Source organism: Streptomyces sp. A 4/2 (assembly GCF_940670765.1).
Taxonomy (GTDB): Bacteria; Actinomycetota; Actinomycetes; order Streptomycetales; family Streptomycetaceae; genus Streptomyces.
Window position 1 is genome coordinate 288,358 of record NZ_CALNVW010000020.1, and the last position, 115,343, is coordinate 403,700.

At 69.9% G+C, this 115,343-nt stretch carries 90 protein-coding genes, 1 pseudogene and 1 riboswitch (1 of these 92 running past the window's edge); of the genes and pseudogenes, 47 read left to right on the top strand and 44 right to left on the bottom strand.

Annotated elements, in window-relative coordinates:
* Window positions 1-62: 62 nt before the first annotated feature.
* Both NBY69_RS15985 and NBY69_RS15990 read right to left on the bottom strand, forming a co-directional pair.
* A complete protein-coding gene (locus NBY69_RS15985; RefSeq protein WP_250301575.1) occupies window positions 63-443 on the bottom strand; it encodes a hypothetical protein in 381 nt (126 codons plus the stop codon).
* A 191-nt stretch (window positions 444-634) separates the two neighbouring features.
* Window positions 635-1,093, bottom strand: coding sequence for an ATP-binding protein (locus tag NBY69_RS15990; protein WP_250301576.1), 459 nt, complete (start codon window positions 1,091-1,093; stop codon window positions 635-637).
* Window positions 1,094-1,402: 309 nt separating this feature from the next.
* Here NBY69_RS15990 and NBY69_RS15995 point away from each other — a divergent pair, with 309 nt between their 5' ends.
* From NBY69_RS15995 to NBY69_RS16005, 3 genes are all read left to right on the top strand, one after another.
* Complete coding sequence (locus tag NBY69_RS15995; RefSeq protein ID WP_250301577.1) at window positions 1,403-2,269, top strand: helix-turn-helix transcriptional regulator; 867 nt, start codon at window positions 1,403-1,405, stop codon at window positions 2,267-2,269.
* Window positions 2,266-2,517, top strand: a complete 252-nt coding sequence (locus NBY69_RS16000; RefSeq protein WP_250301578.1) for a DUF397 domain-containing protein — start codon at window positions 2,266-2,268, stop codon at window positions 2,515-2,517. The genes NBY69_RS15995 and NBY69_RS16000 overlap by 4 nt, the downstream gene beginning before the upstream one ends.
* An 82-nt stretch (window positions 2,518-2,599) precedes the next feature.
* A complete protein-coding gene (locus NBY69_RS16005; protein ID WP_250301579.1) occupies window positions 2,600-3,418 on the top strand; it encodes an SAM-dependent methyltransferase in 819 nt (272 codons plus the stop codon).
* A gap of 80 nt (window positions 3,419-3,498) precedes the next feature.
* Here NBY69_RS16005 and NBY69_RS16010 read toward each other — a convergent pair whose 3' ends face one another.
* The 3 genes from NBY69_RS16010 to NBY69_RS16020 all read right to left on the bottom strand — a co-directional run bounded on the left by NBY69_RS16010 (window position 3,499) and on the right by NBY69_RS16020 (window position 9,843).
* Window positions 3,499-4,458: an ROK family protein gene (locus tag NBY69_RS16010; RefSeq protein ID WP_250301767.1), complete on the bottom strand. Its 960-nt coding sequence runs from the start codon at window positions 4,456-4,458 to the stop codon at window positions 3,499-3,501.
* A gap of 487 nt (window positions 4,459-4,945) precedes the next feature.
* A complete protein-coding gene (locus tag NBY69_RS16015; protein WP_250301580.1) occupies window positions 4,946-8,596 on the bottom strand; it encodes a glycoside hydrolase family 3 C-terminal domain-containing protein in 3,651 nt (1,216 codons plus the stop codon).
* Window positions 8,597-9,063: 467 nt separating this feature from the next.
* On the bottom strand, window positions 9,064-9,843 hold the full coding sequence (locus tag NBY69_RS16020) for a FadR/GntR family transcriptional regulator (RefSeq protein ID WP_250301581.1): 780 nt from the start codon (window positions 9,841-9,843) through the stop codon (window positions 9,064-9,066).
* 618 nt (window positions 9,844-10,461) lie between these two features.
* On the opposite strand from NBY69_RS16020, the gene NBY69_RS16025 reads away from it, so the two are divergent.
* A complete protein-coding gene (locus NBY69_RS16025) occupies window positions 10,462-11,622 on the top strand; it encodes a Gfo/Idh/MocA family protein (protein ID WP_374211285.1) in 1,161 nt (386 codons plus the stop codon).
* An 863-nt stretch (window positions 11,623-12,485) separates the two neighbouring features.
* Entirely contained in the window at window positions 12,486-13,529 is a 1,044-nt protein-coding gene (locus tag NBY69_RS16030) for an enolase C-terminal domain-like protein (RefSeq protein WP_250301583.1), read from the top strand.
* Between the two features lie 585 nt (window positions 13,530-14,114).
* On the opposite strand, the gene NBY69_RS16035 is transcribed toward NBY69_RS16030, so the two are convergent.
* Genes NBY69_RS16035 through NBY69_RS16045 form a run of 3 tightly spaced genes read right to left on the bottom strand, consistent with a single transcriptional unit; the run spans window position 14,115 to window position 17,235 of the window.
* The gene (locus NBY69_RS16035; protein ID WP_250301584.1) at window positions 14,115-14,942 is read right to left on the bottom strand and encodes a carbohydrate ABC transporter permease; all 828 of its coding nucleotides are present in this window, start codon (window positions 14,940-14,942) and stop codon (window positions 14,115-14,117) included.
* A 2-nt stretch (window positions 14,943-14,944) separates the two neighbouring features.
* The gene (locus tag NBY69_RS16040) at window positions 14,945-15,943 is read right to left on the bottom strand and encodes a carbohydrate ABC transporter permease (RefSeq protein ID WP_374211279.1); all 999 of its coding nucleotides are present in this window, start codon (window positions 15,941-15,943) and stop codon (window positions 14,945-14,947) included.
* Window positions 15,943-17,235 carry an extracellular solute-binding protein gene (locus NBY69_RS16045; protein ID WP_250301586.1) on the bottom strand — a complete coding sequence of 431 codons (1,293 nt, stop codon included), beginning with the start codon at window positions 17,233-17,235 and terminating at the stop codon, window positions 15,943-15,945. The genes NBY69_RS16040 and NBY69_RS16045 overlap by 1 nt, the downstream gene beginning before the upstream one ends.
* A gap of 573 nt (window positions 17,236-17,808) precedes the next feature.
* Between NBY69_RS16045 and NBY69_RS16050 the strand changes: the two genes are divergently transcribed.
* The 3 genes from NBY69_RS16050 (at window position 17,809) to NBY69_RS16060 (ending at window position 23,015) form a co-directional block, all read left to right on the top strand.
* Window positions 17,809-20,187, top strand: coding sequence for an Ig domain-containing protein (locus NBY69_RS16050; protein WP_250301587.1), 2,379 nt, complete (start codon window positions 17,809-17,811; stop codon window positions 20,185-20,187).
* Between the two features lie 162 nt (window positions 20,188-20,349).
* Entirely contained in the window at window positions 20,350-22,044 is a 1,695-nt protein-coding gene (locus NBY69_RS16055; RefSeq protein WP_250301768.1) for a class I mannose-6-phosphate isomerase, read from the top strand.
* A complete protein-coding gene (locus NBY69_RS16060; RefSeq protein WP_250301588.1) occupies window positions 22,041-23,015 on the top strand; it encodes an ROK family protein in 975 nt (324 codons plus the stop codon). Before NBY69_RS16055 ends, NBY69_RS16060 begins: the two co-directional genes overlap by 4 nt.
* 112 nt (window positions 23,016-23,127) lie before the next feature.
* On the opposite strand, the gene NBY69_RS16065 is transcribed toward NBY69_RS16060, so the two are convergent.
* From NBY69_RS16065 to NBY69_RS16075, 3 genes are all read right to left on the bottom strand, one after another.
* Window positions 23,128-25,293, bottom strand: coding sequence for an Ig-like domain-containing protein (locus NBY69_RS16065; protein WP_250301589.1), 2,166 nt, complete (start codon window positions 25,291-25,293; stop codon window positions 23,128-23,130).
* Between the two features lie 291 nt (window positions 25,294-25,584).
* Window positions 25,585-27,033 carry an argininosuccinate synthase gene (gene argG / locus NBY69_RS16070; RefSeq protein ID WP_250301590.1) on the bottom strand — a complete coding sequence of 483 codons (1,449 nt, stop codon included), beginning with the start codon at window positions 27,031-27,033 and terminating at the stop codon, window positions 25,585-25,587.
* Window positions 27,034-27,131: 98 nt separating this feature from the next.
* The gene (locus NBY69_RS16075) at window positions 27,132-27,872 is read right to left on the bottom strand and encodes a hypothetical protein (protein WP_250301591.1); all 741 of its coding nucleotides are present in this window, start codon (window positions 27,870-27,872) and stop codon (window positions 27,132-27,134) included.
* Window positions 27,873-28,086: 214 nt separating this feature from the next.
* On the opposite strand from NBY69_RS16075, the gene NBY69_RS16080 reads away from it, so the two are divergent.
* The gene (locus NBY69_RS16080; protein WP_250301592.1) at window positions 28,087-29,142 is read left to right on the top strand and encodes a LysR family transcriptional regulator; all 1,056 of its coding nucleotides are present in this window, start codon (window positions 28,087-28,089) and stop codon (window positions 29,140-29,142) included.
* Window positions 29,143-29,236: 94 nt separating this feature from the next.
* Here the strand turns inward: NBY69_RS16080 and NBY69_RS16085 are convergent, their stop codons facing one another.
* A complete protein-coding gene (locus tag NBY69_RS16085) occupies window positions 29,237-31,279 on the bottom strand; it encodes a phosphocholine-specific phospholipase C (protein ID WP_250301593.1) in 2,043 nt (680 codons plus the stop codon).
* A gap of 357 nt (window positions 31,280-31,636) precedes the next feature.
* On the opposite strand from NBY69_RS16085, the gene NBY69_RS16090 reads away from it, so the two are divergent.
* Window positions 31,637-32,335, top strand: coding sequence for a triacylglycerol lipase (locus tag NBY69_RS16090; RefSeq protein WP_250301594.1), 699 nt, complete (start codon window positions 31,637-31,639; stop codon window positions 32,333-32,335).
* A gap of 32 nt (window positions 32,336-32,367) precedes the next feature.
* Here the strand turns inward: NBY69_RS16090 and NBY69_RS16095 are convergent, their stop codons facing one another.
* Together NBY69_RS16095 and NBY69_RS16100 are read right to left on the bottom strand one after the other, a co-directional pair.
* Window positions 32,368-33,447, bottom strand: coding sequence for a MerR family transcriptional regulator (locus NBY69_RS16095; protein ID WP_250301595.1), 1,080 nt, complete (start codon window positions 33,445-33,447; stop codon window positions 32,368-32,370).
* Between the two features lie 134 nt (window positions 33,448-33,581).
* On the bottom strand, window positions 33,582-34,805 hold the full coding sequence (locus NBY69_RS16100) for an MFS transporter (RefSeq protein WP_374211280.1): 1,224 nt from the start codon (window positions 34,803-34,805) through the stop codon (window positions 33,582-33,584).
* Between the two features lie 244 nt (window positions 34,806-35,049).
* On the opposite strand from NBY69_RS16100, the gene NBY69_RS16105 reads away from it, so the two are divergent.
* Complete coding sequence (locus NBY69_RS16105) at window positions 35,050-35,589, top strand: AAA family ATPase (protein WP_250301597.1); 540 nt, start codon at window positions 35,050-35,052, stop codon at window positions 35,587-35,589.
* A gap of 40 nt (window positions 35,590-35,629) precedes the next feature.
* Here NBY69_RS16105 and NBY69_RS16110 read toward each other — a convergent pair whose 3' ends face one another.
* Window positions 35,630-36,334, bottom strand: a complete 705-nt coding sequence (locus NBY69_RS16110) for a hypothetical protein (RefSeq protein ID WP_250301598.1) — start codon at window positions 36,332-36,334, stop codon at window positions 35,630-35,632.
* A 362-nt stretch (window positions 36,335-36,696) separates the two neighbouring features.
* Between NBY69_RS16110 and NBY69_RS16115 the strand changes: the two genes are divergently transcribed.
* The 5 genes from NBY69_RS16115 to NBY69_RS16135 are packed head-to-tail and all read left to right on the top strand — an operon-like array spanning window position 36,697 to window position 40,612.
* Window positions 36,697-36,882 (top strand): hypothetical protein, encoded by a 186-nt coding sequence (locus NBY69_RS16115; protein ID WP_250301599.1) that lies wholly within the window; start codon window positions 36,697-36,699, stop codon window positions 36,880-36,882.
* A 28-nt stretch (window positions 36,883-36,910) separates the two neighbouring features.
* The gene (locus NBY69_RS16120) at window positions 36,911-37,585 is read left to right on the top strand and encodes a hypothetical protein (RefSeq protein ID WP_250301600.1); all 675 of its coding nucleotides are present in this window, start codon (window positions 36,911-36,913) and stop codon (window positions 37,583-37,585) included.
* A complete protein-coding gene (locus NBY69_RS16125) occupies window positions 37,582-38,637 on the top strand; it encodes a DUF6895 family protein (RefSeq protein WP_250301601.1) in 1,056 nt (351 codons plus the stop codon). Before NBY69_RS16120 ends, NBY69_RS16125 begins: the two co-directional genes overlap by 4 nt.
* On the top strand, window positions 38,634-39,557 hold the full coding sequence (locus NBY69_RS16130; protein WP_250301602.1) for a DUF6895 family protein: 924 nt from the start codon (window positions 38,634-38,636) through the stop codon (window positions 39,555-39,557). Before NBY69_RS16125 ends, NBY69_RS16130 begins: the two co-directional genes overlap by 4 nt.
* Complete coding sequence (locus NBY69_RS16135) at window positions 39,554-40,612, top strand: serine hydrolase (RefSeq protein ID WP_250301603.1); 1,059 nt, start codon at window positions 39,554-39,556, stop codon at window positions 40,610-40,612. Before NBY69_RS16130 ends, NBY69_RS16135 begins: the two co-directional genes overlap by 4 nt.
* 53 nt (window positions 40,613-40,665) lie before the next feature.
* On the opposite strand, the gene NBY69_RS16140 is transcribed toward NBY69_RS16135, so the two are convergent.
* A complete protein-coding gene (locus NBY69_RS16140; RefSeq protein ID WP_250301604.1) occupies window positions 40,666-41,550 on the bottom strand; it encodes a glycosyl hydrolase family 18 protein in 885 nt (294 codons plus the stop codon).
* Between the two features lie 556 nt (window positions 41,551-42,106).
* Between NBY69_RS16140 and NBY69_RS16145 the strand changes: the two genes are divergently transcribed.
* Complete coding sequence (locus NBY69_RS16145) at window positions 42,107-42,295, top strand: hypothetical protein (protein ID WP_250301605.1); 189 nt, start codon at window positions 42,107-42,109, stop codon at window positions 42,293-42,295.
* 59 nt (window positions 42,296-42,354) lie between these two features.
* On the opposite strand, the gene NBY69_RS16150 is transcribed toward NBY69_RS16145, so the two are convergent.
* Together NBY69_RS16150 and NBY69_RS16155 are read right to left on the bottom strand one after the other, a co-directional pair.
* On the bottom strand, window positions 42,355-43,146 hold the full coding sequence (locus NBY69_RS16150; protein ID WP_250301606.1) for a transglycosylase SLT domain-containing protein: 792 nt from the start codon (window positions 43,144-43,146) through the stop codon (window positions 42,355-42,357).
* Between the two features lie 3 nt (window positions 43,147-43,149).
* Window positions 43,150-43,302: riboswitch (cyclic di-AMP (ydaO/yuaA leader) on the bottom strand.
* An 848-nt stretch (window positions 43,303-44,150) separates the two neighbouring features.
* Window positions 44,151-45,614 (bottom strand): cytosine permease, encoded by a 1,464-nt coding sequence (locus tag NBY69_RS16155; protein WP_250301607.1) that lies wholly within the window; start codon window positions 45,612-45,614, stop codon window positions 44,151-44,153.
* A 67-nt stretch (window positions 45,615-45,681) separates the two neighbouring features.
* Between NBY69_RS16155 and NBY69_RS16160 the strand changes: the two genes are divergently transcribed.
* From NBY69_RS16160 to NBY69_RS16180, 5 genes are all read left to right on the top strand, one after another.
* Window positions 45,682-46,377, top strand: a complete 696-nt coding sequence (locus NBY69_RS16160; protein ID WP_250301769.1) for a TetR/AcrR family transcriptional regulator — start codon at window positions 45,682-45,684, stop codon at window positions 46,375-46,377.
* A gap of 31 nt (window positions 46,378-46,408) precedes the next feature.
* On the top strand, window positions 46,409-48,070 hold the full coding sequence (locus tag NBY69_RS16165; protein WP_250301608.1) for an amidohydrolase: 1,662 nt from the start codon (window positions 46,409-46,411) through the stop codon (window positions 48,068-48,070).
* 405 nt (window positions 48,071-48,475) lie between these two features.
* Entirely contained in the window at window positions 48,476-48,808 is a 333-nt protein-coding gene (locus tag NBY69_RS16170) for a hypothetical protein (protein WP_250301609.1), read from the top strand.
* A 62-nt stretch (window positions 48,809-48,870) separates the two neighbouring features.
* Window positions 48,871-49,491 (top strand): L-threonylcarbamoyladenylate synthase, encoded by a 621-nt coding sequence (locus tag NBY69_RS16175; protein WP_250301610.1) that lies wholly within the window; start codon window positions 48,871-48,873, stop codon window positions 49,489-49,491.
* A gap of 112 nt (window positions 49,492-49,603) precedes the next feature.
* Complete coding sequence (locus NBY69_RS16180) at window positions 49,604-50,602, top strand: cytochrome c oxidase assembly protein (RefSeq protein WP_374211286.1); 999 nt, start codon at window positions 49,604-49,606, stop codon at window positions 50,600-50,602.
* 55 nt (window positions 50,603-50,657) lie between these two features.
* On the opposite strand, the gene NBY69_RS16185 is transcribed toward NBY69_RS16180, so the two are convergent.
* Both NBY69_RS16185 and NBY69_RS16190 read right to left on the bottom strand, forming a co-directional pair.
* Window positions 50,658-52,169 (bottom strand): right-handed parallel beta-helix repeat-containing protein, encoded by a 1,512-nt coding sequence (locus NBY69_RS16185; RefSeq protein WP_250301612.1) that lies wholly within the window; start codon window positions 52,167-52,169, stop codon window positions 50,658-50,660.
* Between the two features lie 116 nt (window positions 52,170-52,285).
* A complete protein-coding gene (locus tag NBY69_RS16190; RefSeq protein WP_250301613.1) occupies window positions 52,286-52,867 on the bottom strand; it encodes a TetR/AcrR family transcriptional regulator in 582 nt (193 codons plus the stop codon).
* A gap of 122 nt (window positions 52,868-52,989) precedes the next feature.
* Here NBY69_RS16190 and NBY69_RS16195 point away from each other — a divergent pair, with 122 nt between their 5' ends.
* The 3 genes and pseudogenes from NBY69_RS16195 to NBY69_RS16205 all read left to right on the top strand — a co-directional run.
* The gene (locus tag NBY69_RS16195; RefSeq protein ID WP_250301614.1) at window positions 52,990-54,180 is read left to right on the top strand and encodes a cytochrome P450; all 1,191 of its coding nucleotides are present in this window, start codon (window positions 52,990-52,992) and stop codon (window positions 54,178-54,180) included.
* 2 nt (window positions 54,181-54,182) lie between these two features.
* Window positions 54,183-54,398 (top strand): ferredoxin, encoded by a 216-nt coding sequence (locus NBY69_RS16200; protein ID WP_250301615.1) that lies wholly within the window; start codon window positions 54,183-54,185, stop codon window positions 54,396-54,398.
* A gap of 162 nt (window positions 54,399-54,560) precedes the next feature.
* A pseudogene (locus NBY69_RS16205) lies at window positions 54,561-54,908 on the top strand (DUF779 domain-containing protein); the annotation flags it as partial.
* A 21-nt stretch (window positions 54,909-54,929) separates the two neighbouring features.
* Here the strand turns inward: NBY69_RS16205 and NBY69_RS16210 are convergent.
* The 4 genes from NBY69_RS16210 to NBY69_RS16225 all read right to left on the bottom strand — a co-directional run bounded on the left by NBY69_RS16210 (window position 54,930) and on the right by NBY69_RS16225 (window position 58,507).
* A complete protein-coding gene (locus NBY69_RS16210; protein WP_250301616.1) occupies window positions 54,930-55,124 on the bottom strand; it encodes a hypothetical protein in 195 nt (64 codons plus the stop codon).
* Between the two features lie 127 nt (window positions 55,125-55,251).
* Complete coding sequence (locus NBY69_RS16215) at window positions 55,252-56,343, bottom strand: acyl-CoA dehydrogenase family protein (RefSeq protein ID WP_250301617.1); 1,092 nt, start codon at window positions 56,341-56,343, stop codon at window positions 55,252-55,254.
* On the bottom strand, window positions 56,340-57,542 hold the full coding sequence (locus tag NBY69_RS16220) for an acyl-CoA dehydrogenase family protein (protein WP_250301618.1): 1,203 nt from the start codon (window positions 57,540-57,542) through the stop codon (window positions 56,340-56,342). The genes NBY69_RS16215 and NBY69_RS16220 overlap by 4 nt, the downstream gene beginning before the upstream one ends.
* Window positions 57,539-58,507 carry an NADPH:quinone oxidoreductase family protein gene (locus NBY69_RS16225; RefSeq protein WP_250301619.1) on the bottom strand — a complete coding sequence of 323 codons (969 nt, stop codon included), beginning with the start codon at window positions 58,505-58,507 and terminating at the stop codon, window positions 57,539-57,541. The genes NBY69_RS16220 and NBY69_RS16225 overlap by 4 nt, the downstream gene beginning before the upstream one ends.
* Before the next feature lie 150 nt (window positions 58,508-58,657).
* Here NBY69_RS16225 and NBY69_RS16230 point away from each other — a divergent pair, with 150 nt between their 5' ends.
* Window positions 58,658-59,545 carry an SDR family oxidoreductase gene (locus NBY69_RS16230; protein WP_250301620.1) on the top strand — a complete coding sequence of 296 codons (888 nt, stop codon included), beginning with the start codon at window positions 58,658-58,660 and terminating at the stop codon, window positions 59,543-59,545.
* A 3-nt stretch (window positions 59,546-59,548) separates the two neighbouring features.
* Here NBY69_RS16230 and NBY69_RS16235 read toward each other — a convergent pair whose 3' ends face one another.
* Genes NBY69_RS16235 through NBY69_RS16245 form a run of 3 tightly spaced genes read right to left on the bottom strand, consistent with a single transcriptional unit; the run spans window position 59,549 to window position 62,485 of the window.
* Entirely contained in the window at window positions 59,549-60,382 is an 834-nt protein-coding gene (locus NBY69_RS16235; protein WP_250301621.1) for an enoyl-CoA hydratase/isomerase family protein, read from the bottom strand.
* A gap of 48 nt (window positions 60,383-60,430) precedes the next feature.
* A complete protein-coding gene (locus NBY69_RS16240) occupies window positions 60,431-61,162 on the bottom strand; it encodes a PIG-L deacetylase family protein (protein WP_250301622.1) in 732 nt (243 codons plus the stop codon).
* Between the two features lie 24 nt (window positions 61,163-61,186).
* Window positions 61,187-62,485, bottom strand: coding sequence for an alpha/beta fold hydrolase (locus tag NBY69_RS16245; protein WP_250301623.1), 1,299 nt, complete (start codon window positions 62,483-62,485; stop codon window positions 61,187-61,189).
* A gap of 179 nt (window positions 62,486-62,664) precedes the next feature.
* Between NBY69_RS16245 and NBY69_RS16250 the strand changes: the two genes are divergently transcribed.
* The gene (locus tag NBY69_RS16250; protein WP_250301624.1) at window positions 62,665-63,822 is read left to right on the top strand and encodes a betaine/proline/choline family ABC transporter ATP-binding protein; all 1,158 of its coding nucleotides are present in this window, start codon (window positions 62,665-62,667) and stop codon (window positions 63,820-63,822) included.
* Window positions 63,823-63,848: 26 nt separating this feature from the next.
* Here the strand turns inward: NBY69_RS16250 and NBY69_RS16255 are convergent, their stop codons facing one another.
* From NBY69_RS16255 to NBY69_RS16265, 3 genes are read right to left on the bottom strand one after another with little or no spacing between them, the layout of a single operon-like run.
* The gene (locus NBY69_RS16255; RefSeq protein WP_250301625.1) at window positions 63,849-64,790 is read right to left on the bottom strand and encodes an ABC transporter substrate-binding protein; all 942 of its coding nucleotides are present in this window, start codon (window positions 64,788-64,790) and stop codon (window positions 63,849-63,851) included.
* Between the two features lie 11 nt (window positions 64,791-64,801).
* The gene (locus tag NBY69_RS16260) at window positions 64,802-65,476 is read right to left on the bottom strand and encodes an ABC transporter permease (protein ID WP_250301626.1); all 675 of its coding nucleotides are present in this window, start codon (window positions 65,474-65,476) and stop codon (window positions 64,802-64,804) included.
* The gene (locus NBY69_RS16265; RefSeq protein WP_250301627.1) at window positions 65,473-66,144 is read right to left on the bottom strand and encodes an ABC transporter permease; all 672 of its coding nucleotides are present in this window, start codon (window positions 66,142-66,144) and stop codon (window positions 65,473-65,475) included. Before NBY69_RS16265 ends, NBY69_RS16260 begins: the two co-directional genes overlap by 4 nt.
* 184 nt (window positions 66,145-66,328) lie before the next feature.
* Between NBY69_RS16265 and NBY69_RS16270 the strand changes: the two genes are divergently transcribed.
* Window positions 66,329-67,294, top strand: a complete 966-nt coding sequence (locus tag NBY69_RS16270; protein ID WP_250301628.1) for a pirin family protein — start codon at window positions 66,329-66,331, stop codon at window positions 67,292-67,294.
* Window positions 67,295-67,382: 88 nt separating this feature from the next.
* On the opposite strand, the gene NBY69_RS16275 is transcribed toward NBY69_RS16270, so the two are convergent.
* Window positions 67,383-67,904 carry an FBP domain-containing protein gene (locus NBY69_RS16275; RefSeq protein ID WP_308409484.1) on the bottom strand — a complete coding sequence of 174 codons (522 nt, stop codon included), beginning with the start codon at window positions 67,902-67,904 and terminating at the stop codon, window positions 67,383-67,385.
* Between the two features lie 837 nt (window positions 67,905-68,741).
* Between NBY69_RS16275 and NBY69_RS16280 the strand changes: the two genes are divergently transcribed.
* The 3 genes from NBY69_RS16280 (at window position 68,742) to NBY69_RS16285 (ending at window position 70,245) form a co-directional block, all read left to right on the top strand.
* Complete coding sequence (locus NBY69_RS16280; RefSeq protein ID WP_030988248.1) at window positions 68,742-68,957, top strand: DUF6243 family protein; 216 nt, start codon at window positions 68,742-68,744, stop codon at window positions 68,955-68,957.
* Between the two features lie 260 nt (window positions 68,958-69,217).
* A complete protein-coding gene (locus NBY69_RS37375; protein ID WP_266645561.1) occupies window positions 69,218-69,481 on the top strand; it encodes an FAD-dependent oxidoreductase in 264 nt (87 codons plus the stop codon).
* Entirely contained in the window at window positions 69,478-70,245 is a 768-nt protein-coding gene (locus tag NBY69_RS16285) for an NAD(P)/FAD-dependent oxidoreductase (RefSeq protein WP_374211281.1), read from the top strand. Before NBY69_RS37375 ends, NBY69_RS16285 begins: the two co-directional genes overlap by 4 nt.
* 146 nt (window positions 70,246-70,391) lie before the next feature.
* Here the strand turns inward: NBY69_RS16285 and NBY69_RS16290 are convergent, their stop codons facing one another.
* Window positions 70,392-74,351, bottom strand: a complete 3,960-nt coding sequence (locus NBY69_RS16290) for an endo-alpha-N-acetylgalactosaminidase family protein (RefSeq protein WP_250301630.1) — start codon at window positions 74,349-74,351, stop codon at window positions 70,392-70,394.
* Between the two features lie 528 nt (window positions 74,352-74,879).
* Here NBY69_RS16290 and NBY69_RS16295 point away from each other — a divergent pair.
* Complete coding sequence (locus tag NBY69_RS16295; protein WP_250301631.1) at window positions 74,880-76,034, top strand: oxygenase MpaB family protein; 1,155 nt, start codon at window positions 74,880-74,882, stop codon at window positions 76,032-76,034.
* A 503-nt stretch (window positions 76,035-76,537) separates the two neighbouring features.
* Here the strand turns inward: NBY69_RS16295 and NBY69_RS16300 are convergent.
* Window positions 76,538-76,726 carry a hypothetical protein gene (locus tag NBY69_RS16300; RefSeq protein WP_250301632.1) on the bottom strand — a complete coding sequence of 63 codons (189 nt, stop codon included), beginning with the start codon at window positions 76,724-76,726 and terminating at the stop codon, window positions 76,538-76,540.
* 208 nt (window positions 76,727-76,934) lie between these two features.
* Here NBY69_RS16300 and NBY69_RS16305 point away from each other — a divergent pair, with 208 nt between their 5' ends.
* A complete protein-coding gene (locus NBY69_RS16305) occupies window positions 76,935-77,888 on the top strand; it encodes a LuxR family transcriptional regulator (RefSeq protein ID WP_250301633.1) in 954 nt (317 codons plus the stop codon).
* A gap of 49 nt (window positions 77,889-77,937) precedes the next feature.
* Here NBY69_RS16305 and NBY69_RS16310 read toward each other — a convergent pair whose 3' ends face one another.
* Complete coding sequence (locus NBY69_RS16310) at window positions 77,938-79,845, bottom strand: BTAD domain-containing putative transcriptional regulator (protein ID WP_250301634.1); 1,908 nt, start codon at window positions 79,843-79,845, stop codon at window positions 77,938-77,940.
* 407 nt (window positions 79,846-80,252) lie between these two features.
* Here NBY69_RS16310 and NBY69_RS16315 point away from each other — a divergent pair, with 407 nt between their 5' ends.
* The 6 genes from NBY69_RS16315 to NBY69_RS16340 all read left to right on the top strand — a co-directional run bounded on the left by NBY69_RS16315 (window position 80,253) and on the right by NBY69_RS16340 (window position 86,840).
* Complete coding sequence (locus NBY69_RS16315) at window positions 80,253-81,320, top strand: radical SAM protein (RefSeq protein ID WP_250301635.1); 1,068 nt, start codon at window positions 80,253-80,255, stop codon at window positions 81,318-81,320.
* Complete coding sequence (locus tag NBY69_RS16320; protein WP_250301636.1) at window positions 81,317-82,021, top strand: iron-containing redox enzyme family protein; 705 nt, start codon at window positions 81,317-81,319, stop codon at window positions 82,019-82,021. Before NBY69_RS16315 ends, NBY69_RS16320 begins: the two co-directional genes overlap by 4 nt.
* Window positions 82,002-82,211 (top strand): aroma-sacti cluster domain-containing protein, encoded by a 210-nt coding sequence (locus NBY69_RS16325; RefSeq protein WP_250301637.1) that lies wholly within the window; start codon window positions 82,002-82,004, stop codon window positions 82,209-82,211. Before NBY69_RS16320 ends, NBY69_RS16325 begins: the two co-directional genes overlap by 20 nt.
* Window positions 82,212-82,300: 89 nt before the next feature.
* Window positions 82,301-85,375 carry an adenylate/guanylate cyclase domain-containing protein gene (locus NBY69_RS16330; protein ID WP_250301638.1) on the top strand — a complete coding sequence of 1,025 codons (3,075 nt, stop codon included), beginning with the start codon at window positions 82,301-82,303 and terminating at the stop codon, window positions 85,373-85,375.
* Entirely contained in the window at window positions 85,372-86,232 is an 861-nt protein-coding gene (locus NBY69_RS16335) for a S8 family serine peptidase (RefSeq protein ID WP_250301639.1), read from the top strand. The genes NBY69_RS16330 and NBY69_RS16335 overlap by 4 nt, the downstream gene beginning before the upstream one ends.
* The gene (locus tag NBY69_RS16340) at window positions 86,229-86,840 is read left to right on the top strand and encodes a GAF domain-containing protein (protein ID WP_250301640.1); all 612 of its coding nucleotides are present in this window, start codon (window positions 86,229-86,231) and stop codon (window positions 86,838-86,840) included. Before NBY69_RS16335 ends, NBY69_RS16340 begins: the two co-directional genes overlap by 4 nt.
* A gap of 21 nt (window positions 86,841-86,861) precedes the next feature.
* On the opposite strand, the gene NBY69_RS16345 is transcribed toward NBY69_RS16340, so the two are convergent.
* From NBY69_RS16345 to NBY69_RS16365, 5 genes are all read right to left on the bottom strand, one after another.
* Complete coding sequence (locus NBY69_RS16345; RefSeq protein WP_250301641.1) at window positions 86,862-87,980, bottom strand: glycosyltransferase; 1,119 nt, start codon at window positions 87,978-87,980, stop codon at window positions 86,862-86,864.
* A complete protein-coding gene (locus tag NBY69_RS16350) occupies window positions 87,977-90,124 on the bottom strand; it encodes a prolyl oligopeptidase family protein (protein WP_250301642.1) in 2,148 nt (715 codons plus the stop codon). The genes NBY69_RS16345 and NBY69_RS16350 overlap by 4 nt, the downstream gene beginning before the upstream one ends.
* A gap of 42 nt (window positions 90,125-90,166) precedes the next feature.
* Complete coding sequence (locus NBY69_RS16355) at window positions 90,167-91,654, bottom strand: MFS transporter (protein ID WP_250301643.1); 1,488 nt, start codon at window positions 91,652-91,654, stop codon at window positions 90,167-90,169.
* On the bottom strand, window positions 91,654-92,847 hold the full coding sequence (locus NBY69_RS16360; protein ID WP_250301644.1) for a radical SAM protein: 1,194 nt from the start codon (window positions 92,845-92,847) through the stop codon (window positions 91,654-91,656). The genes NBY69_RS16355 and NBY69_RS16360 overlap by 1 nt, the downstream gene beginning before the upstream one ends.
* 111 nt (window positions 92,848-92,958) lie before the next feature.
* The gene (locus tag NBY69_RS16365) at window positions 92,959-93,228 is read right to left on the bottom strand and encodes a hypothetical protein (RefSeq protein ID WP_250301645.1); all 270 of its coding nucleotides are present in this window, start codon (window positions 93,226-93,228) and stop codon (window positions 92,959-92,961) included.
* A gap of 324 nt (window positions 93,229-93,552) precedes the next feature.
* Between NBY69_RS16365 and NBY69_RS16370 the strand changes: the two genes are divergently transcribed.
* From NBY69_RS16370 to NBY69_RS16380, 3 genes are all read left to right on the top strand, one after another.
* Window positions 93,553-94,800 (top strand): cytochrome P450, encoded by a 1,248-nt coding sequence (locus NBY69_RS16370; protein ID WP_250301646.1) that lies wholly within the window; start codon window positions 93,553-93,555, stop codon window positions 94,798-94,800.
* A 322-nt stretch (window positions 94,801-95,122) separates the two neighbouring features.
* Window positions 95,123-96,022, top strand: a complete 900-nt coding sequence (locus tag NBY69_RS16375) for an aldo/keto reductase (RefSeq protein WP_250301647.1) — start codon at window positions 95,123-95,125, stop codon at window positions 96,020-96,022.
* A 262-nt stretch (window positions 96,023-96,284) separates the two neighbouring features.
* Window positions 96,285-98,657, top strand: coding sequence for a hypothetical protein (locus NBY69_RS16380; RefSeq protein WP_250301648.1), 2,373 nt, complete (start codon window positions 96,285-96,287; stop codon window positions 98,655-98,657).
* A gap of 53 nt (window positions 98,658-98,710) precedes the next feature.
* Here the strand turns inward: NBY69_RS16380 and NBY69_RS16385 are convergent, their stop codons facing one another.
* Window positions 98,711-99,124 (bottom strand): MarR family winged helix-turn-helix transcriptional regulator, encoded by a 414-nt coding sequence (locus NBY69_RS16385; protein ID WP_250301649.1) that lies wholly within the window; start codon window positions 99,122-99,124, stop codon window positions 98,711-98,713.
* Window positions 99,125-99,796: 672 nt separating this feature from the next.
* Here NBY69_RS16385 and NBY69_RS16390 point away from each other — a divergent pair.
* From NBY69_RS16390 to NBY69_RS16400, 3 genes are all read left to right on the top strand, one after another.
* The gene (locus NBY69_RS16390) at window positions 99,797-101,137 is read left to right on the top strand and encodes an amidohydrolase family protein (protein ID WP_250301650.1); all 1,341 of its coding nucleotides are present in this window, start codon (window positions 99,797-99,799) and stop codon (window positions 101,135-101,137) included.
* Entirely contained in the window at window positions 101,134-102,654 is a 1,521-nt protein-coding gene (locus tag NBY69_RS16395; RefSeq protein ID WP_250301651.1) for a DHA2 family efflux MFS transporter permease subunit, read from the top strand. The genes NBY69_RS16390 and NBY69_RS16395 overlap by 4 nt, the downstream gene beginning before the upstream one ends.
* A gap of 121 nt (window positions 102,655-102,775) precedes the next feature.
* The gene (locus tag NBY69_RS16400; protein ID WP_250301652.1) at window positions 102,776-105,754 is read left to right on the top strand and encodes a LuxR family transcriptional regulator; all 2,979 of its coding nucleotides are present in this window, start codon (window positions 102,776-102,778) and stop codon (window positions 105,752-105,754) included.
* 52 nt (window positions 105,755-105,806) lie between these two features.
* On the opposite strand, the gene NBY69_RS16405 is transcribed toward NBY69_RS16400, so the two are convergent.
* From NBY69_RS16405 to NBY69_RS16420, 4 genes are read right to left on the bottom strand one after another with little or no spacing between them, the layout of a single operon-like run.
* Window positions 105,807-107,162 (bottom strand): cytochrome P450, encoded by a 1,356-nt coding sequence (locus NBY69_RS16405; protein WP_250301653.1) that lies wholly within the window; start codon window positions 107,160-107,162, stop codon window positions 105,807-105,809.
* A gap of 49 nt (window positions 107,163-107,211) precedes the next feature.
* Window positions 107,212-108,834: an FAD-dependent monooxygenase gene (locus tag NBY69_RS16410; RefSeq protein WP_250301654.1), complete on the bottom strand. Its 1,623-nt coding sequence runs from the start codon at window positions 108,832-108,834 to the stop codon at window positions 107,212-107,214.
* A 37-nt stretch (window positions 108,835-108,871) separates the two neighbouring features.
* Window positions 108,872-112,108 carry a ferritin-like protein gene (locus NBY69_RS16415; protein WP_250301655.1) on the bottom strand — a complete coding sequence of 1,079 codons (3,237 nt, stop codon included), beginning with the start codon at window positions 112,106-112,108 and terminating at the stop codon, window positions 108,872-108,874.
* Window positions 112,105-113,613: an NAD(P)/FAD-dependent oxidoreductase gene (locus tag NBY69_RS16420; RefSeq protein ID WP_250301656.1), complete on the bottom strand. Its 1,509-nt coding sequence runs from the start codon at window positions 113,611-113,613 to the stop codon at window positions 112,105-112,107. Before NBY69_RS16420 ends, NBY69_RS16415 begins: the two co-directional genes overlap by 4 nt.
* A gap of 373 nt (window positions 113,614-113,986) precedes the next feature.
* On the opposite strand from NBY69_RS16420, the gene NBY69_RS16425 reads away from it, so the two are divergent.
* Window positions 113,987-114,997, top strand: a complete 1,011-nt coding sequence (locus NBY69_RS16425) for a methyltransferase (RefSeq protein WP_250301657.1) — start codon at window positions 113,987-113,989, stop codon at window positions 114,995-114,997.
* Between the two features lie 3 nt (window positions 114,998-115,000).
* A protein-coding gene (locus tag NBY69_RS16430; RefSeq protein WP_250301658.1) for a tryptophan 2,3-dioxygenase family protein crosses the window boundary here: on the top strand, window positions 115,001-115,343 show its beginning. 833 nt of this gene lie beyond the right edge of the window; the window shows 343 of its 1,176 coding nt (coding positions 1-343); it begins with the start codon at window positions 115,001-115,003; its stop codon lies off the right edge, out of view.

Sequence of the window (115,343 nt, forward strand, 5' to 3'; positions counted from 1 at the left end):
CGCCGCACGGAGCCTTCGATCAGGGTGCCGGCGTGGTTCCGCGCATCAGCCAGGGCCTGGCATCACCGGACGTCGCAGCCCTGTGACGACAAGGGCGCCCAGGTGTACCGGACGCGCACGCCCTGGCCGTGGAGCCAGTCGGCCTCACGGTGCCGGAGTTCGCGCGCGGACTCCGGGGCGATGGCGCAGGGCCAGCGGACGAGTACCGCGGTGACGTGGCCCGTCTGTACCAGCTGTCTCACCCGCCGCCATCCTCTGCGCCGGGCCGGATCGGGCTCACCGTACGTGTCGGTGACGACCTCGGCGATCGTCAGTCCGCGCTCCTGGGCGAACGCGTGACCCTCCGCCTGCGCGCGCTGCGCGGCTCCCCCGACCGCGCCCCGGGCGCGGTCGGCGCACACGTACAGAACGACGGGAGAAGCGGTTTCACCGTGGGGAGTCATGGGCGCCCTCTGCAGACGGATCGGGGTGGAGAGGTTCCGCCCCGCGAAGGGGACGTAGCAGGCCGTACGTTCGCTGTCGTCGGACGGAGCGGCCGGCCCTGTGCGCGGCCGACCGGTTCTGGTCACGCTCCATCCGGGCTGTCGCCGACGGGACCGGCGCCATGTGCGGCGTCGTCCGGTTTGCCACCGCATCAGGGGTGGGTCGCCAACTCGGCCCAGACGAACTTCCCTTCGGCCCGTGTCGAGCGTGCGGAGCCCCAGCTGTCCGCGAGCTGCTGGACGATGAGCAGCCCTCGCCCGCTCTCCCCACCGGGACCGATGTGGTGCTCGGGCGGGCGGACCGGGGTGCTGCCCTCGTCGTGAAGTTCGATGCGCAGACGCCGCTCGTCGCTGGTCAGCGTGAGGCCGCACAGGACATGACCGCTGCCGGTGTGGAGTACGGCGTTCGTGGTCAGCTCGGAGACCAGCAGCACCGCGTCGCAACATGTGTCGCCGGGCAGCTTCCAAGCACGGAGCCGGTCGCGCACGGTGTCGCGGGCGGATCTCGCACTGGTACGCAGGGCGGGCAGGCCGAACCAGTACTCCCGGCGCGGCACGGTCCCGGCTAAGGCAGGGGTCGAGGCCGGGGCCGAGGGCGTGGACAGAGTCACGAATGTCCTTCCAGCGCCTTCCAGAGGGCGCGGTGAGGGGATGCGGGACCGAATCGAGCGGTGAGAGGCGTATGCCGGGGCAGGCACCCGGCAGCGGGGTGCTGATGCCGGCATCGACATCACACGCCCTCTCCGGACCGGATCCCGTGCCATTGCTGTGACTTGACCGCTCACCCGTCCACTATGCGCGTGACGGAGCTCATGCTGCAACCGACTCCCTGATAATTTCAGCAGCACTGTTATCAGCCTGGCGTCAACATCAAATCGCTGTAACAATGGCGCTGTTGACGGTTTCCCAGGAGGTTGGGCGTGAGCGAAGCCCGTTCCAGCACCAGTGCGCCGACAGTTCTGCGCATGATCCTCGGCCGTCGGCTGCAGGAAATGCGGCTAGGCGCCGGTGCCTCGCTGGAGGACGCGGCAAAGGCTCTGCGCGTGACGACCCTGACGGTCCGCCGGCTGGAAAAGGCCGAGGTCGCGCTGAAGCCTCTCTACGCGGAGAAGCTCCTGGAGACCTTCGGCGCGGGCCGCCAGGAGATCGACGAGTTCGTCGACCTGGCCGAGCAGGCCAACAAGCCCGGCTGGTGGCACTCCTATCGCGATGCCGTCCCCAGCTGGTTCACGGCGTACATCAGCCTGGAGACGAGCGCCAAGATCCTCCGCACGTATGAACCCCAGTACGTCACCGGTCTTCTGCAGACCCCCGACTACGCGCACGCCGTACTGCGCGGCGGGATGCCGAACGGCAGCGACGAGGAGCTCGCACGCCGTGTGGAGCTGCGGCTGCGCCGCCAGAGCCTGCTGGAGCGGGAGGACGCCCCCACGTTGTGGGTGGTCATGGAGGAAGCCGTTCTGCACCGGGTGGTGGACGGCCCTCACGTCATGCGCGAGCAGCTCGAACGACTTCTGGACGTCTCCGATCTCGCGCACGTCAGCCTCGACATCGTGCCCTTCACCGCGGGCGCGCATGTCGGAGCGTGCGCACCGTTCACATACTTCCGGTTCGAAGAACCCGAATTGCCCGACATTGTCTACAGCGAACTCCTGTCCGCCTCGGTCTACCTGGACCAGCGCGCGGACGTCGTCTCCCATCTGGAGGCACATTCCCGCATGGCGCTGCTGACATCGTCCGAGGACAGCAAGGCGCTCTTGAACCGCATGCGCAAGGAGTACTCATGACGATCACCGACGAGGGCGTCTACAACGGCATGCCGGCCCGCAATCTCGGGGAACAGGGCTGGGAGCACCCCTGGAGCGGGCCGAACGGCGGTCAGTGCGTCGAGGCGAAACAACTCGCCGACGGCCGCGTGGCCGTACGCCAGTCCACCGACCCGGCCGGACCGGCGCTGATCTACACGCCGGAGGAGATCGCGGCGTTCGTCCGCGGGGTCAAAGAGGGCCTGGCCGATCACTTGGCCACCGGATGATCCGACGGCGGGCAGAAGGAACGGCGGCACCGGTCCCGTACCCGGTCTGCGAACCGACCGACACACACATGAAGGGGGCAACATGACCACCAGTCAGGCCGGCCGCGATCTCGACACGAGCAAGGCACACTCGGCCCGGATGTACGACTACTTCCTCGGCGGCAAGGACCACTTCGAGATCGACAAGGAGGCGGCCCTGGTCGCCGCCCGGGCCCACCCCGGCATCTACCTGACCGCGCGCGAGAACCGGGCGTTCATGCACCGGGCCACCCGGGTCCTGGCGCAGGAGCACGGCATCCGCCAGTGGCTCGACATCGGTACGGGCATCCCGACCGAGCCCAACCTGCACCAGGTCGCCCAGTCCGTCGCGCGCGACGCCCGCATCGTGTACGCGGACAACGACCCGCTCGTCCTCAAGTACGCCGAACGCCTCATGCGCAGCACGACACAGGGACGCACGGCCTACGTCGAGGCCGACATCACCGACCCCGATGCGCTGATGAGCGCCGTGGAGGACGCGGGGGTCCTGGACTTCGACCAGCCCATCGCCCTCTCCCTCAACGCGCTCATGCACTTCATCACCGACCCGCACGACCCGTACGCCATCGTCCGCCGGCTGCTCGACCCGCTCCCGGCGGGCAGCGCCCTCGCCATGAACCACTGCACGCCCGACTTCGACCCCGTCACCTGGAACAAGGTCGCGGAGGTCTACACGAAGTCCGGGTCTCCGGTGCAGTTCCGTTCGCACAGCGACGTCCGTCGCTTCTTCGAGGGACTCGACCTGGTCGCCCCCGGCATATGCTGCTGCCACCGCTGGCGGTCCGCCGGGCCCGCCACCCAGGGGGCGGAGGTCACGGACGCGCAGATCAGCCTGCTGGCAGGCGTAGGCATCAAACGCTAGCCGGAGCCGGCCCCAAGCATCCGCCCCGCAGAGCACCATCAGGAGCGGCGTTGGGCCAGTGGCATCGGGCCAAGGTCGGTTCAGCCTGGTCGGCAGGAACGGTCGGACAGAAGCTGAGGGGCGTCGGCGAGGACGAGACCGGCGGCGCCGCGGACTTCGGCGCCGTCGCCGAGACCGCCGGTGACGATCTCGACGCTCTCCGCGGCGGAGGGCAGTGTGTGGTTGCACACGCCGGCGCGCATCGGTTCGAGGATGTCCTTGCCCGCGCGCGCGAGGTCGCCGCCGACCACGATGAGCCGAGGGTTGAGGAGGGTGACCAGGTTGGACAGGGCGCGGCCGACCGCGTCGCCGGCGTCGCGAACGGCTCGCAGGGCGCCCGGGTTGCGCTGTTCGATGAGTCCGGGCAGGTCGCGGGCGGCGACCGGATGGCCCCAACTGTCCGCCAGCAGGCGGGCGATGGCGACGGGGCTGGCCACCGTCTCCAGGCAACCGCGGTTGCCGCAGCGGCAGATGAGGCCATCGGCGATGAGCGGGATGTGCCCGATCTCGCCCGCGAGTCCGCGGGCGCCGAGCAGCAGCCGCCCATTGCTGACGATGCCCGCGCCGATGCCCGCCGACAGCCGGACGTAGACCATGTCGCCGGTCTGCCGGCCGGCGCCGTACATCCGCTCGGCGAGGGCGCCGGCGTTGGCGTCGTTGGTGACGCGGACCGGCAGCGCGGTACGGCGCTCGAGCTCTTCGGTCAGCCGCATGCCGACCCAGCCGGACATGATGCCCTCGGCACCGAGGGCGCCGCTGTCCTTCTCCACCGGCGAGGCGATACCGACCCCTGCCCCCAGCACCCGGGAGCGCTCGATCCCGCTCTCCTGGAGGGCGCGCGCGACCAGTGCGGCGACCAGGTCGAGGGTCTCCTCGGGCGCCCGGTCCACTTCCTTGGCCACGCAGTGCTCCCACTGGACCGACCCGAACAGGTCGCAAAGGATCACCCGGACGTGTTGGTGACCGATGTCCGCGCCGATCGCATAGCCCGCGGTCGGCACCAACGACAGGGACTGTGCGGGTCTGCCGGTGCGGCGCGGTTCCGGGCCCTCCGGTCCCTCGTCCTCGATGACCAGACCGACGGAGATCAGGTCGGCGATCAGAGAGGAGACGGTAGCCCGGGACAGCCCGGTGGCCCGGAGCAGCTCGGGACGGCTGCTGTGCGTGGTGGAGTGCAGGGCCTCAAGGACCCGCAGCCGTCCTACCTCACGCAGGTTGACTGGCGTTTCGATCGTGGCCCCCGGGGTGTTGCGAATGGTCAGCCGCAGGCTGCCTTCTCGGTGTTCCCGCCGTCAAGAACCTTGTCCGTGAAGCTCAGGCAGAGAGTTCGTCGGCCGCCGCCGTTCGCCGTGCTGCCGTCGGCGGCGGCACAGCCCGGCAGGAGGCAGTACCTGCTCCCCTGATCCTGGTGGGACAACCAGGCACCGTGCACCCCACGGTGCCTGACCTACGTCTGCTGCGGCTGCCGGCCCCTTCCAGCGACAGGGGTCAGCCGCCGACGGCCACGGAGAAGAGGTGCATGGCGAGTACCTTGTCGGTCGCGCTGCTGCTGACGTTCGGCAGGGTGACGGCCTGCACGGTCTTGCCGGGCAGCAGGTCGACCGTCGCGGCATAGATGTTCACGGGCTGCTGCGACTGCCCGCCGCTGTTGTTGAGGTACGGCAGGCCGGCTGCGATGTCACTGCCCGGGGAAGCGGTCTTCGACCACCAGTCGGCGAGAGTCAGCGCGTACCTCTGGGTGGTGCCGTCGGTATAGGTGATGGTGCCGCTGCCGGACGCGCTGCCGAAGGCACTCGCGCCGACGAAACCCAGCTTGGTACCGGTGCCGGTGATCTCGATCGCCTGGCCACCGGCCACCACGTTGTCGGGCCTTCCGGTACCGGCGGTGGCCGGCCACGGGAAGGAGATCCCGTCATGGGCGGTGCTCTTGCCGGGAGTCCAGCCGACGGCCTGTAGCGCCTGGCTGGAGAGGCTGGCGCCCCCGCCGTCGAAGTTGCCGGCCCCGGTGTTGTCGTCGCTGCTGATTCCAGGGTTGGTGGAGGCGGCGGTCAGTGAGGCGTACGGCACGGTGACCGCCGCATCCGCGGTGTGGTCGCCGCCAGGTGTGCTGACGGTGGCGCCCAGCGTGAAGGAGGCCGGGTCGGCGGCGGCCGGGACGGTCACCGACCAGGTGGTGCTGACGGCCTCTCCTGCGCCGACCTGGTGGAAGGTGGCCGGGGTGTCGGCGGTGGCGGTCCAGCCGTCGGGCGCCGTCAGCCCAACCCTGATGTTGTTCACTGCGGCGGCCGAGCCGTTGGTGTAGGTGGTGGTCGCGGTGAGTGTGGAACCGGCCTCGGCGACCGTCGGCGCGCCGAGCTTCAGGGAGTTGCGCACCACGACGGGGGTCGAGCCGGACACCCCACTGACCGTGACGGAGATGGTGGCGACACCGTCGGCGACCGCGTGCACGGTGCCGTTCTTGTCGACGGTGGCGACCTTGGTGTCACTACTCCTGTAGGTGGGCCTGGTGGTGTTCAGGTTCACGAAGGACTGGTCGTTGTTGACCGCCTCCACGACGTTGTCCGCGGTGATCGACGTGTCGCGCTGCTCCTTGGAGTGGTCGGTGTCGTCCTTGATCCACTGGTTCTTGCCGGTGAGGCTGAATGTGTCGCCCGCGTTGTGGACGACGCTCTCCGGCTGCACCGTGACGGTCCGCACCTTCGGGGTGAGGCGACCGCTGATGCGTACGGTCGCGGTGCCCGCGGGGTGCGCGGAGTCCGGGCCGACCTGGAACTGGTAGGGACCGTTGTAGACCGTCTGCCGGGATTTCGCGGCGTCCCAGCTCGACAGGTCGGAGGCTTTGACGGTGATGTTCAGGTGCTGGGTCCGGCCGGGTTCGAGTACGTCGGTCTTCGCGAAGCCGGCCAGCCGCTTCTGCGGCAACTGGACACCCTGGACCTTGAACGGCGTGGCCGCGTAGAGCTGCGCGACGGTCGCGCCGGCAGCCTTGCCGGTGTTCTTGACGTCGACGCCGATCTTCACCGAGCCGTCCGGAGTGATCTGCGTGTGGTCGGCGTCGATGTGCGAGTAGGAGAAGGAGCTGTAGCTCAGGCCGTAGCCGAACGGGTAGGTGGGGGTGCCGGTGAAGTACTGGTAGGTGCGGCCGAGGCCACCGGTCTCACCGGGGGTCAGCCCGTAGTCGGACTTGTCCGGAAGCTGCGACTCGTCCTTGTACCAGGTGAAGTTGAGGCGCCCGGACGGGTTCTGCTTGCCGAAGAGCACGTCGGCGAGCGCGGTGCCCTGGGCCTGGCCGTTGAAGCCGCTGAAGACGATCGAGGAGACCTTCGCCTGCTGGTCGTCGATCTTCACCGGGCCGTCGGACTGGATGACCAGCGCCAGCTTCCTGTTGCCCAGAGCGGAGGTCTGGTCGATCAGCGAGTCGTAGTTGCCGGGCATGGCGAGGTTGGTGCGGTCCTTGCCCTCGTCGGCGTTGCCCGTGTTGGTACCGGCGAATATCACGACCAGGTCGGCGGCCTTGATGTCGGCCTTCGTCCGGTCGCTGAGCGTCGCCGCGGTGGTGGAGGTCGAGGAGGTGCCGGCGGCGTCGAAGACCACATCGGCGCCCGGGTCGGCGGCCTTCACCTCGTCGGTGATGCCCTGCACCGGGCTCGTGGTGTGATCCGGTTCGCCCGAATACAGTCCGAGGGAAGTGGTGTTCGCCATGTCGCCCAGGATGACGACCTTCTTCGTCTTCGACGGGTCGACCGGGAGCAACGGGCTCGCGGCGGCCGGTGCGGAGTTCTTCAGCAGCACCAGCGAGTTGTCGGCGACCTTCGCCGCCAACTGCTGGTGAGCCGGGCTTTCGATCTGGTCCTTGGTGATCGAGGTGTACTTCACGCTCCCGGCCGGGTCGAACTCACCGGTCTCCATGCGGATGGTGAAGACCTTCACCAACGCGGTGTCGATGACGCCCTCGCTGAGCGCGCCGGCGTCGATGGCCTGCTCGATGTTCGCGGTAGTGGCCTCGTCGCCGGTGCAGTTGAGGTCGGTGCCCGCCCGCAGCGAGTACGCCTGGCCGCCCGCCTGGCCCGACATGGTCCTGCCGGTGGCGGTCCGGGTCCAGGTCGGGCTGTCGGCGTCGTGGTCGGTGGTCCAGCCGGGCGGTGCCCAGTCGTGGCCACCGGGGAACTGCCTCCAGTTGGTACCGACCGCGCCGCAGTCCGAGGTGATGTAGCCGTTGAAACCGTAGGTGCGCTGGGCGAGTTCGTTGGTGGTGTAGGTGTCCGAGGTGGACGGGGTGCCGTTGATCGCGTTGTACGAGGTCATCAGGCCGGACACGTGCGCGTTCTCGATGAGGTCGCGGAACTGGGCGGTGTAGTAGTCGCGCAGGTCGGTGTCGTTGACGTCGGAGCTGATGCCGGTGCGGTCGTCCTCGACGTTGTTGAGCGCGTAGTGCTTGGCGGTCGCGGCGACCTTGAGGTAGCCGGTCTGCGAGCTGCCGTCCTGGTTGTTGCCCTCGTAGCCGTCGATGAACTGGCCGGCCATCTGGCCGACGAGGTACGGGTCCTCGCCGAACGCCTCGTCCGTGCGACCCCACCGCGGGTCGCGGTCCAGGTTGACCGTCGGGGCCCAGTAGGTCAGATCGCCGTAGTCGTCGGCGGAGGGACCCAGATTGTTCTGCCCGGTGCCGAACAGGGACTTGTCCAGGAAGCCGCGCGCCTCATCCGAAATCGCGGTGCTCTCCTGGTACATCAGGTCCTTGTCCCAGGACATGGACGCGGCGAAGTTGGTCGGGAAGCTGGTGGAGTGCACGCCTCCCTTCACCCCGCCGTTGTTCTGGTCGGCACCCAGGCTGTTGACGCCGTGCTGCCCCTCGCTCCAGTACGTGTACTGCTGGACGCCCAGCCGTGGGATGGCGGGCCCGCTGTTCGTGCTGAGCTGTTGCGCCTTCTCCTGGAGCGTCATTCTCGACACCAGGTCCGCGGCACGCTCCTGGAACGAGTAGTGCGTGTCCAGGTAGGCCGGGGTACTTGGCGCCATGTGCGAGGTCTGCGCCACGGCGGGACTGCCGTAGGTGGCGCTCAGCCCCACCGCGCATGCGATCGCGCAGACCGCGGCCACGCTCGGCCGCCGAAGCCTGCGTCGCTTCCGCTCGTCCATCCTGTCCTCCGTCGTCCGTCGTCCGTCGTGCGTCGTCCGGGACGTGTCATCAGGCTTGGCCATGAAGGGCAGCCCAGGGCCTGTGCCGGACCTGAACCAGCGATGACGTCATTCGGTGCAACTCCGACACAACTCAGGCCTCACGCCCCGCAGTTCGGCAGTTTGTTGTCCGAATTGACGCATAGTCAAGTACCTGACAACACCAATGACCATCATTTTGACCAGTGGCGGAAGAAGCCTGTTGCGGCGATGCCGACCGGCGCAGGCGTCGCGCCTGCCGCCGTTCGACCCCGGCGGCAGGCTTGACGGTGGCGACAGGCCCGATGGTGGCGTCGGCCGCCTCGGTGATCGACGAACCGGCCGCACGGACCGGCACTGCGGGGAACATCTGCGGTCACAGCATCGCGGCAGGAATCAGCAGTGCCGGTGTTCCGGACGCCCGGTCCTACGGTCGGATGTCCGCCGGTTCAGGGCTTGGGCTCGTCGCCGGGTACGACGCGGCGCCAGATCTCCTGCTGGAACTGCTGGGCGGTCATGTCGATGTGCTCGGCCATCAGCGCTTCGGCGCGGCTGGTCTCTCCGGAAGCGATGGCCTCGGCGATGGCCTCGTGCTGTTCGGCGGCCACCCGCAGGGATCCTCCCGCGATGCCGGCCAGCCCTATGGTCGTGACCTGCCGCTGCAGACGCCGCATCGCCTCCACCGTCGACGCGAAGAACATATTGGCAGCAGCGGCCGCGATACCGGTATGGAAGGCCTCGTCGGCAAGGGTGAAAGCATCGATGTCACCCTGCCCCGCCGCCTCCACGGACTGGCGCGCAGCTTCGCGCACGGCCCTGACCTGCGCGGGAGTGGCACGCTGCGAAGCCAGGTTCGTGGTGGTGGTCTCCAGATGGCGGCGGAACTCGAAGAGCTCGTCCACCTGCCGCAGATCCGCGGGCAAGAAGTTGACGAGCGACTGCTGCCAGGAGGACTGCTCCGGCTCGGCCACATAGATGCCGCGCCCCTTCTGCACGGACAGCCGCCCCAACGCCGAAAGGATCTTCACCGCCTCCCGCACCACGGTCCGGCTCATCTGCACCTCATCGGCCAGATCCTTCTCCGTGGGCAGCCGGTCACCCGGCTGCAACCCCTCCCGGACGATGAACTCAAGGACACGCTCAGCTGCAACCTCGTACCCGGGACGGTAGCCGCCTCCCGCGCCCGCAGGCACAGGGGCCGGCGCGGTGGCCTTCTCTGAGTGGGTCAACGGCTTTGCCTCGCTTCCCTCTTGAGGCCGCCGGTCCGGCAGACCTTGGTCTCGACGCCGGCCAAATGTTTCAGATACATCATGCGACACTGGCTCAGTGAATCATATTCAAACCCTTGACGCCAGAATCCGATGACCCCAGACTTTCCTCCGTCCCGGTCGCGCCGTCTCCTCCACGTCGTTCCATCCCTACCCGGCCGTTATACCGCTCCTGGGCGACCACTCTCGATTCTCCGCAGCACATCGTCGACGCGAGTAGAACCCCCGATGTCACCGCGCCGGCGCCGGGAGTCCAGCGGACGGCGGCGGTCGGTCCGCCGTCTCATCCACGCCGCCTCGCCAAAAGGACATCAGCCTTCATCACCCCCCGGGGGGGGGAACTGCGGACATCCGTATCCCACCGTTCCCCCCAGGGCCCTCCCCCGCTGCCCCTCTGCGACGGCCCGGCCGGCCTGCAGGACGAACCCATCACCGGCCACTGGTTCCGCCGGGGCGCCGGTGGCCTCCGCATCGGAGCCGGCCCTCGTGCCGCACCACGGCATTCCCTCCAGGGCGTCGCCCTCACAACAGCAACCATAACTTGTCGAAATCCCTTGAAAGGGGAGCACGTTGGACGACATGAAGCTCGGCGCCATCGGACTGGGCATGCGCAGCGATCTGGTCGAGCTGGCCCATCGGCCGGGCTCAGGAAGCGTGGTGGCCGCGGCCTGCGACCGCGATCCACGGATGCTCGCACAGGCCGGGAATCGCTTCGGCGAACAGGTGCGGACCACTGCGGACCACCACGAGCTGCTCGATGCCGGGCTCGACGGCGTGTTCGTCCTGACGCCCGACCACACGCACGAGGAGATCGGCCTGGACTTCCTCGCGGCCGGTGTTCCGGTGTTCCTGGACAAGCCGATGGCGATCAGCATCGAGGGCTGCGACCGGCTCCTCGCGGCGGCCCGCTCGTACCGGACCCCGCTGTACATCGGCCACAACATGCGGCACATGCCGGTCGTGGTGGCCATGCGCGAGCTGATCGACAGCGGGGCCATCGGCGAGGTGAAGGCCATCTGGTGCCGCCACTTCGTCGGCCACGGCGGAGATTTCTACTTCAAGGACTGGCACGCCGACCGGCGCAACACCACTGGCCTGCTCCTGCAGAAGGGGGCCCACGACATCGACGTCATCCACTGGCTGGCCGGTGGATACACCCGGCGCGTGAACGCCATGGGAGGGCTGACCGTCTACGGCGACATCACCTCGCGCCAGGACCGCGGCGGGCAGCTGATGATCGACTGGTTGTCGAAGGACAACTGGCCGCCCCTCGGCCTGACCGGTCTGAACCCGGTGGTGGACGTGGAGGACCTGAGCATGATGCAGATGCAGCTGGACAACGGCGTCCTCGCCAGCTACCAGCAGTGCCACTACACACCGGACTACTGGCGCAACTACACGGTGATCGGCACCGAGGGGCGAATCGAGAACTTCGGCGACTCCGAGGGAGCGGAGGTCCGGGTGTGGAACCGCCGCTCCGAATACCGCGCCGAAGCCGACCTGGTGGTCCCCGTCCACACTCCGACCGGCACCCACGGCGGTGCCGATCCGCTGCTGGTAGCGGAGTTCCTGCGGTTCGTCCGGGAGGGCGGGAGCACCGTCACCTCACCGGTGGCGGCCCGGGAAGCGGTGGCCGCCGGCTACGCGGCCACCATGTCACTGCGGGACGGAGGAAAGGCCGTCGACATCGCTCCCGTACCGGCGGACCTGGCCGCCTACTTCGCACACGGTCAGCAGTGATCCCACTCCCGGTGAATCAATCTGTGACTGAGCGCCTCGGCATGCCCAGGTGAACGCACCGCCTGGAGAAGCCAGTTGAGCCGAACAGCGCCGCATGAGCCGGAGGGCCCGGGACGGTGACGGCCTCCGATTCCGGTGGGGGATGCGTGGACCGTCGTCCGGCCAAGCCCCTTCCTGGACGTCCTGCTCATGCTGCTCGGGGCACTGTTGGGCATGGCGGCCAACCAGGCCACCAGTCAGACGGATCATGTCCCGTGGCCACTGCGCCTGTTGCGGGAATGGTCGGTACCTCTGGTGGCGGTCGCGCTCTTGCTTCTCGTCGCGGGACAGGTGTGGCTGTACTTCCTGGAACGGCCCGCGGCGATCACGCGGACGTGGAACTCCTCGCTGGTGCGGGGCGGAAGTGCTGACCGCCCCGGGAGCCGCGGTACCGCCCGATACGACCGTCGAGCAGGCCCCGGAGGAAACCGGCCCTGGGGGCCGCGGGCGTACGGCGGTGCCGGGACCGGCTGCGGACCGGATACCTGCCCATGAGCGAAGGTACGGCCGCACGATAGATCTGACACATGGCCAGGCCTTTACGAGCCTGAACGGCGCGAGGCCCTGGAAACCCCGACGCGGCGACAGCGGGTTCAACGGCATTGACCGGCGACGGAGCCGCTCGGGGCGGCGCGATCGAACAACTCAGCCGAGACGGGAAGAGCCTGGAGCTACTGGACCCTGGTATCGCGAGTTTGAGTGTGATTCACTAACTCGGATCGCATCATGTATCTGAAACATACGAATGGTGCCGAGGCCGGAATGTGACGACCAGCGGCCTCGTCCTCTCCTGAACTCCGGACCTCCAGCCGTGAAGGACATCCATGCGAATCACCGATGTGACCGTGGAAATGGTCGACCTGCCCGCCCAGCCGCCCTTCCGGTGGCGGGCCGGGCTGCCCGGTTCAGAGCCTGCGGTAGTGGGCGGGATCCTGCGCGTCCACACCGACGAGGGCCTGGTGGGTGAAGCACACACACGGCGCGGAGTGATCGTCTCCGACCTGGTGAACCGTCGCATCCGTGCGGACCTGACCGGCCGCGACCCGCTGATGCGCGAACTGCTCTGGCACCGGCTGTGGGAACTCGACCGCATCGAAGAACTTCCGATCTACGCGCTCGGCCTCGTCGACGTAGCCCTGTGGGACCTGGCGGGCAAAGCAACTGGACAGCCGGTCCACCGGCTCCTCGGCCCGTACCGCGAAGCCATACCCGCCTACGCGAGCACAGTCACCTTCAACAGCACCGAGGAGTACCTCGACGTAGCCGACCAGTGCCTGGAACTGGGCTACGCAGCCATCAAACTCCACGGCTGGGGCGACCCGAAAGCAGATGCAGCACTCTGCCAGAGGCTACGCGCACACGTCGGCGACGACGTCCCGCTCATGTACGACGGATCAGCCGGATTCGATCTCGCCGACTCGATCCACCTCGGCCACGCCCTCTCCGAATCCGGGTACCTCTGGTACGAGGAACCCATGCGCGAATTCAGCGTCACCTCCTACCGCTGGCTGGCCGAACAAGTCGACATCCCCCTCCTCGTCGCAGAAACCTCCGACGGCGCACACCTGAACGCCGGCGACTTCATCGCCGCAGGCACCGCGGGCCGCATCAGGACCAGCGCACAGTACAAGGGCGGCATCACCGGAGCACTCCGCATCGCCCACCTCGCCGACAGCTACCAACTGCGTGCCGAAGTGCACGGCACCGGAATCGTCAACGCCCATCTCTGCATGGCCATACCCAACACCACCTACTACGAGTCCCTCGTCTACACCAACCCCGTCATACGCGAACCCGCAGTGGGTGCCGACGGTCTGGTCCGAGCCCCCACAGCCCCCGGCATCGGATTCGACCAGCCGGGCTGGTAACGACCGTCGGCCTGCGGTCCGTTACCGGCCCTTGGTCTGCCGCAGGCCGGTGGTCTGCCGTTGGGCCGGCTGGGGCGAGCGCCCTTATAGACGTACAGCCGGAGGATTTCGACGGGCAGAGTCTCGAACTCTGCTGCGGACAAGGAAGCGTCCACCGCGACAGCGTGGGCAGCCGAGGCCGCGAAGACCTCGATGAGTCGTTCCCCCACCGCCGTGCAGATGCCCCAGGACCGCAGCCGCTCTCGGCGCGATCCTGACGCCACACTCCTGGTCCAGTAGTGGCGGCAGGACGCGACCCAGGTACGCGCAGCGACGCCACAGCATGTCGTCGTCCGAGGTCATGTTCGATCCTCTCCGCAGCAGTTGGAGAGCTCGCAGCCCGAGCGCCGCAGGCCCTGGTCCTCGTGGGCTCCTTGCTGTTGCGGAGCAGGTGACCCGGCCTGCGCCGAAGCCCCGGGGCACTTGCCCCGGGCTTCGGATCAGATTGTCTGTCAGCACGCCGGGTCCGGTAGCAGCCGGAGCACACTGGCCCGAGCGGCCAGGCCGCCTTCGTGCGCCGGTCGCCCGACGTCGTCCTGCGGCCGATCAGCCCTTCGTCGCTCCACCCGTGAGGCCCTTGACGAATTGCTTCTGGAAGGCCAGGTAGAACACGAGGATGGGCAGTGTCGCCAGGAACATGAGGGCGAAGACCGTGCCGAAGTCCGCCTGGTGTTCGCCGATGGCGCGATAGATCCCGACGGTCACCGTGGTGCCGGTGGCCGGACCCAGGATGATCAGCGGGTTGAGGAAGTCGTTCCAGATCCAGACGCCGAGGAAGATCAGCACACTGGCCGATGCCGGTCGCATCAAGGGGAAGACCACCTGCCAGAAGGCACGAAATGCGCTTGCGCCGTCGATGGCCGCTGCCTCTTCCACTTCGCGTGGGATCGTCTTGGCGAAGCCGGCGAAGACGAAGACGCCGAACGGCATGTAGTAGCCGACGTACGCCAGGATCAGGCCGGGCACGGTACTCATGAGGCCAAGAGCCCTGAGCACCTCGGTGATCGGGGTGAGGATGACCGCCGGCGGCACCATCAGGCCGCACAGCAGCGCCACCATGGCGACCTTGGCGAGGACCCCGGTCGCCCGCGCCAGGTAGTGGCCGAGCATGGCGGAGATCGCGGTGATGACGAGGATGGAGATCACGGTGACCTCCGTGCTGTTGACCAGGCCGTACCAGAAGAGGTGGTCCGGTCGGGACAGCACACTGTGGATGTTGTCCAAGGTCGGCGGGATCGGCAGACCCATCGGGTTCGAAACGATCTCCGAACCGTTCTTGAACACATTGACCAGCACGAGGTAGATCGGCACGATGAACAGGATGCCTGCGAGCAGTGCGGCAACCGGACGGAGCCAAGTCCTGGGTTCGTTCATGATCAGGAAGAAACCTCGCGTTTCTGCAACAGCCCGAGCGCGATCACCGAAATAGCCGCTACCAGGACCAGCATCGCCACAGCCATGGCGGAGGCATAGCCGACGTGGTTCCCGTTGAACGCGGTCTGGATCACCTGAAAGGCCAGGGTGGATGTGGTGCCGGGGCCGGGGCCGCCGTTGGTGAGGACCTGGATCTGGTCGTATGCCTTGAATCCGCCGATCAGCGACATCACCGTGTTGATGGTGACGGCGGGCGCCAGCATCGGCCAGGTGACATGGCGGAACCGCATGAATGGTCCACAGCCGTCGATCGCCGCCGCTTCCTGCAACTCCTGTGGGATTCCCTGCAGTCCGGCCAGGTAGATGACCACGCAGAAGCCGAGGCTCTGCCAGGCGATGACCCACGAGACCGTGTAGAGGGCCAGGCTCGGATCGGAGAGCCATCCCGGCGGGTTGCTCACCCCCAGCTGACGCAGCATCGAATTGAGCAGGCCGTCGTCGACGAGGATCGCCTGCCAGATGACGCTGACCACCACGGCGCTGAGAACGACCGGGACGAAGAACACGCTGCGGAGTGCGTTGTACAGCCAGCCCCGCCGGTCGAGGAGCATGGCCAGAGCCAGTCCGCCCGCGTTGGTGACGACGGTCACGATTGCCGTGACCAGGGCGGTGTTCCCGAGTGCCTTGAGGAATTCGTCGTCGGAGAAGAGGCTGGTCAGATTGGACAGGCCTACCCACTGGGTCGGCGGGTTGAAGGGGTTCTTGTTGGTGAAGCTGTAGCCGACCGTGATGCCGATGGGCACGAGCACAAGGGCCAGGTAGACCAGGAGACCCGGCACCGCGAAGAGGGCGAAGCGGCTCAGTCCGTCTCTCGAACGTGCCTGCCGGGGCCGTCGTGGCGACCGCTTCAGGGCAATGGTCGGCTGCGGTCCTCCTGGAGCGCCCGGTTTCCCGGGCGTGGCAGGCGAACCTTCCGGTCGGGTGAGGGTGCGGATTCGCATTACCGGGTGGCCTTGTCCCACTGCTCGTCCATGTAGGCGCCGAACTGTGCGGCTGTCATACGGCCGCTGAGGAGTTTCTGGACTCCTGCTGCTGCCTTGTCGGACAGGCCGGGCGGCATGGAGCCGTCGCCGGTCTCCTGGGAGAACGAGTTGACGATCCCGTCAGCCTTCTGGGCCTGCCGGTACGCCGCGACGGTCGCTTTGTAGACCGGTCCCATGTTGTCCGGCGGTGTGTAGCCCTTGATGTCGATGATGAGCCCGTCGGCCTTGACGGCGGCGTCGAGGTTCTTGTGGTCCTCCATGAAGGCCTTCGCCCATTTCTTGGCGAGTTTCACATCTGACGCCTTGGAACTCACCGTCATCCCGCCGCCGGTGACGCCAGGGAGCGCAGGCGCTCCCTGGTCGGTGGGCCATGCGAAGACACCCGTGTCGAAGCTCGGCTTCTTGGCGTCGGCCGAGGCGGAGAACCAACTGCCCATCGGGTACATGGCGCCCTTGCCGTCGCGGAATGCCTGCTCGGTGTCCGCGTAGGAACGCGACAGCCCCGCCCGGTCCACGTAACCCTTGTGGGCCAGGTCGGCGACCTTCCCGGCAGCGGTGACGAACGCCCGGTCGGTGAACTTGACTTTGCCCGCCGTGCGTTGGGACAGCCAGTCCGGGGTCTTCTTGTACACGTCGGTGGCCACCGTGCAGATCAGCGGGAACATATCCGCCCAGGAGTCCTTGCCGCCACCGCCGACCACCATCGGATTGATCCCCTTCGCCTTCAACTTGGCGTTGTCGGCCAGCAGTTCGGCGTAGGTACGTGGCGGAGCGCCGATGCCGGCCTTGGTGAAGTCGCCCTTGTTGTAGTAGACCAGCGTCGTCTGGGCGGCATAGGGCAGCTGGTAGACCTTTCCGTCGTACGTGTTGGCGTGGGGCTCGGCGTACGTGGCGAGCTCGCTGTCCGACCATGCCGCCAGCTTGTGCGCCTCGGCGAACCCGGCGGGGTTCAAGCCGATCATGATGTCCGGGAACTGGCCCGTACTGTCCAGTTGCTTCGCGTATCCGGTGCGGTCCGCGCTGGGTGACACGAGCTTCTTGATGGTCACCCCGGGCACCTTCGCCGAGGCCCTGGCGATCGCCGCGTCCCAGTACTTCGCATCGAGGTTCGGCGTTTCGAAGGTGAGGAAGGTCAGGGTGACTTTGTCGCCCGAGGACGCACTCCCGCCGGCGCCGCCGGCCGTGCATCCGGTCAGGACCAGTGCACCTGCGAGGGCGGCTGCCCCCAGGAGTGTCGGTTTGCGTGTCATGCGTCTCTTCCCTTACCCGTCGCTTTCGGAGGCGGCGGCGTGTCGCTGCCCTGTCGTTCCATGACGAGGTGGGGAAATCCCGCTCCCGGCCGTCCGCCGATCCCGCCACATGCTTCGGACTCCCCGGAGAGTCCTACTGCGTTCGAGGGTGGCCGCTCCCCCGAGCGTTCCTCCATCGAAAGCGCTCTGAGTATCGAAGTCCGTCCACAACAGTGTCAAGGGATAAAGCGCAACTATCTGTCGCGGATTGACACGATAGATGTGATGCATTGAATGGCCGGCTGCGGGACGAACACTCCTGCGCCTGCCCGGGAAGCCCGTACGCGAGTGATCGAACTCCAGATAGATCCTAACTAAGCCTTGACTCGCCCCGCGGTCAGCTGCACGCTAGGTCGCACTTGTGCTGGGCGTCCGCCCGGGAGAGGCAAGGGATCTCGACCCAGGCACAGCCGCAGGGATGCACGTTCGTCGTCCCCCTTGCTGTTCGTATCCCACGGAAATGCCCGAACCGTGCGGGTGCCGCCGGTCGATACCCCTTTCCGGCACGAAATTCGCTTCGGCCTCGGAGGAAATATGGACAGACGTCGCTTTCTGGCTGTCAGCGGCCTGAGTTCGATCACGGCGATGGGGACGCTGGTGCCTGCCGCCGCCACCGCTCAGGCGGTGCAGACAGGCACCGGTGGGACGTCTCAGGCGCAGCGGATCATCGCGGGCTTCCTGTCGGTGGGGCTCAGCAACTCCGGCCGGGTGAACAGCCTGGTGGATCTGCGCAGTGACACCGACTATCTGGCGGCAGGCACATCGGTGCCGCTGGTCAGCGTGGTGGCCGACGGCACGCAGGAGGTTCCTGTCGAGGTGAAGGCCTCACCGCGCGACCGGCGAGTCCTGGTTTTCCGCAGCGCGAGGACGACGATCGAGGTAAAGGTCGTCAGGTTCGCCACCCACTCCACACTCGAAGTGGTCGGCCTGACGGCAGCACCCGGTGTGGACGTGCAGACACTGCTGTGGGGCCCGCTGCCGACGAAGATCGCCCAGACGATCGGTGAGACCGCCGGAGTGGTCGGTAACAGCGAAGTCGTCCTCGGGGTTCGCCCGCTCAACGACAAGACCGTGGGCGGGTGGCCGAACGAGCACCTGGCCTACGGGTTCGGCCCGGATCTCATCTGGAACCCGTACGGACTGCAGACCGGCGCGAAGGACGAGTGGCTGGCGAGCAACGTCGCGGCGAAGACCACCTGGGGCAGCGTTCTGCGTGCCACGACCTACGACTACAGCCGTGTGCGTCTCCGTCAGCGCACCAACGGATACGAGATCCCGCTCGGGCCGCTTCCCGCGCCGGAAGGCCGCATCGTCGGGTCGAAGATCGCGCTGTTCGGCAGTGCACCGGAGCTCGCGCTCACCGTGCTGAGTCAGATCGCCGAGGAGCACGGCCAGGCGTACCCGACCATCGGAGGCCAGTGGCAGAAGGCGGCCCAGCGCACGTCTCAGTCCCACTTCTGGATCCACGACCTCGACACGAGCAATGCCGCCGCCGCCGGGCGCTACGCCGTGCAGGCCGGGGTCAGGAACATCTACGCCATCACCGGTGACGGCCCCTGGGTGTCGCACGGGCACTACCAGTTCAACAGCTCGTTCGGCGGATCCGACGCCGCTGCGGCCCAGTTGGTGGCCACGGCGGCCAAGGAGGGAGCCGAGGTCGGCGTGCACACCCTGTCCGACTTCATCGACGCCGACGACCCGTACGTGAAGGCGCCTGCCGATCCGCGGCTCGCGGAGGGAGGGAGCTTCACACTGACCCGCCCGCTCGGCGGTTCGGACACCACCCTGTACGTGGACGCCGACCGCCCGCTGGGGCCCGGCGTCGATGGCACCCGGCTGCGGATCGGGGACGAGATCCTCACCTACGGCACGGTCACGAAGGTCGGTACGTCCGAGTGGCGGGTCGACGGACTGGCGCGGGCGCAGTGGGGATCGGCCGCCCGGCCCTGTCCGGCCGGCACCCGTGGCGCCCGGCTCATCCAGAACGGCTACGGCGGCGCGATAGGCGGGCTGCCGATCATCGACGAGATGGCGACCCGGCTGGCCACCGCGTACAACGACACCGGCGTCCGGGCCACGTCCTACGACGGACTGGAGTCGGCGGGCTACAACGGCTGGGGCGGTTACGGATTCGCCCGCCTGGTCAACGGCGTCTACCGGCAGCTCGGCTCCAAGGAGTTCATCACCGAGTGCAGCAACCTCTCTTCCAACACCTGGGATGCCCAGTCCCGGGCCAGCTGGGGCGAGATCGGCAGCACGAGCTACGAACAGCTCATCCGCAGCAACACGTTCTACCGCGCCAACTACCTGCCCGGGATGATGGGCCAGCAGGGATTCTCCGGCGACGACAGCCTTCAGACGATCGAAGTCACCATGGCGCGCGCGGCGTCCCTGAACGCCGGAATCAACTTCGAAACCAGCGTGCAGAGCCTCGCTTCCGGATCGAACACGGCCGCGTTGCTACAGGCGGTCAAGACCTGGGAGTCCGCGCGCAGGAGCGGCGCGTTCACCGCCGATCAGAAGCAGAAGTTGGGCGACCCGAGCACGTACTGGCACTTGAGCGAGGTGACGCCCGATCAGGAATGGTCGCTGCGCCCGGTGGACTCGTCCGGCCGGCCGATCGGCGAGCCGCAGCAGGTCAAGGCCCCGACGCCGGGGTTCACGACGCCGGAGCCGCCGGATGCCCGCGCCGGTGAGTTGTACGCGTTCAAGGTGACCTCGAGCACTCCGCAGACCACCCGGTACGAGGTCACGTCCGGTGGCCTTCCGGCCGGTCTCACCCTCAACAAGGACACCGGCGGTATCACCGGCGTTCCGACCCGCACCGGCGCGAGCAGGTTCACCATCACCGCCCGCAACGGTGGCACCACCGCCGACGCCGAAATCGCCTACCGGGTGACGACCAGGCCCTGAGTACCACGGCACCGACGGGTCTGCCCGGCATGCGCAGGGACGCTGCCTCCTCCGGGAGGGAGCAACCCTGCACCTACTGAGGGGAGTCGAGCGATGGTACCGCCACCGTTCGTTGAGGGAGCGTTCCAGGAGGATGGCGCGGTGCAGGAGCGGGATCCGCATGTGTATGACGCCGAGCCGTGCTACCCGCCCGTGGGCGGCAGCATCGGAGCGGGCTGGGCTGCGGCCGTCGCGACCTTGCCGACCGGCGGAGTCGTACTGGCCGTGGACGGCCCCGCATTCGCCGGATGGGACGCAGTCGCGACCGGTCTGTCCACTGCGCTGAGCTCGCTGGGCAGACCGGTGGATCTGCTGGATCTGCGCGCATGGTTCGCGCCCTGGGAGAAGATCGCGGCAGGAACCGCCCGCGACACCCTGGCCGACGACCCGGACTTCGCCGCCCTGGAGACCAGGATGCTGGCCGACTTCTTCGACGCGCTGCCCCAGCCGGAGCAGCGGCCCGGATCGGTGCTGGTCGTCTTCGGGCCGGGCGCAGCCCTCGTACAGCACGACGTGTTGTGGTACGCGGATCTCCCCAAGCGCTACGCCGAGGAAGCCGTCTCCGCTGGAAGAGGGTCGAATCTGGGCCGGCCCGAAGGTGGTGGCCCGGCGACGAAGCGACGGTTGTTCTACATCGACTGGCCGGTCCTGGACCGGCACCGCGATGCCATCGCCGCGGACATCGCCCTGTGGGCCGACGTCCAGGCTCCCGACCGGCCCCAGTGGCTGGACGGCCCGACCCTGCGGCGCAGTCTGGCCGCATTGGCTGGGCGCCCGTTCCGTACCCGACCGACCTTCAACTCAACTCCGTGGGGAGGACATTGGGCGCAGAGCGCACTCGGCTTCCATCGGCAGCAACCCAACACCGCTCTCGGCTACGAGCTGATCGCACCCGAGAGCGGTGTTCTGCTCGGGGCACGCGGCGGCGGCCAGGTCGAGGTCCCCTTCCAACTGCTGGTGGCCCGGCATCCCGAGAGCGTCATGGGCGAGCAGGTGCATGCCGTGTTCGGCACCTCGTTCCCGATCCGCTTCGACTACCTGGACACTCTCGGCGGCGGCAATCTGTCGGTGCACTGCCACCCGCAGCAGGACTACATGAGGGAGGTCTTCGGCTGGCCCTACACCCAGCACGAGACCTACTACATGATGGTGAGCGAGCCCGGCAGCCGGGTTTTCCTGGGCCTCAACGCCCACACCGACGTCGAGGAGTTCCGGCGCGACGCGCACGGTGCCCACGACCACGGTCGCGCCATCACGATGGACGATCACGTGCAGAGCTTCCCGGCCGACCTCCATCAGCTGTATCTGATACCGGCCGGCACTCCGCACGGAAGCGGCGAGGGCAACGTCGTACTGGAGATCAGCGCCACTCCCTACCTGTACAGCCTGCGCTTCTACGACTGGCTGCGGCGCGGCCAGGACGGCACCCGACGGCCGGTGCATGTCGAGCACGCGTTCAACAACCTCGACACGGAGCGCACCGGGGAGCGGATCGCCGAGGACCTGGTCCAACAGCCGCGCACGCTGCGCCAGGGGTCCGGTTGGCGCGAGGAGACCATCGGGAGTCTCCCGGAGATGTTCTTCGATGTGCGGCGTATCGCCCTGGAGGCGGACGAGGCAGCCGACGACGACACCGCAGGCAGGTTCCATGTGATCAATGTGGTGGAAGGCGAGGGCGTGCTGCTGGAGACCGAGGACGGCCACCGTCACACCCTCGCCTACGCGGAGACCTTGACCGTCCCTGCGGCAGTGGGCCGCTACACCCTCCGCCGGCTGGGCTCCGGTCGGGTCCGCGTCGTCAAAGCACTGGTCCGGTGACGTCCCGGCGCCCAGCCCGGCCGGTCGGCCTCAGCGCCTCCTGGATCCCCGCACTGGACGTCGGGGGTACGCATGTGACGGCGGGGATGGTCGACCTCACGACGGGGCAGGTCCGCACCACGGACACGTCGCGCCGTCCGGTGCCCCCGAACGGCTCCGCGGAGCAGATCGTGGGCGCCATCGCGGAGGGCGCCCTCGGCCTCGGCGCCGGTCCGGGCAGGAGCTGGGCGATCGCGATGCCCGGCCCCTTCGACTACGAGCGGGGCATCGCCCATTTCCACGGGGTGGGCAAGTTCCAGTCCCTGTACGGGCTGGACCTGCGCGCGGAGTTGATGGCGGCGCTGCCCCGGCCCTCGGCCATCACGTTCGTCAACGACGCCGACGCCTTCCTGCTCGGAGAGCACTGGGTGGGCGCGGCCCGGGGCCATGAACGCGCGGTCGGGATCACACTCGGAAGCGGTGTCGGCTCGTCCTTCCTGGCGGAGGGCGCAGTCGTCGACCAGGGGCCCACCGTGCCCCCGCAGGGACGCGTGGATCTCCTGACGTACCGGGGCCGGCCGCTGGAGGACGCTGTCTCCCGGCGAGCGATCCGCGCCGCTTACGCGCGGGCGAGCGGGCTCGCGGACGTGCCCCTCGCCGATGTCAAGGAGATCGCCGACAGGGCGCGCGCCGGGGACCTGGTGGCCCGTCGGGTACTGACCCGCTCCATGAGTGTCCTGGGCCGGGCGATCGCGCCCTGGCTCGCCCGGTTCCGGGCGACCGTCCTGGTGGTGGGCGGATCCGTCACCGGCTCCTGGGACCTGATCGCCCCGCCGCTGCGCACCGTGATCGGCGTGCCACGACCGCTCCGGTCCACCGGCTTCGTCCTGCTCCCCGCTGCCCGTCCCGTCCAGGCGCCGCTGCTGGGAGCCGCCCTGTGTCTGGCTGCCGAGGCGACTCCCCCGCACTTGGCCCGTCGTCTCCGCAGGTGACTGGGAGAGCGGGCCGGCGCGTGCACCGCGGACACAGCCAGAACCCGATGGCCGTGGTCAGGGAAGGCGCCCGAGCCGGGCTTCCGCCCGTCAGGCGCCTTCCCTCGTACGGCTACTGAGTCCTGGTGCAGCCGGCGGAGGCCGCTCCGACCTTGAGCGTGACCGGTGTGCCACGGACGTCGCCGAGCCGGCTGCTCGTGACGGGCGTGATGGTGACGGTGCCTGCGGCCTTGGCGGTGACCTTGCCGTTGCGGTCGACGACAGCGACGTGCCGGTCGCTGCTGGTGTAGGTGACCGACGGCACGAGCGGCAGGATGCGGTCGGTGCCGTTCTTGGTCACCTCGTCGGTGCTGACCTGGTCGGCGTCGGTGGCGTCGAGGTCGGCACGCAGGTTCAGTCCGTTGTCGAAGTTGTTGTCCTTGATCAGGACTCCGGAGGAACCGCGGTAGGAGAACAACGAGGTGGTGTACGGCGCGGCGGAGGCGACGGCGCTCACCTCCGTGGTGGTGCCCGGTGCGGGGCAGAGGTTCCCGGCCTGAGCGGTGACCGCCGTCCTGCGGTCGAGCCGGAAGACGTCATTGCGCTCGAAGGTGATGCCGCCGACGCTCTTGGCGTCGAGGAGCCGTACGTCGCCGATCCTGAAGTCGTTGTCCTGGATCCGGATGTTGCGGTGCACCGGATTCGCCGCGTCGACGACCTGGTTGGTGGGTTCGACGAAGATGACCGGGTCGGCCGGGCGCAGGAAGGTGTTGTTCTTGATCAGGACATCGCGGACAGGTCCGGACTCGTACCACTGGTAGGCGTCCGAGGAGATGAAGATGCCGGCCATCTGCGTGCCGTCGAACACGTTGTCCTGGATCACGACCGGCCGCCTGGTGGTGACCAGCACACCGCGGGTGGGGATGTTCCGGAACGTGTTGCCGGCGATGTCGACGGTCGGCGTGTATGTGGTGTTCTCCACCACGAAGTTGCCCGCGGTCACCGCGGCCGGGACGGCCTGGTCGAAGGTGACCGTCATGGTGGTCAGGGGCTTGCTGTGGTCCTGCCCCGAAGGGCCGTCGACCGACACGACCTCGGCCGAGGCGCCCGGAACGGCCGCCATGGTCCGCTTGTCCACGATCTCGACCTGGTCGCCGGGGTGGAACTGCGGGAAGCCCGCGGTCTGGGGGTGCTCGTACGCGAGGGTGAGGGTGTTCGGCGCGGGGTGGCCGGTGACCTCGACGTAGGTGCCGTGGATGTTGATCGCGTCGTCGTGCGCGCCGTCGAAGAGGTTGTTGGTGACGCGCACGGTGCCCTTGACGCCGGACATCTGCACGAAGTCGGCGAAGCCGGCCGTGCTGCGCCCGGTGGCGGGGTCGGTTCGGAATTCGTTGCCGTCGATGGTGATGTTCTCGCTCATCTGCCCGAGGAACCCGAACCCGTGCAGATAGCGCGCCTTCAGACCGCGCACGGTGACGTCCTTCGACTCCCAGAAGAACGCGGACGCGGTGTCCCGGGTGTCCTCACGCATCTGGTAGACGAGCCCGCGGTCGGCGGGGACCTTCGTGTCTGCATACTCGATACGGAGCTTGTGGCCGCCCAGATCCGTCATCGAGGTCACGCCGGAGAACAGCGGATTGGCGCCGCGCCAGGTGCGGTCGGCCGCCGGGTCGTGGATCTGCGTGTAGCTCATGCCGTTGACGCCCGACCAGTACGGCTGACCGGTGGCCGGGCTGTTCTCGCCGCGCCAGGTGACCTGGTTGCCGGCGACCGAGAACGGGCTGCCCGGCGGGATGCTCAGCACCCGGTACGCGTGACCGTCGGCGACGCCCGTCTCGCTGACGGTCGCGTCGACGACTTTGGGCGCGGTCACGTCGAAGCTGAAGTTCCGGACGGAGACGTTCTGTGACCGGATGGCCGCGAACGTGGTCATCAGCCCGTGGAACTGCAGATGCGAGCCGCCGCCGTCGATGGTGACATCGTGCATGTCCTCGACAAGGATGCCGATCCGCTTGTCCCGGTACCTCTGGTCGGCGCCCACGGTGTTGGACAGGTACACCTCCCGTACTTCCGCCTGTTCGGGATAGATCTGGTACGTACCGTGCGGGAACAGCACCCGTACCGGCCCTCGGACCGTCCTGGCCCGGCGCATGGCCTTCGCCACGGCTGCGGCGCTGTCCCGTTTGCCCGTGGGGTCGGCGCCGTACCGCGTCACATCGACAACGGTCTCGGCGGTCGTTGCCGCGGTCGCGGCCGACAGCGGCGCGACCAGGGAGGCGACCACGGCGCCGACGAGCATCGCTGCCCACAATCTGGTGCGACCGCCCTTGCGTGGCGGTCGCCGCTCGGCACCTGTCGGTGCCGGCGGAGGGTCGACGCTCCGTCGCACGCGTGGAGACCGGACTGGTTCCTTCTGAGACCTACGGAAGATCACGAGCGTCACATCCAAACGGAAGCAAACATCACTCGACAGTTCCGCACATTTGAGCGTCGCGTTCCCCGCGCGTCAAGACCTGTTGCGGGATTGGGGAAACAGGAATGGCCGGGCCGGCGCCGAAGGGCGCCGACCCGGCCATTCCGGTGGGGCCGGTCAGTCCGTGCCGAACTCCATCGCGGCACGGTCCAGCAGCTCGTCGTCGTCACGGGAGACCTCGCCGCGGGACGCGATGGCCTCGGCGCCGCCCTCCGGCAGGGCGCCGATCAGCCCGGTCGCGGCTGCCTGCGCTGCACCGATGGCGGGGTTGGCGGTACCGATCAGGCCGAGCCCGGCGTACTGCTCCAGCTTGGCGCGCGAATCGGCGATGTCGAGGTTACGCATGGTGAGCTGGCCGATCCGGTCCACCGGGCCGAACGCCGAGTCCTCGGTGCGCTCCATGGACAGCTTGTCCGGGTGGTAGCTGAACGCCGGGCCCGTGGTGTCGAGGATCGAGTAGTCCTCACCACGCCGCAGCCGCAGGGTCACCTCGCCCGTGACGGCCGTGCCGACCCAGCGCTGGATCGACTCGCGGACCATCAGTGCCTGCGGGTCCAGCCAGCGGCCCTCGTACATCAGCCGGCCGAGGCGCCGTCCTTCGTTGTGGTACTGGGCGAGGGTGTCCTCGTTGTGGATCGCGTTGACCAGGCGCTCGTACGCGGCGTGCAGCAGCGCCATGCCGGGCGCCTCGTAGATGCCGCGGCTCTTGGCCTCGATGATCCGGTTCTCGATCTGGTCCGACATGCCCATGCCGTGCCGGCCGCCGATGGCGTTGGCCTTCATCACCAGGTCGACGGCCGAGTCGAACTTCTCACCGTTGATCGTGACCGGGCGGCCCTGGTCGAAGCCGATCGTCACGTCCTCGGTGGCGATCTCGACCGAGGGGTCCCAGAACCGCACGCCCATGATCGGGTCGACGGTCTCCACGCCGGTGTTCAGGTGCTCCAGGGTCTTGGCCTCGTGGGTGGCGCCCCAGATGTTGGCGTCGGTGGAGTACGCCTTCTCCGTGCTGTCGCGGTAGGGCAGCTCATGGGCGAGCAGCCACTCCGACATCTCCTTACGGCCGCCGAGCTCGGTGACGAAGTCCGCGTCCAGCCAGGGCTTGTAGATCCGCAGGTGCGGGTTGGCGAGCAGACCGTAGCGGTAGAACCGCTCGATGTCGTTCCCCTTGAAGGTGGAGCCGTCGCCCCAGATCTGTACGTCGTCCTCCAGCATCGCCCGGACCAGGAGAGTGCCGGTGACGGCGCGGCCGAGCGGTGTGGTGTTGAAGTAGGCACGCCCGCCCGAGCGGATGTGGAACGCCCCGCAGGTGAGTGCGGCCAGGCCCTCCTCGACCAGCGCCGCGCGGCAGTCGACCAGGCGGGCGATCTCGGCTCCGTAGGCCTTCGCGCGGCCGGGAACGGAGGCGATGTCGGGCTCGTCGTACTGGCCGATGTCGGCGGTGTAGGTGCACGGGACGGCACCCTTGTCGCGCATCCACGCGACCGCGACCGAGGTGTCGAGGCCGCCCGAGAAGGCGATACCGACGCGCTCGCCGGTGGGCAGGGAGGTGAGGACCTTAGACATGGGAAGAGTATGCATCATCTCGCATGACCATGCAAAGCCGGTCGGTGGCGGTGCCCGGACGGGCCCCCGACGCGGGGACCGGCCGGCCTTCGCCGCCGCTACTGCCGCGGCTTCTCGACGTCCGCGCGGATCGCCCGCATGATCGGGGCGACGTCAGCGGCCGTGAAGCCGACCTTGGTATTGGTGCCGTCGCCCTTGATGATGAGGCTGACACTCGCGGCGGTCGTCGCGGTGAACCAGGAGCAGCTGGTGACCGCCGTGGTGAGCATGGTGTTCCGGACCAGGATGGTGTTGCAGATCGCGCGGCCACCGTGCGGCCCGGGACCGGTGTCGATGGCGCTGGTGGTGATCCGGTCACCGGCACCGTCCACCTTGACGGCCGGGGCCTTGTCGAGGGCGTCGTGCAGACGGCCGGGGTCGAATCCGGTCCCGGTGACACCGTTGTAGAAGATCCACGCGCCGTCCGCGCGGTCGTCGTAGTACGCGTGGACCGGTGTGCCGGAGATGCCGAGCCGTTGGGCGGTCTGATGGAGATCGCCGTTCACCTTCTGCACCAGGTCGGCCGACGGCTGCCCCTGCGCGTACCCGGCCGCGGACTGCGGGGCGCCGAGCACGTACGAGGTGCCGCCCGCCGCGCTGCCGCCCGTTCCGCCTGCCGCGCTGCCACCTGCCGTCGCGCCGGCGGGGGTGGCTCCCGTGGTGGCGCCACTCCGGGAGGCCGGGCCGGCCGGGGCGGCGGCCGAGTGCCCGGAAGGGCCGCAGGCCGACATGAGGGCGCAGGTCGCGGTCAGTACGGCCACGGCCGATGTACGCGTGTGCGGAGAGATGGGACGGGCCATGTGCGGCCTCCTCGGGAAACGGGACGGACCCATGTACGGCATGCGGAACCAGGGCCGACACCAGCCGGAACCCTGGGGCGCCGACAAGTCTGGCAGTGGTGGCGCCGCGAAGCAGTACCGCCGTACAGCGGTACTTGCCATCCCCGACAGCAGAACTGGTGCCGGGCGGTGCGTCCGTGGCACGATGACGTCCGGGCCGAGAGGGGCGGTGGGCATGGACCTCGATCCCAGACGCCTGCTGGTCCTGCACGCGATCGCGAAGAGCGGCGGACTGGCGTCGGCGGCGCGGACGCTCGGCCATACGCGGTCAGCGGTGTCCCAGCAACTGGCCGCCCTGGAGCGGGAGGTCGGCCTCCCACTGGCGGACCGCTCGGGCGGGCAGCTGGAACTCACCGCGGCCGGACGGCTGCTCGCCGTCACCGGCGAACGCATCGCCCAGGAACTCACGCTTGCCGCACAGCAGTTGATCACCGCGAACCATCAGGTGGTACGGGGTCCGGTGGCCATCGGGGCGACGTCCTGGGTACTCGCCCGGATCGCAGTACCGGCGCTGCGGCTGCTCGCCCGGTGGTTCCCGCAGGTCGAGCCGGCGTTCGTGGAGACCGGGCCGCAGGACGGGCTGCGGCAGCTGCGCCTCGGCGAGCTGGACGTCCTGATCATCACCGACGACCGGGACACGGCGTTGCCGCTGCCACCCGCGGTCCATGCGCAGGCGCTGAGCGAGGACGAGTACCGGGTGGTCGTCCCGGCCACCTGGGAGACACCGGCCGACGCCTCAGAACTCTCCGGACGCCCCTGGATCAGTGCTCCCGCCCACTCCGCGCGCGGCCGTGCCTTCGCCCGGTTCGCGAGCGCCCACGGGGTCACGCCGTCGGTGGAACACCTGGCCGACCACCTGATCACCGTCCGGGCGCTGCTGGCCGGGCAGCTCGGCGCCGCGGTCCTGCCCGCGTATCTCGCCGCCCAGCTCGACCAGGTGACGGTGACCACGCTGCCCGTGACCGGCAGCCAGATCACACGGACGCTCTACCGCACGGGCCACGGTGACACCGCCGCGGCGGCCAGGGCGGCGGTCGACGCGCTGCAGCAGGCGGCCCGTGACCACGCCGAGGCGATCACCGTCGCCGGGCTCGGCAGGGGCGACATCATCGTCCGCCCCCTGCACGACCCCGCGGACCCTGCTCCGGCGGCGCCCCGCCGGCCCCCGGCCGCCCCCGCGCCACGGGACGGGCAGCAACCGAGGGCGGCCCGTCGGCCGGACCGGGCCTGAGGCCATCGGCAGTGACCGGCACCGGTCCGGCGGCGGACGGCTCACGAACAGCCCCTGACCGAAAGGCCGTTCGCGAGCCCCCGTGCCGCGCGGATCAGCCGCTGATGCTCGGCGCGCCCGTCTCGATGTGGCCGGTGTACCGGCGGGACCAGCTGCTGTCGCCGTCGGCTGTGACGGTGAAGTCGTACCAGCCGTTCGCGAGAGACACCGCGTTGAAGTAGTCCTCGGCGGAGCCGCCCGCCGCGACCGTGTACGTCCAGGGGCCGTCCGACCGGTAGTTGGCCGAGGTGACCGTGAACTTCACCGTCGCCGAGGACGTGTTGGTGAACGTGAACCAGATGGCCTGCTTGCCGGTGTTCGGAGCGACGGCGTACCTGGCCGCCACCTCCACGTACTTCCCCGCCGTCGACGCGTCCCCGGTGAAGCGGCGCTGGAAGCGGTTCGGGCCCATCAGCGTGAAGTCGTACTTCCCCGACCCGTATCCCAGACCGATGTTGAAGTAGTCGGTCGCCGTACCTCCCGCGTCCACGGTGTACTGCCAGGGTTCCGTGGACCGGTAGGCGTTGGGATGGATGGAGAAGTGCGCGGCACTCTTCGCGGGGGCGCCCTGGTTCGACATGCCGAACCAGGCGAGGATCTTCCCGGCCGCACCGAATTCCAGCCGGTCGAGATTGGCGTTCGGCTGGTAGGGAATCGCGCGGGCCGGGCGGGTGCCGCTCTCCTGCACGGGCAGTGCGTTGGTCTGCGGGGCCGGGTTGGGCAGCGGCGCACAGGTGCCGATCCCGATGACCTTCGCCGTCGACGGGAGGCCGGAGGGCACTCCGTACACCGGTTTGGTGAAGTCGAAGACCCCCGTGAGGTCGCCGGTGACCCTGCGGCGCCAGGCGCTGATGTTGGGGCAGGTGGCCGGGGTACCGAGGGCCGCGGTCCAGGTCTCCAGGAAACGGAGCACCGAGGTGTGGTCGAAGACCTCCGAGGACACCCAGCCACCACGGGTCCAGGGCGACATCACCAGCATGGGGACACGGAAACCGAGTCCGTACGGGACCCCGTTCAGGAACTCGCCCGCCTCGTCGGCGGGCGGCGACGGCGGGGGCACGTGGTCGAAGAAGCCGTCGTTCTCGTCGTAGTTGAGGAAGAGCACCGTCGAGTCGAACACGTCGGGGTCGGCCGTGAGCGCCCGGTAGACGAGGTCGACGAAGTGCGCGCCGTCCCCGGGCGGGGCGTACGGGTGCTCGGAGAATGCCTGGTTCGCGACGACCCACGAGACCTGCGGAAGCGTGCCCGCCAGGACATCGGCCCTGATGGCCGCCGCGATGTCGTCCGGGGTGGATCCGGTGGCGGCCGGTACGGAGGCCATGCCCCGGTCGTGGAGCGGGTCGCCGGGAGCTGCGTCGGTGAACTTCGTGAAGTACGCGAGGCCGTTGTCGCCGTAGTTGTCCTGGGCGTTCTGGTAGAGCTTCCAGCTGACCCCCGCGCGCTGCAGCGCCTCCGCGTAGGTCTCCCAGCCCAGCCCGGACTCGTCACCGCCGTCACTGCTGGAGGAGTCGACCTTGCCGCTCCAGAGGTAGGTGCGGTTGGGGCCGGTGGCGCTGAGCGTGGAGGAGAAGTACCCGTCGCAGATGGTGTAGTTGTCCGCCAGGGCGTAGTGGAACGGCATGTCGTCGCGGTCGAGATAGCCGAGCGTCCGGACGTTGCCGACACCGGACACCCAGTTGTCGAGCCGGCCCTTGTTCCAGGCGGAGTGCTGGGAGGACCAGCTGTGCGGCAGGTCTCCGTTGCACTGGGCGAGTGTCTCGCCGTCGACCCCGCCGGCCGCGGGGGTCGAGCTGAGCTTCCAGGGGTACTGACGGCCGAGTATGTTCGGCTGGTTGAACACGGACTGCCCGCCGGACAGCGAGATGCCGCTCCGGTCGCTGAAGCCCCGGACACCCTTGAGCCGCCCGAAGTAGTGGTCGAAGCTGCGGTTCTCCTGCATGAGGATCACCACGTGCTTGACGTCCTTGACCGTCCCGGTCGCGGCGTGAGCCGCCCGGCTCGCGGCCTCGGCGCGGCTTCCCGCACCCACGGGGACGACGGCGCCGGCCACCGCCCCCGCACCGAGCGCCACGAAGCCTCTTCGACTGATCGGTGTCATCCGCCTGCCCTCGCATAGGAATAAGTTGCGTACAAGTGATCGCCGTTACGGCATGTCGCGCACAAGAGTGCAGGCTCCGGAGGGACGCCAGCTAGACCCGTGCCACGAGAGCTCCGGAAAACCCGCTGAACGCCCCCGTCCGGACTTCCACCTGCCTGCCGTCCCCGACCATTCACGCACGACGTGGTTACCGAAAGGTAGCCGCGCGTGGTCATGCGGTCTACCATTCCCCTCCGACCGACCTGATGTGTAGTCAGCAACCTCACGGACAAGCCGATTTGTCACTCACTCCTGAAGGGCAGCACGCCGCACCGGTGTCCGGCCCCGGTTCTTTCCCCCCACCAGCAGGAGACACATATGCGACGCGGATCCACCGTACTGCTGTCCGTACTCGGCGCTCTGGCGCTGATCTTCGGCACGGCCCCCGCTTCCCTCGCCGCGAAGGGCGCCACGGCGCAGCCACCGCACAATCCGGTGATCTTCGTGCACGGTTACAACGCCGACCCGGGGGTGTGGGGCGCAATGATCGGCGACTTCAAGGCCGACGGTTACACCGACGACGAACTGTTCAGCTGGGGCTACGACACGCACCAGTCCGTCAACGAAGTCCTCGCCGGGCAGTTCACCGATTACGTGAACCAGGTACTGCGCACGACCGGAGCATCGAAGGTCGATCTCGTCGCGCACTCCTTCGGCAGCCTGACCACGCGCTGGTACGTCAAGTTCGACGGCGGCACCGACACGGTGGACCACTGGGTCTCCCTGGGCGGCCCCAACCACGGCACCTACCTCACCTGGGCGTGCGTGATCTGGGACCAGGCGTGCCGGGACATGTCGCCGGGCTCGTACGTACAGAACCAGTTGGCCGCCGGGGACGGGACACCGGGCGCCGTGAAGTACGCGACCTTCTGGTCGGAGTGCGACGAGGTCATCCTCCCGAACAGCAGCGTCGCGCTGGACGGCGCGGTCAATACGGATGCGGGGTGCCTGAAACACAATGACCTGCTGGGGGACGACGGAGTGTCGCGAGGAGTACGGGACTTCATCGCGGGGTGACCGCCGTCCCTGCGTGCGGCAACAGCGCGCTCCTACGCCTGGAGTTCCAGCACGTCGGCGACCACGCAGCTGATGTTGTCGGGGCCGCCGGAGCGGTTGGCCAGCGTGATCAGTTCGCGTACTGCCACGTCCGGGTCACCGACAGCGGCGAGCACCTCCCCGATCTCCTCGCTCGGCACCACCGCGGACAGGCCGTCGGAGCAGAGCAGGTAGCGGTCTCCGGGCCGGGCGTCGTGCAGGCGCATGTCCGGGTTCGCTCCCGGCTCGCCGGACAAGGCCCTTACCAGCAGCGAACGTTGAGGATGCGAACTGGCCTCCTCGGGGCTGATGCGTCCCTCGTCGAGCATCGACTGCACCAGGGTGTGGTCATGGGTGATCTGGAAGAACTCGCCGTCGCGCAGGAGGTAGGCACGTGAGTCGCCGATGTGGACGAGTGCCAGCTGCGATCCGGTCCAGAGCATCGCGGTGAGCGTGGTGCCCACTTCATCGGACGCCGGGCCGGCCGTGGCGATGCCGCGGACGGCCTGACGGGCCCGCTCGACGGCTTCTTCGAGAGTGTTGAGGAGAGCGCCCGCCGGGACCGTGTCGGTTTCGAGGCTCTTGAGTACGTCAACGACGGCCTCGGCGGCATGCGCTCCCCCGCCGCCGAAGCCGTCAGCGACTGCGAGCAGGCGGGACCCGGCGTAGGCCGTGTCCTGGTTGCTCGCGCGGACTCGGCCGGTGTCGGAAAGGGCGGCGTACCGGATACCCAGGGGCTGGGTGAGGTCAGACATGGCTGGTTCCTTCCAGGACAGATGGTCGACGAGGAAGGTGGCGAGATCCCGCCGGGCAGCGATATCAGCCTCGGTCTGGGCCCAGAACGCACGGACCGCTCCGGCGGCCTCCGGTGCCTCCAGTTCGCAGACGTCCCGGATGCGGGCCAGCGGCATCCCGAGACGGCGGAGCCAGGCGACCAGCCGGGCCCGTTCCAACTGCTCCGGGGCGTAGAAGCGGTAGCCGGTCATCTCGTCCACCCGGACCGGGGTCAGTAGTCCGAGCCCGTCGTAGAGGCGCAGCGCCTTCGGCGACAGACGGGACGCCCTCGCGAACGCCCCGATGGTCAGCAGCTCCATGCTCGTCCCTCCCTCGTGCCGGGCCCTCGGCCCGGCCCCACCGATGCTGCTGCTTCCCCCAAGGTGAAGGTCAACCTGCCCGTTCCACGTGCGCCACGGGACGGTCCGGCCCCGAGTCCGCAGCTCTTCTCGCCTCAGTCTGACCCGGTGGGCTCGACCGACGAGTGGTGCAGCAGCCAGCCGCCGACCACGGCGGCGAATACCACCACACAAGCGGTGAAGACCAGTCCGGCGTCGCGGAGACCGATCGCGAGAGCGAGCGCGCCCACCCCGATCACAGGCAGCGAGATGCCCAGGTAGGCGACCACGAAGAAGGCCGAGGTGGTCTCCCCGCGCCGGTCCTTCGGCGTCCGGCCGGTCACCGCGGCCATCCCGGCCCGGAAGGACAGTCCCTGGCCGAGCCCCGACACCACCGCGCCCACCGCCAGCAGGGGCAGCGAGGCGGAGAGGAGGGAGCAGCCGATGAGCACCATGCCCACCACGAGTACGAAACATCCCGCGGGCAGTGCCCGCCGCACACCGACCCGGTTCACCGCCAGTTGCCCCACGGTGGAGGCGGCGAACGCCGCGAAGACCACCGCGCCCGAAACCGCCAGGTCGTGCACGCCCAGCGTCTGCGCCATGAAACTGGGCGCCACCGAGGTGAACAGGCCGAACATGGAGAACCCGGCGAACCCGGCCAGCGCGGCGGGCACGAACACTGCACGGACCTCCCGCGGCACGTGCGGCAGCCGAGGTCTCAGCGCCGGGCGGGACTCCCGGCGGGGAACGGTCTCGGGCAGCGGCAGGGTCAGGGCGATCGCCACCGCCAGCAGCCCCAGGTCGGCGAGGTACGGCAACCGCAGTGGCCAGGGTGCGTAGGCCGCCAGGATCCCGGCGAGCAGCGGCCCGCACCCCAGGCCGCCCATGTTCGCCGCGGTCGCCGCGAACCCGGCCCGCCCCCGCCGGTCCTCCGGTGCCAGTTCCATCACGGCGACGGTGGCCGTCCCGGTGAACAGACCAGCAGAGAGCCCGGAGAGCACCCGGCCGGTGAACAGCAGCGGCAGGCCGTCCTCGAAGACGAAGCACAGCGCGCTCGCCACGGAGAATCCGAGCGCCGCCAGGAGCATCGGCCGACGGCCGAGGAGATCGGAGAAGTTGCTCGCCAGGGTGAGCACGGCGATGACTCCGGCCGCATACGTCGCGAAGATCACCGTCACCATCAGCGACGAGAACCCGATGCGCTCCTGGTACAGCCCGTACAGCGGGGTGGGGAGGGTGGTACCGGCCATGCCCACCGCGAAAGTGAAGGCGGCGGCCTTGTAGTGCCAGGGGCGTCCCGGCAGCGTGCCCGTGGGTCCTCTATGCATATCGGTCACGCTAATCACCGGGGTGGCATCCCGCCCTGTCGGTGACGCATCGGGGCATCCCCTGGCCCTTCTCCGTCCCGCTGCCGTTGAGCTGAGTGTCTCTCCGACATCGGATTCGCCCTGCCGGTGGGGCAGGTCACCCCGCTGGTGATCTGAGGTGCAGCCACCGGATCGAGGGTGGGTTCCGGACCGTTGGTCCCCGACCCGGGAGGCCGCCGGGCTCGCCACCGCGCTGGGTCGTAAGGTCTCGTGCATGCAAGCAGACAGTTCTCCGGAACCCCGTTCTCTCCTGATCAACGGCACTGTCGGCGTCGGCAAGACGTCGGTGGCTGAGAGCGTGGGCGGGCTTCTCGCCGAGGCTGGGATACCGAATGCCGTCATCGACCTCGACTGGCTGCGCCGGTCCTGGCCGGCGCCTCCGGGAGATCGCTTCAACTTCGGCATGATGGTGCGGAACCTGCGCAGCATGGCCGGCAACTACCTCGCTGGTGGAGCGGCTCGGCTGGTCCTCGCCGGTGTGATCGAGGAGTTGGATGAGCGAAAGCTGCTCGGAGATGCGGTCGGCACTGAGCTCTCGGTGTGTCGGCTCCAGGTCGATTTGCCTGTCAACCACCAGCGACTCGTGCGGCGCCACGAGAACGAGCCCGAAGCGTTGCGATGGCACCTGGCCAGATCCAGCGAGCTGGCTGGGATCCTCGACCGAGCAGCAGTCGATGACTTCAGCGTCGACGCCACCACGCGCTCGATCGGCGAGGTCGCAGCCGATGTGGTCAAGAAGGTCGGCTGGCTGTGACGCCGTTGCCATGCCTGCGTCGGATCGACGGCGAAGGCAGTCAGAGCGCACGTGCGGCGGGCAGCCCGACCAGGGTGTACTCGAAGGCACGGTGATGGGGCATCAGCGGGCGCCAGGGGCGCGGCGGCAGCGGGTAGTCGTCACGCAGGACGCCCTCCGGGAGCACCCCGGTCGCGGGCGTCGGTGAGGTCTCGCCCGGATGGGCGAGGTAGGCCCAGACCCCGCTGTCCAGCGGCGCCACGGCCCCCTCGTCGCCAGGCCCGCGCCAGGGCGCGCCGGTGAGGGGATGGCGGGGCACGAGAAGGACGTCGGCGCGGGGTCGGGGCATGCGGATCCCCGGGCCGGCCAGCCCCACGGACCGGGCACCGGGCCCGCCCGGGAGGTACCGGCCGACGGCGTGGCCGAGCAGTTCGGCGACGGGGCCGGCCGGGAGGGTCACCGGGCGGTCCTCGGTGGCCGCCACGAGGTGGGCCAGTGCGACCCCGACCGCCGCCTCCCAGCGGCGGCTCCACGACCCGTCGGGTTCGACGGGTGGGACGCGGTGCTCGGCGCGCTCAAGGTCGTCCCGGTCGGCAGGCGGACCGGCGGGGAGCCCCGAGGGGCGGCGTACGACCGCGTCGGGCTCCAGCCACACCGCCAGAGGAGGATGGAGTTCCTCCCAGCCGCCGTGGTGGGTGTGGACGGGGAGGGCGACCCACGACACCGGCGCCGTCAACTCCGTGCCACACACGGTACATACGAACATGTCCAAAGAAATCTCCCTCGCCCTGATCCCCGCGAATTCTGCCTCGCCCCGGCGGAGGCGTGAGGTGGCTTCTGGCCATTTCTTTAGCCCGGCGGTCGATTCCGGCGGCGCAGCCTTCGTCGCGCACTGCCCGCATACCTGGCCGGGGCCCGCATCCGGTCGGGGCCGGCGGCGTGACTCCACGGACATGCGCGGGAGTTCGTCCGACCGGCAGGGCGTCGCTTCCGGGGTCCCGGCGGGGCCTGGCGCGCAGGAACCGGGCGCGGTGATCCCGGGTGGTTTGTTCCGTTTGCGAGGCTCGGTGGCCGCTGCCAGGCTGATGGGGCAGTCCGAATCGAGAAGGACGAGAAGGAGATGATCCCATGACTTCGGATCTCGCAACTCCCGTCGGAACAGCAGCCCTTGCTGCTGAGGTCGAGGGAATGTTGGACTCCACCGAGCCCGAAGGTGTGTACCGGGACACGCGCGAATGCGGCGGCGCCCTGCTGCTGGCCGCACTGCTGCTGATCTCGCCCCCCACTCCCCGTCCGAAGAAGGACGCCCGCTGAGGCAGAGGGGAAAACATTGGCCGAGCAGGTGCAGGGGAACAGTGTACTGAGCGCTGCCGTCGCCGATGTCGCACACGGAGTCGCGCTCGCCCTTGGCGAGGGCGGCTCCTATGCGCTGTCCGGTGTTCTGGTGGCGGACGAGGCAGTCGCGCTGGCGGCGATCCGCGTCCTGGGCGCCGACGTGCTGGCGCCCTACGCGGCGACCCGCCAGGCCGCCCGTGGCCGCGAGGACGAATCGATGGTCCGCGGGGCACTCGCCGCCTACCCCCCGGGCGCGGGCGCTTCCGACATCTCGGTATGGAACTACCAGGGGCTGGTGGAAGCCTCCCGGGTCTTTCTGCCCGGCGGCGCCTGGCCGCCCCCGCAGCCGGTCGGCGCGGAATGGGTCCGTCTCGCTCCCTGGCCGGCGCTGGCGCACCGCGCCTCGCAACTGGCGGCACTGTCCCTGCCCGGCCTGGCCCCCGCGCTCGCCGAGGCACTGGCCGCCCGTACGGATGACCTGGCCAGGGGATTCGTACGCGCCGTACGCCGGCGTGACTGGCTCCAGGCTGCGGGCGTGGGGCGCTGGCTGGCCCGTACGGACGTCCCGGCCTCTCTCGGCCTGGAGTCCGGGCTGGCGTTCGTCCGCCACATGAGCCGCGGCGACGCACGGGTGAGCCTGCACATCTCGGCCGCCCGGCGTTTCCGCGGACCCGGCTCGTGAGTGGCGCCGGACCGGCCCTCGACCACGTGGGCCGGGACCGCCCGAACCAGGGCCCTTCCCACGACCGCGTGGACCGGGAGCTGCTGGACCGGACGGCCGGGCGGGCGCTGCGCCGTATCGACGGCATGCGGCCGTCCTTCCGGCTGCCCGCGAACGTCACGACGGACGCCGATCCCAACACCACGATCAAACCGCTGGGTGAACTGGCCGAACTGACCCACCTGATCGGCGCGCTGCACCCGCTGCCGGAGATCCGTGGCCTGGCCGACGACCTGTTCGCCTTTGCCTGGCAGGAGTCCCGGCACGGCGATCTCTTCGCCGATCTCGTCCGTGCCGAGCCGCAGGCCACGTACCCCGTGGAGCTCTACGGCATCTTCGCCCGCGCCGGGCTGCGGAACGCGTCCGTCGAGGACCTGGTGTCGACCACGACGCGGCTGCGCTGCTGGCGGGTGGCCCGCGAGGATCACACCCGGACGCTCGCGGTGCTCAATGCCGAGCGGCGGATCGGTCTCCCGCCCCACACCGACTTCGACGCCGTGCTCGCCAAGACCGGACTCGGTTCCCGGCCCGAACCGTGGGCGCTGGACCGCCGGGCCGTGTACGGCATCACCCACGACGTCTTCCACCTCACCGACTGGGGACGGGCCTGCCATCGGATGCCCGCCGCGCTCGCCGACTACCTGCGGCTGTGGGTCCCGGCCTGGCTGGAGTGCTGGCTGGACGAACAACTGTGGGACCTGGCAGGCGAACTGCTCGCTGTATCGGCATGTCTACCCACCGCTCCGTACGACGCGTCGGCCTGGGAACGGCTGGCCACCGCGCAGGCACCGGACGGTGGTGTGCCCGAGTCGGGCACCGCACCACCGGCAGATGACTCCCCCGGCGACCCCGGCGACCCTGGCGAACCCGGCGACCCCGGCGAGGCCTTCAGGGCCTCCTACCACTCGACGCTGGTGACCGCCTTCGCTGCCACTCTGGCCCGCGCCGGAGCACAGCCGGCCCCCGCCCACCCGGGCCCCGGACCCCTCACGGAAAGCGAGGCGACACCGTGACCACCGCACCCCCCGCGCTCCTGCACGACGTCGGCGACCGGGCGCTGGCCTGGCTGGACGACAACCGCGATCTCTTCCGGCTGACCGAGGAGGACCGCACCACCGGCAGCTCCCTCGTCGAACGGCTCAAGCCGATCGGCGAGCTGGTGATCAACATGGGGGTGCTGTCCCGCGAGGGTGTGGCCGGGAGCCGGCAGCACGAACGGTCCACCAGCCTGCTCGACTTCGCATGGCGCGACCTCCTGGACGGCGGCAACGTGCTGGCCGGCCTCCAGTTCGACGAGCCCCTCTCGCCCGTGCCGCTGGAGATCTACGCGTGCTTCCACGAACTGGGATACCGGCACCCCGAGGTCGACAGCGGGATCGCCCTGTCCCGGCGCACCGAGAGCTGGCGGGCCCTGGAAATGCTGCCCAACCGACGGCTCGGGGTGCTCAACGCCGAACGCAAGCTCGGACTCCCGCCGAGCAGTGACTTCGGCCGGGCACTGGCCGACAGCTGGCTGGGCAGGACCCCCGAGCCGTGGACCGTGCAGCTGCACATCGCGTACGACATCACGCACACCGTCTTCCACCTCACGAACTGGGGCGAGTCTCCGGAAGGCATCCCGCCCGCCGTCGCCGACTACCTGGCGCTGTACCTGCCCGCCTGGCTGGAGGACTGGGCCGAACTCAGGCACTGGGACCTGCTCGGTGAACTGCTCGTCGTGGACGCCTGTCTGCCCCGTCCCACACTCGACGGCGAGTTGTGGGAACAGTACGCCGCGGCCCAGGCACCGGACGGAGCGATGCCGGTCCAGCAGGCCATGCCGGAGGGCGACCGCGCCGAGGTGTTCGACTTCGTGCACCATCCGACGCTGGTCGCGGCCTTCGCGTCCGCCATGGCCACCTCCCGGGCCCTGTCGGCCGGGACCGCCGCGTGAGCGACGACGACACCGCACTGCGTGAACGTCTGGAGCACGCGCTGACGGAGGTCCGAGCCCCGGATGTCGTCCTCGCCGTCACCCGGAACCGTCGCCGGACCGTCGTCAGCGGCGGCACCACCCCGGCTCCCGTGCTGCCGCGTGCGTCTCTGCGTTACGAACTCGGCTCGCTGTCCAAGACGTTCACCGGGTTGCTCCTCGCCGAACTGGACCGCTGCGGTGAACTGTCCGTCGACGACGCCGTCGCCGACCACCTGCCGCTGCCGCCCCGACTCCCCCGGTACGCGCGCCGCATCACCCTGCGGCACCTCGCCACCCACACCTCCGGACTGCCCCGCGTGCCCCGCGACATGATCGCCGGGGCGGTCCTGCGGCCGTACGCGAACGGCTACGCGCACTACGACACCGGCCGGCTGCTGCACGCCTTCACCCGGACCCGCACCCGGCACGCCCCCGGCAGCCGCTGGCACTACTCCAACTTCGGTCTGGCACTGCTCGGTTCGGCCCTGGAGCACGCCACCGGCACGCGATACGCCGCCCTGCTGGCGGACCGGGTGCTGGAGCCGCTGCGGCTGACCGGTGCCACCACGGACCCCGGCAGTGGTGACGGTGACGATTCCGCCTTCGGCGAGGCAACGGGCCATCGGAGCGACGGCCGCACCCCGCTGCCGCGTTCCGTGATGACCGGCTTCGCCCCGGCCGGAGCCGTCCGTGCCACCCCGGCGGACCTGCTCACGTACGCCGAGGCGCATCTGTACCCCGCTTCGACCCCGCTGGACGGTGCGCTGCGGAAGGTCCAGATCCCCCTGCTGCGGCGGGGGCTGGGGCACCGCCACACCCACACGCTCACCTGGTTCCGGCATCCGGCCCCGGGCGGCCCGATGTTCTTCCACGCCGGGGCCAGCTTCGGACAGCAGGTGTTCGCGGGGTACCACCCCGCTTCGGGCACCGGCATCGCCGGGACAGCGACCCGGCACGACCGCGCGTGCCGGATCGTCAAGACCGCGTACGCCCTGCTGTACGAACTGGGCTCCGTCACCCCGGCCGACGGCTGAGCCGCCTCTCCTTCCGGACGCCCCCGACCGGCCGGGGCAATCGGCTCAGGCAGTCACCCGTTCATGGCCGAAGACATGTTCGCGGCCCACTCCCAGGGGGCAGCTGTCCCGCCCGGGTCGGAATTGAAGTACTCCCATCCCGCTACGCCGCCGAAGTCCCCGTACTCCTTGGAGAGTTGGGAGACGGTCGATGTGAGCGTGTCCATGGGGACGTATCCGCTGCCGCAGTTGGCCGGGTTGGTCAGGGTGCCCGCCACCACCTTCGAGGCCGGGACGACCCCGTGTCCGACGATGCCCTCGTAGCCCGCGGGGCTGTCCAGCGATCCCCAGCCGCAGTAGAACTGCGCGTTGAACCAGCTGATGGATGATCCCTTGTCCCGGTAGAGGGCGTCGTAGCCGAACCCGGAGAGGTTCCCTCCCCCGTTCAGGGCCGTGGCGACGGGCGCCAGAGTGACGAGGAAGCCGTCACCGAAGTCGCTGTGCAACTGGTCGATGACCCGTTCGACGCCGGCCAGGGACATGCCCTCTTCGACATCGAGGTCCAGACCGTCCAGGTGGTGGGTGGACACGACGTTCTTGAGCTTCGGGTAGTAGGTGTCGAAGTCGCTGTCCAGCCGCTGGAAGCTGCCCACCGCGGCGCCACCCACCATGCCCAGTACGTGAACGCCCTTGCTCTGCACCGCCGCCAGATCGCTCCACATCTGGTCGAACTTGGCGTCGTCGGGTGAGTTGTCGTTGAGCGTGACGCTGCCGTCACCGTTGAGGTGGACGGCGCCGACGATCACGTCCGTGACACCCGTGTCGTGGTCGGTCAGTTCCTTGGGAGAGACGTACGAGCCGTTGTCGAACTGGGTCTGGTAGTAGACGACCACGCGGTGATCCGCCGCGGCCTGCGCCGATGCTGCCGTCGCCAGGGGGCCCGCCAAAGCGACGGCCACCGCCAATGACAACGTTGTCGACAATCTCCTCAAGCGCATGACCCGTCTCCTTGTGTGGGGGGAAAGTGCCATGAAAGCGTGTTTCGGCCCGGCTCACAAGCCCGCCCGGTCTCCCACGCCGTGACCGGAGTTGACGTCCGGTTCCGGCCATCTCCCGCATGGGCCGCCGGTCCCACGGCCGGCGGAGCTACCCTGCCGGCATGCCATCCGGGCAGGGCGGATTCACGATCCGCGGCAACCGTCGGTACGTAGAAGAGTCCCTGGTCATCGAGGCAGGCCTCGCCAGAGCCCTCGACGAGCACCCGGACGAGCCCCAGGGCGACACCCTCCGCGTGCAGGTCCAGCCGCTGCTCGATGCGGCAGATCGACTGTCCGCACGTGAAGGGCCGTACGCAGCCCGGGAGTTGCTGCTCCGCGAGGTACGGCAGTACACGCGCTGGCTGCGCGCGGTCGACCTCGGCCTCGCGGACACGGGCGCTGGGCGCGGTGCGGCGCCGCCGTACCGAACGGCACCGGTCCCGCGCGGAGGCGGGCTGGGACCGGGTCAGGACGCTGCGTGGTACGGGTCGTCCTCGATCTCCACCGGCACGTGCTGCTGCGCCATCTGGAGCTCGGCGTACCGCGCGACCCCGCGGCGGAACGCCGCCTCTGGGACGACCTCACGCAGTTCTATCTGCGCTACATGCCGTTCGTCCCCGCGCAGGTGGTGTCTCCCGGAGTTCCTTCCGGACCACCGACGCCGTAAGCCCCGGCCGGTGTGGTCACACTTCCGGCCGGGGCTGCGCTGCGGGTGGAGCGGGTCGATCAGTACGGGCCGTTCACGTTGTCGATCGAGCCGTACGTGGCGGCGGCGTAGTTGCACGCGGCCGTGATGTTGGCGACCGGGTCGTAGCTGTCCATCGACGTGCCGGCCACGTGGTACGTCTGGAACGTCGGAGCGATGACCTGGAGCAGACCCTTCGACGGGGTTCCGGCCACGGCGTTGGAGTCCCAGTTGTTGATGGCCTGCGGGTTGCCCGAGGACTCACGCATCACGTTGCGGTAGATGCCGTCGTAGGTGCCGGGGATGTTGTGCGCGCTCATGATGTCCAGCGACTGCTTGATCCAGCCGTCCAGGTTGTTGGCGTACGTCTTCGTGGTGGCCGGGGTCGCGGTGGTCGCACCGGTCGACGCGTTCCGGGCGTCGGCCTGGGTGGCGCTGTGACCCGCGGTGGATCCGGCCGTCGCCTCCGACGCGGCCTTCTCGCCGAGCGTCAGCTTGAGGCCGGGGAGAATCAGCGAGGGGTTGCCGCCGACGGCCTCACGGTTGTCCTGGTACAGCTTCTTCCAGCCGCCGCCCACGGAGTGGGCCTGTGCGATCTTGGAAAGGGAGTCGCCCGAGACCACGGTGTAGGTCGCGGAGCTTCCCTTCTGAGTGGCGCCGGTCGCTGCCGGAGCAGATTCGGCGGCGACATGCTGTGCCGACGGCGTCGCCGCCGAGGCGCTGGTCGCGGCCACCAGCGGGATCGCCAGTGCGGCGCTGCCGGTGCCCACCGCGATGAGGCGTCGGGCGAGGCGGCTGTTCATGGGACGACGGTTCTTACCCAGTACGGGCATGACGAATTTCCTCTCCGTCGCCTACGAGGTGAGCTGTCGGGTTCGGGCTGGAGATGCCCGGCCGCACGTGGAGTGCGACTTAACCCCAAGCCGGTCCGTGTTCCGGATCGGCGTCTTACCTGGGTTCCCCGCTCCTGCCATAGGTGAGTGGGTTGGGTTTTCCGGACAGCGGCAGGATTCGGCGGTCCGTCCGGATCGAACGAGAACGTAAGCGAGAAGGCCGAGACAAAACAAGTCCCGAATACGGAGCGCTATGGCATGTCTGAATCCGGGCGGAATGGATTCGCATTCCCTCCCTAGATCAAACAGCTCAACTTTCCTTCCCTGCGGGGGAGGTGGCCGCGAGGGCCTGATCGGCGGTCCGCCGACGCCGTGACGCAGATCATGACCGCGCGGAAATCATCGCCTCAATCAACCGCCACAAAGTGCAACAAACCATCATAGAACCGCAGATGCCACCCCTAGTAACAAACCAGACAAATGCCCCATAAGCATTCAGGGAGTCGAAGGCCTCTCGCCACCCATGAGGGCGGATCTGCGCGATTGCGCACCCCTGCCCCACCGGCACCCGACCGACACCCGACCGGACCCGACCTCACCGATACGGTCGAATTGACCGCGCGAGCCTCGTTCCTGACTACCTGTCGCGTCGCAACTCCCGCCCCGTACACACTTCAAAAGACAGAGAGGCGGCCCCGTATGAGACAGAGAGACGGCTCCGCATTCCCGTGTGCGGGGCGGAATTCCACCGCCGAGACCGCGAGTTCCGCACCGACCGACCAATGGACCTCTCATAGGTTCTGCCGTCATTCGATCGGGAGTCAGGAACGGTTTCCGCACTTCGCCTTAGCGGGCAAGTGATCAAATGCGAAGCCGATCCCCTTGCGATGCCGCTCGCGAATTGGAACCCAGGCCGGTGATCCGGCCGCTGCCGAGTGCGTCCGCCCGCAGTCGACGGCCACCACCGTCGCGGCCCTCTGCCGCACCCCGGCCGTCCGGCGGGCTCAGGCCTGTGGACTCGCACCGAGGCCACCGCGGGCGCGCCGTACGAGGGTCACGTAGACGGCCGAGGCCACGGCGATGCCGACCGGCAGGGCGAGGTCCACCCCGCCCAGGGCTCGGGCGAGCGGGCCCGTGTACAGGGTGTTCACGCTGAGGGCAGCCGCGGCCGTGCCCGTCGTGAGCGCCAGGGCGCCGGCCCGGTTGACGCCTCCGGTGAACCAGAAGGGGCTGCCCGGACTCTCGTCGGTCAGCGCGGGACCGTCGTAGCGGTTGCGGCGCAGCAGGATGTCCATGGCGTAGACGGCCATGCTGGGACCGAGCAGGACGACGGTGAGCTGGAGGACGTTGCTGACGGTGTCCAGGAAGTTGGACACCAGCAGCGCGTAGAGGGTCAGCGCGACGCCGAGGACTCCATCGGCGATGACGCTGAGGGAACGACGGACGCGCAGGCCCACGGCCTGGAGAGCCAGCCCGGAGCTGTAGGCGGTCATGGCGTTGATGGAGATCGTGCCGAGCACCAAGGCCAGCAGGAAGAACGGGGTGAACCAGTGGGGCAGGATCGTCTCCAGCGCGCTCCGCGGATCGGTCATGTCGACCGTGGTCGCGGCGAACGCACCCAGTGAGCAGACGACGACGCCGGGCAGGAATCCGCCGAGCGCGGTCCAGCCCACGATCGCCTTCGGGGATGTCGTACGGGGCAGGTAGCGGGAGAAGTCGGCGCTGTTGGTGTACGAGAGCGGGCCCGAGGCGATGAGGGTGACACCACCGGCGAGGGCCGCCCACAGCGCGCCGCCGGTCAGCGGCTTCGCGGGTTGGTAGCCGAAGTCGGCGTGCCCGAGCACGCTGAAGGCCACGACGGCGAAGGCGGCACCGAGGACGACGGTGATCGGGAGGTACAGCTTCACGATCATGGCGTGCCCGTAGACGCTGATGGTCAGGGTGAGCGCGGCGATGATCACCACGACGACGATCTTGACCCCCGTGTTCGGCGTGATCCCGGCCTTCTCGACGAGCGAGAAGGCTGCCAGCGCGGCGGCGGCCAGATTGAGGGCGATGTAGCAGATACAGATCATCCAGCCGACCACCGCGATGTTCACCCGGTTGCCGCGTACCCCGAACATCGCCCGCATGATCACCTCGCTCGGCGTGCCCGAGGCCGGGCCCGAGACGGCGAGCAGGCCGACCGGCACCCAGAACAGATTGCCCACGACGATCACGGCGAGCGCCTGCCCCAGGCTCAGGCCCAGCAGGATCAGCGCGCCGCCGACCACCAGGCTCAGATAGTTGACGTTCGCCGCCGCCCAGACGGCGAACAGGTCCCGGGCGCGGCCGTGGCGTTCCCGGTCGGGAATGTGGTCGATGCCGTGCACCTCGATGCGGCCCGCCCGGTCCGACGGCGCCGGTATGCCGTCTGCACCCGGCGTGCCGTGGACGGTCGGGGGCGGGTCGGGGATCGTGGACGCCATGGAGCCCTCCGGGTTCGGTCGTACCGCCTGCTTGCTTATTGGTCGCATACTCAATAGCGTTGCGGTCATGTCGTCAAGCGTTCAGCGCAAGCGAATTCGGAAATCTCCAGCCGCCCGACGTGCGGAAATCGTCGACGCAGCCGCCGCCATCGCCCTGACCGAAGGGTTGGAGTGCATCACTCTGCGGCGGATCGGCGAGGAACTCGACGTGCGGCCGGGGTTGATCAGCCACTACTTCCCGTCGGCCGAGGGCCTCGTGGCCGAGGCGTTCGGCAGCGCGGCGAGCGCGGAACTCGACGCCCTCCTGCCGGCCGAAAGACCCGCCGGCACCGTTACGCAGCACCTCGCGCGGTTCTTCGCACACGCGACGGGAGAGGCGTACGACGACATCAGCCGGCTCTGGATCAACGCCCGCCACCTCTGCCGCTACCGCCCGGTCCTGCGTGACTGGGTCGACGACCAGGAAGGAGCGTGGCGCGAGCGGCTGGAGGACCTCATCCGGGAGGGCGTCGCACGCGACGAATTCCGCACGGACGAACCGCATGTGACGGCGATTCAGATTCTGGTCGTGCTCGACGGCCTCAGCGCGCGCACCAACACGCGCGGCGGCGACCGCCCCCAGGCGGTGACACGTATGGCGATCGCCACGGCGGAGCGTGAACTCGGCCTGCCCGGCGGCGCTCTCGACCGGGCCGACGACGCGGACACCGCCTCCGAAGCCGGCGCGGACCGGCCCCCTGTTTCCCCTGCCGACCCCAACTGACCTTCCCCCGGACATCTTTCAAGGAGCTGCTGTGCGCACCCTCCCCCGAGCCCTCGACTCCGCCGGAACAGGGCGGTGCTCCCTCGTCCTGCTCTCCGCCCGGCTGCTCGACCCGGTGACCGGAGAATTCCTGCCGGACACCGCCCTGGCCGTATCAGGGGGGCAGATCTCCGCCCTGGGTGACGACCGCCGCATTCGCGCGCTGGCGGACCCGGCGACGACGGTGATCGACCTGAAGGGCGCCGTGGTGACCCCCGGCCTGGTCGACGGGCACCTCCATCCGGTCACGGGCGCGGAGCTGACCCATGGGCTGGACCTGTCGGCCTGCGCCGGTCTCGACGAGGTGCGTGAGGCGCTGGCCCGCGAGGTCCGGCGCCTCGCACCCGGAGCGTGGCTGCACGGCTGGGGGCTCGACCCGAACGTCTTCGGGGGCCGTCCCGTCGAGACCGCCGCCCTCGCCCCGGTGCTCGACGGCGTACCGGCCCTCCTCCAGCTCTTCGACGCCCATTCCATGCTGGCCAGCCCCCGCGCGCTCGAACTCGCCGGCGTCGACGGGCCGCGCACCTTCGACCAGGCCGCCGAGGTCGTCTGCGACGACACGGGGCGGCCCACCGGGCTGCTCCTGGAGGACGCCGCCGCCGAGCTCGTCGAGCGCGCCGCCCCCCAGCCCACGCACGCGGAGCGCCGCTCCCGCCTCGTCGCGGCACTGCGCGGCATGGCCGCCGCCGGGCTCACCGGCGGCCACGCCATGGACGCCAACGGCGACAGTCTCGCGCTCTACGCCGAGCTCGACGCGGCCGGCGAGCTGCCGCTACGGCTGCGGGTCGCTCCCTGGTGCCAGCCCGGCACCGGCACCGACGCCCTGCGCGCGCTCATCGGGCAACAGGGCACGGGCGGCAGGCTCTGGCGCACCGAAGGCGTCAAGCTCTTCATGGACGGCACCATCGACAACGGCACCGCCTGGCTGGAACACCCGGACTGTCACGGCGAGTCCACGCACGCCTTCTGGCCCGACCCCGATGCCTACACCCGGATCGTCGGCGAGCTCCACCGCGCCGGGGTTCCCACCGCCACCCACGCCATCGGTGACGCTGCCGTACGGCACGCCCTGGACTCCGTCGAGAAGGCACTCGCCACCGGGGGCCGCCCGGTCCGGCACCGGATCGAGCACATCGAGACGGTGCCCGGCGACACCCTGCACCGCTTCGCCGAGCTCGGCGTCATCGCGTCCATGCAGCCCACCCACTGCTGCGACTTCACCCGGGCCGACCACACCGACAACTGGTCGCGCCGGCTCGGCGAGGAGCGTGCCGCCCGCGCCTGGCGCTGCCGCGGCCTGTGGGACTCCGGCGCCACCGTCGTGCTCGGCTCCGACTGGCCGATCGCTCCTTACCCATCGCTGGGCGTCATGGCGGGCGCCCGCCACCGGAGGCCGAGCCGCGATCTCGCGCAGCCCCCGCACGGCCCGGAACAGGCGCTCACCGCGCTGGAAGCCCTGCAGGGCATGACGGTGAACGCCGCTCACGCGGCGGGCGAGGAGCACCTGGCCGGCCGGATCGCCGTGGGTCACCGGGCCGACCTCACGGTCCTCGCCGACAGTCCGCTCGTCACCGCCGCCACCGACCTGCCCGACCTGCCCGTGCTGCTCACCGTCCTGGACGGGAGCCCCACCCACCGCGACGCGAGTCTGTGACGGGTCCCGTCGGGGGGCCATGACGCACCGGCGGATTCCCCGTGTCGGACGGCCGTCCCGGTACGGCCGCCCGGCACCGTCCGCCCCGGTTGCGTGACCGGTACGCCACGGCGATGCTGGAACGGCTTCGACAGGCTCCGCGCCCCTCCCCCGGCCGGTCCGGCCCCTTCGCGCGACACGCCCGGACCCTCGCAGTCACCCACCGTCCGCGTCCGCACCCCGTCGTCCGCACGTACGACCGTGTCGGCGTTATGCCGGAAAGGCACCGGCAGCGCGGCACAAACACCGCCGAGGACGACATCACCCGTATGCGCGTACTCGCCGACGGCAGGTGCCCGAACGCAGGAGCCCGAGACTGGTTCAATCTCCTCGACATCACCTTCGACGAGCCGAAGGAGCTGACCCATGGATCCCGCACTCGTCCGCACCGGGCTCACCGCGGCAGTCCTCTGTGCCACCCTCGCCGCCGGTGCGGCCACGCCAGGGGTGACTCCCGACCACAAGTCCACCGGCGCCGCACCGCCCCGTGCCGCCGCCCCCCGTACCGAGGGCGACACCAACCCGCCCCCGCTCAACATCCGTACCTTCACCGAGCAGACCGTCGATCTCACCTGGGCCGGCACCACCGAGGCGGGCCGCGACCGGATCTGCGCCCACCCGCACGACTTCACCAGCCCCGCCCTCGACTCGCACTACGCCGCGAAGCTCATCGAGGCGAAGTGCCGGACGCACCGGTGATCACCGGGGAGCGCACCCCGGCGAGCGACGGCGGGGGCGGGGCAACGCCTTAGACTCGGCCAATGGCGAAGTATTTCGACGTGCACCCCGAGAATCCCCAGCGGCGCACGATCAGCACGGTGGCTGACAGCATCCGGTCCGGCGCGCTCGTGGCGTACCCGACGGACTCCTGTTACGCACTGGGGTGTCAGCTGGGCAGCCGGGACGGCATCGGCCGGATCCGGTCGATCCGGAACCTCGACGAGCGTCACCACTTCACCCTCGTGTGCCAGAACTTCGCGCAACTGGGACAGTTCGTGGTCATCGACAACGACGTGTTCCGCGCGATCAAGGCAGCGACGCCCGGCCGGTACACCTTCATCCTGCCCGCGACGAAGGAAGTGCCGCGCCAGTTGCTGCACCCGAAGAAGAAGACGGTCGGCGTGCGGATTCCCGACCACGCCGTCGCTCAGGCGTTGCTCGCGGAACTCGGTGAGCCGCTGCTCTCCAGCACCCTGCTCCTGCCCGACCAGGACGAGCCGATGACACAGGGCTGGGAGATCAAGGAACGCCTCGACCACGAAGTGGACGCGGTGATCGACTCGGGTGACTGCGGCACCGAGCCGACCACCGTCATCGACTTCTCCGGCGGCGAACTCGAAATCGTCCGCCGCGGGGCCGGCGACACCGCGCGATTCGAGTAGTCCGCAGCATCAGGGCCTCGCGTTCGGGTCAGGGGGGTGTCCGGACCCTCGCGGTGGGGGTTTAGCGTGGTCCGACGTGACAGAGACATCATTTTCTGCCCTGCCGGCCGAGTTGCCCCGATTGACCGCAGGCCACCTGGCCGGGAGCTGGCAGCTCGATCCGTACGCGCTGGTGCTGGTCGTGCTGCTCGGCGGGCTGTACGCAGCGGGCGTGGCGAAGCTGGCGCGCCGGGGCGAGCGGTGGCCCGTCGCCCGCACGCTGGCGTTCGCGGGGCTGGGACTCGGCGCGATCGTGGTGGCGACGATGTCCGGACTGGCGGTCTACGACCACGAGCTGTTCTGGCCCGCCGCCGTGCAGAACATCGTGCTCGATCTCATCGCCCCGCTGGGCCTGGCGCTCGGCGACCCGCTGTCGCTGGCGCTGTCCGCACTGGCGAAGGACGGGAAGGCGGCGCGTCGGCTGCGCGGCGCGGTCTCCGGGCGCGTGGTGCGATTTCTTACCTTCCCGCTGGTCAGTACGGTCGTCGTGCTGAGCTCCGAGCTGGGGATCTACTTCACCCCGTATTTCCCCGCGGCGCTGCGGCACGACTCGGTGCATGAGCTGCTGTATCTGCAACTCGTGGTCACGGGCAGCTTGTTCGTGCTGCCGATGCTGACCCGCGAGGACCTGTTGCCGTCGTGGTGCAGTCACCCCGTGCGGGCGCTGCTGGTCTTCCTGGACGGTCTGGTGGACGCGGTTCCCGGTCTGGTGGTGATGACGAGCGGCACGCTGGTGGCAGGGGGCTGGTACGCGGCCCGGCGCCAGCCGTGGGATCCGAGTGTGCAGCAGGACCAGATGATCGGCGGTGGGCTGATGCTGACGATCGCGGAACTGATCGGGCTGCCGTTCCTGATCGCCGTGTTCGCCGAGTGGGTGCGCGCCGAGCGGGTCAGGACGGCCGTGCTGGACGCCGGCCTGGACCGCGAACTGGCCGCCGCCGCTGCGGTCCCGGCGCCGGTGACCGGAACCGCGGCTGCCGACGCCCCGGCGGTCGCCGATCCGGACCGGATGCGTCCCTGGTGGGAGACGGACCGTGGAATCGTGGGCGAGCGCTACCGGAGCGGCGGCTGACCGGACCCGATGGGGGCCCGGTCGGCACTGTGCCTGCGTCCCTTCGGGGATCCGGTCATCGCCCCTGGTAGGCGCCCAGGTGGGGAGGGTCGGGGATGAGGTTGCCGAAGTAGTCGCGGGTCGTTCCGTCGTCGACCCGGGTGCCTGCTCCGCGCGCCGGGGAGCCGGGGAGCAGGCGCACGTCGAGCGGGGTGCTGGGGTGCGCGGAGCGCAGGAGCGGATTCGCGTCGACGGCGGCGGGGTCGCGGGGCTGGGCGGTGTTCCAGTAGAGGTTGCCGGTGTAGGTGCTGAGGGTGTCCGCGATCGCCGAGCCTCCCTGGGCGCCCACCAGGATGTTGTTCTCGAAGGTCACGCCGGTCTGGCCGTTGTTGGAGACCAGCGCGGTGTCCGCCTGGTCGGTGACGACGGTGTTGCGGTAGATCCGGGTGTCGGTGGTGCTGCCGCAGACGACCGAGATCACGCCGTACGGCAGTGAGGTGTTCCGGTCGTTGACGCTGATGTTGTCGTGGACGCGGTTCCCGTCGGAGGTGGTGGTCGCCCCGTTGCAGACCAGCAGGAAGCCGCCCTCGTTGTCGTGGCTGTAGTTGTAGCGGTACACGTTGCGCATGTTGCCGCCGTCGATGTCGTACGCCATGGAGTCCCGCGTCCCGTGCCCGCCGGTCACCTCGTTGTACTGGTAGAGGACGTCGTCGGAGTTCCAGGCCCACACACCGGCGTTGTAGGCCGCCGAGCGCATGTTGAAGCCGTTGACGTAGTTGTGCTCGACCAGCGCGCCCTTCGCGTTCTGTACGACGATTCCGTCACCGCCCGCGTCGCGGACCTCGTTCCGCTCGATCACCAGACCGGTGATCGCCTCCCAGCTGCTGCCGGTGCCGTCCGGGTTCTCGGCACGGTGGCTCCAGGTCGACGACGTCCCGATACCGGTACGGTCCACGTGGTCGACGGTCGAGTGCGCCACCCGTACGCCGTCGAAGCGGGTCGGCACGCCGGAGCCCTGCACCACGAAGAGGATCCCGCCGCTGGGGTCCGGGTCCTTGCTGTCGGAGCCGTTGACGTCGTGCACGTCCACGCCGTCGACGACGTAGTGGTGGCCGACGCCGAAGTCCTGCAGCAGGACGAGGAGTCCGGCCCGGCGGTCCGTGGTGGTGGCCGGTCCCGTGTTGGACAGGTCGAGGTTGCGCACCTCCCAGTCCTCGGCGTTGCGCAGCAGCACGGCGGCCCGCGCACCGGCGCCCTCGATGTGCGGCTTCGCTCCGCTGCCGTAGGCATCGAGCCGGACGGGCCGGGCGGCGGTGCCGGAGCCGGTGGGCGCGAGGGTTCCCGTACAACTGGTGCCGCGTCGCAGCAGCAGCCGGTCGCCGGGGCCGTACGCCCGCGAGGCTCGGGCGAGACTGCGCCAGGCGGTACCGCTGCTGGTACCGGGAGCGGTGTCGCTGCCACTGCGGCAGTCCACGTAGTAGGTGGTTCCTGCCCGGTCGTGAGCGACCGCCGCGGTGGGCAGCAGGGCCGCCACGGCTGCCGCTGCCGCGGTCAGCGCGGCCTTCGTACGCATGAGTTCTCTCGCCATGGCCGGACCGTAGGCGTGGCGAGGGCGCTCCGGCCATGGACATACAGCGCCGGTACTTGGACGTACGCGGGCGGCTCCTCCTGCCGACGTCCCGGACCCGGCCGGGAGCGCACCGGCTACGAGCTGCCGGGAAGTTTCTCCAGGATGGTGCGGGCGGCTTCGAGCATGAGGCGGCAGACGTCGTCCGGATCCGCGCTCGCCAGCGGCTCCCTGCCGATCACGTTGCGCGTGAGGCCGATACCGAGCAGCCAGGCGAGGATCAGGTCGGAGCGCAGTCCGGCGTCGTCGGCACCCGTGAGCGTGGCGAGCACGCTCGCGTACTCCTGGCTCAGCAGACGGCCGGTCTCGGCAGCCGCGTCCCCGTCGCTGCTGGAACGGAGGAACACCTCCAGGGACCGGTCGTGGTGCCCGCTGCCGCCCGGTGCGAGGAGGCCGCGGAGGGCGGCTTCCAGCAGGTGTTCGGGCGGGGTGTCGCGCACCTGTTTCCGGCCGTCGCGGGCCATCACTTCGCCGAACAGCGCTTTCTTGGAACCGAAGTACCGGAAGAGCAGGGCCTGGTTGAAACCGGCACGTGCGGCGATGTCGCGCACGGTGGTGCGTTCGTAGCCGCGCTCCGCGAACAGCGCCGCTGCCGCGTCGATAAGGGCCAGCCTGGTCGCCCCGGCGTCCCGTCTGCGCTCCGTTCCTTCAACCTTCATCCATCGGCCCCTCCCGTAAATGGCCGACAGCATAGCCCGGGACGGGGCGCACGCCCCGTTGACCGCCCTCCGACACCGCCCTACCGTATGTAAGCAGACGCTTACATACGGAAGGGGTACAGGTGACCGCCACCGAACTAGAGCCTGCGGCTTACCCGTTCAACGAAGCGACCGAACTGACGCTCTCCGGTCTGTACGAGGACGCCCGCAACCAGGACGGGCTGCTGCGGGTCCGGATGACGTACGGCGAGCCCGCCTGGCTGGTGACCCGCTACGCGGATGCCCGGCTGGTGCTCGGTGACCGCCGGTTCAGCCGGGCCGAGGGGGTGCGCCACGACGAGCCGCGGCAGTCCGAGGCGCAGCGCAACAGCGGCATCCTCAGCATGGATCCGCCGGATCACACCCGGCTCCGTACGCTGGTGGCCAAGGCGTTCACCGTGCACCGGGTCGAGAAACTGAGGCCGGAGATCCGTGCGCTGTCCGAGGGGCTGCTGGCCGACATGGTCGAGGCCGGGCCGCCCGCCGACCTCGTCGAGGACTTCGCACTGCCCATCCCCGTCGGCGTCATCTGCCGCCTGCTCGGAGTGCCCGCCGAGGACCGGCCGCTCTTCCGCGCCTGGAGCGACGACGCCCTGTCCACCAGCTCGCTGACCGCGGAGGAGTTCGAAGCCAGCAGGGAGGAACTGCGGGCCTATATGGGCGGTTTGATCGCCGAGCACCGGAAGCAGCCCGCGGACGACCTGATGACCGCGCTGATCGAGGCGCGCGATGTGGGTGACCGGCTGTCCGAGCTGGAGCTGGTCGACCTCTGTGTGGGGATCCTGGTCGCCGGGCACGAGACGACGGCGAGCCAGATCCCCAACTTCGTCTGCACCCTGCTCGATCACCCCGAGCAGTTGGCCCTGCTGCGCGAGGACCCGGAGCTGATCCCCGCCGCGGTCGAGGAGCTGCTGCGCTTCGTCCCGCTGGGCATCGGCGCCGGCCAGCCCCGGTACGCCACCGAGGACGTCGAGGTGGGCGGCACCCTGGTGCGCACCGGTGAGCCCGTGCTCGTGGCGGTCGGCGCGGCCAACCGGGACGCCCTGCGCTTCACCTCTGCCGGGACACTCGACCTCCAGCGGGAGAGCAACGGGCATCTGGGGTTCGGACACGGCGTGCACCACTGCCTGGGAGCGCCGCTCGCCCGGCTCGAACTGCAGGAGGCGTTGCGGGCGTTGGTCCTGACGTTGCCCGGTCTTCGGGTGACCGGGGACATCGTGTGGAAGACCGAGATGCTGGTGCGCGGACCGCGTTCCATGCCGGTGGGGTGGTGAGCATGACGTGGCGCATCGAGGTCGACCGGCATGTGTGCATCGGCTCGGGGATCTGCGCGGGCACCGCTCCCGGGCTGTTCCGGCTGGAGGGCGAGCGCTCCCAGGCGCTCCGGGAGGAGATCTCTCCGCAGGAGGTCGCCCTGGACGCGGCGGATTCCTGTCCGGCGCTGGCCATCACCGTCACCGAGGGTTCGGAGGTGGTCGGCCCCCGTCCGTAGACCGGGCCGGCCGGGCCTGCAACCCTCACGCAACGTCCCGGGGCGTTGGCTGGGACATGCCGTGACGGCGGTCCGGTGGGACCGGGGGCTTCCTGGTCGGCCGCTCGCCGGAGTGGCCCGGCTTCTTCCAGGAGCCGGCCGAGCGACGACGGGGAGAGCGCGATGTCCGACACTCCGCGCGTGGAACTGACTCCCGCGGCAGCCGATCTGGTGCGGCAGCTGCGGGAGACCCATGGCCCGCTGATGTTCCACCAGTCGGGAGGCTGCTGCGACGGCAGTGCGCCGATGTGTTTTCCGGCGGGTGAATTCCGTACCGGCGACTCCGACGTACTGCTGGAGTCACTTCTCGTCGACGGGGTGGCCGAACCCGTCCCGTTCTGGATCTCGGCGAGTCAGCAGCAGGTGTGGGCGCACACCCGGCTGATCGTCGATGTGGTGGCGGGACGGGGCAGCGGATTCTCCCTGGAGGCCCCGGAAGGCGTGCGCTTCCTGATCCGGTCGCGGCTGCTCCGACCGGGCGGCTCGGGCCTGTCAGGGATGGATGCGGGCGACCATGTCAGCGGTTCCGGTGACCCCTTGCTGGATGGTCGGCGCGATGCTGGTACTCGCCAGGCTGAAGCCGAGCAGGGCGCAGACGATCGCGTGTGAGAGTTTGAGCCCGCCGCCGCGCAGGAAGATCCCTGCGAGGACCACGAGAAACAGCACGAGCGAGATCGAGATGGCCATGGTCGTCCTCCTCCGCCGCACCGGATATGCGGCATTCGGCCGCCAGTGTGGCGGAGGAGGCACCCCTCAATGGCGCAAGAGCTGTACGCCGTACGGGTGTTGACTGACGGTGATGGTCACCCTGTGGCTACCGGGGGCCCGGCAGATCCACCAGTTCCGCCAGCGCCGCGCGGTGTGTGCCCGCCGACCCGAGGGCCACGGAGTCGGACTTGGCGCGCTTGAGGTAGAGGTGCGCGGGGTGCTCCCACGTCATGCCGATCCCGCCGTGCAGTTGGACGCACTCCTCGGCTGCGTGCACCGCGACACGTCCGCAGTACGCCTGGGCCACCGACACCGCGAGCGCGGCTTCGGGGCTGCCGGTCGCGAGCGCGTCGGCCGCGTTGCGGGCAGCGGCCCGTGCCGACACGACCTCCAGCCAGAGCTGGGCCATCCGGTGCTTGAGCGCCTGGAATCCGCCGACAGGACGGTTGAACTGGTGGCGCTCCTTCGTGTACCGGACCGTCTCCTCCAGGCACCATTCGGCGATTCCCAGCTGCTCCGAGGCGAGCAGCCCGGCGCCGGCGAGCAGGCCCCGGTCCACCGCCGCGCGCGAAGTCGGCGCGTCCGCGAGGAGCTTGCCCTGCGCCCCTTCGAAGGTGACGGCGGCGAGCGGGCGGGTGAGGTCGAGCGGGACCTGTGGCTCGACAATCACCCCGGGCGCCTCCGTCTCCACCGCGTACAGCCCTTCACCGGTGGGCACCAGCAGTACCTGAGCCGCGACGGCGTCCGCGACCCCGGTGACCGTGCCGGTCGGCCCGGGGCGCTCGTGCGACACGCCGGGGGCGGTGGGGAGCGGCACGGCGAGCACCGCGACACTCCGGCCGGAGGCGAGCGCGGTGAGCAGATCGGCGACCGGGCCACTCCGTGTGTCGAGCCCGAGGAGCACCTCGGTCGCCACCACCGAACTGGTCAGGTACGGCGCGGGTGTGACGCTGCGCCCCAGTTCCTCCAACACGACGGCAGCCTCGCGGTGCGAGGCGCCCTGGCCGCCGAGTTGCTCGGGGACGAGCAGCCCGGCCGTGCCCATCTCCGCGGCGAGTGCGGCCCACAGCTGCGGGTCGTACGGCGTGCCGGACTCCGCTCCGGCCAGCAGGGCCGGCGTGTCGCGGCGGCCGGCGAGCAGGGACCGGACGGCGGAGCGCAGGTCGTCCTCGGTCTGCGAGTAGAGCAGATCGGTCATCGGGCCAGGTCCTTCCAGGCGGCGTCCTTGTCGGTACGTGGCTCGGAAGGCAGTCCGAGCACCCGCTCGGCGACGATGTTCAGCAGCACTTCGCTGGTACCGCCCTCGATGGAATTGCCCTTGGAGCGCAGGTAGCGGTATCCGGCGTCGCGGCCGGTGAAGTCGACGAGTTCGGGACGGCGCATGGTCCAGTCGCCGTACAACAGCCCTTCCTCTCCCAGGAGTTCGACTTCGAGACCGCTGATCTCCTGGTTGAGCCGGGCGAAGGTGAGCTTCATGCCGGAGCCCTCGGGACCCGGCTGGCCGGCGACGAGTTGCTGGCGCAGCCGCTCACCGGTGAGCCGGGCGACCTCGGCCTCCACCCAGAGCGTCAGGAGCCGCTGGTGGAGGTCGTGGGTACGCAGTCCGGGCCGCTCGCGCCAGGTCCTGGCGACGGGCCCGATCATGCCGCCCTCGCGCGGGATGCGGGAGCCGCCGATCGAGACCCGCTCGTTCATGAGCGTGGTCCGGGCGACGTTCCAGCCGTCGCCGACCGGTCCGAGCCGGTGGGCGTCGGGGATCCGTACGTCCGTCAGGAAGACCTCGTTGAACTCGGCCTCGCCGGTGATCTGGCGCAGTGGCCGCACCTCGACGCCGGGGTCGGTCATGTCGCAGATGAAGTAGGTGATCCCGAGGTGCTTGGGGACGTCCGGGTCGGTGCGGGCGATGAGGATCGCCCAGCGGGCGAGATGCGCGCTGGACGTCCAGACCTTCTGCCCGTTGACGATCCAGTCTCCCCCGTCGTCGCGCACGGCCCGGGTGGCGAGCGCCGCGAGGTCGGAGCCCGCTCCGGGTTCGCTGAAGAGCTGGCACCACACCTCGTCGCCGACCCAGAGCGGGCGCAGGAAGCGCCGCTTCTGTTCGTCGGTGCCGTAGCGAAGGACGGTCGGGGCGGCCATGCCGAGTCCGATGCCGATGCGCCGCGGGTCGTTGTCGGGTGCGCCGGCCGCTTCGAGTGCGGAGTCCACGACGGGCTGGAGCGAGCGCGGCGCATCGAGGCCGCCGAGTCCGGCCGGGTAGTGCACCCAGGCGAGTCCTGCGTCGAACCGGGCCCTGAGGAAGTCGGTGCGACCGGTGGTCTCCGGCGGGTGCGCCGCCAGCAGCTCGCGGGTGCGAAGCCGGAGCGAGGCGGCGTCCACCGTCGGGCTGTCGTCCGTCATCGCGCGGCTCCTTCCGGGACGATCACGACCCGGCCGGTGGTGACGCCGTCGGCGACCCGCTGGACGGCGGCGGCTGCGTCCTTCAGCGCGACCCGCTCCGAGACCAGCGGTCTGACGGTGCCTTCGGCTGCCAGCGCGGTCAGTTCGGTGTGGCAGCGGCCGATCGAGGCCGGGTCCTTCTGGGCGTAGAGGCCCCAGTGCAGTCCCATGATCGTGTAGTTCTTGACGAGGGCGTGGTTGAGCGCCGGGTTCGGGATGACGCCGCTGGCGAAGCCCACCACCACGATCCGTCCCTCGAAGGCGACGCACTTCACCGACTTGGCGTACGCGTCACCGCCGACCGGGTCGTAGACGACGTCCGCGCCCTTGCCGCCGGTGAACCGCTTGACCTCGGCGACGAGGTCGTCCGAGCGCCGGTCGATGACCAGGTCACAGCCCAGCCCGGCCGCGGTACGGGCCTTGTCGGGACCGCCCACCACACCGATGACGGTGGCTCCCGCCGCCTTGCCCAACTGGACGGCCGCGCTGCCGACACCGCCCGCCGCGGCGTGCACCAGCAGCGTTTCACCGGCCCGCAGGTGCGCGCGGCGGTGCAGGCCGAACCAGCCCGTCTGGTAACCGATGTGCAGGGCTGCCGCTTCGGCGTCGTCCAGCGCGGGAGGCGCGGGCAGAACCGTCGCCTCGTCGACGACGACGTACTCGGCGAAACCGCCGTGCGGCAGGGCCGGATTGGCGATCACCCGGCGGCCGTCGGCCGTCTCACCGCAGATCTCCACGCCCGGCGTGAAGGGCAGCGGCGGGCGCACCTGGTACTGGCCCCGGCAGAGCAGCGCGTCGGGGAAGTTGATGTTCGCGGCCAGGACTCTCAGCTTGAGCTGCCCCGGTCCGGCCTGGGGCTCCGCCACCTCGTCGAGGCGCATCACCTCACCGGGCTCGCCGTTCTCGTGTACCTGCCATGCCTGCATCAGGGGCCTCCACACACCGTAGGCTGTACCGCGCTCAGCGCATACTAAGCGGTCGCTTGCCCCACTGTGAACCGTCTCCGCCCCTCGGTTGCCGCCCGCCCCTCCGGCACGGGCCTGGAGGTTTGCGGGCGTACGCGGTATCGATGCCCCATGACGGACGACGCGTACCCGGGACTGCCCGCCCCTCCCCCGCCAGGCGCCTGCGCACTCCCGCCGGGAACCTACGAGGGCCGCGTGGTGCTGGTCACCGGCGGTGGATCGGGGCTCGGCAGGGCGATCGCCGGCGAGTTCGCCCGGCTCGGTGCCACCCTGGTGATCGCCGGGAGGAACGCGGACCGGCTGAGCGGGGCGCGCGAGGAACTGGCCGCACTGGGCGGGCAGGTGGTGACCGCCGTCTGCGACATCCGTGAGCCGGAGCGGATCTCCGAGGTGTTCGACGCCGCCGAGGCGGCGGCCGGGCTGCCCGACGTGCTGGTCAACAACGCGGCGGCCAACTTCCCCGTCCCCGCCGAGGACATGTCACCGAACGCCTGGCGGGCGGTGGTGGACATCACGCTCACCGGCACCTGGTTCATGATCCGCGAGTTCGGCCGCAGACATCTGGCGGCACGCACCGCCGGATCGGTCATCAACGTCGGCGCGTCCTACGCCTGGACGGGCGGCCCCGGCTTCGCGCACTCGGCCGCCGCCAAGGCCGGGGTGAAGAATCTGGTCGAGACGCTGGCCGTCGAGTGGGGTCCGTACGGCATCCAGGTCAACGGGCTGGTACCCGGCCTCTTCCCGCACGAGGAGATGACCGGGCCGATCCGCGGCGCCCTGGACCCGGCCGCCGACAAGGCCGTACGCCAGCCCGCGCTGCGCGTGGGACAACCACGCGAACTGGGCTGGGCCGCGACCTTCCTGGCGTCGCCCTACGCACGGTTCGTCTCGGGCCACACGCTGGTCGTGGACGGTGCGAACTGGCAGCGTCGCGGGCTCGTCAACCCGCCGGTGGTGACCGTGCGCGAACAGCTGGGGCGCGAGCCGTTCACGGCATGACCCCTACCGCCCCTCGAACCCGGGGCGGCGACGTGCGGCTCCCGCCGCGTACCCTTCGCGCGCGTCCTCGGAGGTGAGGGTGAGGGCCGCCGCCATGGCCGTACGGTCGAGGGCCGCGGCGAGTCCGGCGTCCGCGAAGGCGTCGATGTTGCGCTTGACCGAGCGGACGGCGAGCGGGGCGTTGGCCGCGATCTCCGCCGCTACGGCGCTCGCCTCGCCGGCCAGCTCGCCGGGGGTCGTCACCTGCTGGACCAGCCCCAGCCGCTCGGCGGTGCGCGCGTCGATACGGCGCCCGGTGAGCGAGAGGAGTTTCGCCCAGCCCGCCCCCGCCTCCCGGGCGATCCGCAGGTCACCGCCCGCGTCGACGGCGACCCCGAGCTGCGCCTCGGGCAGGGCGAACACCGCGTCGTCGGCCGCGATCCGGATGTCCGCCATCAGCGCGAGCTCGAAGCCGAAGCCCAGGCAGTAGCCCTGCACAGCGGCGATCACCGGCTGCGGAAGCCGGGCGAAGACCGCGAAGCGTTCGTGCACCCAGCGGATGCCCTCGTAGTAGCGGTGGGTCCGCTCCGCCGGGGAGCGGCCGGTGATCGCGCCACCGGGGGCCTTGACATCGATCCCGGCACAGAAGGCGCGGCCCTCGGCGCGCAGCAGCACGGCCCTGATCGAGTCGTCGAACCGGATCCGGTCGGCCAGCAGGCCCAGCTGCCTGCTGGACTCCCAGCTCCAGCCGTTCAGTTGTTCCGGGCGGCAGAGGGTGAGGGTCCCGATGCCGTGCTCGACGTGGAGCGTGATGCGTTCCTCGCCGTCCGGGATGTCCGTGCTCAGTGTGTCGATCATCCGCCGCACCCCCTATTTCTGACGGCCCATCAGAATAGGTGGTGCGGTTCAGCGGGGGAAGAGCTCGAAGGTGACCGCGGGCCTGCCGCCGAACCGCCCGGCCGCCGACCTGGCATTCCCGGTGAGGAAGTCACGGCAGTACGTCTCGGGATCCTCGTCCGTCAACACCTCGATGTAACTGCGGTGTTCGAGCAGCGACCGGACCGAGCGCTCCAGCCCCTCGGTCGCGTCGACCGCGTGGGTGGGCGAGGAGGAGCCCGCGACGGCGACCCAGCGCACCCCGTTCCACGGCTGGAGACCCTGCTCGGCCAGTTCAGGGAAGATCCACCGGTTCCCGGCGTCCCCGGCGGCGTCGAGGACGGCCCGGCCGACCGCCACATGGTCGGGGGTGTTCCAGGCGACACCGCCCCAGGTGTCACGGTGGTTGAGCGTGACGACCAGCTCGGGGCGGTGCTTGCGGATGGCCGCCGCGATGTCTCTGCGCAGCCCGGTGCCGTACTCGATCACACCGTCCCGGTGGTCGAGGAACTCGACCGTGCTCACGCCGACGACCGCCGCGCTCGCCCGCTGTTCCTTCTCACGCAGCGGCCCGCAGCGGGCAGGCTCGATCGTGTCGATGCCCGCCTCGCCCCGGGTGGCAAGGACATAGCCGACCTCGCGTCCCGCGTCGGTCCAGGCCGCCACGGCGGCGGCGCAGCCGTATTCGAGATCGTCCGGATGGGCGACGACGGCGAGCGCGCGCTGCCAGTCCGTCGGCATGGGGTCCAGTTGGTCCGTCATGGCCGCAGGATAGGGCTCCGTGGCTCAGATTTCGCCCCGGACGAGTGCGAGCAGCCGGTCGAGGACGCGCGGTCCGCCCGCCCTGAGCCCGTCGTGCTCAAACTCGTCGGTCACCCAGGTGCGCAGCCCCCGAATGGCACGGGCGGTGCGCAGGGCCTGCTCCGTGTCGACGTACATGTCGTCGTGGTAGATGGCCGCCGCAACCGGTACCTCGTTCGCCGCGAGCCGGTCCGTGTCGTAAAGCCGGGGCCAGTCCGTACGGGCGGCCAGCAGGTCGGCGGCCTCGCGCAGCGGACGCAGCGCCGGGTCCACCTCGAAGTGCCAGGGATGCACCGACTCCCCGGTGAACGGCAGCGGCGCCTCGCCCGCGAGGGCGCGGTCCGCGTCGAAGGCGGGGAATTCGGCCCGCACCCGTTCGGCCGACCAGGCGGTGGGGCGGCTGTCCTGGCCGTAGATCGACTCGTGGACGAGTGCGTACAGCGGGTGCGCCGCGAAGGAGAGTGCGCTGTGCACCTGTTCCTGGAAGGCGTCGGAGAGCTGCGGCCCCTGCGGGGTGTCGACGAAGGCGTCCTCCAGGAGGTAGTGCAGCGTGTGGCTGCCGTCTCCGCCGCCGAGCGCGATGCCCAGCGACTGGAACGCCTCGACGGTGAGGGTGTAGCCGCTGTTCAGGACCGGCCGGTTGGCGTGCAGGTAGGCGGCGATCCGGCGGGCGTTGCCGACGTCCTGCGGATAGCGCGCGTAGTGCGCGGCCGTCTTGCGGGCGATTCGGGGATACGCGGCCCGGTACACGTCGTCGGCGTGCCCGTCGAGCGTCGGCAGCCCTCCGGTGATCAGCGCGGCGGCAAGGCCTTCGGGCGCCGCGGAGAGGTACCGGACGGCGCAGAAGCCGCCGAAGCTCTGGCCCAGCACGGTCCACGGCGCTCCGCCGGTGAGCTGCGGCCGGAGGAGTTCGCAGTCCCGGACGATGGAGTCGGCCCGGAAGTGCGCCAGGTAGTCGGCCTGCTCGGCGGGGCCGCCGCGCTGCGGCAGGGTCTGGCGGTTGACGGGGCTGGACGCGCCGGTGCCCCGCTGGTCGAGCAGCAGCACCCGGAACTCCTGCACGGCGCGGCCCAGCCAGGCCTGCTTGCCGTGGAACCGGTTGGCACCGAAGCCGGGACCGCCCTGGAGGTAGAGCAGCCAGGGCAGCTCGGCGTCCGCCTTGTCGGAGGCGACGACTTCACGGGCGTACAGCTCGATCTGCTCCCCGCCCGGTTCCGCGTGGTCCAGGGGTACCTGGAAGCGGTGGTCGGTGAGGACAAGGCCGGGCTGGTGGTAACGGGTCATCGGTACTCCTGATCGAACGTTCGGCACGGGCAATGATCCACCATGCCCACCGGCCCGGCTCAGGCGGTGACCCCCTCCGGGAACCGGGCGCACCGGAACCGGTCAGAAGTTGAACTGGCCGATGTCCTTCGCGTCGAAGACGGTGAGCGGGGTGCGGCACCCGCGGTTAGCGTGGATCCGTGATCGAGTTCGAGCAGGTGGGCAAGGTCTATCCGGACGGCACATCTGCCGTCGACGATCTGTCGTTCGAGGTCGCCGAAGGAGAACTCGTCACGCTCGTCGGCCCGTCGGGCTGCGGCAAGACAACGACCATGATGATGGTCAACCGGCTGATCGAGCCGACCTCGGGCCGGATCCGGGTGGCCGGAAAGGACATCGCCGGGATCGACCCGGTCCAGCTGCGCCGCGGCATCGGCTATGTCATCCAGCAGGTCGGTCTCTTCCCGCACCGTACGGTCCTCGACAACACCGCGACCGTCCCCGCACTGGTCGGCTGGAAGAAGGCGAGGGCCAGGGAACGCGCCGCGGAACTGCTCGACCTGGTCGGGCTCGATCCCGGTACGTACGGCTCCCGATACCCGGCGCAGCTCTCCGGCGGCCAGCGCCAGCGGGTCGGGGTGGCCAGGGCACTGGCGGCCGATCCCCCCGTGCTGCTGATGGACGAACCGTTCGGTGCGGTCGACCCGGTGGTACGCGAGCGGTTGCAGAACGAGTTCCTGAAGCTCCAGGCGACGGTGCGCAAGACCGTGCTGCTGGTCACGCACGACATCGAGGAAGCCGTGCGGATGGGCGACAGGATCGCGGTGTACGGGCAGGGGCGCATCGAGCAGTTCGACACCCCCGGAGCCGTACTCGGCACTCCCGCCACGCCCTACGTCGCCGAGTTCGTCGGAGCGGACCGCGGGCTGAAGCGGCTGTCGGTCACCCGGATCGAGTCGGACGACCTGGAACAGCCGCCGGTCGCGGGGCTCGACGAACCGGCCAAGGCCGTGGCCGCCCGCCTGCGCGCCGAGGGCGCGCGCTGGGCGGTGGTCCTGCGCGCCGACGGCGCCCTGCACGGCTGGGTGGCTGCCGACGCCCTGACGGGCGCGAGCACCCCGGTGGGCGCGCTGGCCCGCAGGATGGAGGCCTGGGTGCCGGTCGGGGCGCCGCTGAAGCAGGCGTTCAGCGAAATGCTGCAGCACGACGCGGGCTGGGTGGCGGTGCTCGACGGTGACCACTTCCTCGGGGTGCTGACCCCGGCGAAACTGCACGAGGCGCTGCGCCGCTCCGTGGACGCGGACGCACACGGCGTCGCACGGGACGCGGTGGACTTCACATCGATCGCCGACGCCTGAACTCGACGATCCCGGGGGACGACCGGTCAGAGCAGGTCCTTCGACTTCAGGTAGTTCCTGGCGACGTCCTCGGGCAGCCGCCGCCAGCTGTCCACCTGTGCGTCGAGCGAGGCCAGGTCCTCGGTGGTGAGTACCGTGTTGAGCTGGCCGAGTGCCTCGGTGACGCCCCGGCTGCCCGCCCTCGACCGGTTGACGACGGGCACGAGGTAGTCGGCATGCTGCACATGCTTGTCGTCGCGGAGGATGACGAGCCCGAAGGCGCCGAGGGTGGCGTCGGTGGTCGTGGTCAGCACCATCTGGTCCTGCCCGTTCTGTACCGCCTGCTTGGCGGGGGTGGTTCCGACGCCCTTGGGATCGATGCCGGTGATGTCGATGCCGTACGTCTTCCTCAACCCGGGAGCGCAGTACGGGCGCCGGACGCATTCGTCACCGGCGGCCAGCCGCACCGGAAGCCGGGATGCTCCCAGATCGCTCAGGGTCCGCAGGCGGTGCTCGGCCGCGTAGGCCGTGGTGACCGCGTAGGCGTTCTGGTCGAGCGCCCTGCCGGGGTCCAGCACGGTGAGACCACGCGGGGTCGCCAGCGAACGCAGTGCCGTCATGGTGGCCTTCCGGTCGGGTGACCCGGCCGGCCGCGCGCCGGAACCGTTGACCTTGGTGTTCAGCCAGTCGGCGAACGTGGCCGCGTACTCCGGTACGACATCGATCTGGCCGTTCTCCAGCGCGGGTTCGTAGAGCTCCCGGTTGGTGACGGACAGGATGTGGGTGCGGTATCCGGACCGGCGGAGCAGAAGCGCGTACATCTGGGCGAGCAGATCGCTCTCGGTGAAGCCCGCCGAGCCGATGGTCAGCTGTTTGCTGTCCCCCGGCGGCGCGGTGACCGCGCCGCGGTTCTCCAGTGCGGGCCCGGTGGTGCACGCGGTCGCCACGACCAGCAGCGCGGGAAGGCAGTGAAGAAGGCGGGGTCTCACCGATCTCCGTCTCACCGGGGTCCGCCCCTGCTCCACCGGGGCGCCAGGCGTCCGCCGATCTCGAACAGCACCTCCACCAGCAGGGCGAAGACAGCGACGAGCAGGGCTCCCGCGACGACCTGCGGGGTGGAGGCGAGGTTGAAGCCCGCAGTGATGATGCGCCCGAGACCGCCGCCGCCGGCGAGTGCGGCGAGTGTGGCGGTGGCGACGAGCTGTACGGCCGCGATCCGCACCCCGGTGAGGATCAAAGGCATCGCAAGGGGCAGTTCCACGTGAAACATCAGTTGTCGTCCCGTCATGCCCATTCCACGGGCCGCGCCGACCACGTCCCGGTCGACCTCACGCATCCCCACATAGGCGTTGGTGAGCAGCGGCGGCACGGCGAAGAGCACCAGCGCGATGACGGTCGGCCACTGTCCGTGCCTGCCGAGCGGGGTGAGCAGCAGCAGGACCAGTACGGCGAAGGTGGGCACGGCACGGCCGACGTTGGAGATGTTGACCGCGAGCGCTCCTCCCTTGCCGATGTGGCCGAGGACCAGGGCGACCGGGAGCGCGAGCAGACAGCTCAGGGCCAGACAGACCACCGTGAGGAAGAGATGCTGGACGAGCCGGTGCGTAATGCCGTTGTCACCGGACCAGTTGGCCGGGCTGGTGAGCCAGGACCAGGCGGAGGCGAGTGTGTTCACCGGCGCGTCCACGGGGTGAGCAGCCGCTGCACACCGAGGAGTACCAGGTCGGCGGCGACCGCGATGGCCACGCAGAGCACCGATGCGGTCAGCACCTGGGCCTTGAAGTAGGTGTTCATCCCGCTGTAGATGAGATTGCCGAGGCCGCCGTATCCCACGATGGCCCCTACCGTGACGAGAGAGACGGCGGAGACGGTCGCGATCCGCAGGCCGGCCATCGCGGCAGGGAGCGAGAGTGGGAGTTCGACGGCGAGCAGCAGCCGGATCGGCCCGTATCCCATGCCCCGTGCCGCCTGCCGGGTCTCCTCAGGCACGGACCGCAGTCCGGCGAGGATGTTCCGCACGAGCAGCGTGAGCGAGTACAGAACGAGACCCGCGACGACGAGGGAGGCGGAGAGCCCGTAGACCGGGAGCAGCAGCGAGAACATCGCGAGTGAGGGGATCGTGTACAGCACGGTGGTGATGCCGAGCACCGGCCCGGCGGCCCACCTCCAGCGTCGGGCCGCGACCGCGAGCGGAACCGCGAGCAGCAGTCCGGTGAACACGGACACCACGGTCAGTTCCAGATGCTGGACGGCCGCCTCCCAGAGAATGGCCTTACGGGTCGAGAGGTACTCGCCGCAGATCCATTCGTTGCGCGCGAGGCAGTCGTCCGGGGGCGCGGTCATCCGTCCATTCCAGCCCGCTGCCCCAGGCCACGCCCCCGCTGTTGGGCTGTTCGAGTACACGCCCGGCACGTGCCCCGGTCCTCCGTGCTGCGGGGGCGCACCACGGGGGCGCGCCGGTCAGGTGAAGCCTCCCCTGGGTGTCATTGGGTGTGCGGCACCCGGCTGCAGGTCTAGGTTGGGCGCCATGAGCAATCTTGATCGCCAGGCGGCGCTCTCCGTCTGCGGGGGCCGCGGATTCGTCGCGGCGGAGCCGGTACGCGAACTCCTCAGCCCGCGCCGGGTCAAGCTCGGCGAGTCGACCGAGGTACGCAGGCTCCTCCCCAACCTCGGCCGCCGTATGGTCGGCGCCTGGGCTTTCGTCGATCACTACGGGCCCGACGACATCGCCGACGAGCCGGGCATGCAGGTCCCGCCGCACCCGCACATGGGGCTCCAGACGGTGAGCTGGCTGCACGAGGGCGAGGTGCTGCACCGGGACAGCCTCGGAAGTCTCGCCACGGTGCGCCCTCGCGAGCTGGGGCTGATGACCTCGGGCCGGGCGATCAGCCACTCGGAGGAGAGCCCGGCGCCGCACGCCCGCCTGCTGCACGGGGCGCAGCTGTGGGTCGCCCTGCCCGACGCCCACCGCGATGTCGAGCCGCACTTCCAGCACCACGCCAACCTCCCGACCGTCATCGCACCGGGCCTCACGGCGACAGTGATCCTGGGCGAACTCGACGGCGCCGTCTCCCCCGGCACGACGTACAGCCCGCTGGTCGGCGCCGATCTGGCCCTCACCGGTGGCACGGAGACCGCACTTCCGCTCGATCCCGATTTCGAGTACGCGGTACTGGCCATGTCGGGCGAGGCCTCCGTGGACGGCGTACCGGTGGAGCCGGGCTCGATGCTCTACCTCGGCTGCGGCCGAACGGAACTACCACTGCGCGCGGTGTCGGACACCGGCCTGATGCTGCTGGGCGGCGAGCCGTTCGAGGAGGAGATCGTCATGTGGTGGAACTTCATCGGCCGCAGCAACGACGACATCGCGCAGGCTCGTAAGGACTGGGCGGACGGCACCCGCTTCGGCGAGGTGAAGGGGTACGACGGGCCTCCGCTGACCGCACCCGAACTGCCGGGCGTGCCCTTGAAGCCGCGGGGACGGGTGCGCTGACCAGGCCGGCAACGGGCCGAACTCACAGTGGAGTTCGGCCCGCGAGGGTTGCCGAGAAGACCCCGGTGTTCCCTGACTCCCGATCACATCATCTTCTGTGACGCGCGTTTCGTCCCGCATCGGACACCGAACGTATGAAGGCGATCGTGCGTGAACGCAGGCCTTCGCGGCGCGCCCCGATGATTTCGTCGATCGGGCGATCGAAGCCTTGGCGGATCGGCTTGGTATGCATTTTCACCGCGCAGTCGAGATCGGTGCGCAGGAGGAGGCCGAGTTCGTTGAGGCGTTCTCGTTTGTCGCGCGATGGGCGTTGGGCGGTGAACAGTGAAACCTCGTTGAACCGGCGGGTGGACCGGCACAGGTCGCACATCATCGCGCGTGAACCGTGTGCCGCGTCGTTCGGGGCCTGCCGCAGCAGTACTCCCAGCGCCTGGCCGTCTGCCTCGGTGACGAGGTAGGCGCGCTTCGGTGCGCGCAGATCTCGCCAGCCGAGGTAGTCGATCCGGTGCCACCGGACGTCGTCGAACCAGGCCGGCAGCCGAACTCTCTTTTCGGTCGGGTCCAGGTTCACGATCGCGCCGCGCACCTCTTCCCTGGTCATGGGGCGCATGGCATCTCCAAGCGAGTTGCACACGGGGGCAACGTGTAACGAGGCAGAGGCTGAAGGAATCCTGTGTGTCGAGCGTCGGCATCCCGTGACACGACGTCGCGAGGTGCGGCCCGGGTCACCATGCGAGCAGCAGGCGGTCGGCGACGCCGGGGGCCTGCAGCGGTTTGAGCGCCAGGCGAACCAGGGCCAGTGCGTTGTCGTCACCGGCGACGGCGGACACCGTCAGGCCGCATCCTTTGCAGGAAAAGGTGGGCTTGACCCTTAGGCGGTGCAGCGAGGCGCGCTCGGCGCGGGCCGGGACACAAAATCTCTTTTCCAGGGCACAACAGCCCAGAGCAGATCGAAAGAACTTCGCCAGGGTTACAACAGCTCCGCTGAGGGGGCCACTGAACTATCGGGGAGTGGCCCCCTCGGGGAAGCCCGAAGCGGTCCGGACCGAGTGGAGCTGGTGGTCCAGGGCTCCATACCACTCGGCGAGCTGAGCACGATGGTGCCGTACCAGCTCGTCGGCGCCCCCGGCCCCGTCCTTGCCCACTGGCTCGATGCCGCCCCGGGCGGGCGGCGAGCACCGGCGGGTGCTGGCGGGTGCTGGCGGTGTTGAGATTCCCGGAAGGAAACGGCTGGCCCCGGACGCTCGCCGAAGGCCCGGCCGACGCCGGGGCGGCGAAAGGGCTGGTGTGCGGGGCCGACAGAACCGGGTAACGTGTTTGTCATGTTCTTCCAGACGCCGATTTACGAGTGAGAGCGTGATGGGCCCCTGCTGGCGTCCTTCGACGTCGCCGCCCGTCCCCCACCGATGAATCCGTAGATCACTTCACATCATTACCGGGAGAACCCGTGACCGTGAGCAAGAACATCAACAACCCCGTGGGCATGGGCGGCGGCCAGCGCAAGAGGCTGTCCCGCGCCGAACGGCAGAACAACGGACCTCACCGCAACCTCGACCGCCAGGGCGCAGCCGACCAGAAGGCGGAGCTGGTGCGCAAGATGCGCGAGAAGGCAGGCGCAGCTGAGGGCGCGGGGCAGGCGGGCGACGACACCGCACAGAGCTGACGTAACGCCGCCGCAGGGCGGCACCGCACGGCGGCAGCGGGCCGCTCATGTCGGCGTTCACGTACACGCGCCCCTGAGATGTTGCACGTGCATCGCAACAGCCCGCACAACACACGAGAAGCATCCGAAGCCACACCGAATACCGCCCCGGACACCGTTGTTCACATAGGGAAATTCGATTCGTTCGATTCTTCGTCAGGAACGATCCTGAGAATCGGCTCGATTAGGTCCGGGTCGGCCCGCAGGCGGACGCTAAGGTCGTGAACGTGTTGAGCCCCTCGGTGAGTAGGGACTTGGTCGTCGTCGGCGCCGGCATTGTCGGCGCATCTGTGGCCTATCACGCCGCTCGGGCGGGCGCCAACGTGACATTGGTCGACGCCGGGCGGCCAGGCGCCGGCGTGACGGCGCACTCGTTCGCCTGGGTCGGCGCGTCCGGCGTGCGTAAAGGTCCGGCCGCCGGGCTGCGGGCCACCACAACGGCGGAGTACCACCGGCTCGGGGCCGAGCTGCCGGACTCCCTGTGACCTGGTCCGGCTCGCTGAGCTGGAACAGGGAGGACAGTCCGCCGGAAGCCGGACCCGGGCAGACGATCGTGGACGCGGCCACTGTAGAGACGCTGGAGCCCGCCCTTCGGCAGCCTCCGGAGTGGGCTGTCTGGGCGCCGGAGGACGGCGCTGTTCATTCGGTAGGCGTGACCGAGCGGCTGGTCGCGGGCGCTCGCGCCCATGGAGCCCGGGTACATCTGGACACGCCGGTTACCGCGGTCCGCCGGGATACAGCAGGCCGAATTGCCGGGGTTGAGACGACAGCAGGCCCCCTCTCCGGTGCGACGGTGGTGCTGGCGGCCGGAGTTGCCACGGCCGCGCTGGGCACACCGCTCGGCGTACGCGTCCCGGTCGAACCGTCACCGTCACCGCTGTTCCGGCTCAGCGCCCCGGCCGGTCTGGTCCGCACCGTGGTCAACACCGAGGACTTCGATCTCCGGCAGGTCGCCCCGGACCGGCTGATCGCCGCCGCGGACTCGCCCGAACGGACCCTTGCCGCCGTCCGGTCCACTTTCCATGGCGCCGGGAGCGTCGAGTTGCTCAGCACCCGACTCGGCGCGCGTCCGATGCCGGCCGACGGTGAGCCGATCGTCGGCCCGGTCGTCGAGGTCCCCGGCCTCTACGTGGCAGTGATGCACTCCGCGGTCACGCTCGCCCCGGCCGTGGGCCGCTTGGTCGCACGGGAGTTGGTAGACGGAACCGTCGAGTCGGCTCTGGCAGGTTGCCGCCCAGATCGCTTCTGATGGTGAGGGCACTCCTTGCGCTCGTGCGATGAAGGTGGCGTCTCGTCCCAGCATTCCTCCGGACCGGCCCCCGTAAGGCACGGGCTCGGGTGGGTGAGCAGGTGGAGGCCGGTCCAGGTGGGGCCGGCCTCCGGGTGTTCGTCGGGTCAGCTGCGTGGGGTCAGGGCGAGGATGTGCAGCGAGGACTGGGACGGAAGGGTCAGGGAGCGGAGCTCCTTGTCAGGGTTCGCGGGCACGGTGTTGACGTAGAGGCGGTAGTTGAGGCCGTAGTTGGCGGGGCCCGACGGGGTGACCCGGTGGTCGGTGGTGACGGCGATGCGGGCGCCGTTGGCCGTGGGGTCGTCCGTCACCCAGTTGGGCAGATACAGGTTCGCCGTGTCGGTGGTGCCGTCCGTGTAGTGGACGGCGACCTGGCCGGTGATGCCGCCCGCCGAGGCACCGAGGAAGCCGATCTCGCGGGCGCGGCCGCTCAGCGCGATTTCCGCGCCGCCTGTGGCGTTGTCCTGTCGGCCCGGACCGTAGTCGGGGAGCGTGAAGGACATTCCGTCGACGGTGAGTTGGGCGCCCGGTGCGGCTCCGGCCGCAGCGAGTGCCTCGGCGGAGTAGCTGTTGCCGCTGTCGAACGAACCCTCGGCCGGATGGGCGTCGCGGGCGATCATGGTGTTGTTGTACGCATCGGAGAGCCGGGCCAGCGGCAGGGTCGCCGGAACGGCCGCGGTGGTGACGGCGGTGCCCGAGGCGAGCGGGTAGGTGGCGCGGGCCCGTACGGCGCCCGCGGACTCCGCGGCGTCGGCGGCGGGCGGGGTGACCGTGAACTCGGCGGTGACGGTGGCCCCGTCGGCCACGGTGTCCGGGGACTGCCGGTCCGGGGTGACCCGCCAGTCCTCGGGGGCGTCCACGGTGAGGACTACACCGGGAAGTGCGGCGCCGGTGCTGTTGGTGAAGGTCACCTTCACCGTGCCGGGGGTGGAGCGCGTGTAGAGGGCCGGGGCGATGTCGACCCGGGCGGGCGGTGCGGTGGGGCAGACGGCGCCCGGGCCGGCCGGGCCCAGGTCGTCGACGACCAGGTCGTCCAGGACGAAGGCGTCGCCCCGGTTGTGCTTGATGCCGAGCCACATGTCACCGCATCCGGCCTCGCCGGTGGTCACGGTCTGTTCGTACACCCGGTGCGGAGCCGAATGCTGCGGCGGCAGGCTGTCGTCCCAACCAGCGGGCACGGGAAGGGTGTGGGGAGGCGCCGAGTCGAGGGGGCGGGTGGTCGTGGGTGGCAGCAGGTCCTCGGTGACAGCTGAGCCGCCGTCCCGGCCGACAACGGCGCGGTAATCCGATCCGGGGTCCGCCTGGTAGGAGAAGCGGATGCGGTAGGCGCGCCCCGGGGCGAAGCGCAGGGTCTGGGGCATGGTGCGGTAGACGAGCCCTGTGCTGTCGGAGAGGGTCTTGAGGGAGAAGCGGCCTCCGATGGTGTCACGGGTGTAGTTCTCGTGGGTCTCGGAGAGGTGGGTACGGCCGCCGTCGCCATCGCCCGTGTAGACGAACGGGCCCCAGCCCTCGTCCACATGCTCGAAGTCCTCGGCGAACCAGTGGCCGCCGTACGCCGGATCGGCGCCCTCGTTCGCCACCACCCGTGCGTCGGCGAACTCCACCCGGGTGCCCTCGGCGCCCGCGTCGGCGGACAGGGTGAACAGAGCCGTGCCCCTGCCATGCCTGGGAACGGTGAACAGAACCTTCATTCGCTGGAACGAAGTGCCGTACCGGCGGGCGTTGTTGACCTTGTGGGGCAGAGGTGAGGTCGTGGCCCGGACGGTGGCGTCCGGGCCGCCGTGGCCGCTCACGGTGAGGCTGGCCGTGCGGGTACCTGTGATGCGCACCCAGACCGAGGCGGAGTAGGTGCCGGGCGTCAGGCGGGTGACGCGCTGGGCGGCGGTGCGGGCGCCGGTCGCGGTGATCCGCAGATACGGGAGGCCGTTGCCGTCGTCCGTGACACCGACCTGGCCGGAGTCGGGCACGGTCCAGCCGTCGGTGGTACGACTGGTGAAGGAGGGGTTGGCGAGGAGGCCGCCCTTGCCGTAGTCGGGGTCGCGCAGCGGGGACGGGGCAGTGCGGTAGAGGACGTACGCGGTGGCCGCGTCGGCGGTCACCGTGACGGTGCCGCGGGTGACGGGAAGGTCGCCGATGTGGGTGCGGCCGTCTTCGCCGAGCCGGTAGAGGCCCACGGTCCCGCACTGTGCCCACTTCGCCGGAAGCTGCCAACTGGTCGCGCCGCCCGAGGGGTTCCAGTGATAGATCTTCCGCGGATCGGCCTCTTCGGTGGGCTCCCAGGGGAGGAACACGTTCGTGCCGTCCGCGATCAGCCGTCCGTTCCAGGTGATCCTGGCCGTACCGGTCGCGTCGCTGACGGAGACCCCGCCCGTCAGGTCGACCTGGTGGTCGGCCATCCGCTGGATCTCGAAGTGCTGGAGGAACTTCGTCGGAAGGTTGACCGTGAAGGTGGCCTTCAGCCAGTCCTTCAGGTTGTGCTGGCCCTGCCAGCCCATGTAGTGGGTATTGTCCGCCCCGCGCAGCAGGGAGGTGCGGTTCCAGGCGTCCCGCTGGTGGTTGCGTGCGAATCGGATGATCTGCGACTTGAGGCCACTGCCGGTCTGTCCCGCGTACGTGAAAACGCTGTCCCGCTCGAACTGGGCGTCCGCCTCACCTCCGAGCGGCAGCCCCGCACCAGTGATCACCTGTCCCTGGCGGGCGGGGGCCCAGCCGCCGGTCCAGTAGGTGTCGGAGTAGACGAAGCCGAGGTGTGGCAGATCATCGGCGAGTCCGGCGAACCGTTGCGCGAACGCCCCGGTCGCCTGGTCCTTGACCGTGTCGGTGTGCCACGACTGGTCCATCCACCGCCAGCCGAGGTCGGAGGCGCCGTTGCTGCGGTCCCAGCGGAAGTTGCGCGATTCCGGGTACTCCTCCCAGGCGTTGATGTGCACGCCCACCGAAGCGTTGTACCGGCGGGACTCCTTGGTGAGGGTGCGCAGCGCATCCAGGCCGCCGGCCCGGGTGTTGTAGTGGCCCGCGTAGTCCATGTGACCGCTGTCGTGCCCCTCGGACTGATAGCCCTTCAGGAGGATCGCCTGCGGCAGCCCGTCCGTGTGCAGATAGGTGCGGCGGATCTCGTCGAGCGTGGTGAGGAAGGGCTGGTCCGCGTTGCTGGCGATGTTGATCGCGATGCCCTGCACCACCCGGGTGCGGCTCCAGTCGTCCGCGTACGGGTTACGCATGATCGTACGGAAGGCGATGGCAGCGTCCTGCCAGTCGGCGACACCGTCTCCGTTGCGGTCGGCGGTGACGACGACCGCGGCCTCGGGCAGCCCGAAGACCTTGCCGTCGGCACCCCGGTAGACCCATTCACCGCTCGCGATCTCCGTGTGGTGGACCCCCTCGATGTCGCTGGTGCGGTACATCAGCCGGTCCTGGGCGCAGGTGAACGACTCGACGGCGGCTGCCAGCCGGCCGGTGTCGAGCATCGCGTAGGAGGTGCGCCGCCAGGTCGAATCGGCGGTCGCGTCAGCCACCTTGACGAACACGTCGGCGGCCTCGGGCCCACCCAGTCCGTACGTCAGGGGGCAGTGCGAGAGCGCGGCATGTTGGGTGGCGGAGGCGGAGACCAGGCCCAGGCCCGGAAGTCCGAAAGTGGTGACCCGGGTGGCGCCGTGCTCCGTCATGCGCACGACCCTGAAGCGCAGGACATCGCCCTTCAGGGTCAGTTCGGCGTCCACGACGACGTCGAGGTCAGGGACGGAGATCCGGTACGCGGCCCGGCCGGCGGAGAGCTGCGAGGTGACGGCGGGGGTGTAGTCGCTGCCGTTGATGCGCACGGTACGGATCGACCCGACGGTGCCGCCCAGGGTGTCCCCGGTGGCTGTCCAGCGGTAGCCGAGGACCCGGGGAAAGCCGGGATCCACGGTCACCGTCAGGGTGTCGGAGACCAGGTCGCCGCGGCGGTCGGACGCCGCTGCCGGCAGTGCTCCGGATGCCCGGATTCCGGTGACGACGCCGGCTGCCGCAGTGGTTCTCAGCACGGTGCGGCGGCTGGGCCCCGTGTCAGTGGATTCCTGCTGGTCCATGAGGTGGTGCCCTCCTGCGGACGGAATGAGGTCCAAAAGCGTGGGTCAGTCTGGGATGTGACGACCCGTCGGACCATGGACAGAGCTGCAGAGCCCCTTGGACTTTCCGGCTACGAAGTGGATCGACATCCGGTCGCGGCGCACCGTGCGGACCCGGTGCGGGGCTTGCCCGGTGCAGTCCGTTCGACCATCGCTGTACGTGACTCCGAAGGAGAGTGGCCGGAAGCTCCCACCGCTCCCGGCGCGCTGTTCCTCTCCTCGGCGCCAGGGCTCAGGCGGCAAGAGTCTGGTCACCCAGGTGCGTCAAGTGGTGGAAGAGTTCCGGGGACTTCGGGAAATGGGCGTGACAGAAGTCCCCGGGCACGGGCAGGGGGTGCCGTCCGTCCACCTGGGCCTCGGGGCCGGGGAACATCGGATCCGGGCCCACGCGGAGTGTTTCCCTCGTACGGGTAGTCATCGGCGAATTCCGGGACAGTCAAGATCACGGCGGGTGATCCTTCCCAGGTCTTCGAGCAAAGGAATTCTGCTGTGGCATTGACGACTGCGTCGATCGCGGACGAACTGGAAGCTGCGAACAAGGTCGGCGATCCCGTTGCCGATCAACTTGTGGCCGAGCTGATCGACAACCGGGAGATCGACGGGGTGAACGCCCTGTTCCGTACCATCGGTTCCCTCAAGCCGGACCAGGACCTGTCGACGCTGCCGAAACGGCTGGCGGAGTTCCTCGAGAAGGCGGCGGCCCCGCCACCGGAGTGGAGCGACGCGGACGCCACGGCGGCCGAAGGCTTCTTCGCCCACCACCACGGCGAGGCCTCCATGCTCCAGGGCACCGTCGGTCTGATCGGGACCTACCTCTCCCCGACCGGGGCCTTCACCCTCCGCTCCACCGGCCGTCTGGGCGGGGTGGACGGACCGGGCAGGCGGCTGTCGCAGTCCTCCCGGCTCTTCGTCGACATGGGCAACAAGGGTGCTCTGCGCGACGGGACGCTGGCCGCCGACGTGACCAAGGTCCGCCTGGTCCACGCTTCGGTGAGGCAACTGCACAAGAAGTCCGGGGTGTGGGACTACGCGCGGTGGGGGGAGCCGGTGTCGCAGAAGTACACCACCGGTGCCGCGTTCGTATTCAGCACACAGATCCTCCAGGCGATGAAGAATCTCGGCCTGGAGGTCTCCCGCGAGGATGCCAACGGATTCCTGTGCGCTTGGCACTACGTCAACCACTACCTGGGCACCCAGCAGGAATGGCTGGTACCCAAGAACGCCGACGAGGCGGAGCGGCTGTGGAACCACGAGCGCGACAGGGAATGGCAGAAGAGCGATGACGGCGTGTTCATGACGCACCAGGCCATCGAGTTCTACCGGAAGTTCCTTCCGCCCGGCGTGCACGACGCATTCGTCGCCATGATCCGCACCGCGCTCACGGACCCGTACGCCGATCTGGCAGGTCTCGAGCGCAGCGTACTGGACCTCGCAGGACAGCCTCTCGCCGCCGGGCACGGCCTCGTGAGCGGCGTAGGCGGTGGTCTCCTCGGTGGCGCCGCGAAGAGCACCGTCGGTGTCAACCCCTACAAGGAGATCCTGGGCATCGCCTCGAAGGCCTTCAACCAGGCCGAGCGATACGCGCTGACCCACGACCAGGACGACCAGCCCCAGATGCACCAGGAACTCGACGACAACCGCTGACCGCGCGTAACCGGTAGCCGAACACCGTTGCCCCGCCTGAACACAGGCGCCAAGGGCACCGAGGGGCGGTCCGCCCAGGATTTCCCCCACAGCCCAGGCCCACCCGTAGGCCTGGGCTCATCGGCACGTCCGCCGACCGCATGCGCACGGGCAACCCACCTGACCGGTAGGCCTGTTGCCCGGTCGGTGCGAGGCCGCAGCCACACCGGCACCCCTTGAGGGCGATGTCGCACTCCGCACCCACCCTTGAGCACGGCCCGCCGCCCCGAGGACCCGGGCGGTGGGCCGGCCACGTTGAGATCCCGCAGCAACCGTCCCACGACGGCACCAACCGTGGTGCGCACCGGTCGGGGCATCGGCTTCGACAACAGCGCGTGCCGGATCTCCTCTGGTTCTGCTGTCTCGCGGATGTCGGTGGACTCCGTGATTCCGTCAGTTCTGACCGGCTCGCGCATCAGCGGTCCCTCGGTCTCGTGCAGCAGCTCCGCCGCCACCGGAACCGGTCACCAGTGGGGTGTGGGTACGGTCGGCGAGTCGCCGTCGTCGCCACGCACGGGTCGCGGAGGTTGGTCGAGGATCTCGCGGGCCTTCGCCCCGTTGCCATCGGCCGGGCGCTGCCAGGCGCGGACCCTGCTGCCGAGGAGGGCGAAGCGTTCGAGGAGCAGGGTGAATGCCCCCTTGGTCCGTTCCATGTGATTCCCTCCGAGACGGTCTGGGAATATTCCTCGCACATCTGAACAATGGACATCAGCACGGGCTGGACCGGAGTCATCCGGCTGATGAGGGGGTTGCGTGGGCGGCATCGGTGAGGACGGCAAGAGACCGGGCCTTCGCGAGACGGCCGGGGAAACGCCGCCCGAAGGGCAATTGTCCGAGGACGCCGTCCAGGTGTTCCGGTGGGTGAGCAATCAGGGGCCGTGCGACGCCACGACGTTGGGATCGGCACTCGGGCTGCCGGAGAGCTGCGCGGCCTCGGCGGTGGCGACGCTGATCGAGCTGCTGTTGCTGCGGCATCTGCCCGGGAATCCGGGCCAGTTGGTGGCAGTGGCCCCGGACGCGGCCCTCGCCGCGCTGGTCGCGCCGAAGGAGGCGGGACTGCGCCGGCAGCTCGCCGAGATCGACCGGCTGCGGGCCGAGCTCACCCTTCTGACGCCCTTCTACGCGGAAGGCCGACGGCAGTGCCAGGGACGGACGCCGCTGACCGAGATCACGGACCTGAAGACCGTCGTGGGAATGATCACCGAGGCGACCATGCGGTGCCGGAAGGAGGTCCGTACGTGCCACCCCGGCGGGGGCCGCTCCCCGGCACTGCTCGAGCAGGCGTTCGTACGGGACCGGGACATGCTGCGCCGAGGGGTGCGGATGCGCACGCTGTACCAGCACACCGCCCGCTACCACTTGCCCACTCAGGAGTACGCGCGGCGGATGACCGACGAGGGCGCCGAGATCAGGACGCTGAGCGAACTGTTCGGCCGTATGGTCGCCTTCGACGCGGAGACGGTGTTCATACCGCACCAGGACGACCTGGACGCGGCCATCGTCATCCAGGAGCCGTCCACGGTCACGTATCTGTGCGCGACATTCGATCACGCCTGGTCGCTGGCCGATCCCTACCACCCGGCCTGGACGGAGAGTTCGGCGCGGGACGAGGTGAAGCAGGCCATCGTGCGGCTGCTGGCGGAGGGCATGAAGGACGAGATGGTGGCCCGGCGGCTGGGGATGTCGCTGCGCACCTGCCGCAAGCACATTGCCAAGATCATGGAGCAACTCGGTGCGGCCAGCCGCTTCCAGGCCGGGTATCTGGCTCGGGTGCAGTCCTCCGGTCCCGCGTCCGCGGCGGCAGGCGGAACCTGAACGCCCCGCCTCGAACGGTGTCCGGCAGCCGTGGGCGGCCGGACACGGCCTAACACCGCGTTCCCGACGCGGCGGCCTGCTCCCGCGCGAACAGCAGGGTCAGCCAGGGCAGTTCGTAGCACACCGCCTCCGGGGCCGCCATGTGCGCGGTCACCTCGGGCAGGGACGGTGGAGACAGGACGCCGACGTCGATCAGGTTCTCCAGAGCACGCTGCGCGTCCCGGCCGTCCAGCCCCAGGGCTCCGGCGGCGGTGGGGAGGGTGAAGGAAGGGTCCGCCAGAGCGGCCAGTGCGTGCAAGGTGTCGCGGGCGGGAGCGGGCAGACGCGCCCACGTCCCGGCGAGCCGGGCACGGACACCGAGGCCGCCCGACGCGAGTTCGTCCAAGGCCTCCAGAGGATGTTCGAGACGGTCCGCGTACTGCCCGAGCGTCATGTGGCGCAGCACGGACAGACGGTTCCCGGCTGCTCGCAGAGCGAACGGGAGGAGCCCGGTGGCGCCGGCAATACGTGCGGCGGCGGAGTGCTCGGCAGCCAGCCGGGGCCGCCCGATGATTCCGCCGAGCAGGTCCAGGGCCTCCTCTGCGGAGAGCGGCGGGAGTTCGATCCGGTGCGCGGACTCCAGACAGGACAGCCGGCTCCTGGAGGTGACCAGTGCGGCGGCGGCGCCCGACGGGGGCAGCAGCGGGCCGAGGGCGGTGGCGTCCGGCGCGTCGTCCAGGAGCAGCAGGATCCGGCGCCCGGACAGCCAGGAGCGCCACACGGTGGCGGCCTCCTCCCGGTCGGCGGGCAGTCTCTCGGCACATCCCAGGGATCGGGCCAGCTCGGCCAGCACCGACACCCACGGGCGCGTCGAGCCGTCCTCGGCACACAGCCGGGTGGTGACCACCCCGTCGGGATAGCGCGCGGCGAGGCGATGCGCGAGGTGCACGGCGAAGGCCGTCTTGCCGACGCCGGCCGGGCCGGTGAGAAGCACCGGGGGGCCGCCCTCACGGCCCAGCAGTGCGCTGACGGACTCCAGCTCTCGCGTGCGCCCGGTGAAGTCGGCGAGCTCCGGCGGGAGCAGCCGTGACCCGATGGGGCCGCCGCGCGGCCGGGGCAGGGCCACGTCCTCCAGCAAGGAGCGGTAGGCACCCTGCAGCGCCGCACCGGGTTCCAGGCCCAGTTCCCGGGAGAGCTGCTGACGGCAGTCGTCGTAGGCGGACAACGCCTCCGTTCTGCGGCCGACCTGGTGCAGTGCGGTGAGCTGGGCGGCGCGCAGGCGCTCCCGCAGCGGGTGGCGCCTGACCATCTCGTCAGCGGTGTCCGCGACCGGGGCCGGGTCGCCGGTCTCCAACTGCGCTTCCGCCCATGCTTCGTAGACGGCCAGCCGCCGGACGTGCTGCCGTTCGGCGGCGGCGCGCAGCACCTCGGCGTAGGCGGCGAGGTCACTGAAGGGGTCGTACTGCCACAGGTCCAGCGCCTGACGGTACGTCCGGGCCGCGCGGCTCGGCGCGCCCGCGCGCACCTCGGCGTCGCCGCGCCGAGCCAGTTCCTCGAAGCGCAGGGTGTCGCATTCGTCCACGGTGAGGTGCAGGACGTAGCCGCCGGGACCGTGGTGCAGTCGGCCGAGGTCGTCGGGGTCGAGCACCCGGCGCAGCGTCGAGACGTACACCTGAAGGTTCTTGCGGGCCGTGCGGGGCGGATCGTCCGGCCAGACGGCGTCGGTCAGTTCCTCCAGCGACACCGGTGTGTTCGGACGGGTGAGCAGGACCGCCAGGACAAGGCGCTGCTTCAGCGGACCGAGCGGCAGCGGCAGACCGCCGCGGGAGGCTCGCAGGGGGCCGAGGAGGGTCAGTCGCAGAAGGGCGGCGCCGGTGCTGCACCCGCTGCCGCCTCCGCAGGCGGACTCTCGCGCGGTTCCGGATTCCGACTCCCTGTTGCGGGTTTCTGTGAGGGAATCTGTGAGGGAATCTGCCATTTCCCTCGTCAACCCCTTCCCCAGCCGGTGTCGTCGGAATTCTGGAGAGTGAATGCAATTCCGTACACTAAAGCCTCCGAAGAGCGGTCGGGGGGTGAGCGAATCCGCAAGGAGCCGTGAGCACTTCGAGAATTCAATGGAATTCCTTCGGCCTTCAGAGCATGCTCACAAGTCAGTGGCGGGGCCATGGGCCCGAGGATGGTTCAAGGTGCATGCAGCAACGCACCTGCCGGGATATAGGGAAAATAGGCGGACATACCGCCAGGAAACGACGGGCCGTGTCCGGCCCCCTCCAACGGCCTGACTACCCTGCGGCGCGTACCGGCCCCGAACCGCCCGCCAACCGCGACCCAACCGGTGCCGCGCACGCTGGGGCCGCACATCCCAGACCGGACGGAGGTGACGCGATGCGGCTGGCGGAGATCATCGAGCTGCGTCCGGTACCGGCTGCCGGGCTCCTCGCCACCCTGACCAGGCGCTGCCCGCTCAGCTGTGCCCACTGCTCCACCTCGTCGGGGCCACGGGGGGAGGACACTCCGGCCGAGGCACTGCGCCGCTTCGTCGGCGGCTTCACCTCCGGGAACCGTCCGGAGGTCCTCATGCTCACGGGCGGTGAACCGCTGCTACGGCCCGCGCTCGTGGAGGAGCTCGCGGCGCTCGCCGCGACGGCCGGAACACGGACGTCGGTGCTCAGCGGCATGTTCTTCGCGGCCGAAGGCCGGGTACCCGGCCGCATCATGCGCGCGTTGCGGCATGTCGCCCATTTCTCGGCGAGCATCGACGTGTTCCACGAACGTGAAGTACCTCGCGCGGCGGCCTTTCGCGCGGTACACCGCATCATGGAAAGCGGAATCGATGTGAGCTTTCACGTGGTGGGCAACGCGGTCGACGATCCGTATCTCGCGGACATCACCACGTCCATACGGACCGAATTCCGGGACCGGGCAGCCGTACTGGTCAATCACGTCAGGCCGGTGGGGCGGGCGGCCGGCTGGGCAGCCGCCCGAACGGTCCCGTTCCAGGCCGCCCCGGACAAGATTCTCGCCGGGGGACCCGTCGCGCCGTGCGCGATGGCGGCCTGGCCGGTGGTGACCTTCGACGGCACCGTCACGGCCTGCTGCAACCAGCGTGTGGTGGACGACCGCCCGGTGCCGGAGCACCTGCGTCTGGGACACATCGCGGAGGACGACTGGCCGCTGGTACGGCGCCGCTGCGAGGAGTCGCCTGTGCTGCGCACCATCCGTACCGCCGGGGTCGGGTCCTGTACGGACTGCCGCGCCCTGGCCCGGCGGCCCGCGGCACTGGACGTGGCCGAACGCGCCGGTTCACGCCCGGCGGCCGGCGCCATGGACGCGCTCGGCGCCCGGCTCCAGCGCGATGCGGGGGCCGCTTCCCTGCTGCGACGGTACGGAAGCGAGCGGTACGCGCCGCTCGTGCTGCTCGGCGGTCGCGGGGACGAGGAGGTTCCCGCGTGAGCCCGTCGGCCGTCGCGAGCCTGCGACTCGAACTTTCCCTTGTGCAACCCGTCCTGCGGGCCTCCGCCGCCCGCGTCTGGCGCTCCGATTCCGGGCTCCCGGGCCGCTACCGGCACTTTCTGTGCGCCATGCACCAGGTGATCCGTGCTTCCGTTCCGCTGATGGAGCGGGCCGCCGCACGGTGCGAGGCGCTGTCGCAGGACCCGGTGGCGCCGCTGCTCGCGCGGTACCTGCGGGCCCACGCCGAGGAGGAACGGGGCCATGACGACTGGCTCCTCGCCGACGCCGCAGCGACCGGCACGGCCCCCGGCGAGCTGACCTGCGCCGTCCCGCCGGCCCACGTCGCCGCCCTGGTGGGCGCGCAGTACTACTGGCTCGAACACAGCCATCCAGTGGCCCTGCTCGGCTACATCGCGGTACTGGAGGGCAACGCGCCGGCGCCGGGCCTGGCCGGGCGGCTGGAGCGCGAGACGGGACTGCCACAGGCTGCGTTCGAGACCGTGCGCCTTCACGCGGACCTCGACGACGGACACGGTGCGGACCTGGACCGGCTGCTCGACCGGCTGCCTCTGGACGCCGCGCAGCGCTCCCTGGTCGCCGTCAGCGCACTGCACACGGTCGCCGCTCTCACCGAGTTGTTCGACCGCATCGCCGCGGCACCAACCGTACGGGAGGGCGCTCATGAACGACCCCGCACCTGATCGCGATTGCCTCCACGCGCTGGAGGACGCCGGGTTCCCGCTGCACAGCCTCTCCCCCGAACAACGGGAGGTGCTTCAGGACCTCAGCGCGGAGGAACTGACCCTGCTCCTGGGTCTGAAGGAGCGGCTCGACGCGGCCGAGCCGGAGGTACAGGCGCACAGTGAGATCGCCGGCGGAGCACTGTTCTGATGACCGGGACCGCACGGACGAGGTGCCCCCGGTGCCCTGAACCGCCGCCGGAGGGCGCGGCCTTCTGCCCCCGGTGCGGTACCGCCTGTGTGGCCGCGGCCGACTCCGGCCCGGCCGAGGAGCGCCGGGTGGTCACCGTGGTCTTCTGCGACCTCGTCGGGTCCACGGCCCTGTCCGGGCGGCTCGACCCGGAGACGCTGCGCACGGTGACTCTCCGGTACTTCGCGCTGATGCGGGCCCGGATCGAGGAACACGGCGGCACCGTGGAAAAGTTCATCGGCGATGCCGTGATGGCGGTGTTCGGGGTGCCCGCGCGCCACGAGGACGACGCCCACCGGGCCCTGGCCGCCGCCCGTGGAATGGTCACCGGCCTCGACGGACTCAACGCCGAGCTGGAGCAGGAGCACGGCGTGCGGCTCGCCGTCCGTATCGGTGTGAACACCGGTGAGGTGGTGGTGAACGTCGACCCCGCCGCCCGGCAGGCCCTGGTCTCCGGCGAGGTGGTCAACATCGGCGCACGGCTCGAACAGCACGCCGGCGCGGGGGAGATCCTGATCGGCCCCGCCACGCTGCACGCCGCCGGGCCCTCGGCGGTCACCGAACCCGCCGGATCGCTGTCCCTCAAGGGGGTCGGCGTCCCCGTCGCGGCGCGGCGCCTGGTCACGCTGCACGAGGACGCCCCTGAGCGGGTACGCCGCTTCGACACCCCCTTCATCGGCCGTGAGCAGGAACTGGCCGAACTCCGGCTGCTGTTGAGCAAGCTGGTGACGGACCACCATTCGCATCTGGTGACCGTCTACGGTGAGGCCGGGCTCGGTAAGACGCGCTTGCTGCGCGAGTGGCTGCGGGACTGCCCGGCGTACGGCGAGGGCCGGTGCCGGCCGTACGGCGAGACCGGCTCCCTCTCGCCGCTCGCCGAAGCGGTACGCCAGATACTCGCGGCCGTGGGAGAGGAAGCTGCCCTCGCCGCGCTTCCGGTCCACGAGCGGACGGAGGCGGAACAGGCGCTGCGCCTGCTGCGGACCGGGCTGCTCGCGGACGGCACGCCCAGTCCCTCGGTGGACGACACCCTGATGGCGCTGGCCTGCCTGCTGGACGGGTTGTCCCGTGAGCGGCCCGTGGTCGTCGTACTGGACGACTGCCACTGGGCGTCCGCGCCACTGCTCGACATGGCGGACCGGTTGCTGGACGAACTCGAACGCTCCCCCGTCGCCCTGGTGTGTGTCGCGCGTCCGGAGCTGCTGGAGACCCACCCCGGCTGGGGCAGCGGCCGGATGCGGTCCGTGTCGCTGCTGCTCACGCCGCTCACCCGGGAAGAGGCCGCCGCTCTCGCCGGCGAGCTGGTCGAGGTGGCGGCCCACCGGCAGGGCGTACTGGAGGGTGCCCTGGACCGCGCCGAGGGCAATCCGCTGTACCTGGAACACCTGACGGCCATGGCGGCCGAGTGCGACGACCTTCCCCTCACCGTGCACGCCCTGCTCGGCGCCCGCATCGACGCGCTGCCGCCCGAGGAGCGGACCCTGCTGCAGCTGGCCGCCGTCCTGGGGCGCGAGTTCCGCCGCGCCGACCTGGCCGAGCTGGCCACCGGCGACGAGCCCGCCGGCCCCGCGGAGTCCCCCACCGGTCTGCTGCGAGGCCTCGTGCGCCGCCGGCTCATCGAGGCCGGTGGCCGCACCCTGTCCACGAGCTCCGTGCTCCGGTTCGGCAGCGCCCTGGTGCAGGAGACCGCGTACCGCGGGATGGCCAAGAAGGTGCGTGCCCGGCGTCACGAGCACGCCGCCCGGATCCTCGCCGGGCAGGAGGCGGGTGATGCGGCCGTCGGCGCCCATCTGGCCCGCGCCCACCGGCTGCTCACCGAACTGGGGATGCGCGACGACGAGACCGACGCCCTGCGTGCTCGCGCCGCCGGCCTGCTCACCCGGGCTGGCGCGGCTGCCCTGGCACGCTCCGATCTGCCATGGGCCGACGACCTCCTCACCCAGGGCCTGGCCCTGGCCGCTCCCGGCGAGGCGGCCGCCGGCGAGGCCGCCCGCCGCCTCGGTGAGACGAAGGTAGCCCGCGGCGAACCGGTGCGCGGCCGGGAGCTGCTGGCGGGTGCGCTCGACACGGCGGAGCGGGCCGGTGACCGGCTGGGCGCCGCCCATGCCCGGCTCGCGCTGACCGCCCTCGACCCCCGGCACGGCTCGGCGGCCGACGTGGCCGAGGCCGCACTCGCGCTGTTCACGGTGGCGGGCGACGACCAGGGCATCGCCCGTGCCTGCGTCCGCATCGCCCAGGACCGTCAGCGGCGCGGACGGCACGCCGACGCCGAGTCGCTGCTGTGCCAGGCCCTGGACCACGCCGGCCGAGCCGACGCCGAGCCCGAACGGGCCTTGGCGCTCGGCGCGGTCGGCATCTCCCTGTGGCGGGGCCCGACCCCGGTCGCGCGTGCCGTCGAGCGCTGCGAGGAACTGCTGACCACCCACGGCGCCGGCCGGCCAACCGTCCGGGCCACCCTGGGCTGCCCGCTGGCCGTACTCCTGGCCCTGCAGGGACGGCACGACGAAGCGCGCGAGCGGCTGGCCGAGGCGGCGCGCCTCGCCGACGGCCTCGGCTACGCCGAGAGCGCGCTGTTCGTCCCCCTGTTCGCCGCGGAGGTCGAGGCCCTGACGGGCACACCGGGCCGCAGGCTCGCCCTGCTGGAGGAGGCCGCGCGCGCCGGACGCGAACTCGGCGCCACGGGTGCGCTTCCCGGCATCGCCCGCGAGCGGGCGCGGATCCTGCTGGACCGCGGGGAGCAGGCGGAGGCGCTGGCCCTGCCGGATCCCCAGGAGGCCGGCCTGCCCCCGGCGGAGTCCGCCGACGCGTACGGACTGCGGGCCCGTGCGCTCGCCCTCGCCGGGGAGCCGGCAGCCGCGCGCGCCTGCGCGGGCCGGGCGACCGCCGCGGCGGGTGACACGGACTCACCGGTCGTCCGGGGCACCGCGGCCCTCGACCTGGCTCACACGCTGCGCACGCTCGCTCTGCCCGCGGACGCGGCGCGGGAGGCGCGCACGGCGCTGCGGCACTTCGCCGCCAAGGGGCACCGGCTCGGCGTGGACCGCGCGTCCGTGTTCGCCGACGACAGCTCGGCCGCGGCCCGGAGCGCGGATCGTCCGGCCGGGCGGGAAGGCAGGACCGTATGACCGACGCAACGGCGGGGGGGCTCACCTGGAGCCTGCGCGACCGCACTCCCGAGGACCTCACGATGCTCGCCGACACGGTGCCGGCCCTGCCCGCCGACCCCTCGGCGTGGTCGGACGGCGGCGGGGTCCGGGTGTGCGTGGTCGACACCGGGGTGGAGTGCGGCCACCCCTCGGTCGGCACGGTCCAGGGCTCCTACGAGGTGGCACCCGCACCCGACGGAACCCTGCGCGTCGTCGACAGCGGTCCACTGCCCGACGGCGCCGGTGACGGTTGCGGGCACGGAACGGCGTGCGCCGGGATCGTCCGGCGCGTGGCTCCGGACTGCGACCTGTACAGCGTGCGGGTGCTGGGCGAGGGCTTCACCGGCAGCGGCGAGGCCCTGCTCACCGGGTTGCGCTGGGCCATCGACCAGGGCTTCGACGTGGTCAACCTCAGTCTGTCCACCACCCGCCCGAAATTCCTCGAGACCCTGCGGTCCCTGGCCGACCAGGCGTTCTTCAGCGGGACCACCCTGGTGGCCTCGGCCCACAACACACCGGTGGAGAGCTTTCCCTGGCGGTTCTCGTCGGTCATCTCGGTCGGTACGCACCGCGAGGACGACTCGGGGCTCTTCCTCTACAACCCCGCACCACCTGTGGAGTTCTTCGCACCCGGCCAGAACGTACAGGTGGCCTGGACGGGCGGCAGGACCATCCGCACCACCGGCAACAGCTTCGCCACCCCCTTCATCAGCGGGATGTGCGCACGGCTGCTCGGCACCCACCCGAAGCTGACGCCGTTTCAGATCAAGCACGCGCTCTACCTCTCCGCCGCGAACGTACGCATCGGCGAACCAAGAACCCGAGGTGAATCATGAGCCAGTCCCACGGCCTCGTCCCCGCCGCAGGCGTCGGCCCCGCGGCGCTCGCCGACAGCGCGGAGCACGACCTGCTGCAGTCCGTCGTCGAGACCGCCCGGGCCATCTTCGGCGCGGCGGCCAGCTCGGTCCTGCTGCACGACCAGGACACCGATGAGCTGGTCTTCCAGGCGGTGGCCGGGGAGGGCGAGGAGTCCCTCGTCGGTTCCCGGTTCCCCGCCGACCGGGGACTGGCGGGCTGGGTACTCGTCTCGGGCGAGCCCATGATCGCGGATGACCTCGGGGAGCAGGGCATGTTCGCCCGGGACGTCGCGAAATCGACGGGGTACGTGCCGGACGCGCTGATGGCGGCGCCCCTCGCCCACCGCGACCGGGTGCTCGGCGTGCTCGAAGTACTCGACCCCGTCGAGCAGTCCCGTTCCAGCCTCTCCGAACTCGACCTGCTCGCGCTGTTCGCCCGCCAGGCCGCGGCGGCTCTCGCGGTCATCGCCGACCGGCGCCGCGAGGAGACACCACCGGCGGTCCGCACCCGGGGGCTGGAGCTGCTGGCCGCACTGCGGGACGTACTGCTCGACGGGATGCAGCCCCCGGCCCCGCACGAGGGGTAGGGGTCCGCGAGGGGGACCTGGTCAGCGTGCCGCCGACTCCACGGCGTCGGCGGCGCGCGTCTCGCTCTTGCCGTCGGCAAGCAAACCGCCCAACTCCTCCGCACACGCCCGTAGTTCGGCATCGCGTGCGGTTTCCTCCACCGCGGCTCGGAGGTCCGCGGCAGAAGCACCAGGCTCCGGGAGCATGCGGGCGACACCGGCGCGCAGACAACCGGCGGCGAGGACTTGCTGCTCCGAACCGTTGGGGGCGACGAGCAACGGCTTTCCGTGCAGGAGCGCGGCGAGCACCGGGGCTGACGTCGCGTTGGTCAGGACGAGGTCGGCCCGTTCCACGAGCGGCCCCATCCAGGGGCGGCGGCCGACGACCAGGTCGGCGTCCCTGTCTGCATCGGGGGCTCCCGACCGTCCCAGCTCCACGACGGCTCGGTGCGTTCCCGAGGTGAAGGCCGCGTTGAGGCGCGGCCAGAGACTGGTGCCGCCGAAGGTACGGCCGAGATGGACGTATGCCAGAGGTCTGGAATCCGGCAGGGGTTCCACCGCCGGGGGTTCCGGCTCCCACCAGCAGGGGCCGACATGCCGTACCGCCGGGGGCAGTTCGGCGTCGGCCGCTTCCAGGAGAGGGTGGCCGCGCAGCAGGAAGGCGGTGCCGAGCAGCGCGGTATCCGGGAACCGGTCGTGCCGTGGAGCGAGGCCGGCCGCCTCTCGCACCTCCCCGTAGTGCTTCAGGGTCTCCGCCAGCCGCCATGCGCGCCCGTGGGCGTCCACCGGACCGGCGCCACCGCGGTAGGGCCACAGGTGTGCGGTCAGCCCCAGGACCACCACCGGCAGGCCGGCGGCCTCGGCGGCCACCAGTGCGCCGTGGCAGAGCACGGAGGTGACCAGGACATCGGGCCGCAGCAGCCGGACCGCCCGTGCCACCACTGCGTGCTGCTCGGGGCCCCGCACCGTCCAGTGGGCCACCGACAGGGCCGTGCCGTCCCCGGCTGCCGACACGGCCAGACCGGCCGCAGCGACCACGGGCGCGGCCTGCGGTGCGGCGAGGACGTGCACCGCGTGGGCGCGACGGCGCAGTTCCCGGCCCACCGCGAGGGCCGGGTACAGGTAGCCCGGATCGTTCAGCGGGCACAGGAGTACCTTCATGCCGGGCCGCCCCTCGGCAGGTGGGGGCCCGGATGCAGGCCCAGGTGGTGGGCGAAGAAGGCCATGACGTCGGCGTAGAGGCGGGCGCTGCGCGAGGCGCCGCGCGCACCGTGGCCGACGCCGCTCTCGGTGCGCAGCACGACCGGCCCGTCACCTGTGCCGGCCCACTGGAGGGCGGCGCACATCTTCCGGGCGTGCGCGGGATCGACACGCGTGTCGCCGTCGAAGACGGCCAGCAGCACGGCCGGGTAGCGCGCGCCCTCGCGCACCCGGTGGTACGGCGAGTACGCGAGCAGTCGCGCGAACTCGGCGGGGTCCGCCGCACTGCCGTACTCGTCGCGCCAGCTCATCCCCATCCCCGACAACTCGTAGCGCACCATGTCGAGCAGGGGCGCCGCGCACACGACGGCGGCGTAGGTCTCCGGCCTGCGGGTCAGCGCGGCAGCGACCAGCAGGCCGCCGTTGGAGCTGCCGAGGACGCCGAGCCGGCCGGGGGCGGCCCATCGGGTGCGGAGCAGATGGTCGGCAGCTGCGTCGAAGTCGTCGAAGGTGTTCTGTTTGTGCTCGCGGCGCCCGGCCCGATGCCACTCCTCCCCCTCTTCTCCCCCACCGCGCACGCAGGCCACCGCGTACACGCCGCCCGCGCGCACCCAGGGCACGGCCTGCGGGGTGAAGCCGGGGGTCATCGAGGCGCCGAAGCCGCCGTAACCGGTGAGGACGGCCGGGCGGGGCCGGTCGGCACAGCCGGTGGGGGACATCACGAACATCCGCACCTCGGTGCCGTCACGGGAGCGCGCGACCTCCTGGGTGACGCACACGCCCTCGGCGGGCGGCAGCGAAGGCGGGCCGCCCGGCCAGGGGCTCAGGCATCCGGTGACGGCGTCGTAGTGCAGGACGACGGTGGGAGTGATGTGGTCGGTGTACGCGAACCACGCTTCATGGCCTGGTTCCTGACGTGTGGTCAGGCGGGTGACGGTCCCCTGTCCGGGCAGGGTCACGGTCCCTGCCCGGTCGCCGGTCCTGGCGTCGTGCAGGGTCATCTCGCCGACCGCGTGCCGGGTCCGTACGACCACCAGGAGCGGCCGGTCCAGTGCCGGGCCGTCCAGGACCGCGAAGTCCTGGAGCACGGTGCCGGGTTGCTCGCCGACCAGTGTGTGCCAGTGGCCGGGGTCCGTGGCGTCGCGGCGGGCTGCGGCGATCCGGCCGCGCGGGGCACCGGCCGTCGTCCTGAGCAGCAGCGGTCCGCCGCCCGGCCGGATGCGGACGGCGGTACGGGCGTCCGTGCCGTGCTGGAACGCACGCAGGACGGGCCGGTCAGGACCGGTCCTGGCCAGGTCGGCGATCCACAGGTCGGTGCGCGGCGAGGTGCCCTCACTGGCGCCGACGACCAGGAGTCGGCCGTCGGGTGCGGTGGCCACGGTGTAGTACTGGGTCTCCGACCGCCCGGCGCCGAAGACCTCCGTGTCCCGTTCGGCCGGGGTGCCGACCTCGTGCAGACAGACGCGGCGCCGACGACCGGGCCCGCCGGGAGCACGCTCCGGCTTCAGCAGGCGCACGTAGTAGAAGGCCCGGCCGCCCGGCAGCCACGCCACCGGAGAACGGCGGACCCGGTCCACGGGGCCGTCGACCGTCTCGCCGGTCGCCGTGTCGAGCACACGCAGCACCGAGTTCTCCGTACCGCCGGAGGACAGCTGGACGGCTACCAGGTCGCCCTCCCACGACGGCTCCCAGGCGTCGAGCACCGTCGTACCGGACGGGTCGGTGTCCAGCGGGTCGAGCAGTACCCGTGCCCGGCCGTCCTCGCGGACGGCGAGCGCGGCGAGTTCACGCCCCGGTTCCCTGCGCAGGTGGAACTCCCGCCCGCCACGCGCCACCGGCGGGGAGGCACCACCGCCGGCGAGCAGGGTCGTCATCCGCACGCGCAGCGCCTCCCGGCCCGGCCAGCGTGCCTCTTCCTCGGCGTAGAGGAAGTCCTGAGCGGCGCCCCAGGCGGCGGTGGCGGGGTCCTGCGGATCCTCCAGCCAGCGGTAGGGGTCGGCCACCGGCAGTCCGTGGATGACCTCCACAGGTCCGCTACGGGGCGCGGGCGGGTAGGCGTACCGGGCCGGCGCCGGCCTGGCGTCGCGGGGCGGGGACTCGGTCATCGCGGCGCTCCAGGGAGAACGGTCACGGGAGGTGGAGGAGGGTCAGGCGCCGCCGATGTCCGTGCGCCGTACGGGAGGTGCCGGAACCAGGTCCCCCGAATCGGCGCCGCCCGCGACGGCCGGCTCGGCAGCCGACTTGTCCGCCGGCCGGCCGGTGCGGCCCGCGCCCGCGGGCGGGTCCGGGAGGCCGGATGAGGCCTCGGTCTCCGCGGGACCGGGAAGGTCCGGAAGGTCTGCGGGAGGAACGGTGTTCGCCGGACCGGGCGGGTCCGGGAGGCCGGGGGACGGCACGGTGTCCGCGGGACCGGCGTTCTTCGCGCCGTCCCCGTCGGCGTCCAGGCTGGTCTCGCGCAGCAGCGGGACGGACGACACCACAGTGATCACCGCCGCCGTGCCGGCCAGGGCCAGCCAGGTGCGGCTCGCCCCCAGGGAATCCACGAAGGAGCCCGCCAGGACCGGTCCGAGAGAGGCGAGACCGGCCATCAGCAGCCCGGTCGCGGTGCTGACCCGGCCCAGCAGGTCGCGGGGTGCGAGTACCAGCATCGCCCGGCCGACGACGATGCCCGCAGGCGGGCTGAAGAAGACGACCACGACCAGCACCGGACCGATCGTCCAGGGGTGGGTGGTACCGGAGAAGACGGCGAGGCCGAGTGCCCAGACCGCGCCGATGAGCAGGAACAGCCGGGCGGCGGGGATCCTCTTGATCAGCCACGGTGCCGCAGCCGCGCCCAGCAGCGCCCCGACACCCGCGCAGCCCATCACCGCTCCGATCGCCGTGCCGCCGGCGCCGCTCTGCCGCAGGGAGACGACCATGGCCGTCTGTGCCGCAGCCGAGACGATGTTGATGCCCGCGGCGAAGAGCAGCGCGGCCAGCAGCGCCCGCTGGCGCGTGAGCCACCGCAGCCCGGCCGTGAGCCGGTCGTCGCGCTCGGCTCCCGCGGTCTCCGGGGAGGGCCGACCGGCGATCCGCAGCAGCAGTACGGCGGAGACCCCGTAGGACGCGGCGTCGGCCGCGAACGGCAGGATCGAATCCAGGGTGAACAGCCAGCCGCCGAGGAAGGGGCCGATCAGCGAACTCGACGCCATGGCGGCCTGACTGCGGCTCAGCGCATCGGTGAGGTCCTTCTCCGGTACCACGTCGCGCACGGCGATCGTGGCCGCGGGCGCGAAGAGCGCGGTGGCGGCGCCCTCCACCACGGCCACGCCGAGCAGATGTGCCTGGCCGAGCTCCCCCAGTGCCGACATCAGCGGAATACTGGCCAGCGCCACGAGCCGCACCAGATCGGTACCGACCATGATCATTCGTCTGTCGAGCCGGTCGGCGAGATGACCCGCCGGCAAACGCAGCAGCGTCCTGGTCACCAGCGAGCACGTCGCGATCGTGCCGGCCTCTGCGGCGCTGCCGCCGATGGACAGCACCAGCAGCGGGAAGGCGAGCAACGACAGCTGGGATCCGAGGGTGGACAGCGTCGAACTGAGCCAGAAGCGGCGGAAGTCGGGGTTGGTGCGCAGGATGCCGGCGCCCTTCATCACAGCCGTCCGACAGCGTTGAGACCGTCCAGCACGCCGGCGTCGACCCGGTCCTGGAAGACAGCACGGACGGCAGCCTCCTCGTCGTACTGGTAGTGGTCGTGGCAGCTGACCCAGCGGCCTTCTGTCTGCTGGGCGTCCAGATAGCCGTCGGCGACAGTGCCGACCTCCATGCCGGGCTTGCCGGCGGTCTCCCAGCAACTGGCGAGGACACCATCGGCGTTGACGACCGCGCCGTAGCGGCCGTCGGTGAAGGAGCAGGCCTGGCAGGGGACATGGGCGCGCGGACGGGACACCGTGAAGCCGAGTTCCAGTGCGCGGGCGTGCCAGCGGACGAAGTCCGCGACGAGGCCGTCCTCGTGCATCAAGTTGTTCGCGTAGCCGACGCCGACGTCGCCGACGCGTGCGAAGTGGATACCGCAACGTGCCGGATCGAGACGCGAACCGAGCCGTTCGACCAGTTCGTCCACGCCGTTCCGGTTCAGGTGCGAGACGTTGACCCGCAGCATCCAGCGCAGGGACGTCTTCTCGATGGCGCGCGCGATGTTGGAGACGATGACGTCGAAGGTGCCGCCTCCGGAGCGCCTCACCCGGATGGAGTCGTGGTCGGTCCGGTCGCCGTCGAAGGTCACCTGGACCGAGCCGAGACCCGCCGCGTTGAGCTCCTTGGCGATCAGCGGTGTGAGCAGCGTGCCGTTGGACGTCATCGACGCGGTGAGGGCACCCAGCTTCCCCGCCCGTGTGAGCAGGTCGCGACAGCCCCGTGGGTTGAGCAGCGGCTCGCCGCCGAACAGCAGCAGAGACAGCCGGTCCAGACCTGCCGCGTTCATGCGCTCGCGGGTGAAGTCCATGACCTGTCCGACGGCTTCGGGGGTCAGGCGGGCGTGGCGTATCCGCGGCGGACGGCTTCCCCCCTTGGGGTCCTGCGCGGTGTTCTGGAAGCAGTAACCGCAGCCGAGGTTGCAGTCCGTGCTGGTCAGCACGGTGAGCGAGTAGGACGTGTAGGGCCGTACGTCGTAGAGACCCGCGTCGCGCAGATAACGCTCGGCCGAGGGCCGCAGCGTGCCGTCCGGTCCGACCTGGCCGGGCCGCATCAGTGCGTATCCGCCGGCCCCCAGGAACCACCACCCCCTGTCGGCGCGGATCAGACGGGCCCCGGCGGCGGGGACGGCGACGGACTGCGTACCGGACACGGCAACCTCCGGGGCGGGGCGGAAGGAAAGGAGAGAAACGGTCTGCTCGGACCCCGGCCGCGGTGGCGTCGTGCGCCGCCGCGGCCGGGATGGACTACCAGGTGGAACTGATCAGGCGTTCTGCTCCTGGTGGACGCCGCACCACGGGGTGTCCTCGCCCTCCTCGGAGTGCGCGACCACCTCGGGCTCGTCCACCGACTCCTGGTGCACCCCGCACCAGGCAACGTTGGACGCGGAGTGCGCAACCACCTCGGGCTCGTCGACCGACTCCTGGTGCACCCCGCACCAGGCGACATTCGACGCGGAGTGCGCAACGACCTCGGGAGTCTCCTCCGCAGAGGTCTCGGTGGTCTCCTCGTGGGGCTCGACGTTCTCGGCCATGATGGGTCCTCCATACGACGGGCGATCGGGACGACGGGCGGCAGTGCTGCGCCGACCGCCAGGAAGCTAGGAGCACGGGGTTCGGCACCGGTTCGCCGTCGGTTGTCCCGCGGTGAATCCTGCTGCTGGTGGGCGCGCCGATGCGCCGGAGCAGCGGCGTACCGGAAGCGCGGCGGAGCCGGGCCACCGGCCTTCTCTCCAGGTGGTCGCTGCTGCCGCGGGGGCGGAGGCATACCGGAATCGCACCGGGCGTGAACCGGCGGGCAACCATCCGTTCCTACGGTGGCCGCCGCACGCTCCGCGAACGCGAGAGGACGCCTCCGCATGGACACCGAACCCGCCGTCACAGCCGACGTGCCCGCGGCGGCAGGACAGCAGCGGCTGCCGGAGCCGCTCGGGGCCGAGTTCCTGGCCCGGCCGGACGAGACGCTGGCCTCGATCCGGGAGACCTGTCCCGTGGTCCGGATCAGGACACCCGCGGGACGGCCGGCGTGGCTGGTCACCCGCGCCGACGACGTGCGGGCCGGCTTCGTGGATCCCCGCCTCTCCCTGAGCGGCGGCCGTGTTCCCGACCGCGGAGTGCGCCGCCGCGCGCTTGACGTGACGCTGGTCAACTACGACCCGCCCGACCACACGCGGATCCGCCGCCTCGCGACACCGGCCCTGACCCCGGGCCGGATGGCAGCCCACCGGGAACGCATCGAGCGAGCCGCCCGTGAACTCCTCGACGCGGCCGACGCGGCCCGTGGCGAGGGGCCGGTCGAGCTGATGAACGCCTTCGCGCGCCCGTTCGCCTTCCGGTCGCTGTGCGAGGTCTTCGAGGTACGGGAGGAGGAACGCGCCGCGCTGTACGAGCCCGTGGCGCGTCTCGCGGACAAGGCGAGCTGCACCGCCGCGGCCGTCGAGGAGAGCGTGGCCCGTATCGACGCCTTCGTCCGCGGAGAGATGGCCCGCCGCACCACCGCCCCGGGGGACGACGTCGTCACCCGCGTCCTTGCGGCATGGCGCGAGCAGGGCGGTGCGAGCGAGGACGAAGTCGCCTCTCTCCTGGCGATGCTGCTGCTGGCCGGCTTCGACAGCACGGTGCAGGCGATCGGCATGAGCATGGTGGCGCTGCTGGGGCACCCCGAGGTGCAGGCCTCCCTACGGGAGGAGCCGTCGCGGGTTCCGCGCGCGGTGGACGAGTTGCTGCGCTGGGACACCCCCGGTCCGTTCAGTACCAAGAGAGTGGCTCTGGAAGACATCCCGTTCGGGGACACGGTCATTCCTGCGGGCAGCGGTGTTCTGCTGTCCGTGGCGGCGGCCAATCACGACCCGCGCTGCCACGCGGACCCCGGAACGCTCGACCCGGACCGCAGTACCGCCGGCCGCCACCTGTCCTTCGGCCTGGGGCCGCACTACTGTCCCGGATCTGCGCTGGCCCGCCTGGAACTCACGGTGGCCCTGACCAGCATCCTCGGCCGCTGGCGTGGGCTGACATCGGTGGTACCACTGCACGACCTGGCCTGGGGCGGCGGCTACCTGCACCGACGTCTGGCCTCACTGCCCGTTCTGCCCTGCGGGCCGGGATGAGCGGACCGCCGGCGGCGTGATCGGCGTCCGCCCTCAGCCCCCCAGCTCCCGGCCTACCCTCCCGTAACCGGCGCACCGGAACCCACCACGAAGCGGAAGTGGGAGTGACATCGGTGTCGTCCCGTTCGGGTTCGACGGGAGATCCAGGGCCGGAGCGTCACCTACTCCAACTCGGTGCGCGCATCAGGGATTCCCGGTCACGCTGTGATATTCGCCCACCGCCCGGCACCTTCCCGCCACGCCTGTCACCTGCGCATACTCCAGGACCGCCCCGCCTCGACGCTTCCGGGGCGACAGCCGATCGGATGGAGTTATGGAACAGATGACGTCTCGCACGGTCTCCGCCGCAGCCGCAGGCACATGGATGCTCGGTGACCTCGCGGTCAACCGGATCGGTTTCGGCGCCATGCGCTTGACCGGCAGCGCCGCCTTCCACCAAGGCACTCCCAGCAACCGCGGCCAGGCGATCGAGGTGCTCCGCCGCGCGGTCGAACTCGGTGTGAACCACATCGACACCGCGGCCTTCTACTTCTCCCGGCTGCGCTCCGCCAACGAACTGATCAACTCGGCGCTGGCACCGTATGCGGACACTCTCGTCATCGCGGCCAAAGTCGGCCCGACCAGGGATACCGACGGCGAGTGGAGCACCCCGGCCCGGCCCGAGCAGCTGCGCGGCCAGGTCGAGGAGAATCTGCGTCAACTCGGCCGCGAACAACTCGACTTGGTCTATCTGCGCGTCATGGGGCAGGACTGCGTGAGCGAGCATTTCGGGGCTCTCGCCGAATTGCGCGACGCCGGGCTCGTCCGTCACCTCGGTATCTCCGGCGCCCGCCCGGAGCACCTGGCCCAGGCTCAGGAGATCGCGCCGGTGGTGTGCGTCCAGAACCGCTACGGCATCGACGCACCCGACGGGGACGAGATGCTCCGGGCATGCGCGGCGCAAGGCATCGCGTTCGCCCCCTTCTTCTCCATCGCCGGGGAGGGCCGCGAGACCGGCGCGGTCCGGGCCGAGCACGACCAGGTCAGCACCGTGGCCCGCGCACACGGCGTCTCGCCCGCACAGGTCCGCCTGGCATGGACCCTTGAGCAGGGTGCCCATGTGCTCGCCATCCCCGGGACGGGCAACCCGGAACACCTCGTCGACAACGTGGCGGCGGGCGCACTCCGGCTGACGGACGATGACCTCCAACTGCTCGATTCGCTCGGCCGCCCCGCAACGTAGGTACCGGCCGAATCCGCCACGCGACCACCATGGACGGGTCGGTGGCAGGTGGGGCAGTTGCCTGTCCGGGTTCGTGTCAGGCCGCGAGCGAAAGGATCTTGCGGGCGATGGCCCCCATCTGAATACCAGAGCCCTGCGGGTACTCGACCCGGACAAAAATGTTTCGTACCTATCCTTGCGGGCTTCTTGCCGACCGTGGCAAAGTGCAGGCCTTGAACCACGTTCCGGTCACAGGAGACACGTACGCGAGGACGGGTGGGAAATGCTCAACAGGAGAAACTATCTTTCCCTACTGGCAGCAGCCGGAGTCGGCGCGAAGATCGCTCTCGATCCGACACCCTCACAAGCCCAGCCACTCCCCCCGGAGATCGAGGGTGCGGATGCCCAGACGGCCGGATTGTTCCGATCTATGCGAGAACTCCACGGCTCTCTGCAGGTTTTTACTCGGAAGTATGAGGGCACCACGCTGCGCCAGACCAAGGAGTTTGACGGCGACACGCTGATCGACGGGCAACAGCGGTGGCAGCTGGCGTGGGACACGCGGCGCCCACCCGGTCGCCAGGGGTGGGACGTCACCTTGACGTGCACCCTGGAGCAGGGAGAGGCCGAGGAAACCGCGATCTCGGTTGATTTCCCATTCGAGAACTGGGAGACCGCGAACTACGTGATGATTCCCGGATCGGTCTACAACGGCAATCGTTACCGCGCCATCGGAAATGGATACAACCCAGACTATCCGGCCGACATGTACTACAACCCGCGGGTATCGGTGGCGATATCGAATAATCCGCGACTCGCCTTGGACACCTCGGAGTCCTCACGGATCGAGCTGGAAACCTGCGCAACCGCTGCTCCGTCGATGAGCTTTTTCTCGCCCAGGCTCAAGAAAGGGTGGATCGTCCTCACCGAGCAAGGCACACGACTTGGCAATAGTGGACTCTCCGTCGAGGAGAGCGCGAACAGGGAAAGCTGCGACTTTCGCATTTCGGCACCTGTCATGCGCCAGTTGGCAGCCGGTTTCGGCGACTTCCGACCGAGCGGGGACAGCGCGCCGAACTGGTCTGCCGGCGACGCGGTGTCGATTCGCTTCCAGGTTTTCACTTTCAATGCCGACGGAATTCCGGCACTCCTGCAGGAATTCATGGACGTACGGAAGTCGCTGACGGGCGCTACGACACCCCGCAACCTGCTTCCCATGAGCAAGCTGACGGAGGTGGGTACCGACATCTGCCGCGGAAACTTCACCGAGACCAAGGCCGGCAAGTACTACCTCCCAGAAAACTCGAATGATTTCCAACTGGGCTGGGTCAGCGGCATGATCAACACCTACCCCATGTTGGCCCTGAACGACGAGACGGAACGCGGTAGAGTCGCCGAGGAACTCGACTTCATCTGTTCTCGCATGCAAGGGCGAAGTGGATTCTTCTTCGGCTACATCAGCTCGGACGGCGAAATCCGGTCGGAGAAGTCCCACCCCGATTTTCCGGCAGTGCAGGCCATGGTGCGCAAGAACGGGGACATCCTCTTCTGGCTCATCAAACACTTTATGATCTTGAAGGCGCAAGGACACGGCGCAGCCGTCAAGGAGCTCTGGGAATTGGCCGCTCACGATCTGGCCGCGGCTTTCACCCGCACCTGGCGGGAGTACGGTGAATTCGGTCAGTACATCGTTCCCGAAACGGGCGAGATTGCCGTCTACAACTCGTCCGCCGGAGCCATCGCCCCGGCCGGACTCGCCCTGGCGGCTGAATACTTCCGCCGTCCGGACTGGTTGACCGTGGCCGAGGAGAGCGCCGAATTTTATTACGAGCGGGACGTCACGTCCCGCGGATTCACCGGCGGCGCATGCGCAGATATCTCACAGGATGCAGACTCCGAAACGGCGTTCGGTCTCCTGGAGACATTCATGGCGCTCTATCAGTACACAGGCAAGAGCTCCTGGCTGGACCGCGCGAAGGTTCAAGCCGCACTGTGCTCGTCCTGGACGCTCGCCTACGATCCGCAGTTCCCGGCAAGCAGCGATATTGCACGACTGGGCGGAAAGATGGCCGGCGCGGTCTGGGCAAGCAGTCAGAACAAGCACGCTGCGCCAGGTGTCTGCACCTCCTCAGCCGACCACCTGTTCAAGCTGTACCGGGCAACCGGGCAGAAGAAGTACGCAGAGCTCATCAGTGATATCCAGCATGCCCATGCCGAGGCCGTCAATATGCCGGGGCACATCACAACCGACAACTTGATCGGTTCGAGTATGGAACGAATCCAGCCCAGCGACGCCGAGGGCAAGGGCAGTATCGGCAATTTCATCAGGACGAGAAACTCCTGGACCGAGACCGACGGCATCCTGATGGCACTCGAACTTCCCGGAATCTACGTCCGGCCTGGAGAAGATGTCCTCTTCACCTTTGACCATGTCGAGGTCGAACGTATCCGCGGGGACAGCCGATCCACCGTGCTCCGCCTGTCGAACGAAACACCCTATGCGGCAGAGGTGTCGGTGCTGGCAGAAACATCCCGCCAATCGGCCCGCCCCCTGGGATACACGGCGTTCCTCGGCTGGCCACGAGTCGAAGTTCCAGCCGGCGGAGAGGTCACGGTGAGCGTCACGAGCGATGGCAAGGTCACACGGCAGGCCTGATCCGGAGTGGAGCACGTGTCGACCTGAACGCCAGGACCCGACAACGGAAACCCTTACTTCTTTCCCTCTAGTGAATTGAGTGTGGAAACGAAGGAGTTGAGGTCCTCGAGCACGCGGGCAAGGCTCTCCCGTCCGAGAGGTTCGGTGAGTTCCCGTTCCACCTCGCGCGCGACGATATTCCCCTCCCGCAACTGGCGACGCCCGCTTTCGGTGAGGAAGGTACCCACTATGCGCCCCCGAGGCTGAGAGCGCCGCTCGGCCAGCCCCGCTGCCTGAAGTCGGCCGAGCATGGTCGTCACAGCGGCGGGGCTCACGTCGGACCGGCGGGCGATTTCGGCGCCCGCTATGCCCGGCTGTTCATCGATGAGGCACAGGACGGCCCATTGTGAGGCGCTGAGACCGATCGGCGCGAAGGCCGCGTTGACTGCGGCATCCACGGCACGACCCGCCTGGTAGAGCGCGGTCATCAGTGGTGGTTTGGCGGGCGGCGGTGACACCCCCTCAGCAGAAACGTTGCGCTCTGTGGGGTCTGCGGGGTCTTGCGTCATGGCTGGTCGCCGCCTTCTCTGCCACCGGTCCGGCCCACGATGCCGCCGAGGCTACGGACCCGTCCGACTACGCATCACATGGGCGCTGTTTCGAAACGCTCCCCGGCTGCAGCCAGGGAGCGAACAGCGCCCTTGGTGCCCGGCCCACGCCCGCACTGCGGGTCGGAATCATCCAACGCACCTCACGTGCACGGATGTTCCGTCACCTCGCGTCGCACGTACCAGTTGCCGTGAGGCCCACCGCGAGGCGGTCGGCGTCGTCCTCGAAACACCGGCCAGCACAATTACTCGCCCGCAGTCTCCACCAGCGACCCACTCGGCGCCAGTGACTGTGGCTCAGATCACAGGAAGGCGGGGCCACATGGGGCCCGCAGGCACAGCACGCAGCCGACAGAAGCGCATCTTGACGTGCTCGATGTTAACACATTAACATCGAGACGATCGATTGCAGCGTCTGCACCCAACGCGTCCCCCTTGTCCGGCGATTGACATTTCCCTAGAACCGCCTGCCCATATCCGTGTCGCGACATACGCGAATTCCGCGTCGAACCGCGCGCCCGGCATATGCACTTCATCGACGGGAGCCTCTTGATGAGTCACGAAGCGGAATCGCGTGCGGAATCCTTCGGGGGATCCGCCGCGAATCCGGAATCCCCACATGTACACGGAAAAGGCCCCGGTGCTCTCGCCCTCGTAGGCGGCAGTGTCATCGACGGCAGCGGCACGCAACCGATTCACAGCGGCGTGGTCGTCATCGAGAACGGCCGCATCACGGCCGTCGGGCCGGCCTCTCAGGTACGCATCCCGGACGCGGCACTGGTCCTGCGGTGCGACGGGCAGACCGTCCTGCCGGGGATCATCGACTCGCACACACACATCGAGCAGGATCTCCCGGCCACCCTGGGCGCCTTCCTCAAGGACGGCGTGACGAGCCTGGGAAACACCGGCTGCGGACCGGACCTCGTTTCACAACTCCACACCGCTGGAGGGGACTTACATGCGGCCCGTGTCTTCGCGGCCGGGCCCGCGCTCACCGCAGCGGGCGGCTATCCGTCCATGCGCGGTGACGGTTCCGTCGCGCGCGCAGCCGACTCGGCCACGGAGGCCGAGGCCGCGGTCGACGAACTGGCCGCCCTCGGCGCCGATTTCATCAAACTGACCCAGGAGTCTTTCGACTTCAACTACCGCACCCCGGGCCGACTCCCCGTGCTCGGGCCAGGCCCGATCGCCGCGGTCGTCCGCCGCGCGGATACACACGGCTTGCTCGTCCGCTCCCATGTCCACCACGTCACGCAACTGGACATCGCGCTCGACGCGGGTGTCACCAGCGTCGAGCACATGCTCTTCCCCCTGCCGCCCGACATGGGCTACGTCGAACTGCACCGCGAGGGTGCCCTCAGCACGGATGCCCTCCCCGGGCTGCGCAGGCGGATCGCACGCATGGTGGAGCAAGGCGTCTACCTGGTCCCCACTCTCGGCGGTGAACTCATCAACATCCGCCTGCATCTGCCGGACTTCCCCGCCGACGGCCTCCGGGCTGTCGAGGAACTGCTCGTCTCCGTCCTCGCCCTCTACGTCGAAGCGGGCGGCAAGGTCGCCCTGGGCAGCGACTGGGTCGGGCTGCCCGGTATTCCGGCGGGCATGCCGCGGCAGGAGATGGAGTACATGCTGGCCGCCGGTCTGACTCCGCTCCAGGTCATCGAGGCAAGCACCCGGCACGCCGCTACGCTGTGCGGTCAGGGCCAGACACTGGGCGTCCTGGCACCGGGGCGGCACGCCGACCTGACAGTCGTGGGCGGCGACCCCTTGCGTGACCCAGCCGCTCTGGACGACATCCGGGCCGTCGTCAAGGACGGACACCTCGCCGTACTCGCCGACAGCCAGAGCCCGCCGGCCCCGCACCGCCTCGCAGACACCGCCGACCCCCGATGAACCGCGACGCCCGCCCCGGGACCGAGGGCCCGCGGCCCGAGCCGTTCGGCACGGCTTCGCCGTGGAAGACACTGATCGCCGTGTCCGTGGGCTCCTTCATGACGATCCTCGACGTCACGGTGGTCAATGTCGCCATCCACAGCATCCAGCAGGAGTTCGGAGCGTCCACCGCCGATGTGCAGTGGGTGGTCAGCGGTTACGCGCTCGCACTCGGCGTCGCCACCCCGTTGGCCGGGGCGCTCGGCGAACGACTGGGCACGAAGAAGGTCTATCTGATCTCCCTCGGCTGCTTCGCCGGAGCCTCCCTCCTGTGCGGTCTCGCGCCCTCCCTGCCGCTGCTCATCGTGGCGCGGGTCGTCCAGGGTCTCGCCGGGGGCTTCGCGCTGCCGCTGGGCTCGGCCAAGCTGTTCACCGCGTTTCCCGCGGCGAAGCGCGGCCTCGCGTTCGGTGTCTTCGGGATCGTCCTCGTCTTCGCCCCGACCGTCGGGCCACTGCTGGGCGGCGCCTTCGTGGACGCCGGGATGCTGCGCTGGATCTTCTTCATCAATGTGCCGATCGGCGCGCTCGGCGTACTCCTGGGGAGCCGCTTCCTCACCCCCGACGGGCCCCGGGCGGAATCCGCCCCCCGGATCCACCTGCCGAGCGTCGTCCTCGTCTGTGTGGGGTTCAGCGGGCTGCTGCTCGGCGCGACCCTGCTCGGCTCCCCGAGCGGCTCCCACAGCAGTTCGCGCGGCACCACACTGGCCGCGTTCGCCGTGGGCGCCCTGGCCCTGGTCGTGCTGGTACGCGTCCAGCTCCGCTCGGCCTCTCCCCTGCTCAACCTGCGGCTCTACCGCGTCCGTACCTACTGGATCGGCAGCGCCATCAACGCGCTCGGTCAAGTCCCCTTCTTCGGAACGCAGTTCCTGCTGCCGCTGTCCATGCAGGTGGTGCGCGGTGTCAGCGCACTGGATGCGGGGCTGGCCCTGCTGCCACTGGCGCTCTCCTCCGGTGCAGCCGGTGTCCTGGCGGGCCGGGTCAGGGACCGGTGGGGGCCGCGGCTCCCGCTCGCCGTGGGCTTTCTGCTGTTGGCCGCAGGCATCGCGATGCTGCGCGCACGCGCCGCGGATCCCGACCCGCGAGGCCTGGTGTGGCCCTTGCTGCTGGCGGGTGCAGGCGCGGGTGCGATCCCGCCGACGACACAGGTCACGGCTCTCAGCGACGTTCCCCGGGAGAGCGTCGGCAGTGGTACAGCACTGCTTCAGGCAACCCAGCGGGTCTGCCAGGCACTCGGCGTCGCGGCACTGGCCGCCATCGTCGCGCGAGGCGTCACCGCACCGGCGAACAGCCACGTCTTCATCGCACAGTACGCGGCAGGACTTTCGGCCGCCTACACGGTCGCCTTGTACGTGTCACTCGGCTGTGCCGTGCTCGCCACGCTCCTCCCCGGGTGGCCGATTCGCAGCACGGAAGCCATACCGGAGACAGGCCCCGGCACCGGAGCGGTGTCCGGGCAGAAGACGCCACCGGATTCGTAGAAAGAGCGGAGACCGGTGCGCCAGAGGCACGCGGCCCGCGGCCGTGGGCCCACGATCCGCAGTCCGCCCGCTGCGCAGGTGCTTCTCCTGTCTCCCGTCCGTGAAAGGTACGCCCCCCGCCATGGCAAAGGTGCCCGCACTCCACGACGGCGAGCGAACTTCGTCGGGTGGTGCCGAGGAACCGGTCGGCCGGTCCGGCGTGAGCGTACGGCCGCTGCGCGGACGCACGGAGCAGACCGAGCTGATCGGCCGCGCCTTCGAGCGGGCACAGAATTCACGGCGCTGCGTCCAGGGATGGATCAGCGGACCGGCCGGGATCGGGAAGTCCCGCTTGCTGGCCGAGGCCCGGAGGGCGGCGTCCGCGCGGGGCTTCACGGTCATCCACCTGGAGGGCGACGAGTTCTCCCCGGCCCTGCCGATGACATCGCTGTTCCATGCCCTGGCCCGGTCGCTGGACGCCGACCGTCGCCCGAGCCCGCGCCGGGGAGCTCGGGAAGTGCGGGACGAGCAGCGGGACGACCGGCATTTCCATGCGGCCTCGCTGTCACTTCTGGAAGCCCAGCTCAAGAAGGCCCCGCTGCTGCTCACCTGCGACGAGGGCCGGAGCCCCGTCCCACTGCTCGCTGCGACGCTGCACCCGCTGATGTCACGTCTGCGGAATTCCCCGGTGGTGTGGCTGACCGCCCGACGCACCGTTCAGGAGGATGAACCGGCCCTTCCGGGTGGACCGGACGTCTGGCCGCAGAGCCCCACGGAGGCCCTGCGTCTGCCCCTCGGGCCGCTCTGCGACTCGGCCGTTTCGCAGTTGTTCGCCGACTGCGCCGACGGGCGGCCCGACGCCGAACTGAGCACCCTGCTGGGTCTGGCCCAGGGCAATCCCCGGCTGCTCGTTGCCGTCATCGGACAACTCCTGGAACAGGGCGACGTCTGTGTGCAGGGAGGCACCGCCCGCCTGTCCGGCGCACCGGCCGGCACCGGGCCCCGGGCGGGCACCTCGGCCTCCGGGCGGGCACCTCGGTGGTTCAGCGCGTTGATGGAGGACCGGCTGGCGACGGTGTCACCGCAGGCACGACTGCTCATGGAGGTGGCAGCGGTACTGGGTCCGGCCTGTCTGCCCGAGGACATCGCGGAGATGCTCGGTGAACCGGTGGGCGCACTGGTCCCCCGGTTTCGCGAAGCGGTCGTCGCCGGGATGGTCAAGTGCGGCACCGAAACAGTCACCTTCCGCCATGAACTGATGCGACAGGTACTCATGGAAGACATGCCGGGTGTGGTCCGTGGAGCCCTGCACCGGCAGGCCCTGGGCATCCTGCTCGCGCGCGGTCATTCCCCCACGTCGGTGGCCCCACATCTCATCCACGGGGCCCACCGCGGGGACCCGGCCATGGCCGGGCTGTTGCGCCAGGCAGCCGAGGAGTCGGTGACGAACGCCCCGCAGACCGCCGCGGACCTGGCGCTGCGCGGTCTCGAACTGGTGCGGCCGGTCGTCGACGCGGCACATGAACCGCTCACGGTGATCGCGGTGGAGGCATGCGTACGCTCCGGGACGCTCCCGACGGCCGTCACCCTGGCCCGGGACGCGCTCACCCGCCCGGCCGGTCCGGAGATCACCGCCCGGCTGCGCTACTGGCTGTCCACGGCACTGCTGCTCCTCGGCCGGACAACGGACTGCCTCGAAGTCGCCGGGGAGCTTCTCGCACAGCCCGGCGTACCGGCCCACCTGCGCCAGAAGGCCGTACTCAACCAGTTGTCGGCCTGGTCGGCCCACGACGGGCATCAGGTCGCGCGCCACGCCGAACAGGCGCTTGCCGCTGACGGTGGCCGTGGCGATGGCAGCGGTGACGGTGACGGTGATGGTGACGAAGGGCTGGACATCCAGGCAGGTGTCACCACCGCACTCGCCGTACTGCGCTGGCGTGAGGGGAAGCTCAACGAAGCACTGGCCCTGTGCCAGGACGCCGTAGCACTCGCGGACCGGGGCTCGGCCTTCGAATGGCACACCCATCCCCGGCTGGTGTCCGCGATGATGCTCGCCCATACCGGCAGATTCAGCGAGGCGGAGGCCGCACTCGGAACAACCCCGGACCCGGTCGAGTTCGTCTCGGCCGACGTCCCCAGACTCGTACACGCGCGGCTCCGGCTCGCCGACGGCAGGCTGGACGAGGCGGAACGGGAGGCGACAGCGGGACTCGCCGTTGCCGAGGAGTCCGGGGTCTGCGTGTTCATGCCGCTGGCCTGGCAGTTGCTGGCGACGGTGGCCTCGCACCGGGGCGAGCTGGCACGGGCCGGTGACTACGCTCGCCGCCTCAGGAAAGCGCTGCCGGACGACCGTGGGCAGGTGTGCGCGGCGGCCGGTGCCTGGATCGAGGCCCAGATCGCCCTGGCAAGCGGCAGTGAACCCGATCTCAAGAACGCTCTCGAAGAGCTGTGGTCGAACGAACCCGGTCGCGGCGCCCTGTTGATCGAGGAGCCCGGGTTCGCCCCGTGGCTGGTTCGTGTACTGCTGGCCACGCGGCACCCGAGCCAGGCGGCCGAGGTGTCCGCGGCGGCTGAGAGGCTGGCGCGTGCCAACCCCGGTATCACTGTGGTGTTCGCGGCAGCCGAGCACGCCCGGGGTCTGATCGAGGGGGATGCCGACGCGCTGGAGGAAGCCGTCGCAGGTCACCGTGATGCCTGGGCCCGCGCGTCAGCAGCCGAGGACCTGGGTGCGCTGTTGCTCGAAACGTCCCGGGCACGCGCCGTCCGGAGTCTGGAGAGCGCGCTCACGCTGTACGGGCAACTGGGCGCGGAAGGCGACACCGCCCGGGTCCGCCGCAGACTGCGGGCCGTGGGGATCCGCCGCCGGCACTGGTCCCATTCCCCTGAGCCGCAGACCGGCTTGCGGAGCCTGACCAGGACCGAACTCACCGTGGCCGAACACGTGGTGCAAGGATTGACGAATCGTCAGGTCGCTGACCGCATGTTCCTCTCACCTCATACGATCGCCTTCCACATGAGGCAGATCTTCCGCAAACTACAGGTCCATTCCCGTCTGGAACTCGCGCGCTGCATACAGGGCATCGGGCCCGAGGGAATGTCTCCACCGGGTACGGGAGGGTGACGGCGGAGCGGGTCGCGCCGGTCTGATCTGCCCGACCGGCGTCCGTCCCGGCTCAGCCGCTCGGCCGCGCCCCTCCGGTAACGTCCGGCCGCACCGAGTTGCTCCGTACTCCGAGCGGTACACCGGCCCGGTTTCCGGGCCGTGCTCCGGTGTCCAGCCACAACTCCGCCGGTCCGTGAAAGACCAGATCGTCCGTGTACCGGACTCCTGGGCCGGTCGGACTCGCCCCCGGCAGGAACTCCAGCAGCGCAGCGAGCCCGGTCTCGACTTCCGTCCGGGCCAGTGCCGCGCCCAGGCAGAAGTGGATTCCCAGGCCGAATCCGAGGTGTCGGTCAGGGGGCCGGTGCACGTCGAGCACATCGGGGTGGGGGAAATGGCAGGCATCCCGATTGGCCGAGCCCAGCATGAGGACGATTTTCGCTCCCCGCCGGATCCGGTGTCCGCCGAGCGCTTCTTCCTGGTACGCCCATCGGCTCACGGCCTGGACCGGCGGGTCGAATCTGACGAGTTCCTGGACGGCCCCCGGCAGCAGCTGCTCCGCCGTGCACAGTTCCGCGAGGGTGTCGGGTCGGTCCAGCAGGGCCAGGGCCGACTTGGCCAGCGCATGGGTGGTGGTCTCGTGTCCGGCGGTGAGCAGGTGGACACAGGTCGCGGCGATCTCGTCGTCCGTCAGGGGCTCGCCCTGTTCGCCGGCTCTGACCAGCAGAGAGACCAGATCTTCCGCGTCCCCGCCGTGGCGGCGCCGGGCGTGGTCGCGGAAGAATTCGACGAGTTGCCGGGCCGCTGCGTCGGCGCGCACGAGCCCGTCCGTGCCGCTGCCCGCCCGCGACGTGCTCGCCTCCTGCAACTGGACGGAGAGTTCACGCAGCCAGTCGCAGTGCCGGCGCTCCACCCCGAGCAGTTCGCAGATCACCATGACGGGGAAAGGCGCGGTGAACTCCGCCACCAGGTCCACGACTTCCTTGCGCCGCATCTCCGCGAGCAGTTCGCGAGCGATCTCCTGCATGCGCTCGCGCAGACCGAGGACAATCCTCGGGGTGAACTCCTTACTGAGCAGCGCGCGCAGGGTGGTGTGCCGGGGCGGGTCGAGGAACACCAGCCAGTTCCGGAGCATGGTGCGCAGGGTTTCGTGGCGGTCCGCCGGCCGTGGCGCCGTGGGGCACGCGGAGCTCGCGACCGGGGGTTCGGTGTTCGCGGCGTCCGCGCTGCGTCCGAACCGTGGGCTGGTGAGCACCTGCACGACTTCGTCGTAACCGAAGACGTAGTAGGTGTCCGGCTCGCCCGGCAGGCCCGGCACATGGTGTACGGGGGACCTCGCCCGGTAGCGCAGGTAGACGGGGTAGGGATCGGCGATGGCCTCGGCCGGCCAGCCGCGCAGGTCGAAAGGTGGCAGTTCTTCGAACAGCATGGTGCCTCTCCCTGAGAGTAATGGCATCCGTCCGCGCACCGGGGGTGCGTCACCGGGCGCCGCGTACCGTGTCCGCGAGCGCGCCGGGGTCGGTGGGGAGCTCCGAGCCCCGCCAGGCCACGTGTCCGTCGGGCCGCACCAGGACGAACGGGCGCTGGTAGAGGGCGGCCACTTCGGAGTCGTGGCACACGGTGACGCCCAGCGGCATGTGCCGGTCGGCGAAGGCCCTTTCGAACCCTTCGTGCTGCGGGCACGGGTGGTACCGAGGAGGTTCCGCGAAGTTCAGCAGCCGGAAGCCGTCACCGAACAGGTCGAGTGTGGAGAGTCCCGGCTTCAGCCAGGCGTGCGGGGCACGTGATCCCGGCTTGCTGTTGGGACGCTGCTCGTTCTCGTCGGCCGGTGGCGTTCCGAGGTCGGGGACGATGACCGGGGACTCGTACCGGTATCCCATATGGATCATGGGGGCGTCGAACTCGCGGCGGATTCCGCTGCGTTCCAGTTGTTCGGCCATCGCGGCACGAGCCCGCTCGCCCGCGGGTGTGTCCTCGTGAAGGTCCTCGGACAGGGTGCGGCTCATCGTACGGACGAGATTGCGGTTCGCCTCCTCCACCGCCTGCTCCGCGACGGGCTGCCGCTCGATTCGGTACGTGTCCAGGAGCGTGGGCCCCGACCAGCCCGCCAGTTCGGCTGCGAGTTTCCAGCCCAGGTCGGCCGCGCCCGCGATGCCGGTGTTCATACCGAACCCACCGGAGGGCGACAGGGTGTGTGCGGCGTCTCCGGCGAAGAAGACCCGGCCGCTGCGGAATTCCTCCGCCACCCGGTGTGTCAGATGCCATGCGTGGTCGGACAGCACCTCGACCGGCGTGTCGACGGCCAGCGCCTGCCGGATCAGCGCCAGGGCGGGCTGGGCTGCCTCGGGGCTGCCGTCGACGCGGACCGACAGCCGGAACAGCCCGCGGCCGTCCATCGCCCGCATGGGAAAGCGCAGCGACGTCGACAGCAGGAGGAAGTAGAAGAGCGCTTTGCGTGTTCCCAGCTGTTCACCGAGCTCAGGGGCGCGGAAGAGGATGTTGCGGAACGTCTGGGTGGGATGGCGGGCCGGGGCGGCGACGCCGCATGCCTTGCGGATCGGTGAGGAGGCACCGTCGCAGGCCACGAGGTACTGGGCATGGATGGTGCCGACCGTCCCGTCCCTCTGGTCGGTGACGGTGGCGACGACCCCGTCGTCGCCCTGCTGGAAGGTGTCCATGCGGCAGTTCAGCCGCAGCGGTCCGTCCGGGTGTCTGCCCACCTCGTCGGCGAGCAGGGGCGCGAGCCAGTGCTGGGGGCAGATCTCGTCGGGCTCCGGGGTGTGCGCGAAGGGCCGCCGGGTCTCGCTGGTACCGATGGGCAGCCGCAGTACCTCGTGTCCCCCGATCCGGGTGACCCAGACGCTGTCGAGTGTGTGGTCCCTCGGCCAGCCGGCGGCGCGGATCTTGTCCGCGACGCCCCACCGGCGGAAGAACTCCATGGACCTCGGGCCGATGTTGCTGACCTTGGGGTGGGAGACCGATCCGTCGCTCGCTTCGACGACGGTGTGGGCCACCCCTCGCGATCTGAGGTCCAGGGCCAGGGCCATGCCGACCGGGCCGCCGCCGACGACGAGGACGTCGGTGTCGTACGCAGGGGTCATATCTTTCGCCTTTCCTGCTGTTGAGGAGCGGGGGGAGTCAGTACGCGCCGAAGCGGTCGGCCAGGAAGCTGAGCGTGTCCGCCACCCGGGCCGGGACGACCGGGTGTTCCCGGGCCGTCCGTGCGAGCTCCGTGCAGCGCCGTGCGAAGACGCGTCGTGCCACGTCCGGGCGGGTGAGGGGCTCCGGCGCCCTCTCCAGCGCGAACGGTGCTCCTGCCGTCCGGCCCGGTACACCCGACGGCAGGACTGCCAACAGTTCGGCCAGGGGTTGCAGCACACCGTTCATGAGGTCGATCGAGTAGTTCATGAGCTCCGATCGCCGCAGGCTCGCGTCGGGCTGTTCGCCGAAGTGCTGGACCATGAGCTGGGCCATCATGAAGTAGGAGCCGTTGCAGAGCCGGGCGACCTCACGGGCCGTCGGTTCGACGATGACCTGCCGGATTCCGGTGCCTTCGGTCAGGGTCGGGTTACGCAGGACCGGATAGGCGAAGTCCGGGGCCGGGCGGTGACCGGGCGGCCGGTTCAGCCGCAGGTTCATCAGGAGATCCGAGATCCGCAGGAAGGCGTCGAAGTGGCATTCCTCGCTCGGGGGGTCCGCCTCCTGAGAGAGGATCTGTCCTTCGCCCTGCTCGGTGATGAAGTCGACCGCGAACAGGGCGCTGGAGAGGTCGTCGACCTCCAGTTGGTAGTCCGGGTGCGCGGTGTTCACCGACTTCCGCAGAAATACGTGGTGTTCGCCGCCGCCTCTTCCCCGGTCCACCATGAAGAGCCCGGGGATGCGCTGGAGCGCCTCTCGTACGGCGGCGTAGAGATCGCTCAACGAGGCGTAGCCGGGAGGCCCCGGCCGCGGGCCGTGGACAGGGCCGCCGAGGGCGCCGTACCGGACGTCGTGGCTGATGCGGTGGGGTGACTCGATGGCGATGAACCGCTGGACACTGCCGATGTCGAGGCCTTCCAGCGAGAAGTCCAGCGGTACGAGCAGTTCGCCGTTGAGGGTGCCGAAGTCGATGGCGGGAAAGTGGAAGGGTTCACCGAGCGCCATGACGATGTTGTTGACGACGAGGAAGTGGATCATTTCCTCGCGGGCCACGCGGAGCAGGGTGTTGCGGATCCCGTCGTCGAGTGTCTTTCCGCCGTCGCCGCTGACGATCCTCAACTGCTCTTCTGTCCACTGCCCTTGCCGGACGTATTCCAGTCCGGCCCCGTGCAGTGGGAGGGAGTAGGCCGCGTAGAGGTACTGGAGGGTGACTGCCAGTTCGATCATCGCGGCGTGCCGCAGTGTCGACACCAGCTCCCGCCGAGTGGTGATGCCGCCGCCCGTGCGCGTGGTGGCCGGGCTGGTGGTGAGGACCTGGTCCGGGGTGTTGCGCACGCGGAGGTAGGCCAGCAGCAGACGGGCCTTGGGTTCCGACAGGTCGCGGGTCGGTGGCATGTAGTACGTCTTCGGCTTGTTCTCCGGGTCGGACATCTGCCAGATCAGCCGGGCGTACGTGTCCACGCGGAACTGGTCCGCCAGGCTGAAGACCTTGTCCTTCATGAAGGCGAACATGTGCTCGTAGAAGGCGAAGACCTCCGCGTGGACCAGGTCGAAGGTCACCTGGTCCTGCGGTACGTCCGCCAGCCACCAGTCGTCGGGGAGAACCCGCACCGAGAGATGTCCGGCGCCGGCCCAGTAGCCGAGCCGATCGTCGTTGTCGTAGGCGACGGCGGCGGACCCGGGGAGCGAGGGATCGGCGGGAGGGTCCTCACCGGCCGCGGTCAGCAGAATTCTGGCGCAGCCTGGCCGCGCACCCCGCAGGACGAACGCCCCGCGCCCCCGGACGTCGGTACTGATCGTGCACTCGGCCGCCCAGTCGGTGCTCTTCACAGGGCTGTCGGGGAGGTCGGGGCGCAGCCGCACGATATCGATGTCCGTGCAGCGTGCCCGGGGTGAGCGGGCCGCCTCGTCCCGGGGCAGGGCACGGGGGTTGGCGTACTGCCGGACATGGAGGACGTTCAGGGGGCCGGGCCTGCCCCGGATCAGGGAGAGGACGGATACACGGACGTCGTAGGTGTCGTCGTGTTCGCCGTCGGGGTGGTCGACGATGATGCACGCGTCGTCCGCCTGGATGTTGACCTCACGCTCGCTCAGCAGCGGGGTCGTTGTGCCGTCGCTGTTCCGCCTCACCAGACACAGCGCTTCGTGTTCGGCGGCATCCGCCCGCGGTTGACGAGGCACGGTCAGCACCCCGCTGGTCAGGTCCTCGGCGGCTGTCCGGGCACCCGTGGGAAGTTCGGCGACGAGATGGTCGCCGTGTGCCGTGCGCAGTTCCCAGGTCTCCCCCTCGCCGGCCCGGACGGCGAGTGTCCCCGGCGGTCCGGCGACCAGGTTGAAGGTGACATGTGCCGCTCCCACGTCGACGGTGACCTGGCGGGGTACCGGGGACGGGTGCGGGCGGGGCGGGTCCTGCGCGGTGAGCAGACGTCCTGCGGGGTACGAGCGGGGTTCGTCCGCTCGCCAGGGCGCGACGGTGCCGCGGAGCTGCCAGGTGACGGGCTGCTCGGGAACGGCCGCTGCCGGAGTGCCGTGGAGTGCGAACTGCACGACGATCCCGTCGGCCCCTGCGGTCTCCACCGCGTCTCGCAGCCGGGTCACGACAGCTGAGCGGGACGGCTGCTCCAGCCAGTGCAGCGCGCCGTCACCGGTGACCACGAACTGGTGCACCGAAGAGGAGGGCAACCGGGACGCCGACGGCCGGACGTCGGCGTTGATGTGCGGGTCGAAGACCTGCCATCTGGGCGGCTGGAACCCTTCGACGTCGCCGGTGAAGAGGTATCCGACGTCGTGCGAACGGCCTTGGCGGCCGAAGCAGAACTGACCGACCATCAGCGTGGTGGTCCAGTGGGAGGACGGGTCGATGTCGAACACCCTGGCGCGGTTGGCCGTGGTGGCGAAGTACTCGTTGTAGTGGCCCCACATATCGACGTGGCCGCCGATCACGGGGTCGTCGGTGATCAGCGTTCCGGCGGAGAGTTCCGCGCCGACCATGCGTGCGTCCACGGCGAAGTGGCCGCTGCCACCGAAGTTCTGGCCCTTGGCCGGTCCGGGCCCCGGATCTGTCCTGTCCAGGATGTCGTGGTACTCACCGGCCGGGCGGTCCGCCGGGAACGGCCGGCCGTTGGGGGTGAGGGCGGTGTTCGTCGCGAGATCGACCAGTCCGCCGCGCGGTCCGGTGGGCAGTTGGGTCGTGGCGGTTCCGGCGAAGTGCAGCCGCGGGAGATCGAAGAGGCTCATGCCTCCGCCCCCGACGCGCTGCGGCGGCCGGCGACGGCTCTCTCGCTCGCGCCGGGCTGGTAGAGATCGATCTCCCGCACGACGTTGTCGGCCGACTCGATCGCGCCCTCGATCCAGGCGGGAAATGTGGAGCAGTGTTCACCGGCGAAGAACAGCCGTCCTTGCCGGCGAGCCGCAGAGGCCCGTTCCGCCTCACACGTGGCGATGTCCTTCCCCCAGCGGACGGCAGCCGCCCCCATGCTCGACGGAGCACTGCCCCACACCTGATCCACTACGCCGAGGATCATGCCGTCCTGCCGCAACTGCGGGTGTACTGCGGCCAGTTCGTCCAGCACGGTGGCGAGGCGGGCGCGGCGCCCGAGAGCACCGAGCACGTCGGCGTCGTCACCGATGGTGTAACTGGCCAGCAGGGCCGCGCCGAGCGCGGGGTCGCTCTCGGTCGGAGGGTAGTAGGTCTGGCGGATCAGGCCCCCGGTGAAGGATCCACCGCCGGTGATGCCGTCCGCCTCCCAGAACGGCTCCCTGCAGTGGAAGGCGACTTTGGTGGCGGACCAGTAGCTCATGTCGTGGACGATCGCCCGTTTGTCGTCGTCGAATCCGACCAGGTCCATGGTCCGCAGTACGGAGAAGGGAATGGTGCACAGCACGTAGTCGCACGTCTTGGTGACCGTGCCGAATCCACGCCGCATCCGGAGGACGACGTCGTCGTCCCGTAGTTCGATCCCCACCACTTCCTGGCCGCAGCCGATCGGCCCTTGGATCCGGTCACGGAGCTCGTGAACCATCTGGTCCATTCCGCCCTGCAGCCGCACGAGGCTGGAACTGGTCTCGTTGACGATGTCCTCGACGAAGCGGTACAGCCTGCCCGTGCACCCCGCCTGGATCTGCGGGTGGTCCGCGAACAGGGAATGCAGGTCGATCCGGTCCTTGCCCGGTCCGTACACATAGGGCGCGAGGTCGATTCCTTCGACCAGTCCGAGGACTTCGCGGTCCAGTCCGTTCTGGATACTGTCCCGGAAGCTCTTGGGTGCGATGGCGTTCACCCGTACGGACAGCCAAGCGGCGAAGAGCACCGTCGCATCGCTGTACTCGCGCTCCGGCAGGCGCAGTCTCAGCTCCTGTACGAGAGCCGGTGAGGCGTCATGTATCCGCTGGTGCCCCGAGTGTGTCTCCAGGTACCCGGTGTCGTCCTGGAACAGCGTCTTGAACTCCCTTACCCGGTCGGCCAGTCCGAGTTCGCGCACATAATGCATGGTGCGGTGGTGGGTGGCCGGCACCCGCATGGCGCCGAGTTCCACCGAGGGCCCCGGGCGGTCGGGCAGGAATCGGTGAGTGCGTACCCTGCCGCCGAGTTGCAGTCTCCCCTCCAGCATTTCGACGGTGTGGCCACGCCGTTCGAGTTCGTACGCCGCCACCAAGCCGGATATGCCGGCACCGATGATGGTGATCCGTTTCTTCGTCCCGGCCCGTGAGGAGCGGGACTGCCCAGAGCTCTGTGACGGCATGCTAAGCATTCGCACCAACTTCCTCGATCACGTTCGCCGCCCATTGTTGAGGCCGGTCAGTCTCTGCCACATCCCCAGTTCGGGTGGGGACACGGGTAGTTGATGCATGGTCCGTCGCGGCCGATCCTCCAACAGCACGGGCGGCACCCCGCACGACCGGACGGTTTATCGGTCGCCGCCCCGGAAGGACTCCGGATTCGGGCCATGCTGAGGCCCACACGCTCGTGGTGGATTCCGATGGCCTGGCGAAAGCCGGCGAGAGGGGGCAGCAGTGGGGCACGCTGCACAAGACGGCCTCGGCAACCTGGACTCATGTCGCACCGCACCACAATTCCCGGTGGGCGGCGCACTGCCGGAGCGGACCGAAAGCGGGATGCCCGAGACGCTGGAACGGGCGGTATTCGGCATGCACGCCACCCATGCCGTTCACTTGGCCGACCGGCATGGCGTATTCGCGTTTCTGATCGAGCACGGAGCGAGCAGTACCGAGAAGGTCGCCGCCGGCACCGGGGCCGCCGAGGAGACTCTCGGCCGGCTACTCATCGCGCTCCGTGCGTTCGGGGTCCTGGACGAGGACAGCCACCGCCGGTACCTGGTGCCCACGGAATCCGCTCCGTATCTGGACCCGGCCCATTCCCGCTATGCCGGCGCGTTCGTCGGGCATCTCGTCACCAGCACCGCCGGTCGGATGCCGCAACTGGACGCCTATCTGTCACAAGGCAAGGCGTCGGTGGACGCAGCGCTCCCCGCCCCCTTCGAGGCGATGTACGCGGACGCCGGGTCGGTGGCCGACTTTCTCCGTGCCATGTGGCAGTTGAGCTTCGACGTCTCGGGTGAACTGGTGGAGCTCGCCGGGCTGCGTGGGGTCCGCCGGCTGGTGGATGTCGGCGGGGCGAACGGTCCGTTCTCGGTCTCCGCGCTGCTCCGTACGCCGGCGCTCCACGCCACCGTCTTCGACCTGCCGCATGTGGCACCTCACCTCGCGCGGACCCGGGAGGACTACGGCCTCGGCGACCGGCTCTCCTTCGCACCCGGGGACTTCTTCCGCGACCAGCTGCCCGGGGGTGACTGCCTCGCCTTCGGTTACATCCTCTCCGACTGGGACGACGCCACCTGTCTGGAGCTGCTGCGCAAGGCGCATCGGGCCTGCGAACCCGGCGGTCGGGTGCTGGTGATGGATCGGCTCTTCGACGACGACGGTCACCGACCGCTGGCCACGGCGGTGATGAACCTCTCCATGCACGTCGAAACCCGGGGCCGGCACCGAACCGCTGGTGAATTCCTGGATCTGCTGCACGCATCGGGCTTCGTCGACTGCGAGGTGCGCCGCTCCAGCCGCGAGAAGCACCTTGTCGTCGGCCGTTCAGCAGAGGACGGGGGCTGACCCATGCACGGCACGCCGACCGAGCCGACCGGACCGAGCCTGCCCGGCGACGCCGAGAACATAGCCAGACTCCAGAGCACCCGCGGCCGGGCCGCGCTGACCGAATCCGAGCGCGATCGACTGGCGGGATCGTACGAGGCCGTGGCGGTGGACGGCCACGCAACGGAAGCGGAAACGATCCGGTTGCTGACCCGGCCGTTCAGCCGGAGTGAGCGGATTCCCGAGTACTACCGCTACACCAGTCTCCATGTCTACGACTGGTTCCTCGCACCGTACGGGGAGGATCCGGTCGCGGCCGTGACGCTTGCCATGCGCGCGACCCTCGCCGATCTGGCCGCCTGGGAAC

What these genes read in the sequence shown, in the direction of transcription:
- NBY69_RS15985 (WP_250301575.1), bottom strand. Translation starts at nt 443, where the DNA reads ATGACTCCCCACGGTGAAACCGCTTCTCCCGTCGTTCTGTACGTGTGC.
- NBY69_RS16000 (WP_250301578.1), top strand. Translation starts at nt 2,266, where the DNA reads ATGACGATCACCGACGAGGGCGTCTACAACGGCATGCCGGCCCGCAAT.
- NBY69_RS16005 (WP_250301579.1), top strand. Translation starts at nt 2,600, where the DNA reads ATGACCACCAGTCAGGCCGGCCGCGATCTCGACACGAGCAAGGCACAC.
- NBY69_RS16015 (WP_250301580.1), bottom strand. Translation starts at nt 8,596, where the DNA reads ATGGACGAGCGGAAGCGACGCAGGCTTCGGCGGCCGAGCGTGGCCGCG.
- NBY69_RS16025 (WP_374211285.1), top strand. Translation starts at nt 10,462, where the DNA reads ATGAAGCTCGGCGCCATCGGACTGGGCATGCGCAGCGATCTGGTCGAG.
- NBY69_RS16030 (WP_250301583.1), top strand. Translation starts at nt 12,486, where the DNA reads ATGCGAATCACCGATGTGACCGTGGAAATGGTCGACCTGCCCGCCCAG.
- NBY69_RS16035 (WP_250301584.1), bottom strand. Translation starts at nt 14,942, where the DNA reads ATGAACGAACCCAGGACTTGGCTCCGTCCGGTTGCCGCACTGCTCGCA.
- NBY69_RS16040 (WP_374211279.1), bottom strand. Translation starts at nt 15,943, where the DNA reads ATGCGAATCCGCACCCTCACCCGACCGGAAGGTTCGCCTGCCACGCCC.
- NBY69_RS16045 (WP_250301586.1), bottom strand. Translation starts at nt 17,235, where the DNA reads ATGACACGCAAACCGACACTCCTGGGGGCAGCCGCCCTCGCAGGTGCA.
- NBY69_RS16050 (WP_250301587.1), top strand. Translation starts at nt 17,809, where the DNA reads ATGGACAGACGTCGCTTTCTGGCTGTCAGCGGCCTGAGTTCGATCACG.
- NBY69_RS16065 (WP_250301589.1), bottom strand. Translation starts at nt 25,293, where the DNA reads ATGCTCGTCGGCGCCGTGGTCGCCTCCCTGGTCGCGCCGCTGTCGGCC.
- argG (WP_250301590.1), bottom strand. Translation starts at nt 27,033, where the DNA reads ATGTCTAAGGTCCTCACCTCCCTGCCCACCGGCGAGCGCGTCGGTATC.
- NBY69_RS16075 (WP_250301591.1), bottom strand. Translation starts at nt 27,872, where the DNA reads ATGGCCCGTCCCATCTCTCCGCACACGCGTACATCGGCCGTGGCCGTA.
- NBY69_RS16080 (WP_250301592.1), top strand. Translation starts at nt 28,087, where the DNA reads ATGGACCTCGATCCCAGACGCCTGCTGGTCCTGCACGCGATCGCGAAG.
- NBY69_RS16085 (WP_250301593.1), bottom strand. Translation starts at nt 31,279, where the DNA reads ATGACACCGATCAGTCGAAGAGGCTTCGTGGCGCTCGGTGCGGGGGCG.
- NBY69_RS16090 (WP_250301594.1), top strand. Translation starts at nt 31,637, where the DNA reads ATGCGACGCGGATCCACCGTACTGCTGTCCGTACTCGGCGCTCTGGCG.
- NBY69_RS16095 (WP_250301595.1), bottom strand. Translation starts at nt 33,447, where the DNA reads ATGGAGCTGCTGACCATCGGGGCGTTCGCGAGGGCGTCCCGTCTGTCG.
- NBY69_RS16105 (WP_250301597.1), top strand. Translation starts at nt 35,050, where the DNA reads ATGCAAGCAGACAGTTCTCCGGAACCCCGTTCTCTCCTGATCAACGGC.
- NBY69_RS16110 (WP_250301598.1), bottom strand. Translation starts at nt 36,334, where the DNA reads ATGTTCGTATGTACCGTGTGTGGCACGGAGTTGACGGCGCCGGTGTCG.
- NBY69_RS16115 (WP_250301599.1), top strand. Translation starts at nt 36,697, where the DNA reads ATGACTTCGGATCTCGCAACTCCCGTCGGAACAGCAGCCCTTGCTGCT.
- NBY69_RS16150 (WP_250301606.1), bottom strand. Translation starts at nt 43,146, where the DNA reads ATGCCCGTACTGGGTAAGAACCGTCGTCCCATGAACAGCCGCCTCGCC.
- NBY69_RS16155 (WP_250301607.1), bottom strand. Translation starts at nt 45,614, where the DNA reads ATGGCGTCCACGATCCCCGACCCGCCCCCGACCGTCCACGGCACGCCG.
- NBY69_RS16160 (WP_250301769.1), top strand. Translation starts at nt 45,682, where the DNA reads ATGTCGTCAAGCGTTCAGCGCAAGCGAATTCGGAAATCTCCAGCCGCC.
- NBY69_RS16170 (WP_250301609.1), top strand. Translation starts at nt 48,476, where the DNA reads ATGGATCCCGCACTCGTCCGCACCGGGCTCACCGCGGCAGTCCTCTGT.
- NBY69_RS16175 (WP_250301610.1), top strand. Translation starts at nt 48,871, where the DNA reads ATGGCGAAGTATTTCGACGTGCACCCCGAGAATCCCCAGCGGCGCACG.
- NBY69_RS16185 (WP_250301612.1), bottom strand. Translation starts at nt 52,169, where the DNA reads ATGGCGAGAGAACTCATGCGTACGAAGGCCGCGCTGACCGCGGCAGCG.
- NBY69_RS16190 (WP_250301613.1), bottom strand. Translation starts at nt 52,867, where the DNA reads ATGAAGGTTGAAGGAACGGAGCGCAGACGGGACGCCGGGGCGACCAGG.
- NBY69_RS16200 (WP_250301615.1), top strand. Translation starts at nt 54,183, where the DNA reads ATGACGTGGCGCATCGAGGTCGACCGGCATGTGTGCATCGGCTCGGGG.
- NBY69_RS16210 (WP_250301616.1), bottom strand. Translation starts at nt 55,124, where the DNA reads ATGGCCATCTCGATCTCGCTCGTGCTGTTTCTCGTGGTCCTCGCAGGG.
- NBY69_RS16215 (WP_250301617.1), bottom strand. Translation starts at nt 56,343, where the DNA reads ATGACCGATCTGCTCTACTCGCAGACCGAGGACGACCTGCGCTCCGCC.
- NBY69_RS16220 (WP_250301618.1), bottom strand. Translation starts at nt 57,542, where the DNA reads ATGACGGACGACAGCCCGACGGTGGACGCCGCCTCGCTCCGGCTTCGC.
- NBY69_RS16225 (WP_250301619.1), bottom strand. Translation starts at nt 58,507, where the DNA reads ATGCAGGCATGGCAGGTACACGAGAACGGCGAGCCCGGTGAGGTGATG.
- NBY69_RS16230 (WP_250301620.1), top strand. Translation starts at nt 58,658, where the DNA reads ATGACGGACGACGCGTACCCGGGACTGCCCGCCCCTCCCCCGCCAGGC.
- NBY69_RS16235 (WP_250301621.1), bottom strand. Translation starts at nt 60,382, where the DNA reads ATGATCGACACACTGAGCACGGACATCCCGGACGGCGAGGAACGCATC.
- NBY69_RS16240 (WP_250301622.1), bottom strand. Translation starts at nt 61,162, where the DNA reads ATGACGGACCAACTGGACCCCATGCCGACGGACTGGCAGCGCGCGCTC.
- NBY69_RS16245 (WP_250301623.1), bottom strand. Translation starts at nt 62,485, where the DNA reads ATGACCCGTTACCACCAGCCCGGCCTTGTCCTCACCGACCACCGCTTC.
- NBY69_RS16265 (WP_250301627.1), bottom strand. Translation starts at nt 66,144, where the DNA reads ATGACCGCGCCCCCGGACGACTGCCTCGCGCGCAACGAATGGATCTGC.
- NBY69_RS16270 (WP_250301628.1), top strand. Translation starts at nt 66,329, where the DNA reads ATGAGCAATCTTGATCGCCAGGCGGCGCTCTCCGTCTGCGGGGGCCGC.
- NBY69_RS16275 (WP_308409484.1), bottom strand. Translation starts at nt 67,904, where the DNA reads ATGCGCCCCATGACCAGGGAAGAGGTGCGCGGCGCGATCGTGAACCTG.
- NBY69_RS16290 (WP_250301630.1), bottom strand. Translation starts at nt 74,351, where the DNA reads ATGGACCAGCAGGAATCCACTGACACGGGGCCCAGCCGCCGCACCGTG.
- NBY69_RS16300 (WP_250301632.1), bottom strand. Translation starts at nt 76,726, where the DNA reads ATGGAACGGACCAAGGGGGCATTCACCCTGCTCCTCGAACGCTTCGCC.
- NBY69_RS16310 (WP_250301634.1), bottom strand. Translation starts at nt 79,845, where the DNA reads ATGGCAGATTCCCTCACAGATTCCCTCACAGAAACCCGCAACAGGGAG.
- NBY69_RS16315 (WP_250301635.1), top strand. Translation starts at nt 80,253, where the DNA reads ATGCGGCTGGCGGAGATCATCGAGCTGCGTCCGGTACCGGCTGCCGGG.
- NBY69_RS16325 (WP_250301637.1), top strand. Translation starts at nt 82,002, where the DNA reads ATGAACGACCCCGCACCTGATCGCGATTGCCTCCACGCGCTGGAGGAC.
- NBY69_RS16335 (WP_250301639.1), top strand. Translation starts at nt 85,372, where the DNA reads ATGACCGACGCAACGGCGGGGGGGCTCACCTGGAGCCTGCGCGACCGC.
- NBY69_RS16340 (WP_250301640.1), top strand. Translation starts at nt 86,229, where the DNA reads ATGAGCCAGTCCCACGGCCTCGTCCCCGCCGCAGGCGTCGGCCCCGCG.
- NBY69_RS16345 (WP_250301641.1), bottom strand. Translation starts at nt 87,980, where the DNA reads ATGAAGGTACTCCTGTGCCCGCTGAACGATCCGGGCTACCTGTACCCG.
- NBY69_RS16350 (WP_250301642.1), bottom strand. Translation starts at nt 90,124, where the DNA reads ATGACCGAGTCCCCGCCCCGCGACGCCAGGCCGGCGCCGGCCCGGTAC.
- NBY69_RS16355 (WP_250301643.1), bottom strand. Translation starts at nt 91,654, where the DNA reads ATGAAGGGCGCCGGCATCCTGCGCACCAACCCCGACTTCCGCCGCTTC.
- NBY69_RS16365 (WP_250301645.1), bottom strand. Translation starts at nt 93,228, where the DNA reads ATGGCCGAGAACGTCGAGCCCCACGAGGAGACCACCGAGACCTCTGCG.
- NBY69_RS16370 (WP_250301646.1), top strand. Translation starts at nt 93,553, where the DNA reads ATGGACACCGAACCCGCCGTCACAGCCGACGTGCCCGCGGCGGCAGGA.
- NBY69_RS16375 (WP_250301647.1), top strand. Translation starts at nt 95,123, where the DNA reads ATGACGTCTCGCACGGTCTCCGCCGCAGCCGCAGGCACATGGATGCTC.
- NBY69_RS16380 (WP_250301648.1), top strand. Translation starts at nt 96,285, where the DNA reads ATGCTCAACAGGAGAAACTATCTTTCCCTACTGGCAGCAGCCGGAGTC.
- NBY69_RS16385 (WP_250301649.1), bottom strand. Translation starts at nt 99,124, where the DNA reads ATGACCGCGCTCTACCAGGCGGGTCGTGCCGTGGATGCCGCAGTCAAC.
- NBY69_RS16390 (WP_250301650.1), top strand. Translation starts at nt 99,797, where the DNA reads ATGAGTCACGAAGCGGAATCGCGTGCGGAATCCTTCGGGGGATCCGCC.
- NBY69_RS16395 (WP_250301651.1), top strand. Translation starts at nt 101,134, where the DNA reads ATGAACCGCGACGCCCGCCCCGGGACCGAGGGCCCGCGGCCCGAGCCG.
- NBY69_RS16400 (WP_250301652.1), top strand. Translation starts at nt 102,776, where the DNA reads ATGGCAAAGGTGCCCGCACTCCACGACGGCGAGCGAACTTCGTCGGGT.
- NBY69_RS16405 (WP_250301653.1), bottom strand. Translation starts at nt 107,162, where the DNA reads ATGCTGTTCGAAGAACTGCCACCTTTCGACCTGCGCGGCTGGCCGGCC.
- NBY69_RS16410 (WP_250301654.1), bottom strand. Translation starts at nt 108,834, where the DNA reads ATGACCCCTGCGTACGACACCGACGTCCTCGTCGTCGGCGGCGGCCCG.
- NBY69_RS16415 (WP_250301655.1), bottom strand. Translation starts at nt 112,108, where the DNA reads ATGAGCCTCTTCGATCTCCCGCGGCTGCACTTCGCCGGAACCGCCACG.
- NBY69_RS16420 (WP_250301656.1), bottom strand. Translation starts at nt 113,613, where the DNA reads ATGCCGTCACAGAGCTCTGGGCAGTCCCGCTCCTCACGGGCCGGGACG.
- NBY69_RS16425 (WP_250301657.1), top strand. Translation starts at nt 113,987, where the DNA reads ATGCCCGAGACGCTGGAACGGGCGGTATTCGGCATGCACGCCACCCAT.